Source organism: Leeuwenhoekiella sp. CH_XMU1409-2 (assembly GCF_037029365.1).
Taxonomy (GTDB): domain Bacteria; phylum Bacteroidota; class Bacteroidia; order Flavobacteriales; family Flavobacteriaceae; genus Leeuwenhoekiella; species Leeuwenhoekiella blandensis.
Genome location: NZ_JAYMEI010000005.1, coordinates 173014 through 271371, shown reverse-complemented (window position 1 = coordinate 271371; position 98358 = coordinate 173014). Strand labels below are relative to the sequence as shown.

Below are 98358 nucleotides of genomic sequence, written 5' to 3'. Positions count from 1 at the left end.
TGCGTTTCTTCTCAGCTCCTTCTGAGTCTTTCATAAATAAGTCGAATTTGTGTCAACTTATTTCAGGACGGGACATAAGTTGGAAAAAAGTCTGTTACTTCGGTGCAGACTTTTTTAGTTTTGGCTACTAAAGGTTCTATACCCTATCTGCTTTTTCGATTCATTGCTTGTATCCGCTCTAACCCCTAGCCTTTTAATTTAAAGCATCACTACTTGGTTAAAAAAAGACCCGGCATCAAAAAAAAATGGTCTATAGTTATACCGAAATAACTAAAGCATTCTTTTAAAAGTATTCACAAGCATACACAATTCAGTTTATATAGCAGATCTCTTGATTGTAAGGCTTAAAATTCCTTCTATTCTATTATTTTTAATACATTATTCTGAACACTTCTATATTCCTTTCTAAATCTTCCTGAAGTAAGAAAAGTAAATCATTTTTACTGTTGCGGAACCTGCATTTTTCTTGGTTTGACGACAAACGGTGTAAACCAATCCCAAGTCAATCCAACAGAAAACCGTGGATAGCTGTCAACAAAACGATAATTGTAATCATCAAAACCAAAGCTAAAACGCGCCATAATTCCCAAATCGCCATCCCAGGGATACAAAGTGGCACTGGTCTCTGATCTATAAATTTCAGCAGAAGGATGTACATCAGGATGTAAGAAAACACGCTGAGTTAAACTGTAACGCATTTTCTTTAAATGTGATGTAAACTCATACCAGGCCTCAATTTGATGCCTTCCGTAGATGTTGATGTCTTCTGGATTGTAGCCTCCAAACTGAAACACACCCAAAAAACGATTATGATAAATTTGGTAAGCAATTGTAAAGGAATGCGATTGCAAGGGATAGTTGTCTTCATCAAAGGTATTGATGCGGTAATTTAAAGAGAGTCGTGTGAGATTGGTAGAAAAATTACCTGAAGAACGATTGAGTATTTCAGCAAGATTCGTATCATCTGTGATATCCTCATAAAGTGCCCTACTCTCCGGGGTATTATCCTCAAAATCTTCACTAAAAGCCGATTTGCTTTGACCATTAGAATAATGCCCACTTTCTATTGCTGCAGTTAAAAAATTGTTGTTTTCGGTTTTAATGATCGATTGCCAGCCCATAAAAGCTTTGTACGACGGAGTTTTCACAGGTTTTGAATTGGCATCATAAATACGCAAATGCGGCTGAATACTCAAATACACCGCATCACCGGCAACTATCGTATCTCGATTAAGCGCTTCTCTTATGTCATTATAAATACTGTAATACACCACAGGTTTTGCCTCTAGAAGTATGCGTTCATAAGGATTATTACCAGATCCTGCTGCCAAAAAAGGTCTTTCAGCAATAGGGAAATAGTCCTTAAAGCCTTTTGCTGACTTACTGTTTTGACCAAAACAAACCAAAGCACCTAAAAAGAAAATAACAGAAAAAATACGGTGTAGTGTAAAACTCATAGAATAGCAGATATGTGATGTACGGAAATAGATTTTTAAAATCGTAAAATTGCAAAGAACCAAAACATTAAGCCGTAGGTTTAAGAATATTTTGAGTTTTGGCCTAAATATTGAAACGCATCTAAGAAACAAGCGTCTTTAAAACATACGCTGAATAACGAATTAAAATTGAAATATCCCCAAATATGAAATTTAAGCACCTTGCCTTCCTTTTATTACTTACCGTGAGCAGCATCGCATCAGCACAGGGAACTGTTGCCCACGTCAATATGGAAGAAGTAATCAATCTTATGCCACAAACCTCACAAGCTGAAGCCGAGCTTAACCGACTAAGACAAGCTTATCAACGTGATTTTGAAACTTCGTACCGTGAGTATCAAGCGAAGTTTGTAAAATATGAAGATGAAGAATCTACGCTTTCTCCTGCGGAAAATGAAAAGCGAAAAAGCGATCTCGAACTCATTGAACGTAATCTTGCGCAAACCCAGCAAAATATTGAAAAACAAATCGCAGAAAAAAGAAAGGTTCTTTTTGATCCTATCAAGCAACAAGCACGCGATCTCGTAACAAAGGTTGCCGATAACCTTGGCTTTCTTTACGTCTTAGATTCTTCTAAGGACGCCGGACTCGTTATGGCCAAAGGAAAAGATTTAATGTCTGAAGTTAAACGAGCTTTGGGAATGTAATTAAAGCTCCCGATTCTAAAAAAATTAAGACAAGCGCCCTAGGTATTATACCTGTTAGCGACACCCGTAAACTACCTTAGGGCAAGCCTCGGAGTATTGAACCCTTTGGCGGTGCCAATAAAAAAGCCCGATGCATTAGCATCGGGCTTTCTAGTATTAAACAACCAATCTAATTGGTTACTCTCAAATTATGAAGGTTTACTTAACCTCTTCAAAATCTACGTCTTCTACATCACTTCCTGAAGATCCTTCAGCATCACCACCGGCTGCTTGACCAGCATCTGGTCCCGGTTGTGCTCCGCCTTGCGCTTCAGCTTGAGCTTTGTAAATCTCTTCAGAAGCTGACTTCCAGATCTCATTCAAGTTATCTAGAGCAGGCTGTACTTTTTCTACCTCTCCGGTAGCGTGCGCCTTTTTCAATTCTTCTAAAGCACCTTCGATTTTGGTTTTGTTATCTGCAGATAATTTATCACCAGATTCTTTCAATAGTTTTTCAGTTTGAAAAACCATTTGATCTGCTTCATTCAATTTATCTACTTTCTCTTTAGCTTTTGCATCTGCTTCTGCATTTGCCTCCGCTTCAGATTTCATCTTTTGAATTTCTTCTTCTGTTAAACCTGAAGAAGCTTCAATTCTGATATCTTGTTTCTTACCAGTCGCTTTATCCTCTGCACTTACTTTGATGATACCGTTTGCATCAATATCAAAAGTAACTTCAATTTGAGGAGTACCACGCTGTGCTGGTGGAATACCGTCTAAGTGGAAACGACCAATTGTTTTGTTGTCATTTGCCATTGGACGCTCACCTTGCAGTACGTGGATTTCAACACTTGGTTGGTTATCAGCTGCAGTTGAGAATACCTGAGACTTCTTCGTTGGGATCGTAGTGTTTGCTTCGATCAACTTAGTCATCACACCACCCATAGTTTCAATACCTAAAGAAAGTGGCGTTACATCTAATAATAATACATCTTTTACATCACCAGTTAAAACACCACCTTGAATTGCTGCACCTACTGCTACAACCTCATCAGGATTTACTCCTTTACTTGGCTTCTTGTTAAAGAATTTCTCAACAGCTTCTTGAACTGCAGGTATACGTGTAGAACCACCTACAAGAATAATCTCGTCGATATCGCTCTTAGAAAGACCTGCTGCTTTAAGCGCAGACTCACAAGGCTCAATAGTTCTTTTTACTAGATCGTCAATCAACTGCTCAAACTTAGAACGAGTTAATGTACGTACCAAGTGTTTTGGTCCGCTTGCAGTAGCTGTTACGTAAGGCAAGTTAATTTCAGTTTGATTTGAAGAAGAAAGCTCAATTTTTGCTTTTTCAGCAGCTTCTTTTAAACGTTGAAGTGCCATAGGATCCTTACGAAGATCCATATCTTCTTCTGCCTTAAATTCTTCAGCTAACCAGTTGATGATTTTGCTATCTACATCATCACCACCTAAGTGTGTATCACCATCAGTAGCAAGTACTTCAAATACACCGTCACCTAATTCTAGGATAGAAACGTCATGTGTACCACCACCAAAGTCAAATACAACAATTTTTTGATCACTATCTTTCTTATCAAGACCGTAAGCAAGTGCTGCAGACGTAGGCTCGTTGATGATACGCTCTACTTTAAGACCTGCAATCTCACCAGCTTCTTTTGTTGCTTGACGTTGAGAATCGTTAAAGTAAGCAGGAACAGTAATTACGGCTCCGGTTACTTCCTGACCTAAATAATCTTCAGCTGTTTTCTTCATTTTTTGAAGAATCATTGCTGAAAGTTCTTGTGGAGTATATAAACGACCGTCGATGTCTACACGAGGAGTATCGTTATCTCCTTTTACCACTTGGTAAGCAGAAGCTTCAACCTCTTTAGAAGACTCGCTAAATTTATTCCCCATAAAACGCTTGATAGAAGAAATCGTTTTGGTTGGGTTTGTTACAGCTTGTCTCTTTGCAGGATCTCCTACTTTAATTTCTCCTCCTTCTACAAATGCTATTACAGAAGGGGTAGTTCTTTTACCCTCTGCATTAGGTATAACCACCGGCTCGTTACCTTCCATCACGGCAACACAAGAGTTAGTTGTACCTAAATCAATTCCTATGATTTTACTCATTATATATAATTTTAAGTGTTATTAATTTTTGTTCAGCCTGTTAAAGTCAATCTTTGTGCCACTAGAAATTTGCTGACAAGCTGTCAGAATTTCTTTAATGGCAAGTCAGCAAGTCTGCAAAAATGCGCTCAATGCGTATAGGTTTGCTACGGAAATATGAACTGAATCAATTAGACTCGAAACCAGAGATGTTAGAAATGCAAACGATTTTGTTTTAAACAGTAAACAGAAAACAAATAACCTTAAACCTGACGTAACGCATTTTCAATATCCATAATAAGATCTTCTTCGTGTTCTAGACCTATAGAAAGACGAACCAGTCGCTCGTTGATACCCATAAATTCTTTTATTTCAGGATCAAGCCCCACGTGGGTCATTGTGGCTGGATGCTGCCCTAAACTTTCGGTACTACCCAAGCTTACTGCTAATTTTACCAGTTTAAGACTGTTCAGAAATTTAAAAGCTTCGGCTTCTTTACCCTTAACCTCAAAAGCAATCATGGCTCCCGGAGAAGTATATTGTCTTTTATAAAGTGAATAAGCATCAGAATCTTTAGGTAAGCACCCCAAATAATATACTTTCAAAATTTTAGGATGTTTCATTAGGTATTGGGCAACTCGCTCTGCGGTGCGCGCTTGCTGCTCCATACGTACTTTCAAGGTTTCTAAACTACGTAGCAATAACCAGCAAGTATGCGGACTAGCCATATTCCCTAAAAATGTACGCAAAACTTTAATGCGTTGCATCACTTCGTCACCACCTAAAACAGCGCCTGCGATCAGGTCACTATGGCCTCCCAAATATTTGGTTGCTGAATACATCACAATATCTGCACCGTGCTCCAACGGACTACACCACAAAGGTCCCATATAAGTATTGTCTGTAGCCAAATAAACTTTTTTAGCATTGCTGCTAAAGCGATCTGCCAATCTGCGACACATCACAATGTCTATAAGTTCGTTCGTTGGATTCGCCGGAGTTTCAATGTAAATTAAACTGAGCTTATCGGCCTTTCCACTTTCTTCTATAAGTTGAGCAATATCCTCTTCACTATGATCAGGTCTGAAACCTATGGACTCTACTCCTATTTCCTTTAAAAAGTGATTGATAAAATGATCGGTCCCACCATAAGTTGGTCGGCTGTACAACAACATATCGCCAGGCTTCAAAAATTCAAGCAATACCGTACTTATGGCAGACATCCCACTTTCAAAAACCGCACATTGATCTGCCTTATCCCAAAGCGCCAAACGGTCTTCTAAAATCTCAAGATTGGGATTGTTGATGCGGCTGTAAATAAGACCCAATTCTTCCTGATCTGCTTTTTCACGCAAGCCGTAAGCCACTTCAAAAAAAGCTTTTCCGGCTTCGGCTGTTTTAAATACAAAAGTTGAAGTTTGAAAAACAGGTGGCTTTATCGCGCCTTCAGAGAGTTCGGGCTTATAGCCATGGGTCATCATTAGACTTTCAGGATGCATAGTTGTAGTTTTTAAATTGTTTGGTAAAATTACCATTTACAATACTCCATTTCTGCATTAATGATTAAATCAATAATAATTCCTTTTTTTATAATTTTAACAGGAATTTATTGTTTAATACAACCATTTAAAGCGCTTCCAACGGAAATTTTCCCACTATGAAACTAGATGATACAGATAAAAAATTGTTAGCCATTCTTCAAGAAGATAGTAAGACCAATATTAAAGAGGTTGCTTCACAACTGAATCTTACCAAAACGCCTATTTACGAACGCATAAAAAGGTATGATCAGGAAGGCATAATTAAGAAGTATGTGGGTGTTCTTGACACCACCAAATTAGATACTGCCATGGTGGTTTTCTGCTCTGTTTCCCTTGAAAGTCAAAAGCTAGATGCTTTAGAATCATTTGACAAGGCCATAGCCAATATTCCTGAAGTGGTCGAATGTTATCTGATGGGTGGTGCCAACGACTTTTTACTTAAAGTTGTGGTTAAAGATTTACAGGCGTATCATACTTTTTCATCAGGGAAGCTGGCAGCCTTGCCTAATGTTTCTCAAATAAAAAGCACCTTTGTTTTAAATGAAGTAAAGCGATCTACAGTGATACCTATTTTTTAAATTAATATGCATCAATCGTAAGCAGCTCACCCCATTGGGTGGTGTACCGCGGACTACGATCATTTTTAATCAATTCCCATTGATTCATACGATTACCAACCAATGCTGAAGAGACCGTTGATTTTCCAAATTTCTGGTTGATCTTATCTATCGTATTCATAAGATCGGTGCGAGAGGCAGGAATTTTTGCATCAAACAAACTGGTCTGTACATATTCTTGTGGAATAAGTCCGCTTAAATTAACACCTACCTTTTTGTAGCGATAATCCGGTTTGTAAATACTATAAAGAGCTTTTTTAGCCTCACGGGTGAGTATATAGGTGTTATTTGATGCTGTAGGCAAAGTCACTGTGATACTTTTAGAATATTGCTTGTCGCGCTCGCTGTGATAATTGGTTTGCAAAAACACCTGTATATATTGAGCACAAGATTTTTGTTTTCTCAAAACCTCGCTTACCTCAGCGATATAATAGGCACAGGCTTCTTCAATTAAATCAAGGCTGGTGAGTTTTGAACCAAAGGATTTTGCAGTGCCTATCGCCTTTTTTGCTCGGGGCAATGTCTCTAAAGATAAGCAAGACTCACCGCGTAATTCACGCCAGATACGCTCCCCTACTACCGTCATATTTTTCCGAACCCAGTCTAGCGAAACTTCATAAGCAAATTGATAGGCCATAAAAATGCCTTTTTTATTAAGGCGCTCTCGGTGCTTTTTACCAATACCCCAAATATCTTTTAATTCTGCGTGTTTTAAAGCCTGAATGCATTTTGCTTGGTTATCAAGCACACAAACGTGGTCATAGTTTTCAATCTTTTTAGCCATTCTGTTTGCCAGCTTTGCTAAAACTTTGGTTGGTGCAATACCTACGCCAACGGGTAAACCTGTATAGCGAAATACGGTTTCTTTGATAGAAGCCCCATACTGCCGCAGATCTACAAAGCGCATATTCGATAAATCAACAAAAGATTCATCTATACTGTAAATCTCTACTTCCGGAGAAAAGAGTTTCAACGTATTCATCACGCGCTGGGACATCTCGCCATACAATGTGTAATTAGAAGAAAAAAACTCAACCTGATTTTCAATCAATAGTTTTTTGATCTTAAAAACAGGTTCAAACATAGGTATATCAGTAAGAGCCTTAGCTTCCTTATTGGCTGCAATCACACAGCCATCATTATTACTCAATACAACCACCGGTTTTCCCCATAAATCTGGACGAAAAACCTGCTCACAAGAAGCATAAAAACTATTGCAATCTACTAGTGCAATCATTATATCTGATGTATAACATAGGTAATCACACCCCAAAGCAATTGCTCTTCCGTTTCTCCTGAAGTCTCATTCCTATTAAATTTAACAATCTTAAATTCACCATCTTTTACTACTACAGCGAGTTTACCGCGAGAAGCAACCATAGATCTATCAACTATAAGAACATCACCATTATTTATTTGAAATTCTCTGTATCCATCGCCTTTAACGCGTATAAAAAAAGTAGCATCTCGGTTACGGGTTAAAATACGATTAAGATCAATGCGACTCTCTAAATAGTGTGTTGCCGGACTAGGAAAGCCTGTTTGCTCTGAACTTCCTGCCTGGTGTACTTCGTCGGGTACCTGTACGCGTGCTACATCTTCAAATTCCATAAATCAAAATTATGGAAATATTCCTAATTAATGGATTTAATCCTGTTAATTAACAAATGTGCTATTTCAATTTCAGCTATGCTAATTATTCTATATTTGAAACCAAATTTCTCATATGCGCAAAATAGAAAGCATCAGTGTTTTTGATATGTTGAAGATAGGCGTTGGCCCTTCCAGTTCCCATACTTTAGGTCCGTGGCGCGCTGCCCGCAGGTGGATTACCAAATTGAAGAAAAAGAACAATTTTGATAAAGTTGAAAAAATCACGGTAGAACTATACGGCTCCTTGACTCTCACAGGAAAAGGTCACGCAACAGACATTGCTGTTCTTCTAGGTTTAGAAGGTCTTGACCCGCAAAAGTTTCCTATTGAAGATATCAGTGGTGTTATAGATCGTATTAAAAATGAGAAACAATTAAGCTTTAACAGCGAGCGTCCCATTGAATTTGATGCTGAAACTCAAATTATTTTCAACAAGAAATTCAAACCCTTTCATCCTAACGGAATCACGTTTAGAGCGTTGTTAAGCTCAGGTAAACGTACCACAGACACGTTCTACTCTATTGGTGGTGGTTTTGTAGTTCAAGAAGAACGCAAACGCGCTAAAGCCAAGCAAAAATTATTAAAGAGTTTTCCCTATCCCATACAGTCTGGAAAAGAATTACTGGCGTTTTGTAATGCTGAAAACTTAAAGATCTCAGAACTCGTTCTTGAAAACGAAAAATCGCTGGCTTCTGAAGAGGAAATCAATTTTAGACTGAAGGAAATCTGGAAGGTAATGCTCGACTCTATGTATACCGGCTGCCACACCGAGGGCACTTTACCGGGCGGACTCAACGTACGTCGTAGGGCATTTGACTCACATAAGAATCTGATAGGCGACTGCGCCTACAATAACGCCGAAGAATGGATTACCGCCATACGCGGCACCGAAGTAAAATTTAGACAAATTCTCAAGTGGGTTTCCTGCTTTGCGCTTGCTGTAAATGAAGTAAACGCTTCGCTAGGTCGGGTGGTAACTGCTCCCACAAATGGTAGTGCGGGTGTGATTCCCGCCGTGATGATGTATTATATGGTTATTGAGAATCACGATGCAAACTTTGAAGATATTAGACAATTTATGTTGGTTGCCGGTGAGATTGGTAGTTTGTTTAAAAAAGGTGCTACTATTTCTGCAGCAATGGGAGGCTGTCAAGCTGAAATCGGAGTTTCAAGCGCAATGGCAGCCGGTGCCTTAACCGAATTGATGGGCGGTACTCCCGAGCAGGTTTTAATGGCAAGTGAGATCGCTATGGAACATCACTTAGGACTCACATGTGATCCCATTGCAGGATTAGTACAAATACCCTGTATTGAGCGCAACGCAATGGGTGCGATAAAAGCCATAAATGCCTGTGAAATGGCATTAGACACCGATGCAAAAAATGCTAAAGTCCCACTTGACAAAGTCATTGAGACGATGTGGCAAACCGCAAAGGATATGAATTCAAAATATAAGGAAACCAGTGAAGGTGGTCTGGCAGTAAATGTAGCGTTAAGCGATTGCTAGCGGTAAACACTATCTTTTAAGAGTTGCTTGATGCTTCTATCTTGTGCGTAATCAAAAACCGTTTGTTTTTTGACCGTTTGAGCTTCGGCTAGAGCACCTTTTTCTAGTAATTTTAGAATGATTTTTTTATTAGGGCTGCCACCTTTTACAGCCCAATGCAGTGGCGTCTCTCCTATTTTATTTTTGGCGTTGATATTCAACCCAAAATTTAAAAGTTGGTCTACGAGTGCTACATCTTGATCCTGCGCTTTATAAACAACAAAATGCAATACAGTGTTGCCTTCATTGTCTTTGGTTTTAGCATTGAGACCTGTCGCTAACATTACCGGCACTGCCTCTTTAAAATCAGATTTTAATGCTTTAAAAATATCTTCCTCAGCAGGGATCCCACCTTTAGCAATAGCCAGTTTTAACAGATCGATTTGTTTCGCATCTAAGGCAACCTTATACGCATAATCGGCTGCGTTTAAACGATCTATTAAGTGAGATACCACAACTGGCATTTGATTCTGGACTGCATTAAGAAGGAGTGTATTGGTCAAGAGTGAATCTTCGGCACGCTCCATCAGTTTTAGAGCGATTGCTTCGTTCTTAGAATCAATTGCGGTGGTTAGGGCTGCTGAATTGACCTGCGCACCGTAGTTCAAATTGGTTTCTACAAGTTGGGGGTCCTTCAACTCGATCAAGTCTATCATTATCGAATCTGGGTTGATCTGGCGTGTTTCAAGTAACACTTTAGTAAGCTGAACGTCCTTGACGTTCGATGCAATTTTAAGCAGATCAGGATTTTTTACAACGGCTCCCTTTTCAATCAAATACGCTACTATAATGCTATTGCCCGAAAGTACAGCTACCTCGAGGCCCAATTGCGGATCTGCATCTTTTGAGATCAACAACTCAACCAATTCTTGATTTCCATTTTTGACGACACTAGCTAAATGTTTACCGGCATCTACTTCTGCCTCTTTCTGCTGAAAAACATACTTTACAAAATCAGTTTTATTATAGTCAACAGCAACAGCCAAGGCCGCTTTGGGATTTCCTTGAAAACGATCTAGACTTTCTTTAAAAAGAGAAAAATCGTTTTCTGTTGCCGCGTATGTAAAAACCGAATCTACATTAGCGCCTTTTTCCAAACTCAATCTAATTGAAGCTGTATTTTTTAAAGTAATAGCTTGTTCTAAAGCATAATCAGCCCAGTTTTTTTGTTCTAAAGCCAGCGCTAAAATCTCTAGGTTATTATTAGAGATTGCGGTAGTTATGACCTTATTTGATAACTGCGCTCCTTCTTTCTTCGTAAAATAAGTAAAAAGCTCTGTATTATCAGCTTCGGTAATAACTTCGAAAACCTGAGTAGATGCTGGCGTCACGTTTCGAATTTGGTTGAGGATCAGTGTATCTTCAACGTGTAAAGCTTCAGCTAAAATTGTCGCATTCGCTTCGGCTCCAAATTCAATAAACTGTTGCACAAGATCAGTATCCCCATGGGTAACTGCTAACGCTAACATTTCAGTATCTGCAGTAAAATGGGTGATCTCATCGCTCATTAAAGCTTTTACCGCTTTGTAATCTTTATTTCTAACCGCAAATGCAACATCATTATTTACCGGTTTTGCACCTTCTCTGAGCAAGGCATAAATCACCTCTGGAGCACTGAAAGCAACCGCTTTAAATATCATATTATTCTTTGGTTTTGCACCCCGTTCTAGCAAAGCTAAAGCCTTTGCTTTACTGAAATAATCCGGATCAAAAACCATATCCAGATCGCTTATTGTAGGTCGTACTCCTAAATCAAAAATCCTATTAAGCACTTGAGCATCTTCAAAATTCTGCACTGCAGCGGCAACAACACCATTTACACTGCGCGAAGCTCCGTTGAAATACTTTTCAGTCAGTGCTGTCGTATCTCCTCGTGCAGCTGCCGAAACCAATTCTGAATCTAAAGCATAATTATAAAAATTGCCTGATGCTACGATGGTCGTGTTCTCTTTGACTTGCTCTAAACTGTATTTAATGGTAAATACATCCTTATCGATGGTAGTGATTTGAACTTCTTTAACTACCGGCTGGAGCAATGCCTCTTTAAAAGATGTCCTAGCGGTTTCTGGCCCGCTAATGAGTAATGTCGTTCTTTGATCTCCCTTGACCAGTTTCTTTGTGTCGTCCCATATACTTACGTAAGCACCTTTGAGTTCCTCGGGAGAGACCGTAAAATCAAGTACTCTATTCAGTGCAATCTCCTCATCGGTGAGCAAGGTATTTAAATCGATTCCCTGATATTCTATCAGCGGTTTAGACGTCATAGGGTCGCCGTTGGCCTTAAAACTTCCAAAGAAAAGATCGCCTACATAATTGGTGCGCGAAGCTTCTTCAGCCGATCCCGTACTATTTTTAACCACTGAAATCACCTTTTGCCGAAACTGCAAGGAATATTTCTGAAAGAAGGACGAAGAGCTTTCTTGAGCCTGCCAACTTTTCACTTTAGCCTTTGCGTGATCAATTGCTTTTTGAAGCAAGGCTTTCTTTTTCTGTAGATCCTCAATTTCAGGAAAATTTTGAACCGTGAGCAACTCAGAAAGTTCGGCATATTGAGCGGCAATGATCACCGCATTTTTAGGATTGAGCGTTTGCTCCCAGCGTTTGTCCCAAAACTCATTTGGGTTTCCACCTCGAGTAAAGCGTTGCGGCTCACCTAATGGAATATAAGGATCAGTCAGTACCTCACCACGTTGTTGCTCACCTATAGCGATGCGTAATTTGGTTTTAAACACCTCTTCAGAATGTGGTGAATTGATAAAATCTGTAGAATTGATGCTATTACGGGTAAGAAAAAATCCGCCATACGTAACTTCTGTAGTATAGTGCGTTCCAAACCAACTCAAAAAACCTTCGGCAGTCACATCACGACCAAGCCGCATGACTGCATCCTTAAAACCTTCTGAAAGCGCTATTTTAGGTAGTTTTTTCGCAAATAAGGCTTTTTTTCGTAAGGTATAAACATAAAGCTGCTTGTTGTTTTTTTCAGCATCTGCAGTGCCCTTGTACGCTTGCGAAAAATGTGCAGAGACGGGAAGACCTTCTGCTTGAGTACTAAGAATAGTATGTTCAAAATCGTGAGCGGTTTGTATAAATTCAAAACGTAATTCTGAATCACCTGGCGTCTTTATTTTTGCAATTTCATCAAAAGCTACCTGCTCAAAAATTTCACCTTTTTTTGGACCAATAACCGATTTACGAGCAGGATCTAGCACATCTAAGAAGCGAATATCCACACTAAATCCAGGCACTTTCAAGGAATCTAAGCTTTGCTGTGCAAAGCAAAAATTGAGGCTTAAAAGAAAAAATGTATAATAAAAATGACGAGAAGCCCTCACGGTCTATAAGTTTACTATTAACGCTAAGAGGGGATTATTAAGGGACTTTGAAGATAGTTAAATACCTGAAATACACCAAGCTATTTACACTATAATCGAGACTTAAATGTTCTGAGGCTTGCTTCGAAAATAAACATTTTTCTCATCAATGCTTGCGGCTTAACTAGGGCAGTTTAGTCACAGCTTTGCCGGTTTCTGGTGTCAACGATATAGAATATTTTCCAAGAACCTTCATCCCAGATCATTTGAAAATTATTGACACCGCAATGGCTTAACTCACTATTGATATAGAATTCATAAGGCGTCCACACATTGGCCATAAGCGCATCAGAACGGGTTTGATAGTCGAGAATACGCTCTTCAAAATTTACATTTTCCGGTATGCCGGCGATTGACTTGAGAAAGGAATCAAAACTGCTTGTAGAAAGTTTTAACTCTCCGTCTTTACTCATCCCAATAGATTGCATCTTTACTGAATCATACATCAATTCTTTCATCGCCAGCGTGTCCTGCTGATGAAAGGCATTAAAAAAGGCTACCACTACTTCCTTAGCTTGTTCTGGCTCTTGTGCCTTCAGATTAAAAAAGGAAAGGATACAGATGAGTGTAAAAATTGTTTTCACAGTAGTATAGGTTTTAAATTTTTATTGGAATACAAGGTTTTGCATTGACCTGCTGATTGTCGCTGATATCAACGCTTACTTTGTGGGGCAATACGTGAGTAATTTACTACTTTTACGCGCATTTAAAAATTGTGCTATGTCAGCAGCAAAAAAAGAATACAAAAGAATTACGGTTAAGTCTTTAACCGAAATGAAAAGTCAAGGTGAGAAAATCGCAATGCTTACCGCGTATGACTATACTACAGCCAAAATTCTAGACCGTGCAGGAATCGATGTAATCCTCGTAGGAGACTCTGCATCCAACGTGATGGCGGGCCATGAGACCACGCTACCTATCACTTTAGACCAAATGATCTATCACGCTTCGTCAGTTATTCGCGCAATAAAACGCTCGCTGGTAGTGGTTGATCTTCCTTTTGGAACCTACCAAAGTGATCCTAAAGAAGCGCTTCGTTCTGCAATTCGTATTATGAAAGAAAGCGGTGGTCACGCGTTAAAACTAGAAGGCGGAAAAGAAATTAAAGAGTCTATCAAACGTATTTTACACGCAGGAATTCCAGTGATGGGACACTTAGGTTTGACACCACAATCTATTTATAAATTTGGTACCTACACCGTACGCGCTAAGGAAGAAGCTGAAGCACAAAAACTGAAAGAAGATGCGCTACTCCTTGAAAAATTAGGCTGCTTTGCGGTCGTTCTTGAGAAAGTACCGAGCAAATTGGCTAAAGAAGTAGCTGAAAGTCTTACCATTCCTGTAATAGGCATTGGTGCCGGTAACGGTGTTGATGGCCAAGTGCTCGTAATGCACGATATGCTTGGGATGAGCAAAGAATTTAGTCCGCGATTTTTACGTAGATATTTAGATCTTCATACGTTAATGACCGGAGCTTTTGAGCAATATATTACCGACGTAAAAGCGGTAGATTTTCCTTCGGAAGACGAACAATACTAAGTAGCGGCACCACTGAAAAACCAAGCCATACATAGCACAAAAGACAATCTTCAGGTTATTTATGAGGACAATCACATTATTGTCGTTAATAAACGACCCGGAGATATTGTGCAAGGTGACAAAACCGGGGATAAACCGCTTAGCGAGGTTGTAAAAAGCTATATTGCTGAAAAATACAATAAGCCGGGCGCTGTTTATTTGGGCGTTGTGCATCGGTTAGACCGCCCTACAAGTGGTATTGTGATCTTCGCACGGACTTCAAAAGCACTACCCCGACTCAACAAATTATTTGCTGCCAAAGAAGCCAAAAAAACCTATTGGGCATTAGTAAAGGAAACTCCGCCTAAAACTTCAGATCGGCTTGTTCATTATTTAAAACGAAATCCTAAGCAGAATAAGTCGTACAGTCACGTTAACGAAGTTCCTGATAGCAAAAAAGGGATTCTAGAGTATCGCGTGCTTAAGGAGTTGAACAACTATACGTTATTAGAAGTTGATTTGCATACCGGAAGACATCATCAGATTAGATCACAATTATCGGCCATTGGTTGCCCGATAAAAGGGGATTTGAAATACGGTTTTGACCGAAGCAATCCAGACGGAAGCATTCACCTGCATTCAAGAAAATTAACTTTAGTGCACCCCGTACAAAAAAAGGAAATGACATTTATAGCCGAGCCTCCATCTGAAAATGCGCTATGGAATGCGTGTTTATCATAAAAAAAGCCCTTTCTGTCGAAAGGGCTTTTTTTATGTTGAGTATGAGTATACTTATGCCAAATTATTGTGTGGGGCCCAGTGCGAACAAAGCATCTCTGGTGCTGCCTTTTGAGGATTTGCACAGGTAGGACCGTGAAAGCGCGCACAATTTGCACAATTACGATCATTTTTAAGTTCTGCTTTCATCGAAAAGCTATCACAAGTATACCCTGCAGTTACCTGAACATCGTGAAGTTTACATTGATTTGAGGCTGTCAAATTTTCACAGTTTGAACAGCTATTTCCTAATCTAATTGCCATAACCTATGTTTTAAATTTATTTTCAATAAGTTAGGATTTACCAGAGTAAGAATGAATTTAAATAACTGAAATCAAGCGATTTGAATTTAGATCACTTAAAAACAACAGCTTTTAAAGCATTGGATTATGAGTTTTTCAACTCTTCCTTTTAGCACTTCGCAAACTCTCAATGATCACCGCACTAATTATTAATAAACCACCAACTAATGTGGCCCACTGCGGCACTTCCCCAAGAAAAAGAATTCCAAGAGCTATACCATAGACTGGCTGTACACTACTAATGATGCTTGCTGTAGTTATTGAAAAATATCTAAAGGTCAGCAAAAATAGCGTGTGTCCCAAAGCTGTTGTCAATAAAGCCAAGGCAAGAATCCACATCAAATTGTCTTGCAAGGCTTCCATACTTGTTTGAAATGAAAGCGGAATCAATAAAACACCAATGATCAAGGCTTGGTACATCATTAGTAAACTTCCGTGGTATTTAGCGACTTGCTTTTTCATTAAAATATTCCGCAAGGCGTAAGCTAATGCTGAAGCCAAACCAAACGCCACGGCCTGTGTGTACTGGTTTTCAAAATCAAAATCAGGAATGAGAAATGCAATGCCAGCCAGTACAAGCAATCCTAAAAACAAGTGAATTTTCTGAAAAGGTAATTTCAGCAATAAAGGTTCTAAAATGCTGGTTAAAGCCGGGTATGTAAAGATGGTAAGCATCCCAATCGCCACATTGCTCAATTGCAATGCTTTGAAATAAGCCACCCAATGGATACCCATTAAAATTCCGCCGAGAAATACTTTTAATCTATCCTTCTTTTCTATAGTTAAACTGATCGATTTCCACTTTAGAAAAAGCAACAGGAATACGACCGCTAAAAGTGCACGCCAACCTATGGTTACCACAGGCGGTAAAGTAACCGCTCTCCCCAAAACACCGCTGGTGCTTACCAAAAGCATCGCCAGATTGAGCTGTAAAATATTTTTGAAATAGGAATTTTGCGTTTGCGTCAAAGCAGAAAAATGTAATGAAATTATCGGTTAAGTAAAGATGCTTTTTCTTTGATGATATCGGCAACGGGGCGATTTTCAATCCGGCTGTCAAGCCAGGAAAGAATGTCAAGATAAAGAAAAGCACGGCGCTCATACGGGTCATCTTCATAAACCTCTAGCCTGCTTCTCAAATTTTTAAATTCATTCTTCAACTCTCCCGGAAAAATATCTCCCAAATTTCTCAAGAACTTGATCATCTCTTTTTGCACCTCGTGAAGATCATCCATCTTGATCAAGAATTTATACGTGCTTTTCAACAGGGTTTCCAAATGATAGTCCATTCCGGCTTCATAATGCGCGACCAAATTAAGAATACGTGCAAAACACATCAAATCCTCACGCATTTTGAGCGATTTATTATTGATGATCTTACCAAGATATTCAATGCACTTTTTGTTTTGACCATTACCAAAATACAGACTGGCGATCTTGTAATAAAACACCATAATGTGATGCTCATCCATACGCTGCCCAGACTGCTTCAGGTATTTTTCGATCTTTTCTATAAGTCCGTCATCGGTAGAAAAATCACCTACCATAAATTTGTGATTCAGCTTATGAGAATACACATACAGAAACTCCAAAATCTCCAGGTTATCACTATGCGGAAAATCTGTAGATGCTAATCGCGACTCGAGCCGAGCAAGGACTTCTTCAAATTTGGTATGATGTTTCAGGAAGAATAACGACTCTAGCAAATAATGATTTCCTTTTAGGTAAAACACAGGATTACGCGCGATCATCGCTGGTGTTTCTTCAAATAATTCTACATAACGCGTTGCATACTTAAAACACGACAAAAAATCCTGAATCAGGAAACTATACCAGAGATAGGCTTTATTCAGCCAAAGCTTCTCCCGAAATCCCAAATCACTCATTTTATACTTGGGCATCGACTTGGTAAAAAAGTCTGTGATCTCACGCTTTTCCTCGTCACTACGCACGTAACCCGTTTTCAACATCAAACCATAAAGTTGCAGCGAAAGATTAGAGAGCTTGCTCGTCATCAAATTCTGCTGACTCAAAATTTTTGCCTCGCTTGCAAGTTCTTCTGAGCGCGTGCTCATACTGCGCGTGATGTACTGCGACTCGATGACTTTCTCAAGTTCTACGATCTCATAGGCCACATTTTTCTCTTCGTTCTCAATCGCCATATGCTTGGCTTTCTCCAACAATTTAAGGCTTTGTTGATATAAGCCTTTTTGATAAAGCACCGTGGCAAAATCTAATTGTTCACGTATTTGTACCCGAATATTTTGATGCGCCGGACTCAAGCGCAAAGAGATCAAAATCTGTTTATAGAGATGCGCTTTAAGATTAGAAAGCTGTTGTTTTTTGACAATATTTTGCTTCAAAATGATGCTTTCATCATAGTTGCTCATTTTATCAAGCAAGTTGAAAAGCTGTAAATACTTTGAATCTGCATTTCCGTCAAGGCGACCTACATAAAGTTTAAATTGTCGTTTTTCTGACTTGGACAACGACTTTATCAAAACGTAAAGCGAATCTTTTGAATCATTTGCTGTTGTAATGATTTTACGCATAAAACATTGATTATAAGTAATTTAAATGAAGACGTTTTTACTTAAACATCGTAGGTTATTTTGCTTTGGTCTCCTCAAAAGTACTACCAATATATATATTCACACTTAAATTGAGAAAAAAAGCACTATGACCGATAACAAAGTCCAAATTTTTGACACGACGCTTAGAGACGGGGAGCAAGTCCCGGGCTGTAAATTAGACACACAACAAAAGCTAATTATTGCAGAACGTCTCGACCTGCTGGGTGTTGATGTTATTGAGGCCGGTTTCCCTATTTCTAGCCCCGGTGATTTTAAATCTGTTGAAGAAATTGCGCGTTTGGTTAAAAACGCCACGGTGTGTGGTCTTACCCGTGCCGTAAAAAAAGATATTGAAGTTGCTGCCGAAGCCTTAAAATATGCGGTTAAGCCACGTATTCACACAGGAATTGGTACCAGCGACTCACACATTAAATACAAGTTTAAGTCCAATCGTGAGGACATTATTAAACGTGCTTACGATGCTGTTGCTTATGCTAAAACATTTGTTGAAGATGTAGAGTTTTATGCAGAAGACGCTGGCCGTACCGATAATGAGTATCTGGCGCGTGTTTGCGAGGCTGCTGTAAAAGCAGGTGCAACAGTACTTAACATTCCTGATACCACAGGATATTGCTTACCTGAAGAATACGGAGCAAAAATGAAATACCTTATGGAAAACGTAAAAGGTATTGATAAAGCCATTCTATCTTGCCACTGTCATAATGATCTGGGCCTTGCAACTGCCAACTCTATTGCCGGTGTGGTCAATGGTGCACGCCAGATAGAATGTACTATAAACGGAATTGGTGAACGTGCCGGTAACACAGCGCTTGAAGAAGTGGTGATGATCTTACGTCAACATCCAGACTTAGGCCTTGATACCAACATCAATTCACGTCTACTTTGGGATACCAGTAAAATGGTGAGTGACAAAATGGGAATGCCGGTACAACCTAACAAAGCGGTTGTAGGTTCTAATGCCTTTGCTCACAGCTCGGGAATTCACCAAGATGGTGTGATCAAAAATCGTGAGACTTACGAAATTATGGACCCTGAAGAAGTTGGTGTTACCGAAAGCGCCATCATTCTTACTGCGCGTAGCGGTCGTGCTGCGTTAGCCTACCGTTCTAAAAAAGTAGGGTATGAATTAACCAAGCTTCAGTTAGATGATGTTTATGAGGTCTTTCTTAAATTTGCCGACAAGCAGAAAGAAATTCATGATGAAGACATTCATGAAATCATGAAAGAGGCAAAAATTCAGACACAAGTCGAAGCGTAACACATTATAAATTAAATCATTAAATAAGGATTCTTGAATTAGAATCCTTATTTTTTCATATAATCTAAGTGTTCTTAGGAACCAATTAAATTAAAATGGCAGGAAAAACCCTATTTGATAAAGTCTGGGACGCACACGTGGTTGACACGGTGCCTAATGGACCACAAGTACTTTATATTGACAAACACCTTATTCACGAGGTTACCAGTCCGCAAGCTTTTTCAGAATTAGAAGAACGCGGCATACCTGTAGCGCGCCCAGATCAAATCGTGGCGACCGCAGACCACAACACGCCAACCGTAGATCAACACTTGCCGGTGCGTGATGTATTATCAAGAAATCAGCTGAAACAACTTTCAGAAAACTGTGAGAAACACGGGATCACGCTCTATGGTCTTGGTCATAAATACAACGGAATCGTGCACGTAATGGCTCCTGAATTAGGAATCACCCAACCGGGAATGACTATGGTTTGTGGCGATAGCCACACCTCTACACACGGTGCTTTTGGTACGATCGCCTTTGGTATTGGTACCAGCCAAGTTGCTCAGGTTTTTGCGAGTCAATGTTTATTACTGACTAAGCCAAAAAGTCTACGCGTGAACGTAAACGGGAAATTAAAACCCAACGTGCTTCCTAAAGATGTAATTCTTTATGTGATCTCAAAAATTGGTACTAACGCTGGTACAGGCTATTTCTGTGAGTATGCAGGAAATGTCTTTGAAGAAATGTCTATGGAAGGCCGTATGACGGTTTGTAATATGAGTATCGAAATGGGTGCGCGAGGCGGAATGATCGCTCCAGATCAGACTACTTTTGACTACGTTCAAGGGCGCGAGTTCGCTCCCGAAAGTGCAGCATGGGAAGAAAAATTGGCCTACTGGAAAACGCTTCCTACTGATGATGATGCAGTTTTTGATAAAGAATACTCGTTTGATGCAGAAGACATCGAGCCAATGGTTACTTACGGTACAAACCCGGGAATGGGAATTAAAGTTACCGGAACCATTCCTGATAAGGAGGATGTAAATCTAGATAAGGCACTCGCTTATATGAACTTCAAAAAAGGAGAAAGCCTTATTGATAAACCTATCAATTATGTATTTATTGGTAGTTGTACTAACTCCCGTATTGAAGATTTCCGCATTGCGGCAGACTTTGTAAAAGGAAAACAGAAAGCTGCAAATGTAAACGCCTGGTTAGTTCCGGGATCACAGCAAGTAGCTAAGCAACTTGTTGAAGAAGGTCTTGATAAAGTTTTTACTGAAGCCGGCTTTGCTTTGAGACAACCCGGTTGTTCTGCTTGTTTAGCGATGAACGATGATAAAATTCCGGAAGGTGAATATTGCGTTTCTACTTCAAACCGAAACTTTGAAGGACGACAAGGACAAGGCGCACGTACGATTTTAGCGAGTCCGCTTATGGCTGCTGCAACCGCCGTTGCCGGAAAAATTACAGACATTACAAAACAATTAAACTAAATGGAAAAGTTTACAAAACTTACCGATACCGCTGTTCCGTTACCTATTGAAAATATAGATACAGACCAGATCATACCGGCGCGTTTCTTAAAATCTACCGACAAAAAAGGCTTTGGCGATAATGTTTTTAGAGATTGGAGATTTGATCAAAAAGGAGAAAAGAACGAAGATTTTGTTTTAAATGATCCTACCTACAGCGGTCCTATTTTGGTTGCCGGAGATAACTTTGGTTGCGGTTCGAGTAGAGAGCACGCAGCGTGGGCGATTGCAGGATATGGTTTTAAAGTAGTGATCAGTAGTTTTTTTGCAGATATTTTTAAAGGAAATGCACTTAATAACGGTATTCTTCCTATTCAGGTAACCCCGGAATATCTAAAAGAACTTTTAGCACTTGTTACCGAAAAGCCTGACACAAAACTTACCATCGATCTAGAAAACCAATTATTGAGCACCCCTGCGGGCGAACTTGAGTTTGAGATCGATCCGTATAAAAAAGTTTGTATGATCAATGGATATGACGACATTGATTTCTTAATCAGTAAAAAAGAAAAGATAGAAGCTTTTGAGCAAGAGCGCAGCTTCTAATTTTGAACATATAAAGCAGCACTTATGAAATTTAACATAGCACTTTTAGCAGGAGACGGTATTGGACCAGAAGTTACAGAACAAGCTGTAAAGACTCTTGATGCCATTGCAGACGTTTACAACCATACTTTTAAATTCAATAAAGCGCTTGTAGGTGCTTGCGCTATTGATGAAACGGGAGACCCGCTTCCTGAAGATACGATCAAGTTGTGTCAGGAAAGTGACGCGGTACTTTTTGGTGCTATTGGTCACCCAAAATACGACAACGATCCTTCAGCAAAAGTGAGACCTGAACAAGGTTTATTAAAGCTGCGTAAGTCGCTTGGTTTATTCTGTAATATTAGACCGGTAAAAGCATACGAGCGTTTAATCGAAAATTCTCCTTTGAAAAAAGAGATCATCAGCGGGACCGATATTTCTATCTATCGTGAGCTGACCGGCGGGATTTATTTTGGTGATAAGCATATAAGCGAAGACGGACAAGTAGCTAGCGATGGCTGCTCGTATTCTGTAGAAGAAATCACGCGTATTGCACACCTAGCGTTTAAAGAAGCACAAAACCGAAGAAAAAAATTAACGCTTGTAGATAAGGCTAACGTATTAGAAACTTCGCGTTTATGGCGTAAAACCGTTACCGAGATCGCTAAGGAATATGAGGATGTAGAACTCGACTTTTTATTTGTAGACAATGCAGCGATGCAAATGATCTTAAATCCAAGTCAGTTTGATGTGATCTTAACCGAAAATCTTTTTGGAGATATCATTTCTGATGAAGCATCGGTAATTGGTGGTTCTATCGGGCTATTGGCTTCTGCATCTATCGGAAGCACTGTAGGAATGTTTGAGCCTATTCACGGTTCGTTCCCGCAAGCAACCGGTAAAAATATTGCTAACCCGCTTGCTTCTATCCTTTCTGCGGCAATGATGTTGCGCCATTTGGATCTTCACAAAGAAGCAGATGCTATTGAGAAAGCTGTCGAAAAGTCTTTAGAATTAGGCATCACTACTGGCGATATCAATCCTAAAAAACCATACAGTACCACAAAAGTAGGTGACTTTATCGCAGACTATATCACACACCCTGAAGATTCTAATCGTAATTTTAGAAACATTCACGCAGGACAAAGCACGATTATCTAGAGATAGATTTTAGGTAGTAGACATTAGATTCTAGACCTGACATTTTAGAATATTAAAAGCGACCTGTTTAGGTCGCTTTTTTATTGGTTAATTTTCAGTTTTCTAATTATCCTCTAGAATTTCCTTTAGATTTTTGAGTCCGGCTTCAAAGTCTTTACCTACCATTTTATCCATACTCATAAAATGACTCACGATCGTAAACGGAAAATTATATTTCCCGCTAAAACCCCAGGCGATATTGGTGATCCCGGGATTAGGCGTACTCACAGCCAACCATGCATCGCTGGTACTTTTCATAGGTTTAATAAACCGCAACTGACTTTCAATACGTTTACCGGGAATAATCCCTGTAATTTCTTGTTCGCCGCTTCCTACTTCTTTATTTCCCTCCCATTTTGAGATGAATCCTACGGTACCGTCGACACCCTCATAGGATTTATTCATATCGGGATCTTTTCGATTCCACGGGGACCATTGATCTTGATTTTTCAAATACTTCAAATATTCAAAAATTTTATCTGCAGGTTTTTGAACGTTAATATCCCGTTTTACAACATACTGCGATTTTGCGGTAAAATGAAGTAAGGCGATCAAAACCAAAACTCCGATTAAAACATAAAGAAATACCATATTGGTTTGTACTAAGTTTGCTACTGACTAATGTAGAAAAATTTTAAATGTAATGTCCAAGATTTTTCACACGGCAATATCGAGTCCGGCAATCTCCTTTTTATAGCTTTTAGGTAATAATATGGCTTTTACAAGCACGTCGACCTTTAACCATCTACTTAACTTATAAAGCGGAATAAATCCTGTCAACCATGAAAACGAACGCATGTTCAACAACTGGCGTACACGTTTGGGCACAAGTAGTTTTTGAGCTTCGATCAAAAAGAAATATCGCACACCTCCCAAATGTTTTTTATACTGTTTAAACAGATCTTGAGTGTATTTGCTATTCTTTAAATCCTGCTGAATGTGTTGCTCTCGCTGTTCAAGCCAATCGGTATACTTTGGTTTGAGCTCTTTTAATTTCATTTGAACACCAAAACGATAAAAAACATCATAAACCTCCTGCTTTTCTTCAGCAGAAAGTTTGCGCTCCAACAACTCAAAAGCCGCTATCGAGTAATGAATCAGCATAAATAATACATCTCGATACGCCCAATCGGGTATCGCACCTCCCCTATTCTGCTCTACCGATTTATGAATATGGTAAATAGAATCTATGGTTTTGAGTGCGTGTTGCTCTTCAGCAAAAATGATTCTTCTCGCATACGTAACGGTAGAGAATAACCGGCCTAAAGGATCTGCCGGAAGTTTCCCTGTAAAATACAGCCAATCTACAGCTTTGTTCAATGCAAATTCTGCAGCCGCCCCGGCAAAAATTAAAAGAACCGTATCGCTTTTGCCCCAAATGGTTCTTACTATAGAATCGTGTTTTACAAACTGCTTCATCGCTATCGCTGTTAGCTACTAAAGTAACGAAAGTAAAGCATAATTCAATTCTGAAGAATCAAATTTAGAAAGCGAACTCAGCGTAATAAAACCTTTTGGCGGTGCCTAGTAAACTACCTCAGCCCAAGTTCTTGAGATGTTAAACGGAAACGTATTTTCAATTTTGAGGAAAGTGTCAAAAAATTAAACCTTTTGGCGATGCCAAAAAAAACCGCCCGGGACATCACCACCGGGCGGTTTCTAGTTTGCACGCTTCCGATATCAAGAAGAAGCTATGCAAACAACCTCAACACTAACTAATTCTTAGTTCCAGCCGCCACCTAGCGCCTGGTACATATGCACATACGCATTCATTTGAGCCATTTTGGTCTCTACAAGTTCAAAGTTTGACTCCAATGCATCACGCTGGGTCATCAATACTTCCATATAATCTGCCCTTGCTGATGAAAACAACTGACTAGAAATATTAACCGAACGATTAAGCGCATCTACTTCTTGAGCTTTGAGCTCATAGCTTTTCTCCAGATTATCTACTTTAGAAAGTTGGTTTGCAACCTCTATATAAGCGTTAAGCACGGTACGCTCATAATCATAAACTGCCTGAATCTGTTTTGCATTGGCACTTGCATAAGCCGCTTTGATCTCATTTCTGTTGATCAAAGGTGCTGTAAGTTCGCCGGCAATAGAATACAACAGCGACTCTGGAGTATCTAATAAATATTTAGGATTAAAAGCTTCAAAACCTACTCCTGCTGAAATTCCTAAGGAAGGATAAAAACGTGCCTTAGCTACTTTTACATTAAGCTTTGCAGCTTCAAGAGCAAGTTCGGCTTGCTTTACGTCTGTACGATTTTCTAAAAGCTGAGCAGGAATTCCTGCACGTATGGCTTTTGGCTTCATCATTAAAAGATCATCAGTACTACGCTGCACGTGTTGCGGAAAACGCCCAACTAAAAAGTTGATTCGGTTTTCTGCTTCAATTATGCGCTGCTGAATGTCAAATTGCAAACTCTTAGTATGCAATACCTCTGCTTCAAATTTACTTACGGCAAGACCGGTTGCGCGCGCAGCCTCCTTTTGAAGTCTTACAATACGGTATGCATTACTTTGAATTTCAATATTTCGGTTTACGATCGCAAGTTGATTGTCTAAGGCTAAAAGTTCGTAATAGCTTTCAGCAATTTCACCTACAAGTTGCGTAACCATAAAATTTCGGCCTTCAACACTTGATAGATAATTGAATACGGCTGCTTTTTTTGCGTTGCGCAGCTTTTTCCAGATATCTAACTCCCAGGTTGCGTGCAAACCAAATTGATAATTGGGTAAGGGTTCAGGAAATTCAACACCTTCTTTAATATCGGTGTTGGCATCGTTTGCTCCTTGACTGGTATATCTACCTACCTTTTCAGTTTCGGCGGCAGCACCAAAGCCTACAAACGGTAAATACTCTCCTTTTTTAGCCTTAATCTCTGCTTTAGAAATCGCAATCTCTTGAAGCATAATGTTAAGCTCCTGATTGTTTACTAAGGCAGAATCTATAAGTGTAGTTAGGTATGAATCTGTAAAATACTCCTTCCATTGAATAAGAGCAGTATTGGTCGTATCTGTACTGCTGGTATTTGTGAAGTTTTGAGGGAGGTCTTTTAAATCGACCTCCCGCTCTACTAGACTGGGCGCTTTACAGGCAGAAAATGCCAGTAAAAAACACACTACTGCAGTATGAATAAATCGGGTTTTATTTATCTTCTTGATCATCTTCTTCTGAATTTGAAAAACTATCTATTTCGTGAACAAAGCCCTCTGTTAAAGAACCGTCTTCTTCATCTCTAATTAACTTCTTACCATCTGCCAAAGAACCAAATATGAAGTACAATCCGGGTACTATAATCACCCCGAAAATAGTACCGAATAACATTCCTCCTAAAGCTGAAGCACCAATGGTATGGTTACCAATTGCACCCGCTCCTGAAGCCAATAATAATGGAATCAAACCGGCGATAAAGGCAAATGAAGTCATTAAAATAGGTCTAAAACGCACTTTAGCACCTTCTATCGCAGCATCGAGTATCGTAGCGCCCTGAGAGCGTTTTAATACCGCAAACTCTACAATAAGCACGGCGTTTTTACCCAGAAGACCTACCAACATTATGAGGCCAATTTGTGCATAAATGTCATTTTGTAGTCCCATCATTTTAAGCACCATAAATGATCCAAATACCCCAACCGGAAGCGAGAACACCACCGCCAATGGAATAATGAAAGATTCGTACTGGGCAGCTAAAACAAAGTACACAAAGACCAAAACGATCAAGAAAATATAGATAGACTCATTACCTCGGTTAGCCTCGTCATAAGAAAGACCTTCCCAGCCAATGTCATATCCTTTGGGTAAGGTTGTAGCCGCTACCTCACGTATTGCTTCAATAGCGTCTGCGGTGGTATAACCGGGAGCCGGAAGACCACGTATAGCAGCAGAGTTATACATATTGAAACGCGTTACCTCATTAGGCCCTTGTGTTTTCTTAAGGGTCATAAATGCTGAATATGGAACCATTTCGCCCTCTTCATTCTTCACAAACATATTGAGCACGTCTGAAGGTAACCTTCTGAATTTAGGATCAGACTGTACATACACTTTGAAGAAACGACCAAACTTAATAAAGCCTTGCTCGTAGGTACTACCTATCATAATGTTCAGGTTTTCCATAGCTTTCCCAATAGAAACTCCTTTTTGCATTGCAAGATCATTATTGAATTCGAGTTCATATTGCGGATAGTTTGCCGCAAAGAAGGTGAATACTCCAGTGAGCTCTTTACGCTCTTTTAAATGATCTATGAATTCCTGATTTACTTTATCAAAATCCTGATAATCGGTATCGGTATTTTCATCTAATAAACGCATAGAAAAACCACCAGACGAACCAAAACCAGGAATGGCAGGTGGTTCAAAAAATTCGATTACGGCACCAAGCCCTTTTGATTTCTCTTCAAGCTCTTCCATAATTTCGGTCACATCGTGCTCACGCTCAGACCAAGGTTTTAAGTTGATCAAACATGTACCTGCGTTAGAACCACGACCTTCGGTCATAATCTCATAACCCGCAAGCGAAGAAACCGATTCGATACCATCAACTTCTTCAGCGATTTTCTGAAGTTCAAGCGAAACCTTATTTGTTCGCTCTAAAGTAGCTCCCGGAGGAGTTTGTATAATCGCATAGATCGTACCTTGATCCTCACTAGGAATAAACCCTGAAGGAAGCACCTGACTTTCTATAAAAACACCAATACAGAAAGCGATCAAAATTCCGAAGGTTAACCATCTTCGACTCACGATACGCTTCAGTACTGCAACGTACTTACCAGTGAGTTTATCAAAACCACTATTGAATTTATCCAGCGCACGTGTAAAGAGGTTGCGCTTCTTCTCTTTTCCGTGGTTGTTCTTTAAAAGCATTGCACACAATACAGGCGTCAACGTCAACGCGATCAATGCTGAAATCACAATGGAACTCGCCATAGTAATAGAGAACTGTCTATAGAACGTACCAACGGGACCAGACATAAAAGATATAGGCAAGAATACCGAAACCATTACACCGGTAATTGCGATAATCGCCCCACTGATCTCTCCTAAAACTTCTTTAACTGCTCGATATGGAGATATATGCGGATGCTCTTCAAACTTGGCGTGCACCGCCTCGACGACGACAATCGCATCATCGACCACAATACCAATAGCCAGTACCAATGCAAAGAGTGTCACCATGTTTATCGAAATGCCAAAGAACTGAATGACAAAGAACGCCCCAATTAAGGAAACTGGCACCGCTATGATAGGGATGAGTGTAGAGCGCCAGTCACCTAAGAAAACAAACACTACTAATGCTACTAAAATAAAGGCATCACGTAAGGTGTCTATTACCTGTTCTATAGAAGAATCTAAGAATTTAGAAACGTCATAACTGATTTTATAATCCATTCCCGGAGGGAAATCAGCACGCATTTCTTCAAGCTTTTCTTTTACTTCATCAATAACGTCACTTGCGTTACTTCCGTAGTTTTGCTTCAATACGATCGCCGCAGAAGGGTGACCATCTAAGTTGGAGTAGATATCAAAGAATTCACTTCCTAACTCTACTTTACCAATATCTTTAAGGCGAATGCTTTCACCTTCAGAGTTTGCTCTTATAATGATATTTTCATATTGCTCAGGCTCATTATAACGGCCTTTATAAGTCAACACATATTCTAAAGATTGTGCTTCTATACCAGAACTTCTTCCCAAGCGTCCGGGACGTCCCACGATACTTTGCTCCTGCATCGCTTCCATCACTTCATCAACTGAAACATCATAAGCACGCATACGATCTGGATTTAACCAAACACGCATTGCGTATCTACGGCTTCCTAAAATTTGAGAACGTGCAACCCCCTTTAGACGGTTGATTTCAGGAATCATTTTTACGTTGGCATAGTTGTACAGAAATTTTTCATCCATACTTTTTTCCTTAGAATACAGGTTCACATACATCAACATACTAGGCTGTATGGGTGTAATCACTACCCCTTCTCGCTGAACCAATTCGGGCAAGAGGGGCATAACCTGATCAACCCTGGTCTTGACCCTCACCACGGCTTGGTTAGGATCTGTACCGGGTTCAAAAATAATTCTAAGCGTGGCCTCACCTGCACTGGTAGCATCGGTAGCCATATAACGCATTCCTTGAACCCCGTTAATAGAATTCTCTAAGGTTACTAAGGTTGATTTTACTAATACATCTGCACTCGCACCGGGATACGCGATAAAAATATTTACCGTTGTAGGCGCGATTTGCGGGAACTGTGATATAGGCAGCTGCTTGATCGCGAGCGAACCTATAAACACGATAATAATCGAAATTACTATCGCAAATACGGGTCTGTGAATAAATCTACTAAACATTATTTCTCGTTTTTAGAAGATGTGCTTACTCAGCATAAAGTGCTAACTCAGCCATTGCTTTGTTAGGATCTTCTACTTCATATTCTACTTTATCATGCTCTCTTACCAATCTCAATCCTTCAAGAAGAATTTTATCATCGGTGCTCAGACCGTCGCTCACAGCATATAAATGCGGCATTTCTTCTGCGATGGTGATTTGTCTTGAGTGAACGACGCCTTCGTCATCTATCACGTAGCAGTACTTCTTGTCAAGGACTTCAAAAGTTGCTTTCTGCGGAATTAAAAGCGCATTTTCTAAAGGAATAGTAACGTGCACATTACCGGTTTCTCCGTGACGTAGTAGCGCGTCTGGGTTAGGGAAAGTAGCTCTAAAAGGAATATTACCCGTTTCGTTATTAAAGTCGGCTTCAATGGTTTCTACAATACCTTTGTGACCAAAGTACTTGTTATTTGCCATAAGCAATTCAACTTCAGGTTTTGTAGCATCTTTCAACGCAGCTTTATAATCAAGATATTCTGCTTCAGGAACATTGTAGTAAACCCACATAATGTTGTTATCTGAAAGATTGGTGAGTAATTCGCCCTCATCTACCAGACTTCCTAAACGTACGTGAAAACGGTCAACGATACCATCAAATGGCGCTCGTATTTGGGTAAACTCCAAATGCACTTGCGACAGCGCAAGCTCTGCATTGGCCTTTTCTAGCTTGGCTTTAGCCATCGCTAACTCATTAGGAGCAACAACATTGCTATCGGCAAGTTTCTTAGTGTTTTGGTATTCAATGGTAGCAAATTGTGCTTCAGCTTTTGCTTTTTGCATTTCTGCTTCATAAAGCTTCGGCATAATTTGAAAAAGAAGCTGTCCTTTTTTTACGGCTTGACCTTCATCAACAAATATTTTCTGAAGATAACCGCGTTCTTGAGCACGCAATTCGATGTGTCTACTCGAGTGAATTTGTGCGACGTAATCTTTTGTGATTACCGTATCCTTACGCATAGGATTGGTAACATAAAAGGTAGTTTCTTCTTCCTTTTCGTGGTGTTCTGACTTGCAGCTTACGTGGAACAACAAAGCCACGAAGCCCAACATCATGAGAATCTTTTTCATGTGATGTGAATTTTACTTTAAAAAAAATTAAATGGATTTAAGTGTTCTTCCAGAACGGAAAAACGTAGGGGGTTTCGGCTTAGTGGTTAAACTAAGTGTGAGGTACACCAATAAGCAAAAACAGATTAAGCCCAGACAATGTGGGCTCAAAAGTTAAATCAAAGTCTAAATACCTGAAATAAAAGGTACGGCTTTACTGAAGCGCTTAAAGAAGAACGCGCCTTAGTTTTTAAATGTTTGTATTTAAAGTAAAAACATCTGGGAACAGATGTTTGAGTAGCTGTAAGTGAAGCTAAAACCTGGTTTTGTTTGTCTTTAGAAGCAGCATCGCTCTCTTCTATTTCAAACTCTGCCATTCTAATCTCCGGGCTATGACTATGAGCTACATCATAGTGAAATCCTACGGGATTAGCTGAAAAAGTTTCTTCAATACCCGATTCACTGAAGCTTGCTTCAGCCGACAGATAGGAGCTACCTGAAAGCTGTACAAAACCAGCAAGGAATAAGATAAATGAAAAAAGAAACTTCATAAGTCTTTTAATTTAAGACGGAACAAAATTAACAGAAGACTTATCAAACCACCAAAAATTGTGAAGGAAAAGTTTTACGAATAATTAATTTCTCAACGTTTAATCTCTAAATAAAATGATGTCACAAAAAAAGCTGCAAAAATAATCATTATTGCAGCTTTTTAATTAAAACCTAAATTCCTTCTATTTGATATCTAAAGCTGTTGAAACTTTACGCATTTTAGCCTTGATTTCGGCAAATCCCGGATTGTGAATACTACCTATGTGGGTATGATTTTTTCCGGCTTCCGGCTTGTATGTTCCATCCTGAACCTGGCCTCCAATCTGTTGATAAGCCTCTCTAAAGGATTTACCTTCCACTACCAGATCGTTAATGCTATCAACAGTAAATAAGTATTTGTACTTCTCATCATTCAGGTCAATTTCTTTAACGATCACCTGACCAATCGCATAATCAAAGATCTCTAAAATGTCCTTGATGGTCTCAACCGCGCTTATAGTATTTTCCTTCAATAATTGATAATCTCTGTGATACCCGCTGGGCAAATTATTAGTAATTAGTACCATTTCGGTACTTAAGGACTGAATCTTATTACACTTCCCACGTATCAGCTCAAAAACATCAGGATTCTTTTTATGCGGCATAATACTGCTTCCCGTAGTCAGATGCTCAGGGAAACTCACAAAACCAAAATTCTGACTCATATACAAGCACACATCCATCGCAAAACGAGACAGTGTGTTAGCTAAACTCCCTAAGGTCGAAGCTAGTGTACGTTCGCTTTTACCGCGTGCCATTTGCGCTGCAACCACGTTGTATTTCATCGTAGCAAAACCCAATTCTTTGGTCGTCATCTGGCGATCTATGGGAAAAGAACTTCCGTAACCTGCCGCAGAACCCAATGGATTTTGGTCAACAATATCTTGAGTGGCATTGATCAACATCACATCGTCGATCAATAATTCGGCGTAAGCTGTAAACCAAAGACCAAAACTGCTAGGCATTGCAACCTGTAAATGCGTATAGCCCGGCAACAACTTATCTTCATGCGTTTCACCAAGAGTCATTAAGGTTTCAAATAATGAAACCGTACGTGCTTTTATTTGCTGTAACTGTTCTTTATAATACAACTGAAGCGCTACCAAAACCTGATCGTTACGCGAGCGCGCCGTGTGTACTTTTTTACCGGTATCACCAAGAATAAGGGTTAATTCTGCTTCTAGTTTAGAATGAATATCTTCATATTCGGGCTCAATAAAAAAATCCGGATTTTGCGTATGCGCTTCTAAAATATCAAGCTGCGGAAGCAAACTTTTCAATTCTTCATCGGTGAGAATGCCTATTTTATTCAGCATTTTTACGTGCGCGCGTGTTGCTTGCACATCATATTTTGCAATATGCACATCGATCTCACGGTCGTTACCCACCGTAAAATCAATGATCTTAGTATCTATATCGGCACCTTTGTCCCAAAGTTTCATATCTCTTGTTTTTTCATTCCCTAGTAATAGGGAATCTAATTATTCCGCGAAGGCGAAAATCTTAAAGTATACTTTTCAGCAAATCTATATAAATTTCGATTCCTTCTTCGATTTCATTTACGTAGATAAATTCATTAGCGCTGTGAGAGCGCGTACTGTCTCCTGGACCCAATTTAAGCGAAGGGCAACTCAATACCGCCTGATCGCTGAGTGTTGGTGAGCCATAAGTGGTACGCCCTAGCGCAATGCCGGCTTTCACCAAATCGTGATCTACAGGAATTGAAGAAGAATTCAATCGTAAACTACGCGGAATGATCTCATCGCAAGGTGCTTTTTCCTGAAGTAAATCGGCAACTTCCTGATTAGAATATTTATCATTTACGCGTACATCTACAACCAACTCCACATCTGCCGGAACCGCGTTATGCTGCTTCCCTCCTTTGATCTGAGTCACGGTCATTTTTACTTCGCCCAAAGCATCTGAAACCTTCTCAAAAGTAAAATCTTTAAACCACTGCAAAACATCAATGCAATTATAAATCGCGTTGTTATCGTTAGGATGTGCTGCGTGAGAAGGCGTTCCTTTCACTTTGGCATCAAACACCACAAGGCCTTTTTCGGCAACTGCAAGATTCATCAACGTAGGTTCGCCCACAATAGCAACATCTACCGGCGGAATCACCTTAAGCATACTATTCAAACCATTGGGACCGCTGCTTTCTTCTTCACCACTGGCCACAATAACCAAATTGTACTTTGGATTTTCCTGCGCGTAGAAATAAGTGAAGGTTGCGATTAACGAAACCAAACATCCACCTGCATCGTTACTCCCTAAACCATACAATTTACCATCTTCTACATCGGGACTGTACGGATCGCGTGTATACCCGTTATTAGGCTGCACCGTGTCGTGATGACTGTTAAGCAGCAACGTGGTTTTGCCTTCTTCAAAGTTTTTATTGGTCGCCCAGATATTATTAGCCTGTCTTTTAAAAGGAATATCGTGCGCATTAAACCAAGCTTCAATAATCGCAGCGGTACCTTCTTCTTCCGAAGAAAAAGATTGGGTTGCGATCAATTTTTTAAGTAGCTCAATGGCTTCCTGTGTAAGTTGCTCTCTATTCATTACAGTCTTAAGGTTGTAAAATTAGCATCTTTATTGTGTAGCATTTCGGGCTTACCTAAACGTACTTGCTGCACACCGCCTTTTAAAGCGTAAAAACAGTTTTCCATCTTCGGAAGCATTCCATCTGCTATTATTTTTTCTTCTAACAATTCAGCATATTTAGCTGAATCGATGTCTTTAACTACTGAAGTATCATCGTTGATGTCGAGTAAAACACCGTTCTTTTCGAAGCAATAATTCAACGTAACTTCATAGTTTGCTGAAAGTCCGCGTGCCAATTCACACGCGATCGTATCTGCATTGGTATTGAATAATTGCCCGTTTCCATCATGCGTGATCGCACAAAATGCGGGCGTAATCCCGATACTCAAAAGCTTATCGATCATCTCTGAATCTACCGCAACCACGTCACCCACAAAACCAAAATCGATTTCCTTGACAGGGCGCTTTACCGATAAGATCGTATTCCCATCAGCTCCCGAAAATCCAATCGCATTGCAATTTCTGGCTTGCAAACCGGCAACGATGCTTTTGTTCACTTTTCCGCCGTAAACCATCGTAATTACTTCAACCGTTTCTGCATCGGTAATTCTACGACCATTCACCATGTTCACCGGAATTGCTAACCGCTCAGCTAGCTGACTTGCCAGCTTTCCGCCACCGTGCACTAAAATCTTCGGCTCCGGGAGCGCTGCAAAAGCATCTAAAAAAGACTGAAGATCTTCTTCTTTCTCGATAATGTTTCCGCCTACTTTGACGATGTTTAGCTTTTTCATTTTCGGCTTTTAATTCAGGTTTTCTAATATCTTTTTCAAAACCACCTGAGCTGAAAACGTACGGTTGTTTGCCTGCTCGATCACCACAGATTGTTCACCATCTAAAACTTCGTCTGCAACGATCACATTACGACGTACCGGCAAACAATGCATAAATTTGGCGTCACCCAGTTTTTCATCGGTGATCGTCCAACTGCTGTGCGAATCTACAGTTGCCAAAACTTTACCGTAATCCTCATAATTACTCCAGTTTTTGACATAGACAAAATCTGCATCTTTTAAGGCTTCATCTTGATCATAAACCACAGGGGTATCTTTCATCGTAGCATCGCTCAGTTCGTAACCTTTAGGATGCGTAACCGTAAGGTCAACATCCATTTTCTGCATCATCCCGATAAAGGAATTAGCCACCGCGTGCGGTAATGCTTTAGGATGTGGTGCCCAGCTCAATACCACTTTTGGCTTTTTCTTTTGAGAAAGTTCTGTGATGGTAATAGCATCTGCCAAAGCCTGTAATGGATGTGCTGTTGCACTTTCCATATTGACCACCGGTACTGTGGCGTATTTTACGAAATTGGAGATCACGTATTCTGACTCGTCTTTAGCTTTATCAGTCAAGGTTGGGAAAGCACGTACCGCAATAACATCACCATATTGCGAGATCACTTTTGCCGCTTCTTTCACGTGCTCAGAAGTATCTGTATTCATCACAGTGCCGTCTTCAAATTCTAACTTCCAAGCGTCGCTGTTAAAGTTCATCACCGTAACATCCATTCCTAAGTTACTTGCTGCTTTTTCTGTACTTAGACGCGTGCGCAAACTCGAGTTGAAAAACAGCATCACCAGGCGCTTGCGCTTTCCTAAATGTTCATATGCATATGGATTTGCTTTTAACGCGCGTGCTTCGGCGATTAATTCCTGTAGATCTGTAATGTCGTCTAAACCGGTGTATTTTTTCATTAGTTGATTCCTGTCAAAATGTTAGATAGCAGCCGAAATCTCTGCTAGATTTATATTATTATAAGTTGTTTAATTCTATTTTAAGCGCTTCAAAAAACTGATCGATATGCTCGTTCTGAACCGTCAATGGTGGAAGAATACGTATCAAGTTTTTGTTTTTTGCACTTCCCGTAAAAATATGCTGATCGTAAATCAGTTTTTTACGTAAGGCCGCAGTATCAAAATCAAATTCGATTCCCAGCATCAAACCGCGCCCTTTTACCGCTTTGATCTGCGGAATTTCAGTAGTTTTTGCTTTAAAATGATCTGAAACGCGTAACGCGTGCGCCATCAAATCTTCTTCTTCTAAAACTTCGAGAACGGTCAAGGCTGCGGTACACGCCAAGTGATTTCCACCAAAGGTGGTTCCCAGCATTCCGTATTCTGCTTTGATCGAAGGGTGAATGAGAATTCCACCAACCGGAAATCCGTTCCCCATTCCTTTAGCCATCGAGATTAACTCAGGCTCCACATTATATTCCTGAAAAGCAAAAAAATTGCCGGTACGGCCAAAACCTGCCTGAACTTCGTCTGCAATAAGACAAGTGCCGGTTTCCTTGCATAGTTTATCAACGCCTTCATAAAATTCTGCAGTGCTGATGTCTAAACCACCAACGCCTTGAATAAACTCTACGATAACCGCACAAACATCACCTTTTGCTAGAACAGCGGCTAAAGCATCTAGATCTCCTAAGGGTAAAAATTCAACTTCTTGCTGTGCATTAATAGGTGCGACAATCTTAGGATTATCGGTCGCGGCAACAGCTGCTGAAGTTCTTCCGTGAAAACTGTTGTGAAAAGCGACTACTTTTTTTCTTCCGGTAACGAAAGATGCCATTTTCAGCGCATTCTCATTAGCCTCGGCTCCACTGCTACACATAAATAATTGATAGCCGGGACAATTTGCCTGAAGCGGTAATTTTTCACCTAAAGCTTCCTGTAATGGATTTTTAACCGCATTACTGTAAAAGCCTATATCGCCCAATTGCTTGGTAAGATTTTCTACATATTTAGGATGTGCGTGACCTATGGAGATCACTGCATGACCTCCATAAAGATCCAAATATTTGGTAGGCGCTGCATCATAAACCCAGACGTCCTGAGCTTTAATGGGTGTCACATCATAAAGTGGATAAACATCAAATAAACTCATTATTTCTGGTCTGTTTTTATAACATTAATTTTATTGAAAGATGCAACCATACCCTGAATCAACGACGAACTCAAGCCTTTATGCTCCATCTCGTTCAAACCTTCTATGGTGCAGCCTTTTGGTGTGGTTACACGATCGATCTCTTCTTCAGGATGGTTCCCGGAATCAATCAATAATTTGGACGCACCATTACAGGTGTGCATCGCCAATTCTTGTGCTTCTTTAGCATCAAATCCTAATTGAATTGCTGCCTGTGTTGTGGCACGAATTAAGCGCATCCAGAATGCGATTCCGCTAGCGCAGACTACTGTTGCTGCTTGCATTTGCTTTTCAGGAATGATCAAGCTGTTTCCTAATCTGTTGAAAATAGCTTCGGCGATCTTAATGCGCTTCATTCCTTTCTCATTACTCGCCAAACACGTCATCGACGCACCAACGGCAATTGCTGTATTTGGCATCGCACGTATGATAAACTGGTCTGTACCTACAATATCTTCTATTTGCGAAATTTGATAGCCTGTGATGGTGGAGATCAACACGTGCTTATCGGTCAATTCATTTTTAATATCGTGTAAAATAGAACCCAACTGCGCAGGTTGTACCGCAAAAATCAAAATATCAGATTTTTGTACTGCCTCCACATTGTCTGAAGTCACAAACACGTTTTTATATTCGGCGTATGACTCAATCCCAGCCGGGTTACGGCGCGTCATGTACAAAGAAGTGATCGCATTGTTGGTAATTAAACCTTTAGCTATAGAAAGTCCCAAATTACCCGTACCTATGATTGCTATTTTCATATGTAATATTTTTTTATCATTTCCGCCCTTCGACTATCGCTCAGGATAAACTTCAGGCGGAAATCGTTTAAACGCCTCTCTTAAGGCTTAGAAATAACTTCCTTTTAAATTCAAGCCTTCGGTTTGTGGTAGGCCAAAAATCAAGTTCATATTCTCTACCGCCTGTCCTGAAGCTCCTTTTAAAAGGTTATCAATACAACTGGTGATCAATAATTGATTTTCATGCTTATGCAAGTGAATTAAACATTTATTTGTGTTCACCACTTGCTTCATATGAATATCTGAATCGGAAACAAAGGTGAATGGCGCTTCGGCATAAAAATCGGTGTAGATTTTTTTAATAGCTTCCAGGTCTCCTTCAAATTTGGTGTACGCGGTGGCGAAAATTCCACGAGAGAAATTCCCACGATTTGGAAGAAAGAAAATCTCCTTGTCAAATCCGCTTTGCAAACTTTTAACCGACTGATTGATCTCACCCATATGCTGATGGGTAAACGGCTTGTAATACGAAAAGTTATTGTCTCTCCAGGTGTAATGCGTTGTTGCTGAAAGTGAGGTTCCCGCACCGGTAGCTCCGGTAACCGCATTGATATGAATGTCTGAAGTAATATTTTTTGAATCTGCTAACGGAAGTAATGCCAACTGGATCGCAGTAGCAAAACACCCAGGATTTGCAATAGACCCCGCTTGTTTGATCTCATCTTTATTCAGCTCCGGAAGGCCGTAAATGAATTCTCTTCCTTGAAACTCAGCGTCTGGTTTTAGCCTGAAATCGTTACTTAAATCAATAATGATTGTTTCTTCAGAAAACACATTTTTATCTAAAAAAGCTGTTGAATTTCCGTGTCCTAAACACAAGAAAACCACATCAACGTCAAAATCAACCGTGTCTGCAAACCGAATATCAGTACTCCCTAAAAGGTCCTGATGCACATCGCTCAATAGGTTTCCAGCATTCGAAGTACTGAAAACAAAACTTAAATCAACATAATTATGATTCAGTAGAATTCTGATTAACTCTCCTGCCGTATAACCGGCACCGCCAATTATTCCTGCTTTGATCATGAGTCTCCGTTTACGTGGTTGTAAATCTTGTTTTGATTCCCGGTGATTTTGATAAAGCCTTTAGCATCATTTGCCGTCCAACCTTTGTTCATCTCACCATACGCACCAAAGGAAGCATTCATCAAATCGTGATCAGATTTTATACCTTCTAAAGTGAATCGATACGGTTGAAGAGTGACATACACCTCACCTGAAACGTTCTTTTGACTATCGGTTAAAAAAGCTTCCAGATTGCGCATTGCGGGATCAAGATACTGTCCCTCGTGCAGGTGCATTCCGTAAAAGTTAGATAAGTAATCTTTGTGCTGCATTTGCCATTTTGTAAGCGTGTGCTTCTCTAGCAAATGATGCGCTTTAAGAATAATAACGGGCGCAGCAGCTTCAAAACCTACACGACCTTTGATCCCGATAATCGTGTCACCCACGTGAATATCGCGACCGATACCAAACGGAGCCGCAAGTTTTTGTAAAGCTTCGATATTTTCTACCGGAGATCCTGATTTGCCATTTACAGCGGTAAGTTCGCCCTTTTCAAAAGTCAAGGTCACTTTTTCTGCTTCAGACTTTTCTACCTGAGAAGGAAAAGCCGACTCCGGCAAACCTTGGTGTGAAGTCAAGGTTTCACTTCCGCCAACAGAAGTTCCCCATAGTCCACGGTTTATAGAGTATTGTGCTTTTTCCCAAGACATCTCAACACCGTGACTTTTTAAATAATCGATCTCTTCTTGACGTGAAAGTTTTAAATCTCTAATCGGTGTGATGATCTCGATCTCAGGTGCTAATGTTTGAAAGATCATATCAAAACGTACTTGATCGTTTCCTGCACCGGTGCTTCCGTGAGCTACATATTCTGCACCAATAGACTTTGCATAATTGATGATCTCAACCGCCTGGATGATACGTTCTGCACTTACCGAAAGTGGATACGTATTGTTTTTCAATACGTTCCCAAAGATCAAATACTTTACTACTTTATCATAAAAGCGGTCTACCGCTTGTACATTTTTGTAGGTTTTTGCACCGATTTTTAAGGCTTTAGATTCGATTTCATCAATCTCTTCTTGCGTAAAACCACCGGTATTGATGCTTACCGCGTGAACTTCAAATCCTTTTTCTTCTGAAAGGTATTTTGCACAATAACTGGTATCTAAGCCGCCGCTGTAGGCGAGAACTAATTTTTTCATTTTATTCTATTTATTCTGAAAACGCTCGGTAAGTGAGCTTAAGGTTTTTATTCTTCTTTTTTTTTATCTTTTTTCAAAAACAAGTGTTCTTTGATGCTTTTTAAGCGCGTAAATGCTTTGGGATTTACCTCTTCTTTCTCACGAACTCGTTGATTGATTTTCTCTTCAATTTCCTGCTTTTTCTTTTCTTCCTTTTCAGGATCATAAAGCATTCCTGTGCATAGACACATTTTTTGCTCGGTGCGTTGAAGAATGTCGTAGTTTCTGCAGGTTTGGCAACCTTTCCAGAAGGTAGGATCATCTGTAAGCTCTGAGAAGGTCACAGGACGGTAGCCCAAATCTGAGTTGATCTTCATCACCGCAAGACCGGTGGTAATCCCAAAGACTTTGGCATCAGGATACTTATCACGGGAGTGATTAAAGATCGCTTCTTTGATCTGACGTGCGAGTCCGCTACCTCTATAATCCGGATGAACAATTAAACCTGAATTAGCAACAAACTTACCGTGGCCCCAGGCCTCGATATAGCAAAAACCGGCAAATTTTTCACCATCAAGAGCGATGACAGCATTGCCGTTTTCCATTTTTGTAATGACATATTCAGGAGTACGTTTGGCGATTCCGGTGCCACGTACTTTTGCAGATTCTGCGATGGTATCGCAAATATATTGTGCATATCCCGCGTGGGATTTGTTAGCAATAATAATTTCCATATTCAATTGAATTGGAAGTTAGAAAAAAGTGAAATTGTAATTTGAATCGAAAGTTGGAACCGGACTCACCTAAGTTCCCTAAAAATATGCACCCACTAGGGGCGGCGGCGCTCACGGCGGCGTACAGGAATATAAACCAATGTAGTGTTGGTTCTGTTAACTGGGTATAAAGAATTAAGCAACGCATTTACCGCTTGCTTTAGTTCTGTTATATGTCTTTTTATTCCCTTCATTGTTGATGCTAAAATACAAAGTAGATTTAAATGAGCCTTCAGAATTTTTCAGAAATATCAAATAAATCTACTTTTTTATGATTTTATCAGATTTAAACTAAAAATCAGAATTTCACTGAAATTTTAATAATCAATACTGCTTTTTACAAAGTTTACAATAAGTAATCTGTACTTACAAAGTTTGACTTTTTGGTATCTAGAAGCTCGTTGAGTATCGCATTGTTGTAAGCATTGTCTTTAGAAGCCACAAAGGTGCGTATCGAGAACGATCTTAATGCATCATGAACACTCAACGTACTCACCGCTGAATCCTTTCTTCCCGTAAACGGATAGACATCCGGACCACGTTGACACGAACTATTTAAATTAACTCTGCAGACCAAATTAACCAAGGTGTCTATCAAAGGAGCAAGCGCTTTTACATCTTTACCAAAGAGACTTACTTGCTGGCCATAATTAGATTCGGCCATATCATCTAAAGGTTCGTCGATGTGTTTAAAAGTCAGTACCGGAACTACAGGTCCAAACTGTTCTTCTTTGTAAACTTCCATTTCTTTAGTTACCGGAAATAATACCGCAGGCCAAATAAAGTTTTCTGAACGTTCCCCTCCTTTAGCATTAATGATCTTTGCTCCTTTTTCTTTAGCATCATCAATCAACTGCTGAATATAATCTGGTTTTGAAGGCTCTGGAAGTGGCGTGAGTTTCACATCGTCTTCCCAAGGTAAACCAAATTTTAAAGCATCAACGGCTTCGGCATATTTTCTATTGAAGGTTTCTGCGATATTTTCATGTACATAGATCACTTTTAAAGCTGTACAGCGCTGGCCATTAAAAGATAGTGTTCCTGCGATGCATTCGGCAACAGCAAGATCAAGATCTGCATCGGGTAAAATGATAGCAGGATTTTTTGCTTCGAGACCCAGAACTAAGCGTAAACGATTTTGTTTTGGGTGTAATGCCTGAAGCGAATTGGCCGAAGAACTATGACCAATTAATGCTAAAACATCGACCTTTCCGGTTTTCATAATTGGTGTTGCCACTGCTCGACCTCTACCAAAAAGAATATTCACCACTCCTGCGGGAAAACTTTCTTGAAATGCTTCAAGCAATGGCGTGATTAAAAGAACGCCATGTTTAGCCGGTTTGAAAACCGCAGTATTCCCCATAATCAATGCAGGAATCAGCAAGCAAAAGGTTTCATTAAGCGGGTAGTTATAAGGCCCCAAACAAAGCACGACTCCTAATGGCCCGCGTCTAATATGTGCGTGAATACCTCCTTCTTTATAGAATTTGGCACTCTCCCGATCCATATTCTTGTAATCTTCTATGGTATCGAGAATATATTCTACCGTACGATCAAACTCTTTTTGCGAATCAGGATAATTTTTACAAATCTCCCACATGAGTAGCTTCACAATAAGTTCGCGCTTTTCTTTCATTTTTGTAACGAAAGTTTCCATACACTTAATGCGGTCAGCTACTTTCATCGTTGGCCATAAGCCCTGACCTCGATCATAGGCTTTATGCGCAGCATCAACTGCCGCAATAGCTTCTGGCTCTCCCAAGGTAGGAATAGAACCGAGTCGCGTAGGTGTGCGCTCCCCATCATTTTCTGTATGGATACTTGAGAAAACATCTGAAGTTTCTCCACTCCAATTATGCAGTTTCCCATCAATAAGATAGGTGCGCTGCTCAATGGGTGTTACTTTAAATTGATCTGGAATTTCTGCTGTAATTTTTTTCATTGGTTGGTTAGTTTTTGGTGAAAAGGTAATTATGCGTTGTTTATCAATTCATCAGAAATATACAGCTTAAATTATTAACTTATAGATTCTTCTATCTTTAAATTAAGAATTCAAATAAATCTGGTTTATCGTTTAAGTATTCTCCAAAAAAGTTTCTACTTTTCATTCGATCGATAAGCGGTTGTAGGTCTTTGCGGTCTTTAAGCTCAATCCCTACCACAGCCGGACCATCTTCACGAGATGTTTTCTTTTTATATTCAAAAAAAGTAATGTCATCTTCCGGACCTAAGATTTCATTTAAGAACTCACGCAATGCGCCTGCGCGCTGTGGGAATCTAATGATGAAATAATGCTTCAAACCACGATATAACAGAGCACGCTCTTTTATTTCGGCAGTACGTGTAATATCGTTGTTGCTTCCGCTCACAATACACACCACGTTTTTGCCTTTGATCTCATCTGCAAACTGATCTAACACAGATAGCGTAAGCGCTCCCGCGGGCTCGACCACAATCGCCTCTTTGTTATAAAGATCAAGAATAGTCTGGCAAACTTTCCCTTCAGGAACAGTCACCATTTTTTCTAAATATTCTTTGCATATCGCAAAGGTTCGTTCTCCTACACGTTGTACCGCAGCACCATCGACAAACTTTTCGATCAAGGAAAGCGTCGTATTTTCTTTATTAAATATCGAAGTACTCATAGACGGAGCTCCTTCAGGCTCTACTCCTATTATTTTAGTATTCGGCGAAAGCAAATGAAAAACCGTACTCAAACCTGAAGCTAGACCACCACCACCAACGGGAACAAAAACATAGTCTATCTCTTCTTTGCTCTGCTCAATAATCTCCAAACCTACAGTAGCCTGACCTTCAATAATTTTTTCATCATCAAAAGGATGTACAAAGATTTTACCCAGCGCATCACATTCAATTTTTGAAGCTTTATAGGCATCGTCAAATGTGTCTCCGGTAAGTACGATTTTGGCATATTCGCCACCAAACATCTCTACCTGCTCAATCTTTTGTTTTGGCGTAGGCGATGGCATAAAAATCGTACCATTAATCTTCAGCTTTGCGCAGGCAAAAGCCACGCCTTGTGCATGATTTCCTGCGCTTGCACAAACGATTCCTTTGGCGCGCTCTTCTTCGGTTAACGAATTGATTTTATTGAATGCTCCTCGGATTTTATAGGACCTCACCTGTTGCAAATCTTCACGCTTCAGCATAACATTGGCGTCAAACTTGCGCGAATAATTTAAACTCGGCATTAAAGGAGTCAACGCAGCAACACCTTCCAAGGTTTTTGCTGCTTCCTTTATCTGCTCTAGGTCAGGAAAAAATGTGGTTTTTAAATCGCCCAAAATAAAAGTATTAGGATTAAGTAAGCCTGTCTCAAAATGCATTGTGACAGGCTTATTTTTTATTGAGTTTAGAAAATCTTTAAGCTGTCACAGCCTCTCCAGAAGCTACGGTCTTAATGTCTTTCATCGCAGTCATTGACTCACGTAACCAAGCTCCTACAGCCTCTACTTCGTGAGCACGAATCGCATCGTTTACAGCAATAAGTGTTTTGTTATCTACACTGTTGTCTGTCGCATATGCTTTACCAATCACATTGGTATCAATGCCTTTCATAAACTCGGTAAGCATTGGCTTACACGCGTGATCAAATAAGTAACAACCATATTCTGCTGTATCAGAAATCACACGGTTCATTTCGAATAATTTCTTACGAGCAATCGTATTTGCGATAAGTGGCGTTTCGTGAAGCGACTCATAATAAGCAGATTCTTCAATGATTCCGGCTTCGGTCATGGTTTCAAAAGCGAGTTCTACACCGGCTTTTACCATTGCCACCATTAACACCCCGTGATCAAAGAATTCCTGCTCGCTGATTTCCTGACTTCCTGCAGGTGTTTTTTCAAAAGCTGTCTCTCCTGTTGCTGCTCTCCATTTAAGAAGATTTGCATCATCATTAGCCCAGTCTTCCATCATTGTTTTTGAGAAATGACCAGAGATGATATCATCCATATGTTTGTGGAATAATGGACGTGTGATATCTTTAATTTCTTCAGCCAGTTCAAAAGCTTTGATTTTTGAAGGATTGTTCAAACGATCCATCATATTTGTGATTCCACCGTGCTTTAACGCTTCGGTAATGGTTTCCCAACCATACTGAATCAATTTTGAAGCATAACCTGCATCGATTTCTTTTTCAACCATTTTGTCAAAGCAAAGAATAGAACCGGTTTGCAACATTCCACAAAGAATGGTTTGCTCACCCATCAAATCACTTTTTACTTCAGCAACAAAAGAAGATTCAAGAACACCCGCTCTGTGACCACCGGTTGCTACAGCATATGCTTTTGCCTGATCAAGACCTTTTCCTTCAGGATCATTTTCAGGGTGTACAGCAATAAGTGTAGGTACACCAAAACCACGTTTGTACTCCTCACGCACTTCAGAACCCGGACATTTAGGCGCACACATAATTACAGTCAAGTCTTTGCGCACTTGCATTCCTTCTTCTACGATATTGAAACCGTGGCTATACGCCAAAGTAGCTCCTTCTTTCATCAACGGCATAACCGTAGAAACCACAGCAGTATGCTGCTTATCTGGTGTTAGGTTACAAACCAAATCTGCAGTTGGGATAAGTTCGTCATACGTTCCTACCGTAAAACCATTATCTACAGCATTTTTATACGAAGCTCTTTTCTCTTTAATCGCACCTTCGCGCAACGCATAAGAAATATCTAAGCCGCTGTCACGCATGTTTAACCCTTGGTTTAACCCTTGCGCACCACAACCTACGATGACTACTTTTTTTCCGCGTAAAGCTTCCACCCCATTTGAAAATTCTTCAGATTCCATAAAGCGGCATTTGGCAAGTTGTGCCAACTGTTCTCTTAGGGATAGTGTATTAAAGTAATTTGACATTTTGATTTATTTTTAATGATATTGATTAGTTAATTTTAATTGCGCTGCTAAAGGGTTTCTTCCCTAGCCTATGCGCGATAGTTTACTCGGCAAATTCTGCCAGCATTTTAGAGATTTTCATTTCGTCTTTAGTTACCGAAATTCTTCCGGAACGTACAAATTGCATAATTCCGAAAGCGCTTAATTCGCGGTATAAAAGTTCGATCTCACTACGGCGACCGGCTTTCTCCAAAACAAAGAACTCTTTGTTCACGGTTACGATACGTGCACTACTTTCTTTTATGATATTCTGAATTTGGCGCTCTTCAAACAACAAGTCTGATTTGATTTTAAACAGACAAGTCTCTAAAAAGATGGTCTCTTCATCGGTGTGATAATACGCTTTGATCACCTCAACCTGCTTCTCCAGCTGACCGATGATCTTTTTCATACGTTCTTCGGTAAGGTTGATCACAATAGTAAATCGCGACACGCCTTCTATCTCTGAAATCGAAGTGTTTAAACTCTCGATATTTATTTTTCTACGCTGAAATATCGCCGAAATACGGTTAAGCAAACCGATGTTATTTTCGGTATATATAGAAACGGTATATGTTTTTGTTTCGCTCATAACTACTCAAGTCTAATATCTGAAACTGATGCTCCTGTTGGGATCATCGGGAATACGTTATCTTCTTTTTCTACAGTAACTTCCAAGAAGTAAGGCCCTTCTGAAGCTAGCATTTCTTCGATAGCCCCTGCAAGGTCTTCACGTTTTGAAACGCGCTTTGCATCTATATAGTACCCTTTTGCAATAGCCACAAAATCCGGGTTGATCAATTCGGTTGAAGCATAACGACGGTCAAAGAACAACTGTTGCCACTGGCGCACCATTCCGAGGAAATCATTATTCAACACCACGATCTTTACAGGAACTTTAGTCTGAAAAATGGTTCCCAATTCTTGAATGGTCATTTGATAACCACCATCGCCAATGATCGCAACTACAGGACGCTCTGGCGCTCCCATTTTTGCTCCAATCGCTGCCGGAAGTGCAAATCCCATCGTACCTAATCCTCCCGAAGTCACATTGCTTTTTGACTGGTTAAACTTGGCATAACGACAAGCGATCATTTGATGTTGACCAACGTCCGAAACGATCACGGCATCTCCTTTTGAAACTTTATTGATTCCTTCAAGGACTTCGCCCATCGTCAGACCTTCTTTTTCAGGAGTGATATCGTCTTTAATGATCTTGTCAAATTCTACCTGATACAGTTCTTTAAAACGATTATGCCATTCGGTATGCGTATTCTCTTTTAAAAGCGGAAGTAATGCTGCCAGCGTTTCTTTACTGTTTCCTAGAACAGCAATATCAGCTTCTACATTCTTATTCACCTCAGCAGGATCAATTTCAAAATGAATCACTTTTGCCTGCTTTGCGTAGGTATTTAAATTACCGGTAACACGATCGTCAAAACGCATCCCGATAGCAATCAATACATCACACTCGTTAGTCATTAAGTTAGGTGCATAATTTCCGTGCATCCCAACCATACCTACGTTTAAAGGGTGATCTGTAGGAATCGCTGAAACTCCAAGTATGGTCCAGGCTGCAGGTACTCCAGATTTTTCAACTACTGCCTTAAACTCTTCTTCTGCTTTACCCAAAATAACACCTTGCCCCCAAACGATCATTGGCTTTTTAGCATTATTGATTGCTTCAGCTGCAGCTTGCAACGCTTCAGGATTTAGTTTTGGGATCGGCTTATAGCTACGTACTGCTGTACATTTTTTATATGCAAAATCAAACTCTTCAAACTGTGCATCTTTTGTAATATCGATAAGCACAGGTCCCGGACGACCACTTTTTGCGATGTAAAAAGCCTTAGCCATCACCTCCGGAATTTCAGAAGCTTTAGTGATCTGATAATTCCATTTAGTAACCGGAGTAGAAATACCGATGATATCAGTCTCTTGAAACGCATCACTACCTAATAAATGCGAAGCCACCTGCCCGGTAATACAAACCATCGGCGTAGAGTCTATTTGTGCATCAGCGATCCCGGTAATAAGGTTAGTTGCACCAGGTCCCGATGTAGCGATAGCGACGCCTACTCTTCCGCTTACACGGGCGTAGCCTTGAGCGGCGTGCGTAGCACCTTGCTCGTGACGGGTCAAGACGTGATGAAGCTTGTCTTGATATTTATACAACTCGTCATAAACGGGCATAATCGCCCCTCCGGGATAGCCATAAAGTGTGTCTACACCTTCGGCAAGCAAGCATTTTATAATAGCTTCTTTTCCCGTTAAACGCTGCGTAGCTTCTACTGCAGTGTCTTGCAATTTGATTGTTTGTGTATTATCCATACCCTTCTACATTTCGTCTGTCACACAACCTTTAGAAGCTGACGAGACTGTTTTCGCATATTTATATAACGCTCCGCGTTGGAATCTAAGTTCCGGAGCTGTCCATTTTTCTCTTCGTTTTGCCAATTCTTCATCGGTAATATCGATGTTGATGGTATTCTTTACGGCATCAATAGAAATGACATCTCCATTTTCTACAAGTGCGATATTTCCACCCACTTGTGCTTCGGGAGAAACGTGCCCCACCACAAATCCGTGCGATCCACCAGAGAATCTTCCGTCAGTAATCAAAGCAACGTCTTTACCTAAACCGGCTCCCATAATTGAAGAGGTAGGCTTAAGCATTTCTGGCATTCCGGGACCACCTTTAGGTCCTTCATAGCGAATGATCACTACGTCACCTTTTTTAACTTTTCCTGATTTAATTCCTTCGTTTACCTCTAATTCGCTGTTGAATACATTGGCAGTTCCTGTAAACGAAAGCCCTTCCTTACCGGTAATCTTTGCTACAGCTCCTTCAGTAGCCAAGTTCCCGAATAGTATACGGATATGGCCACTATCTTTAATTGGCTTATCCAACGGTCTGATGATATCCTGACCATCTATAAGATTGGGAACATCTTTTAGGTTTTCAGCTAAAGACTTTCCGGTAACGGTTAAACAATCCCCGTGAAGCATATTGTTATCCAACATATATTTTAATACTCCCGGAATTCCGCCAACACCGTGTAAATCTTCCATAGAATATTTACCTGAAGGCTTAAGATCTGCTAACAACGGTGTGTTATCACTTAAGCGCTGAAAATCTTCAAGTGTAAAATCTACCTGCGCTGCTTTAGCAATTGCCAAGAAGTGCAATACCGCATTGGTAGAACCTCCTAAAACAGTCACCAAACGAATCGCATTCTCGAGCGACTCTTTAGTTACAATGTCTGAAGGTTTGATGTCGTGCTCTAATAAATATTTTAAAGCTTCACCTGCTTTAATACATTCCTGCTCTTTGATATTCGCATCAGTAACCGCAGGGTTCGATGAGTTAAAAGGCAATGACATTCCTAAAGCTTCAATAGCAGAAGCCATGGTGTTTGCAGTGTACATCCCACCGCAAGCCCCGGCACCCGGACACGCTTTATGTACCACTTCTTTAAACTCATTATCATCAATAGTTCCCGCTACTTTTTGACCATAAGCCTCAAATGCAGAGATGATATCTAGTTTTTTTCCGTTATGGCATCCGGAAGCGATCGTCCCTCCATAAACTAAGATCGACGGGCGATTTAATCGCAATTGCGCAATTAATGCTCCCGGCATATTTTTATCACAGCCCACAACTGTAACCAGACCATCATAACTCATTGCCTGAACTACGGTTTCCATAGAGTCGGCGATGATATCACGTGACGGCAGCGAGAAACGCATTCCCGGAGTTCCGTTAGAAATACCATCACTTACACCGATCGTATTGAAAATAAGTCCGACTAAATCTGCATTAGACGCACCTTTCTTGACGTAGGTAGCCAAATCATTAAGGTGCATATTACAAGGATTCCCCTCATAACCAGTACTTGCGATACCAATTAGTGGTTTTTTTAGATCCTCATCGGTTAAACCTATTGCGTGCAGCATTGCTTGAGCTGCAGGCAATGTTGGGTCTTGAGTTACAGTTTTACTGTATTTATTTAATTCCATTGTTATAATTCTAATTCGAAATTAATTATTCCCATTTTTTATCAATTCTTTTCCCAAAAAGCTTTGGATATACCAAAAATTCTCAAAAGGATTTTAAATTATTGATTTTCAGATTTTTAAACTAAAAATACTACTATGTTCAATAGTCGAAATTCGGTACGTTTAAATGCTAATCAAAAAAAAACCTTCCAGTTTAACGGAAGGTCTATTATTTAAATATGACGTTCCGCATCAACTACCGTTAATGACAATAATAGAACGTACACGAATTGCTGTTTTCATAATGGTAAAGCTATTTATTCTTAATGGGGCAGCATTAGAAACCCGGCTAAAATATTGGGATTACAGGCATTTTTAAAAATACCATATTTTGGCAAGGGTTTATGATCATTCTATTATAGGAAAACAGGTGGTTTTGTACTTTTAGTGAAAATTTTCAAACAATTTTTTATGAATTACAGAAGATTAGGCAAAACAAATCTCAATATCTCTGAAATTTCACTCGGAACCTGGCAAGTGGGCGGCAAATGGGGTTCAGGTTTTGACGATAATACAGCAGAACACATCATCAACACCGCAATAGATCAAGGCATCAATTTTATTGATACTGCAGATGTTTATGAGAATGGAATGAGCGAAGCAGCAGTAGGTCGTGTGGTTCGCAGCAGAGCTGAAGAAGTCTATGTTGCCACCAAATGTGGTAGACAAATCAGCCCTCACGTTGATGCAGGTTACACCGTAAAAGCATTGCGTACTTATGTTGAAGACAGTTTGAAAAACACCGGTTTAGAGCGTTTAGATTTAATTCAATTGCATTGCCCGCCCACCGATACATTTTACCGTCCGGAAATCTTTAGACTTTTTGAAGATCTTAAGCAAGAAGGTAAAATTGCCCATCTTGGTGTGAGTGTAGAAAAAGTAGAAGAAGGCTTAAAAGCGATGCAATATGATAATGTCACTACGGTACAGATCATTTTTAATGTATTTAGACAACGTCCTGCCGAATTATTCTTTCGCGAAGCGGAAAAAAATGATATCGGAATTATTGTAAGGGTTCCTTTGGCCAGCGGACTACTCACAGGTAAGTTTGATCAGAACTCCTCATTTGACAAAGAAGATCATCGCAACTTTAACCGAAACGGAGAAGCCTTTGATAAAGGAGAAACCTTCAGCGGAATTGATTTTGAATCCGGACTTCAAGCCGTAGATCAATTGAAAGACCTATTCCCTCAGGTAGAAAATCTTGCTCCCGTAGCGCTTCAATGGATTTTACAGCATCCGGAAGTAAGCACGATTATTCCCGGAGCTTCTAAGGTTGAGCATTTGATGTCAAACCTTTCTCTTTATGAGCGACCCGATTTAACTTCAAAAGAAATTGAAGAAATGAATGCGGTTTATACTGAAAAAATAAAGCCGCTTGTTCATCAAAAATGGTAAACCCTGAAAGCAATGGCAACAGTAAAAAAAGGAAATCACTACAAACTGAGTTTAGAACAGCTAAGCGTTTTAAAAGAAGAAAAGCGTGATGATAATACACTTGAATTAGAATTCTCAAACCACGACGAACTCTTTGAGATCATCGAAAAAGTAAAGTCAAAACAACTTTTTAATTCAGAAGAAGAATCAACAGAATTTGCACTCGGACTTAAATTATTTACCGAAGTCATGCTTCGCAATAAAAAGCATCCTTTATTTGAAGACTTAAGACCTCACATTGTAGATTTTATGAAAAAGCTGAAAAGCTCTTAATAACAAGCTTGTGCCAAGCAAATAAAACATAACAACAATTAAAAAGCGACCCAATCAGGTCGCTTTTTTAATTACAATATTTTGCCGTATTTGGTTAGATCTGGAGTAAAACCTAAAGATTGATAAAGCTTTCTGGCCTTTTTGTTATCATCAAAAACATTAAGTGTTAATAAGCTGTAACCACAGTCTTTAGTCCATTCTTCTGCTTTTTGCATCAACATTTTACCTATGCCTCTTCCCCTTGCTTCCGGCGCTACGATGATATCAGCGATATGGCCGTGAGGCTCCCGATGATAATAGTCGGTCCCTATTTCTAAAAAGATAAACCCAAGCTGTGTTTTGTCTTTATCATCTTCTGCAATAAAAATCGCATTATCCTTATTACCATCTTCTATTTCGGCCTTTAAAATACGTTGATCAATATCGAGCATCACCTCAGGATCGCGCCAGTGGGGCAATTCAGGATCTGTAAGGCTAGGCAAAAGATTCAGAATAAAATCAGTATCGCTTTTGGTTACGCGTCTAATAGTTACTTTGGGCATGTATAAGGCTGTTTTGAAGGTTTTTTGGGTAAGTTACAATTATCCTCTTTTTGAACCAATCGTATTTAATAGGTATTAAAATAAACCGTCTTTTTATTTACAAACTCTTTGATACCATCTTCTGATAATTCGCGGCCGTATCCAGAAATTTTAGTTCCACCAAAAGGCAATCTGGGATCGCTTTTAACGAGCTCGTTGATAAACACAGCTCCGTCATCAAACAACGGAACAAGTTTTCGCGCACGCTCTTTATCTTCGGTAAACACAGAAACTCCAAGTCCAAAATCAGTGTAATTTGCCAGATGAATAGCTTCGTCTTCATTTTTAAACGTGGTAATTCCAATCACAGGACCAAAGGTTTCCTCTTTAAACAAAGCCATTTTGGTCGTAACATTAGTGACCACCGTAGGTTCGAAGTAAGCTTTCTTGCGGGTTCCTCCGGTTAAAATTTTGGCGCCTTGCCTTACACTCGATTTTAATTGTTCTTCTAGCTCTTCAGCAAGATCTTCTCGCGCCATTACACCAATAAACGTATTCTCATCCATGGGATCACCGCTTTGCAATTCTTTGACCTTAGCCACAAATTTTTGTGTAAATTCTTCGGCAATATCTTTATGAAGCAGCAAACGCTTTCCGGCGATGCAGCTCTGTCCTGTATTTTGAAAACGTGCCTGAACCGCTGTTTTTATGGTTTCATCCATATTACAATCTTCAAAAACCACAAGTGCATTGCTTCCGCCTAATTCCAATACAGATTTTTTGATCTCGCTTCCGGCTGTAGCTGCAACAGCACTTCCGGCAGGCTTGCTTCCGGTAAGCGTAACAGCTTTAACGCGAGGATTTTTTATGATTCCCTCAATTTTATCACTGCGCAAAGGCAAATTGGTAAAACAGCTTTTAGGAAAACCAGCACGCTCAAAAACCCGCTGAATATTCATAGCACTTTCCATTACATTGCTTGCATGTTTTAAAAGGGCGACATTACCCGCCATTAAAGCCGGAGCTGCAAAGCGAAATACTTGCCAAAAAGGATAATTCCACGGCATTACTGCCAGAACGACTCCGAGTGGCTCGTAACTCACATAACTTTCGGTAGCATCTGTTGTGATCGTCTTAGGAGCTAATTGCGTTTGTGCATTTTGCGCGTAGTATTCACAAACCCACGCACATTTCTCCACTTCAGCTACAGCTTGTTTGATAGGCTTTCCCATCTCTAACGTGATGGTGGTTGCATAATCCTCTTTGTTTGTTTTGAGTTCGTCTGCTGCAGCCCGCATTAACGAAGCGCGCTCTGCAAAAGTGGTTTTTCTCCAAGACAAAAAACGCTCGTAGGCAACTTCTATAGCTTCAACCGCCTCTGCCTTGGTAAGTTGTTTATTTTGAAAAACATGTTCTTTTGTGTAGGGATTTATAGATTTAATCATGGGGACTTTTCATTAGTGACCTAAAGTTAAGAAGCAGAACACAAAGCATAGCGCGATTAAGAGCACTTTAACTGTGTAGCTGTTTATAAGTCGTTTACAACTCTTTACTTCTCAGGTTTGAAGTGCATTTTATAATTGTAATTTTAGAAAACTTCACGCTATGAATTCTAGAGATGCCCAATTACTCCAATTAAGACCAGAAATTTTATCAGCTCGAGTTGACGACACGATGAGTGCTGATGAGCAGTTTCAAAACGGAACCTTGCGTCCGGTTGTAAAACTTCAAAACGATCTTCTGGTAGAAGCCTTTCGCAATTACATCAAAAAGCATAAAAATGTATTCTACACTTTAAATATAGACCGAAGAATGGAATACATCGCAAATGCGATTCAGAAAGACATCAAATTTAGGAACAGCCTCAAGGGAATGGTTATTGGCCAATTTACGGTTGAAGAATATCAGACCTATATACAGAATTCTTCAGCATTAAATAAACGCATGATGAATCTGGTGAAGCAGCGTATTCAAAGTAATATTCAGTTATTAGAGGAAGTGGCCGCTTAGGTTTTTTTGTAAAGGTACTTTATAGATAAGATAGGAAACAGCAACTATAGCAAATGCTCAACTGTAGGCTTTCCTAGAAATAGACCGGCAAACACAGATACATTCGTTTTAAGAGTTCTGAATTTGGCCTAAACCCAAATGATCCAAAAAAGAAAAACCGCTTAGAGCGGTTTAAATAAGTGATTTTATCTAAGAATTCGAGGCTTGTGCAACGGTTACCAGTGTTGTGCACTGGTTTTTTTATCTGATTTTTGATTTTATAAATTCAGTTACTTTATCGAAATTTTCAGTTCCTAATTCGGTTTCTCCTATTACATACGATGAATTATTTCCAATGTTAAGGTCGATAAACAAATTCTTGTCAATTACTCGAGTACTTTTGAAAGCGTTCCATTTTATTTTCGCCTCATATTTATAGTCTTTATATCTAAAATGGTCATCATTAAATTCCCAAATTGAATTTTCGTTAGCATCTATTTGTCCGTTTTTTTCCGTTTCTACTAATTCAAAAAACGCATTCTTACTTTTCTTGTAATATGAATAATAATCATAGAAGTTAATCAAGTAGTGAATTCAGATTGCGATGAATAAGAAACCAAGATTGTTTTTTCCATAAATTATTAATCCACCCAACAAAATCATAGGAATTGCCCAAATCAGCCTTTTTTTGTTTTTTTTCAGATTATCATTCCAAGCAGTATTGAAATTCAGAGTCATTTGCTCGTCGTAGATTTGTTCTTTAAATGGAAGCTCAAATTTCATTTATAAGTTCGGTTTTTAACTTGTGCACAACGGCAGTCTGTCTCAAAACTACCTGTTTATGTTTTAAAAGTAGTTGAAGTAGCTGCGATATCCAACAAAAACTGCATTTGAGGTATTTTGAGTTTTGAGGTGATGTACTTGAGGTTTGCCCCTTTTTAAGCCCTCTAAAAGCTTTACAATGCGCAAGGAGCTGAGTTATTATCGCTGACTTGAGGAATACCTTAAGTTCACCCAAAAACGAGCGAAAAGCGCAGCAGGAATGCTCAGCTTGTATTTTAGACTCAAAACAGGCCTAAAAGAGGCATTTAAATCAATGCTAATGCTCTTTAATTTCCAGTTTTTACCCACGGTCTAATACTAGAAAACCGCCTAAAAGCGGTTTAAATAAGTGATATTATCTAAAAATTCGAGGCTTGTGCAACGGTTACCGTTGTTGTAGCCAGTTATTTTTCTAAATTTTCCCATTCATCATAGACTTTTAAAATCGCTTTATACTTTGATGTATGAGCAGGAAAATATTTTTCTTTGTATTCTCCCTTTTCAACCACATTCCTGATTTCTGATGAATATTCAATTCGAAACCGAACTTTATCCAATTTATCATCTAAATAAAGCATACAAGCTCTTTCATATTGATTTAATAAGTCCTCGACAGATGACCAAAACAGTTTAGTCATTATTTTCAAGTCAGCATCGGGATTCTGTAATTTGAAGTTTTCTAAATCTCTTATGGCAGAGTTTACATTAGTTCTGGCGTTACTAATCGAGTTCCGTAGCCCCATTTCCACATTTCCCTCGGATAGTTTTATTGCTCTGTCCGCTTTTTCGTTCGATTTTTTTGTTTGCTTATTATTCTCAATTCTGTTCAAATAGGTAATTATTAGAGCAGAAACCGAAACTACCAAAGCTATTATTTCAAGAGCGTATTCCATTCGGCTTATTTTTTGTTCAAGTCATTTATTATATCGTTAATAACATCGATAATATCCGAATTATCACTTTTTCGTGATTCCTCACGAAGTTTATTTACAATTTCAAATTGTTCGGTAAGAGGTTTTCTTCTTAATTCCTCCTTAATTCGCCTTGCTTCAGAATATTTGTATTCAGCTTGTTTAAGTCTGGCGATGATGTTTCTAATTTCCATATTGTTTGTTTTAATTGGCTACAACGGCAGTGGGTCTACAAAACTGCCTGTTTATGTTTTAAAAGTAGTTGAAGTAGCTGCGATATCCAACAAAAACTGCATTTGAGGTGTTTTGAGTTTTAGGTGATCTACTTGAAGCTTGAGCCTTTTAAGCCCTCTAATAGTTTTAAAATGCACAAGAATCGTGTTTTATCGCTGACTTGTGGAATACCTTAAGTTCACCCAAAAACGAGCGAAAAGCGCAGCAGGAATGCTCAGCTTGTATTTTAGACTCAAAACAGGCCTAAAAGAGGCATTTAAATCAATGCTAATGCTCTTTAATTTCCAGTTTTTACCCACGGTCTAATACTAGAAAACCGCTTAAAAGCGGCTTAGATAAATAGGTTTCTATAGAAATAACGGACTTGTGCAACGGTTACCGGTGTTGTAGAGTGTTTTTATTTATTCATTGTATAGTTTCCATTTCTGAATTCCAACAATGCTTTTCCTTCTTCCCATCCTTGATTTAAAGCATAAGAAATTGATTCACTGACAAATTTTGGAGTCACAATTTTTGGCTCAAAATCTGGTGGTCGATTTTCCTTGTCATTTACATAAAGCCAAATGTCATACCAACCAAAGTCGACAGTAAGGTGGCCGTTTTTAATCTCTTCTGAAGTCACGATAATCTTCCCACTGAATTTCCAGTAGAATTTATGATTTTCAACAATAATTTTTCTTAGACCTTTTTTCGAAATTGCCATTTAATCTTCTCCTTGAATTGTTACAGGTAAATATTCAAGTCTTACGTTCAAAGCCATATATAGGTCAATTGCTTCATCATCACAGTCGACTATTAAAAGCGTATAGGATTCTTTTTCAGAAGCCATTTCAACTTCTTCAATACTATTTATTCTCACAGACATTGATAAACTTGAGTTGAAAGGAATATTTACAAACCAATTTTCTTCAATTTCACCTTCTTTAAGTTTTCCGATTAAATAGAATTGATTTCGGTTTCGTATTGCAAAACTGTCAATCGCTTTAAACAGTCCTTGTCTATCTGTTGGCTTCATTTCATATTACAGCTAACGGCAGTGGGTCTACAAAACTACCTGTTTATGTTTTAAAAGTAGTTGAAGTAGCTGCGATATCCAACAAAAACTGCATTTGAGGCATTTAAATCAATGCTAATGCTCTTTAATTTCTAGTTTTTACCCACGGTCTAATACTAAAAAACCGCCTAAAAGCGGTTTAAATAAGTGATATTATCTAAGAATTCGAGGCTTGTGCAACGGTTATCGGTGTTGTAGCACGTTATTTTATTCGATTTTTTATGTCGTTTAATAATTTATTCTGCTCGAGATTTTTTTCAAATTCCGCCTCTTGGTCAAATACATTGTCATTTCCAAAAAAGAGCTGACTCTCGTGATAATAAAATAATGCCCAATTCAGACTTCCGTCAAATATTGTCAAGTCAGTATCCCAAAACATTCCTTCCCAATATTTGATTACCATTTTCCAAGTCAGCATTATTGCTTGTCCAGAATTGTCGGATTCCACAAAAACATATTTATCAAATGGAATTCCGAGATTGTAGAGCCATTTTTTTATTTCCGAATCACAATCCATTGTAATTTGAAATTTCTTTTCGGTTTTGAAATATCCTTTCGTAAATGGACTCCAATCAGTTCCAGTTGAGTAAGCTAACATTTTAGAAGAATTCAGATATTCTTTTACAATTTCAGTTCCTTTTTTATTTAGAAAATGAATTTGGTCTTTATGTTCTTCAGAAATTTTTTCGGCTTCCTCTGGTGACCAAAGAAAAGACCAACTTTTTGGAAAGTCGGTTTTATATTCCGCTAAATTTTCTTCTAAAACGTTCATTTTTTTAATGTGCTACAACGAGTTTGTATATGAAAAGTAGCGTAAAATTTAGCGATTAACTTTCCGCAATAAAATAAACCAAAACTTTTGCATTTTGATATTATCTTTACTTTTCAAAAGCTAAATCAAAAGATTTGGTGACTTACCAAATATACCAAAATTTACGATTTAGAAAAGACGCAGCTATTTTTTATATACGTTGTTGGCATAAGTACTTTATTTATATTTTAAATGATGTTTTTGATTATAATTTTCAATTTCTCTTACTATTTCTAAGTATTCGTACATTGAATCCCATTTTCCAATTTTTTTATCTGGAATATTTCCTTGAGTTATTATAATTAGCATATTAGCGTGTCTTTTATAGAAATCGGAATGTCGAAGTCTATTTAGTAACGCAATGAAATCGCTATCGAGAAAAGGCATAAATTCAAAAATCTTTTCGATTTTTTTATCAACTTGTGTTACTGTTCCATTATATATAAATTGTGCTACGTTTGCATAAATCGGCTTAAAAGGTGTACCAAAATATCTGTTTTTTGGTGTATGCCTTATATCACACTTCTCACATAATGCAAAGTAATCTTCTTTTGAAATTGTTCTTTTATTGAATTTATTTCGGTCCGTTCCTGTACTTTCTATAATTTCATTATAGATTGTATATCCGTGATCCAATAACGCATCTGTCAAATGATAAACAGAATTATAAACATTTTTTTTTATCTTTATTTTCTTTAGCCACTACGACTAATAAGTAAAAAATATAACTAGAAATATATGCTAAGCTTAGATTGGAAAATATTTCTCCTAATTCACTGCCATAACTAAAAAATTCTATAGTATCATTAAATATAAATTCGCTTAATACTATAGTTAATATAGAAATGATTAATAATAATAGTAATATTAATTTTTGTTTCATTTTCGTATTTATGCCAACGGTCTCGTATAACCGTCAGTTACGGGATTAAAGTTAATGATTTTCGGTTAAGCACTGACGTTAGCAATTCCGAGTGGATTCGGACGTAGTCGAATCCGCCGTAATTGCGGTTATACATTGTTAGCAACTGGCTTTTTTTGGAATTTTTTAAATCGTTCGTTTTCTAAATTGCTCCAATCTTCTTTAGTTATACTGTAATAAATATCATTTTTACTTTTTCCTTCAGAATCGATATAATTGTTCCTAAATAGCCCTTCTTTTATTGCTCCAAGTTTTTCAATTGCTTTTTGTGAACGAATATTTTCTTGGTCAGCACTAAATTGTATTCTTCTAAATCCGATGGTTTCAAATCCGAACTTCAACATCTCATATTTACACGCTGTATTTAGTCCAGTTCCTTGAAAATCTTTTCCGTACCAAGTCCAACCAATTTCACACTTTTCACTTGCCATATTCAAATATCCATATCTGCTACTTCCAGCTATTCGTCCAGTTGCTTTATCAATAATTAGAAAAGGATAACAAATTCCGTTTTTTTGTGCTTCTAATGTGTTTGCTATATAGTTGTCAAAGTCCTTTTCCGTTCTAATAAACATTCCCATATATTTCCAAACGTCATCATCAAAAATTATTTCTTTAAGTTCTTGATTTCTTGGGTTGTCAAACGGAATCAGTTTTACTATTTGATTCTCTAATTCTATTTCAGTATTTAAAATTTCTACGTTCATTTTTTTGCTTGTTGCTAACTCGTTATATCAACACAAATATAGTTGATTATCAGAGTCCCCGTCGGGATATCAACACTTTTTGTTGCTCTTTTACGTTTTTTGTTATCGGCAAAATATTCCATTAAATAATGCGCTAAAACAGGTTCAAGCATTGGGTTTTGTATAGAGCTTCTTCGTGCTTTAACCCTTGTTTATCCATAGTTTATCCGTTGTTTTACCATTAAACCCCAGTGTTTATGGGCAAACTATGGTTAATTAACGGATGATCTATGCTTAAACTCCCTATAAAACTGCCACAGCTTGCTATTTGAATGCCATAGCAATACGGGATTTTTGAAGCGAAAAATTCACAAAATCCTCTATGTTGAAGTTTGGTAACGCCTATGAATATGCATGAGGTAGGCATAGAAACCTTTGATACGCTCAGACCAACGAAATTTTAATCAGCTTAGGATACGCTTATGCGCGATCCTCCCGCGTAAACTACCGCAAGGCGAGTCCGTGACGCGTGGGTTGCAAACGAATTTTCAATTTTGAGGCAAGCCTAAGCGTCGTAAAGCCTTTGGCAATGCCACTAAAAGCCTAATGAATCTTGTCAAGCAGCACATTCAGCGTACTATTCAGCTGCTGGAAGAAGAGATGGTCTAATTATAAAGAATGTATTAGGACACCGCCAGCAATGGCAAAAATAAAAGCACCAAAGGTTATATTTTTCCATTTAGCAGGTATAACATCACTCTTATAGACCCCATAAAGTCCAAGGGGAGGAATCAATATCAATAAGTAGCCAACAATATACCGGTTATACCATTCTTTCTTTGATCCCATATCTCACTGTTTTTGCTTTCTTAACTATCTACAATTTAGAGATTTTATTACTAGTTCGATTCGAATGAGCGGCTAGAATTCAAGTAATAACTGCAATTTCTTCTTTAAATGAGCCAATAAAAAAATCCCTTTTGTAACATTACTACCAAAGGGAGTTTTTGATTTATAGGTTTTGCAGCCTGCTTACTGTAACTGCAGCATGAAAACTGATTTATACATTAAATAGGAAGTGCATAATGTCACCATCTTTTACAATATAATTTTTACCTTCAACACCCATTTTACCGGCTTCCTTTACTTTGGTTTCGCTTCCGTAAGCTACATAATCTTCATAAGCGATCACTTCTGCTCTAATAAATCCTTTTTCGAAATCGGTATGAATCACTCCGGCCGCTTGTGGCGCCGTAGAACCAATCTTAGTCGTCCACGCACGAACTTCCTTTTTACCTGCGGTAAAATAGGTTTGTTGATTCAACAGCTTGTATGCTGTGCGGATCAATTTTGAAGACCCCGGCTCCTCAAGACCTATATCTTGTAAAAACATCTGGCGCTCTTCGTAGTCGTCCAACTCGTTGATGTCTGCTTCGGTACCTACTGCAAGCACAAGCACTTCTGCATTTTCCTCCTTTACTGCCTCACGTACTTTTTCTACGTAAGCATTTCCGTCTACAGCTGCACCCTCATCTACATTACACACATACATCACCGGTTTATCGGTAATGAACTGAAGCGGCTTAACAAATTCTGCATAGTCTTCTTCAGAAAATTCAACAGCACGCACCGATTTTCCTTGCTCTAAAGCTTCTTTAATCTGAATTAAAACCGACTCTTCTTTCTGAGCGTCTTTGTTCCCGGTGCGAGAAGCCTTCTTTACTTTTTCAAGTTTCTTTTCAACGGTTTCAAGATCTTTAAGCTGAAGCTCTATATCTATAGTTTCTTTATCGCGAATAGGATCTACGCTACCATCAACGTGAACAATATTATCATTGTCAAAACAACGTAAAACGTGAAGAATAGCATCGGTTTCTCTAATGTTTCCTAAGAATTGATTTCCTAATCCTTCTCCTTTACTTGCTCCTTTTACAAGGCCTGCAATATCAACAATATCAACAGTAGCAGGAATCACACGCTCTGGTTTTACCAGCTCTTCTAACTTTGACAAACGAGGGTCTGGAACATTAACTACCCCAACATTAGGCTCGATAGTACAAAACGGAAAGTTTGCACTCTGCGCTTTTGCGTTAGACAAACAATTAAAAAGAGTTGATTTTCCTACGTTAGGCAATCCTACAATACCTGCTTTCATGGTTTCAAAATTTTGAGGCGCAAATATAGGAAGCTTATCTAAAACTTTACAGCTTTACTTGATAATCAAGAGTAATTGTTTCGCCCCAATTAAACTACTAGAATTTTTCACAACACAAAACCAACTTAAAAAATTGAAGTTCAAAACACTAAGCAATCCAATCTATAACTTCAAAGCATAAAAAAGTCCGGTTTAACGACCGGACTTTTCATTAATTATATAGAAGCTTTTGCTTAATTATGATGCATAAAAGCTTGTTTACCTAAAAGTTCTTCTTCCGTTTCTACGTTATCTTCATCAGGCACGCAGCAATCTACGGGACAAACCGCAGCACATTGTGGCTCTTCGTGAAAGCCCATACATTCTGTACATTTATCAGGAGCGATGTAATACACCTCATCACTTATAGGCTCTTGAGTTTCTTCTGCATCAACCTCTTTCCCGTTAGGAAGCACTACTTTTCCTTCAAGGTCTGTCCCATCTGCATAACGCCAGTCATCTGCACCTTCATAAATCGCGGTGTTAGGACATTCTGGCTCACAAGCCCCACAGTTAATGCATTCATCAGTTATTATAATTGCCATAGTATAATCGTTTTCTAATCCTTAATTTTGCCCTTGTGGACAACACATTTTTAAACCCTACTAAATTAGTAGAAATTAATGAGAAAACAGGGCGAAAAATACACTGATTTTCTCTAAAATATTGAAACGCAAAATTAAGGTCTCGGCCTAACTCTACCAAACCATTTATGGATTTAAACCAAAGAATTACTGCATTCTCAAACCTCGGTCAATTTTTAAAGGATTATTTGTCTGACGCTCCAAAAAGCGATTTGGCGTTACAAGATTTTGAAACATTAACCGAAGAATTCGCGGCAGTTATTGAAACTTCACACCGTCAAAACGCCTGGTTCACTCCAGAATATACCAAAATGGCATTACAGAGTTGGTCTCAAATACTCACAAAAGAAACTCTTACCCATTGGTTTGCAGCTTATGCTGCTTCAAATACAACTTCAAAAAGAGTAGCAGTGATAATGGCAGGCAATCTGCCTTTGGTAGGCTTTCATGACTTTTTAAGCGTTTTACTTTCCGGGCATCACCTTATCGCAAAATTATCTAGTGATGATAAATTACTAATGCCTTTTCTAGCCAAAGTATTGATCAAACTAGAACCTTCTTTTGAATCAAAAATTGAATTCACTCAGGAAAAATTGCCCCAATTTGATGCCGTTATCGCAACCGGAAGCAACAACACCGCACGCTATTTTGAATACTACTTTAAAGACAAACCAAGTATCATTCGCAAAAACCGTAATGCCGCAGCCATACTTACAGGAAATGAAACTGCGGAACAACTTGAAGCCTTAGGGAGCGATATCTTCAACTATTTTGGAATGGGATGCCGTAGTGTTTCTAAGATCTATGTACCACAAGGCTACGACTTTGATGCCTTTTTCAATGCGATGTATGCGCATCAAGACGTGATCAATCACCACAAATACGCCAACAATTACGATTATAACAAAGCGGTTTATCTTATGAGTCTTTTCCCTGTTCTTGACAACAACTTTATGGTTTTAAAAGAAGATAAGAACTTCTCCTCTCCTATTTCTGTAGTCTTTTATGAGTACTATAAAAGCATAGATTCACTTAAGGAAACGCTAAGCTCACAAGCAGATCAAATTCAGTGTGTTGTGGCTCAAAATTTTGATCCCAATGAGGTTGCATTTGGGCAAGCTCAAAAACCAAAACTTTATGATTATGCAGATGGTGTTGATACCGTTGCATTTTTATTAAAATTATAAGAGAAATTCGTCAATTATTTATTGATTTATCAAACTACTTTGAAAGTGTTTTAAGCATCTTTGCATGTCTTTTTAAGCACGCAATCGCTTGCACATATATAAGACGGAATCTTATGTATTCTGTTTGAAAAGCCGTAATTTTCCAACGGAATACTTCAGGGCAAGTTCACGAAGTATTCTTAAGGAATAAATTTTCAATATTAAAGCAAGCCTAGGGTATTAAAGCCTTTTGGCGGCGCCAATAAAACCAAACAAAAAGAGACCAAATATTCAATCCAATGAAAAAACATAATTTCAGTGCAGGGCCATGTATTCTTCCTCAGGAAGTATTCAAACAAGCCTCTGAAGCCGTTTTAAATTTCAACAATCTTGATCTTTCTATTTTAGAAATTTCGCATAGAAGCAAAGACTTTGTAGATGTTATGGAAGAGGCTCGCGAGCTTGTTCTTGAATTAATGGGTCTTGAAGGCAAAGGTTATAAAGCATTATTCTTACAAGGTGGTGCAAGTATGCAGTTTGTAATGACCGCATACAATCTACTAGAAAATAAAGCAGGATATATCAATACAGGTACTTGGAGTGACAAAGCGATCAAAGAGGCAAAGATCTTTGGTGAAGTGGTTGACGTTGCAAGTTCAAAAGACAAAAACTACAACTATATCCCAAAAGGTTTTGAAGTACCTTCAGACCTTGATTATTTACATCTTACAACAAACAATACCATCTTTGGTACTCAAATCAAAGAGTTCCCTACTACAGATGTGCCATTAGTTGCAGATATGAGTAGTGATATTTTTTCTCGAGAAATCGACTTCTCAAAATTTGATCTAATTTATGCAGGAGCTCAAAAAAATATGGGGCCTGCAGGTACGACACTTGTTGTGATCAAAGAAGATATTTTAGGCAAAGTAACACGCCAGATCCCAAGTATGTTGAGTTATGCTACGCACATTTCAAAAGGAAGTATGTTCAACACGCCTCCTGTATTTGCAGTATACACCTCAATGCTTACCCTTAGATGGTTGAAAGAAAATGGCGGTATTGCAAAAGCTGCAGAAGAAAATGAGAAAAAAGCAACCTTGCTTTACTCTGAGATCGACCTCAACCCACTGTTTAAAGGATATGCAGCAAAAGAAGATCGTTCTATTATGAATGCTACCTTTAATCTTGCAGAAGACAATCTTAAAGAAACCTTTGATACGATGCTTAAAGAAGCTGGTATCAATGGCCTTAACGGGCACCGAAGCGTTGGTGGGTATCGTGCATCTATGTATAATGCTTTGCCACTTAACAGTGTAGGCGTTCTTGTTGACGTGATGAGCGAACTTGAGCGTAAAGCCTAACAAACCAATCAATAAATCAAAAATTAAAACATGAAAGTTTTAGCAAATGATGGTATTTCTCAAACTGGAGTAGACGCTCTTGAAGCTGCCGGTTTTGAAGTTATTACTACCAAAGTTGCTCAAGAGCAGCTCGTAAATTATATTAATGAAAACAACGTAGACGCGCTTCTAGTACGTAGCGCTACAAAAGTTCGCCAAGATCTTATCGATGCGTGTCCAGACCTTAAACTTATAGGACGTGGCGGTGTAGGTATGGATAATATTGACGTACAATATGCCAAGGATAAAGGCCTGAGCGTGATCAATACACCGGCTGCATCTTCTGCATCTGTTGCAGAGCTTGTGTTTGCACATCTTTACGGTGGCGTTCGTTTCTTGTACGATGCTAACCGCAATATGCCTTTAGAAGGTGAAGAAAAATTCGGCGCACTTAAAAAAGCATACGCAAAAGGTGTTGAGCTTCGCGGAAAAACTTTAGGAGTTATTGGTTTTGGCCGTATCGGTCAGGCTACTGCAAAAGTGGCCTTGGGTGCCGGAATGAAAGTGATCTATTCTGATCCTTACATGGAAAAAGCCGAAGTAAAAGTTGACTTTTTTGACGGTCAGGAAGTTTCTTTCAAATTCGAAAGCAAACCGAAAGAAGAAGTTCTTGCAGAAGCCGACTTTATCACATTACACGTTCCTGCTCAAAAAGAATATGTTATTGGTAAAGCCGAAATTGAAAAAATGAAAGACGGTGCTGCTCTTGTTAATGCAGCGCGTGGCGGAGTAGTTGATGAGCTTGCACTTATTGAAGCACTAGATGCCGGTAAACTTGCTTTTGCTGCTCTTGATGTTTTTGAAAGCGAACCAAAGCCGGAAATCAAAATTTTAATGCATCCTAAAATTTCATTATCTCCGCACATTGGTGCAGCGACTAATGAAGCTCAGGATCGTATAGGTGTTGAACTTGCAGATCAAATCGCTTCGATCTTAAAAGGTTAATTTTCAACTCCCCAAAAACAAAAAGCCGAATTTTATTCGGCTTTTTTTATGTGCAATAAGCAGAGAATAATACAACTGTGCTTAACTTTATATCATAACAAAAACCAAAAAATCATGGCAGGCTTATTAGATTTATTAAATAGTGACCTAGGAAAACAATTAATTAGTGGCGCTAGCGCACAAACAGGAGCTTCAGAAAGCAAAACCGCAGATGTATTGAGTATGGCAATGCCACTACTTTTAGGTGCAATGAAAAAAAATGCTTCCTCTCAAGATGGTGCTTCCGGACTTATGAATGCCTTAAGTGGAAAGCACGACGGAAGTATTCTTGACAATATAGGTAGTATTTTAGGCGGCGGTAGCGTAGATCAAAATGTAATACAAGATGGCGCAGGTATTTTAAGTCATGTACTTGGCGGAAAACAACCCGTTGTTGAAAATACACTGAGCGCTAAGACAGGTTTAGATGCAGGAACCATTGCACAAATTCTAAAGATCGCTGCGCCTATTTTACTTGGAATTATTGGGAAACAAACCAAAGAAAACAACATTCAAGATCAAGATGGTCTTACCGGAATTCTGGGAAGCATGCTTGGAGGCCAACCAAAAGAAAACCAAAGTTTGATAGAATCTCTGATCGATTCAGACGGTGACGGAAGCGTTCTTGACGATGTTGCTGATATGGTTTTAGGATCAAACAAAAAACAAGGTGGAGGACTCGGCGGAATGCTGGGTGGTCTTTTCGGAAAATAAGCACATTATCCCGTAGCAAACTAACAAGCCGCTTGCATCAAGCGGCTTGTTGATTTTAAACCCTAAAAATTTGATCAATTTATATGGCTTGAGTTTTGTAGCTTTAAAAGAAAAGATCTTATGAAAAATTTATTCTACGTCGTTTTGGCACTTGTTCTAGTTTACGGTTGCGCTTCAACACAAAATAATAAACCCTTTACAGATGCTAATCCTGAGGCAACTGCTAATGATACCGTGCGCATTGCTAATGACAGTCTTGAATATGAGATCATCATCATAGAACCCGGCTACAATGCTTTTTTAAATTCTATCGCTCGGCCAGAAGGATATTACTCTCAAAATTATCTTGAGAACAAGAATCGATTCATTGTACCAGAATATAATCAACGTGTATTGCAGCCTTTCCGATTTGATCCTAACCTGTATCCACAACAAATCGACTACAACAGTTCTGTAGATTATGGTTATGAAGTAAACTACAAACTTTACTATTACTTTGTGTATTTCACCCGAAAGTACAAGCAACGTTTTAGTGTTCCTACACGCATCTAGAATTAGTTTATTTATCTTAATTCTAAATAGTATATTTGGCGCGTGAAAAAATTCAAAGCAAACTGGGAAATCACCCAAAACTGGCAACTTATATTTCCTGCTCTGGGAATTTTACTTTCTTTAGGCTGTGGCTTCCTCATCGCCCGTAGGCTTGATTTCTTTTTAGATCCCGGGATCACTCAAAAAATCTACTTGACGGTTCTCAGCTTAGTACTAACCTATGCAATAATCCAATTGAGTTTATTCTGCTTCAAAAAGCTTAAAAACAGATGGCTTTTAGAAAACCGCTGGGAATTCATCGCGGTGTTTATCGTCTTTGCGATTACCGGTTCTACTGCCGGCAGGATTTCAAGCCCCGTAATGCAAGCAATAGGCTTAGGAAGCGAGACTATTTCTGGATGGATCTATTGGCCATTACGCATTCTGATCATATTCCCGATCTATCAAGTCTTGCTGCTTATCATCGCCTGGATCTTTGGCCAGTATGCATTCTTTTATCAGTTTGAGAAGAAAATGCTGTCAAGGTTCGGTTTAGGTTTTCTGTTTAAAAAATAGCTTATTGCTCCTTTTCCGGCTTGGCAAATAGATCAAGATAAGCCTGACCTAGAAATTCGGTGATCATACTCGCCGTTAAACCTTCATAAGCAGTATGGTTAATCGAAATATCTGCAGCCTTCCCGTGTAAATAAACTCCAAAAATAGCAGCCGTGAGCGGATCATAATTTTGCGCTATCAATCCGGTGATTATCCCCATTAAAACATCTCCACTCCCACCCGTTGCAAGTCCGGGATTACCGGTATTATTCACATAATATTTGCCGTCAAAAACCGTAATGGTATGCGCATCTTTGAGCACTAAAACACACGTGTACTTTTTACTGAATGCTTCGGTTTTTTTTAATTTATCAAAATCATCTTCCCAGGCACCAATCAGTCGTTCTAACTCTTTAGGATGCGGCGTTAACACTGAATATTTCGGTAAGAAATCTAAAAACTGTTCATTCTGAGAAAGTATATTGAGTGCATCGGCATCAATTACTAGCGGGGTTTTATTAGCCTTTAGAAATTGTTCAAAAGCTTTCTGGGTTACTTTTTGAGTTCCTAATCCAGGACCAATCCCAATAACTGTAGGTTCGAGATCAAACTGAATTTCCTCAATAAATTTTCCGTTATATCGATCAGTCAATACCATGGTCTCAGGAATACTCGATTGTAAAATAGGCACACCTTGCTGAGTGGTATAGGCTGTAACCAATCCGGCACCGGAGCTCAAAGCGCCTTTACAACTTAAAATTGCGGCTCCCATTTTACCATAACTTCCCGCAATCATCAAGGCGTGACCATAAGTCCCTTTGTGACTGAATTTAGTTCTTGGCTTATACATTTGTTGTGCTTCAGCCTTATCGATAAGCTGTGCCTGTGTCTCAACCGAATTCAAAAAATCACGATCTAGTCCGATATCTAGGACTGTCCAATTATTGATATACTTTCCACTTTCCGGAAGAAAGAACGCCAGTTTCGGGGTTTGAAAAGTAAGTACGATCGTAGGCGTCACCACCGCCGAATCTTTAATAGTCAGATCTATACCCATCCCAGAGGGCACATCAATAGAAACAGTATATGCACCACTTTTATTAATGGCTACAAAAAGAGTTTGTACCCAGTCTGGCGCAGGCCTGTTGATCCCGATCCCAAAAATGCAATCGACAATCAAATCCTCCCGGCTTAATTCTGGGAGATCTTCTTCAGATTTTAAAACCTGAGGCCATTTGCGCGTCACTTTTTTAAGTTCGTCTAAGGCCAGAAGAAAATCTTTGCTTCGGTTATCGCTATAATTCACCACATACACATCAACAGGATATTGATGCTCAACAAAATATCTTGCGATCACCAGACCATCTCCACCGTTATTCCCTATTCCACAGAAGATTTTAACCGGTACAGGCTGCCCTTGTAACCGCTGGTGCATATATTGAAATGCATAACCTCCTGCACGTTCCATTAAATTGTAAGAAGGAATATTTTCTGCGTTCTCGGTCGCTTTATCGGCTTGATAAACTTGGTCTTTACTTAATATTTTCATTGGGAATTAATTCAGGTTTAGAATATCCGTAAGGAAAAGCCTTTGATTTCTATTTAATTAGTGATTTCTCTGTTAAAAAAGTATTCCTTGAAAAATCCTCAAAAATCAAAGTTTCAGCTTGTGCTTATGCGTAAAAATAATACTTTTGACTGCAACAGTTAATAACACATGAAAGCAATTAACAACATTCTTATCCCTACAATCGCTACCACAGGTATTGCGATCGCTTTCATTATTATTACCCCTTTGGGGTATTCTATTAACATATAACTTCCGGTACTTCTCGTGTTTACACGAAAATCAACTTATTTTTATAAAAACTCATTTCAAACACTAAAGCCATGCGTGTTTTAAAATTTGGCGGTACTTCAGTAGGAAGCGTCGCAAACATAAACCAAGTCATCAACATCGTTAAGAACGGTGCTCAAGATCAAAAGATAGCCGTTGTCGTTTCGGCATTAGGAGGCATCACAGATTTATTGATGCAAGCAGGAACAGATGCCAGCAATAAAGAAGATTACAATACTGCTTTTAAAGATATTGAAGCAAAACACATCGAGTTCACCCGAACATTAATTCCCGACAGCAAAGAAGCTTTAGACGAGATAAAAAATCTTTTAGGCAATCTTGAATCGCTTTTACAAGGCATTTACCTCATAAATGAACTTTCTCCTAAAACAGTAGATAAATTATTAGCCTACGGCGAAATTTTATCTTCTTCGATCATTGCTCGGGCAATGTATGCTCAAGGTCTGGATGCCGTGCGTAAGGACAGTCGAGATCTGATTACTACAAATGATAAACACACCAAAGCCGGAGTAAATTATAAAGTAACCAACAGTCAGGTGGAATATTATTTCACCAAAGCAAAACAAAAGATTACCGTATTGCCTGGTTTTATCGCAAGTACAGCGCAAGGCGAAACCACTACTTTAGGTCGCGGCGGTTCTGACTTTACAGCAGCTATTGTTGCTGCTGCACTTGATGTAGATCAAGTTGAGATCTATACCGATGTGAGCGGTATGTACACGGCTAACCCAAAAATGGTGAAGCAGGCAAAACCTATTGACAGCATTTCGTATCACGAAGCAATGGAGCTTTCACATTTTGGAGCTAAAGTTCTATATCCGCCTACGATCGTTCCGGTAATGAGTAAAAACATTCCGATACGCATTAAAAACACCTTGCAACCTGAAGACCCGGGAACACTTATTCATAATCAAGAAGGTCTTAGCGATAATCCTATCAAAGGCTTGAGCAACATCAATAATGTGGCGCTACTTACTCTTGAAGGCGGCGGTATGGTTGGAATTCCGGGCATCAGTAAGCGTTTGTTTGAAACCTTAAGCAACCAGGGAATCAACATCATTTTGATCACGCAGGCTTCTAGCGAACACAGCATTTGCTTAGGTGTGATGGAAGAAGATGCAGGAAAAGCTAAAAATGCCATTGACGAAGAGTTTGAATATGAAATTTCACTGAACAAAATCGATCCGTTAACGATCGAGATCGGTTTGAGCATCATTGCGCTTGTAGGCGATCAAATGAAAAGCCATCAGGGAATAAGCGGTAAAATGTTCAGTACGCTTGGTAAAAACAACGTAAACATTCGCGCTATTGCTCAAGGAGCGAGTGAGAAGAATATTTCTGCAGTGATCGCTCAAAAAGACGTTAAAAAGGCCTTAAACAGTCTTCACGAGCGTTTCTTTGAAGCACAACGCAAGCAATTGAACTTATTCATTACAGGAGTTGGAAATGTAGGTGAAAAACTACTGAACCAAATTCAGCAACAGCAAGAGTATCTTAAGAAACAGCTCAACATCAATATGCGTGTGCTGGGATTGAGTAATTCTCGCAAAATGCTTGTTGATGAAAACGGGATCGATTTACAAAACTGGAGTACACTCTTAGATGCAGGAGAACCTGCGACATTGGATGGTTTTCTAGATCACGTAGTAGAGCTCAATCAACGTAACAGCATCTTTGTAGATATTACCGCTAATGCTGATGTTGCCGATATGTACGGTAAATATTTAAAACAAAGTGTTGCCGTTGTGGCTTGTAACAAGATCGCTGCAGCTTCTGATTTCAAAAATTATAGCGAACTGAAGCGCTTAAGTAAAGCTTATAATGCACCCTTATTGTTTGAAACCAATGTAGGAGCAGGACTGCCTATAATTGACACCTTAAACAACCTTATTGCTTCAGGCGATCGTGTAAATCGCATTCAGGCGGTTTTATCCGGAAGTTTGAATTTTGTATTCAATAATTTCAAATCCGGAGATAGTTTCCACGATGTGGTACAAGCAGCAAAAGCTGAAGGTTTTACTGAGCCTGATCCAAGAATTGATTTGAGCGGTGTAGATGTTGCCCGTAAGATTTTAATCCTGGCACGTGAAAGCGGACTCAAAATCAACTTAGAAGATATTGAGAACGAACCTTTCTTAACGGAAAACAACTTGAATAGTTCTGACGTTCCGCACTTCTTTGAAACACTTAAAGAAGATGCCGAACATTTTGAAAAGCTCGTCGCTCAAGCCGAAGCTAAAAACTGTCGTTTGAAGTATGTAGCTCAACTCGATAACGGCAAGGCAAGCGTAGGACTTCAAGAAATTCCTGAAGGTCATCCGTTCTACAATCTTGAAGGTTCAGATAACATCGTGCTGTTCTTCACAGACCGCTACCCTACGCAACCTATGCAGATCAAAGGTGCAGGCGCAGGTGGTGATGTTACCGCTTCAGGATTGTTTGCAGACATCATAAGAACAGCCACTTTTTAAGCCGAAAAAATGAAAGAAATACGTGTCTTTTCACCGGCAACCGTTGCTAACGTAAACTGCGGTTTTGATGTTTTAGGTTTTGCTCTTGATGGTTTGGGTGATGAAATGGTAATTCGTAAAGTTCCTGAAAAAGGAATCAAAATCACCGAGATCACCGGCGCCGATTTACCGTACGAAGCGAAAGAAAATGTGGTGGGCGTTGCCGGCTTGGCTATGGTTGAAGCTTTAGATCTTGATTATGGTTTTGAAGTAGAAATTCATAAAAAAATAAGACTGGGCAGCGGTGTGGGCAGTAGCGCGGCAAGTGCTTCAGGAATTGTTTTTGGAATCAATCAATTTCTAGAGGAGCCGTTATCAAATCTTGAACTTACCGAATTTGGTATGAAAGGGGAAGCGGTTGCCAGCGGCAATGAACATGCTGATAATGTTGCGCCTTGCCTTTATGGTGGGTTTACATTAATTACCGGTTACGAACCTTTAAAGATTGTTTCCGTACCGGTTCCTGAAGAATTGTATGTGACCATTATTCATCCGCATATAACTATTAAAACCAAAGAAGCTCGGGAGATTTTACCTAAAGAAGTTTCGCTTAAAAATGCGATCAAACAGACGGGAAATCTGGCAGGATTAATCGCCGGACTATACACCAAAGATTACGATTTGATCGCTACGAGTACGCAAGATGTTTTGGTAGAACCTTATCGTAAAAACTTGATCCCTGATTTTGATTATTACAGAGACACGGCTCTTAAAAATGGAGGTTTATCTTTTGGAATTAGCGGCTCTGGACCTTCGATGTTTACGCTAAGTAAAGGTCTGCAAAATGCTGGTGCAGTTGAATTTGCATTGAAAAAAGCGTTAAAAGAAAAGAATATGCTTAGCGACAGCTATGTTTCTCCGGTCTCAAAACACGGAAACAGAATTTTAGAAAAAAATTAAACAGTTTAATTCGTGCGATTCGGAAAGTTTCCTAGTTGATTTAAAAGAATGTCGTACGAATACACATTCAATATTTATAAGAAAATGAACTTTTATAGTTTAAATGGTAAAGCGCCAGAGGTAGGTTTAGAAGAAGCTGTTGTACGCGGAATTGCACCCGACAAAGGATTGTATTTTCCCGAGTCGATCACACCGCTTCCACAGTCGTTTTTTGACAACATAGAAAACCTGTCAAATAACGAAATCGCATTCACTGCAATCCGTCAATTTGTTGATGGGGTCATTCCTGATACCGCCTTAAAAGATATTATCGCAGATGTGCTTTCTTTCGATTTCCCTGTTGTAGAAGTTGAAGAAAATATAGGAACGCTAGAACTTTTTCACGGCCCTACAATGGCGTTTAAAGATGTAGGTGCTCGATTTATGGCACGCTGCCTGGGTTATTTTTCGGCACAAAAAGAAACACAAGAGCCGGTAACGGTTTTGGTAGCTACCAGTGGCGATACCGGCGGTGCTGTTGCTCGTGGCTTTTTAAATGTGGAAGGTGTTGATGTTGTGATTCTGTATCCAACCGGCAAAGTGAGTGATATTCAAGAAAAACAATTAACTACTTTGGGCGCCAATATTACCGCACTGGAAGTTGATGGTGTTTTTGATGATTGCCAAGCCATGGTGAAAACAGCATTTCTTGATGAAGAAATTACTTCGCAACGTAAATTAACTTCAGCCAACTCTATTAATATTGCGCGCTGGTTGCCGCAACTATTCTATTTCCTTTTTGCATACAAACAAGCAAAATCAAAAGGTAAAGAATTGGTTTTTTCTGTTCCTAGCGGAAACTTCGGAAATATTTGTGCGGGAATGGTCGCGCATAAATTAGGAATGCCTGTAAAGCACTTTGTAGCTTCGGTAAACAGTAATGACATCGTTCCTGAATATTTAAAAACAGGAGAATACAAACCAAAACCTTCAGTTGCGACGATTAGTAATGCGATGGATGTGGGTGATCCTTCAAACTTTATTAGAATTCAGAAATTATTCAACAACGATCTGGAAGCCCTTTCGCAGAAATTGTCCTCTTTTTCATACTCTGACGAGGAAACCAAAGCAGCAATGCAAAAAATTTATGCAGAGACCGGTTATATCGCAGATCCGCACGGCGCAGTTGGCTATTTAGGCTTGAAACATTACCTGAAAGACCATCCTGATGCTTACGGTATTTTCTTAGAAACGGCACATCCGGTTAAGTTTTTACCTGTTGTAAATCCGGTGATTGATGCAGAAATTGAAATTCCTGAGCAGATCAAAGCAGTAATGGACAAAGAAAAACACGCGATCGCTATTAAAAATTACGACGAATTTAAGTCGTTTTTGTTAAGCTAGGTGCTGCGCTTTTCAGTGTAGTTTTGATACATTTGTGCTCTTAAAATTTACAGATGAAATCTACTGCACTTACCAAAATACATGAAAGCTTAGGAGCTAAAATGGTTCCATTTGCGGGATATAATATGCCGGTTTCTTACGAAGGCGTAAATGCCGAGCACGAAACCGTACGCAACGGCGTTGGCGTTTTTGATGTTTCACATATGGGTGAATTTCTTGCCATTGGCGAGCAGGCGCTTGATCTGCTTCAAAAAGTATGTAGTAACGATATATCAAAACTTAAAGTTGGCGGTGCGCAGTACAATTGCTTACCGAATAACGAAGGCGGGATCGTAGATGATCTAATTGTTTATCGCATTCGGGAAAACGAATATTTGCTTGTGGTAAACGCTTCAAATATTGAAAAAGATTGGGAATGGATTAGTAGTCATAACGAATTTGGCGTTGAGCTGAAGAACATTTCTGATGATTTTTCGCTCTTAGCAATTCAAGGCCCAAAAGCAATTGAAGCCATGCAGTCGCTTACCAAGACCGATCTTTCTGCGATTAAATTCTATAATTTTGAAGTAGCTCCGTTTGCAGGTATCGATCACGTGATTATCAGCGCAACAGGATATACCGGCAGTGGTGGATTTGAGATTTATTGCCACAACGATCACGCAGAGCAACTATGGGCTAAGGTTTTTGAAGCCGGAAAAGATTTTGGAATTAAGCCAATTGGTCTTGCTGCTCGTGATACTTTGCGTCTGGAAATGGGCTATTGCCTTTATGGAAACGACATTGACGATACCACTTCGCCCATTGAAGCTGGTTTGGGATGGATCACAAAATTCACTAAAGATTTTGTCAATGCTGAAGCATTAAAAGCTCAAAAAGAAAACGGTCCCGAGCGTAAGTTAGTAGGATTTGAACTTACAACGCGCGGTATTCCTCGTAAGGACTATGAGATCGTAGATGCAGATGATAATGTAATTGGCGTGGTGACTTCGGGAACGATGTCTCCTTCCCTATCTAAAGGAATTGGTCTGGGCTATGTCAAAACTGATCTAGCTAAACCAGATACCGAAATTTTTATCAAAGTGCGCAATAAAAGCATCCCGGCTAAAGTTGTAAAACTACCTTTTTATAAAGCATAAAACACTAATTAGGTCGCTGTGGCACACGCAGCGACCATAATTAAAACGTGAACGCTCATTCAAAATACACACAAAATATTGATTTTGGGAGCCAGCGGCTTCCTGGGTGGTGCCTTGTATAAAGAATTACACAGGTACTATGACACCTATGGCACATACCATACAGGCCGAATCTACTCAGACAATCAACATTTTATTCATTTTGATGTTTCTCGAGACAGCATTTACGAAGTATTGAATCAAGTGCGGCCAACAGTCGTGATTTCGGCTTTACGTGGTGATTTTGAAGGACAAGTAGAAGCGCACGAAGATCTTTGCGATTATGCGCAACGCACCGGTATTTATGTGATCTATCTTTCTTCGGCTAATGTTTTTGATGCTTTTGTAAACTACCCCAGCTACGAGTATGATAAAACATTATCAGAAAGTAAATACGGAAAGCTTAAAATACGCTGTGAGAATTTCTTTCTCAATTACCTGCCGGAAGAGCAATATGCGATCATTAGGTTACCGATGGTTTTTGGGATGAACTCCCCTCGAGTACGCGCCATAAAGAATGCTATTTTACTGCAAGAGCAAGTTGAAGTATTTCCGCATTTGATTATGAATACGACTACTGATCGTAAACTGGCGCAGCAAATTCATTTTATCATCAACCGAAACCGTTTTGGGATTTTTCACTTGGGAAGTAATGACTTGATTCATCATCAAGAATTCATCAACGAAATCATTACTAAACTGGACATCAAGATCAAACCGAATTTCAAATTGGTGTATACCTCAAATTTTGATCGATATCTAGCCGTTTTACCTAAAGACAATAAACTACCACAGCATTTAAGCATAACTAACGAAGAAGTAGTAGCAGAATCTCAAGCCTATTAAATACTGATGAAAATTAAAAAGCTTCTTATTTATTCTGGTGTTTTAGTGCTTCAGATCATTGGCCTCAAATTACTTGCTACACATCCGGAGTTTATCGAGCGGTATTACAGCAATGGAATCTACGAGTACACTTCTAGATTATTTAGGTATGTATTTGGATGGATTCCTTTTTCTTTCGGAGATTTGATGTATACGGCGGTGATTATTTATTTACTGGTCGCTCTTTTTAAACTCTTCAGAAATAAATTCAAAACCTTTATTCCGTTTTTAACTCAAGGTATTTTATTTGCCAACATCATCTATTTAGCCTTTCACGTTTTATGGGGTTTAAATTACTATAGGTTACCACTGCATCAAGCGCTTGGTATTGAAAATCAATACACCACAGAAGAGGTAATAAGTCTTACCCAACGACTTATTAAAAAAGCCAATATGCTGCACGAAAGGCTTCAGCCAAACGATACGTTGCCTGTAGTCTTTCAGCAAGATTTACAAGACATTTTTGACAAAACCCCTGAAGGTTATGCAATTGTAGAAGATAATTTCCCAAAACTAGACTACCATCCCAAAAGCATTAAAAATTCGCTTTACCGTTATCCATTAAGTTATATGGGATTTGGAGGTTATCTTAACCCGATAACTCAAGAAGGTCAAATAAATGGCTTGCTACCGGCACATCGCTGGCCTTTAGTAAGCTGCCACGAAGAAGCACATCAATTGGGTTTTGCAAAAGAAAACGAAGCCAATTTTATTGCGGTTATGGCAACCACAAATAATCCTGATCCTTACTTCAAATATTCTGGCTATATATTTGCTTTGCGCTATTGTCTCAGTGATGTCTATCAACGAAATCCTGCTGCAGGCGAACTGCTTTCTTCTAAAATAAAACCGGGAATTATCGCAAATTACAGGCAGTCGCGAGACTTCTGGATGACGTATCAAAATCCATTAGAGCCTTTGTTAGCCAAATTTTACGGTGGCTATCTAAAAGCAAATAATCAACCTGCTGGAATGCAGAGTTATAATTATGTAGTGGCTCTTTTGGTGAATTATTTTAAGAAGCGTCCTCTTCACGTTTAAGCGTTAAAAATATCTTAATTACTCTTAAAATATCTTAAAGCCGCGTATTTACCTTTAATTTAGAGAGCATTCTTAAATTAAGTTAAATTATGAACAAAAAACTATTCTTCACCGGATGGTTATTATTCATGTTCTGTATGGTTTCAGCGCAGGAATATTATCCGGTAAACGATGGAGTAAAATCTATCAACACAAACTACACCCTATTCAAAAATGCAACCTTGCATCCTTCTCCAGGTAAAACGATTTCAAACGGAAGTTTGCTTATCAAAGACGGTAAGATTGTATCTGTAGGAAAATCTGTAGACAGCCCAAAAAATGCTGTGGTAATTGATCTGGAAGGGAAACACGTTTATCCTTCTTTTGTAGAAGCCTATTCTACTTTTGGTGTTAAAACACCAGAACGCTCCTTTGGTGGTCGCAGTCCGCAATATGAAGCAACACGTGAAGGCTATTATTGGAACGATCATATACGAGCAGAAACCAATGCTCTTGATGCGTTCAAGTATGATAATAAAGCTGCAAAAGATTTGGTTGAAGCCGGTTTTGGTGCGGTAAGTACGCATATGGCAGATGGTCTTGCACGAGGAAACGGAATTCTCGTCGCTCTAAATTCTGAAGGAAATACAGCAGAGCGTCTTCTTGATACTCGATCTGCACAATTCTTTTCTTTTAATAAGAGTAACCTTTCGCAGCAATCGTATCCATCTTCTGTAATGGGTTCCACTGCTCTTATCCGTCAGGTTTTTGAAGATGCAGAATGGTATGCTGGTGGCAATGTTGACACTAGAGATCTTTCACTAGAGGCGCTAAATGCAAATATGGATCTTCCACAAATCTTTTTTGGTGAAGGTCTTTATGATGATTTGCGCATCGCGAGTTTATCTAAAGAAACCGGAGTACCTTTTATCATTGTAGGTGGAGGTGATGAGTATAAGCGTATTGGCGAGGTTAAAGCTACAGGCGCTTCGTACATTATTCCTATTAATTTTCAAGACGCTTATGATGTTGAAGATCCGTATCAAGCAGATTTTGTAAGCTTAAGCCAAATGCTTGAATGGAATCAAGCGCCTACCAACCCGGCAAAATTAGACGAGGCAGGACTAACCTTTGCCATTACTTCTAATGGTTTGAAGTCTCCGGGAATGCTTTCTTCTATGTTGAAAAAAGCGTTTAAGTATGGTCTTGATAAAGAAACCGCTCTAGCTGCGTTGACTACTATTCCTGCTCAATTATTAGGAAAGTCAGAAGAGTTGGGAACACTTTCAACTGATGCCTGGGCAAACTTTTTAATCACTTCGGGAGAACTTTTTGAAGATGAAACAATTCTTTACGAAAATTGGGTTCAGGGTTCTCAGAATGTAATTAAAGATGCTTCGATAATCGACATTGATGGAAGCTATACCTTAAATACCGGTGGTAAATCTTATGATATGACCATCTCAAAATCTACAGAAAGACCTTCGGTTACTGTGAAGGATGGTGAGACAAAACTCGGTTCTAAAGTAGCTTACAATGATGGTTGGTTGAATGTTACTTTTACAGGTGACGCCGATAAAAAAGAGTATACACGTGTCATTGCACAAGTAAGTCCAAATACGCCTTGGAACGGTAAAGCAATCTTACCTGATGGTTCTGAGACATCTTTTAATATTTCGAAAAAACCTTCAACCGAAACGGAAGAGGAAGAAAAAGAAGACGATGATAAAGAAGAAGTAGCTCCAGAAGTGATGCCGCTTACCTATCCTAACGTGGCTTATGGCTATGAAGAAAAACCAGAGGCTGAAACAATTCTGTTTAAAAACGCTACGGTTTGGACTAATGAAGAAGCAGGTATTTTAGAAGAAACTGATGTACTTGTAAAAAATGGTAAAATTGCCAAAGTAGGTAAGGGACTAAGCGCCGGTGGTGCGAAAGTTGTTGATGCGACTGGTAAGCATTTAACTAGTGGTATTATTGATGAGCATTCTCATATTGCTGCATTTTCTATTAATGAGTCTGGTCAAAACTCATCTGCAGAGGTTCGTATGAGAGATGCGGTTAACCCAGACGATATAGACATTTATAGAGATCTTGCAGGCGGAGTTACAACCATTCAACTCTTACACGGTTCAGCAAATCCAATTGGAGGTCAATCAGCTGTGATGAAACTTAAATGGGGTTCTAGCATCGATGAGATGGTTCTTGATGATGCCAAGTTTATCAAATTTGCCTTGGGTGAAAACGTGAAGCAATCAAACTGGGGCAGCTACAGCAGATTCCCACAGACGCGTATGGGGGTTCAGCAAATGTTCACAGATTATTTTCAGCGTGCTAAAGAATATGAGGCTAAGAAAAATAGCGGCGAGCCGTATCGTACAGATTACGAGATGGAAACGCTTGTCGAAATCTTAAACGCAGATCGCTTTATCACTTCGCATTCTTATGTTCAAAGTGAAATCAATATGCTTATGAAAGTAGCTGAAAGTTTCGACTTTAGAATTAACACATTCACACATATTCTTGAAGGTTATAAAGTAGCTGATAAGATGCAAGAACACGGTGTTGCAGGTTCAACATTTAGCGACTGGTGGGCGTACAAGTATGAAGTTAACGATGCTATACCGTACAATGCGGCTATTATGTGGAGCCAAGGTGTACTTACCGGTATCAACAGTGATGATGCCGAAATGAGCCGTAGATTGAATCAGGAAGCTGCTAAGACTATGAAATATGGTGGCGTACCAGAAGAAGAAGCCTGGAAGTTTGTCACACTTAACCCTGCAAAAATGCTTCATATTGATGACCGTACCGGTAGTATCAAAGAAGGAAAAGATGCAGATTTAGTGCTTTGGTCAACCTACCCGATGTCTGTAAGCGCAGTTGCCGAAAAAACAATGGTTGAAGGTGTTGTTTATTTCGATATTGAAACCGATAAAGAACTGAAAGAAAAGGTTGAAGCTAAAAAGAATAAGCTTTCTACAATGATGCTTGGCGCCAAAAATAAAGGTCTTAAAACGCAGCCTGCTAAGAAGAACGAAAAACAGCGTTTAGATTGTGACACTTTAGAAACACTATACTAGAATGAAGACATTTAAAAAATTATATATACTACTATTTTTTGCAGTCCTTTCGCTGCAAGCACAGCAAACTCCTGCTCCGGTTCAAAAAGGTGACATAACGCTTACCGGCGGTGTTGCGCATATTGGAAATGGAGAGGTTATTGAAAACAGTCTGATTTTTATTACTGACGGAAAGATCGTTGGTGTTTATGATGCGACTACAACAAAGCGACCTCTTAAAGGAGAGATCATCAAAATTGATGGACAACACGTCTACCCAAGCTTCATCGCGCTAGACACCAAGCTAGGTTTGATTGAAATTGAAGCGGTACGCGCAACAGAAGATCAGGATGAAATTGGGGAGTACAACCCGCATATTGAAGCTATTGTCGCTTATAATGCAGAATCAAAAGTAGTTGAAAGTATGCGCCCTAACGGTGTGCTGCTCGCACAAACGGTTCCTCAAGGGGGTACGATCTCAGGAGAGTCATCTGTGGTACAACTAGATGCTTGGAATTGGGAAGATGCTGCCATTAAGCGCGGCGATGGAATTCACTTAAACTGGCCCAATAGTTTTAGACGTGGTCGCTGGTGGTTAGGTGAAGACGCAGGTTACAGCCCAAATAAAGAGTACGCGTCTAACATCACAGAAATTAAAGATTTCATGAGTCAATCTGCGGCATACGAAGCGGGTGATTCTTCTATTAAGAACTTACCTTTTGCAGCTATGCAAGGTGTTTTAGACGGAAGTCAAAACCTCTATGTGCACGTTGATTCTGAAAAGGAAATTCTTGATGTTCTTAAGTTTAAAGAAGAAATGAATATCGACAAGCTTGTACTTGTAGGAGCTTATCGCGCATATAAAGTTGCAGATGAGATAGCCAAAGCTGATGTGCCGGTAATTCTCGCTCGCGTACATAGTTTACCTGAAGCTGAAGATGACGACTACAACATCTCTTTTAAAATGGCTGTAACCCTTGTTGAAGCCGGTGTTAAGGTTGCTCTAGGGAACAGCGGAGAGTATTGGGAAGCACGTAACACGCCTTTTTACGCAGGTCAAACAACTGCTCACGGTTTAAGTTTTGAAGATGCATTACAGTTGATCACTAAAAATGCAGCTGAAATCTTAGGAATGAGTGATCAGGTAGGAACACTTGAAAATGGAAAGGATGCAACCTTCTTTGTAAGCACCGGAAATGCTTTAGAAATGAAAGGAAACAACCTTACGCACGCATTCATCAACGGAAGAAGCATCAGTTTAGAATCACATCAAACTGAGCTTTGGAAACGTTATATGGAAAAATACGACCGAACAGAATAATTAGATTCTGTCTCTTAATTAGAATTAAACAAAAAAAGTCCGATTCAAAATGAATCGGACTTTTCTTTTATAGAAGTTTAAAACTTGCTAAAAATTAACCTTGCATTGCATCAAGCTTCGCTTTGTAAGCTTCAGCTTCTTCAGTATTCCCTAACTGAATATGGATGTTATATAAAGTTCTTATCGCTTCAATATTTGGATTCTCACCAGCAGTAGCTTTTTCTAAATAAGGAACAGCATCTTTGTATAATTGTAAGCGCTCTTCTTTAAGCTCTTCATACTTATCATTATCTGCCTTAGTATTTCCTAAAGAGTTCATTTGCTCAATAATCTCTTTGTCTTTACCTAGCATCAATGCAGCGATGTTAAGATTTGCTCCGGCATAATCAGGATCGATCTCCAAAGCTTTTTTGTAATAACCAAGCGCTTTCTCAGTATTACCAGCATCAGCAGCACCTACACCAAGGTTAAAATACAAACCAGGATTATTAGGATCTTTCTCGATTACCTTTTGTAATGCAGCTTCATACTCGTCTGTCATTCCCATTTTAAGATATACATCTGCTGCAGAGCGCAATAATGCATCATCATCAGGATTTGCAGCCAAAGCGTCTTTGATCGCTTCTAAAGCTTCCTCATTCTTCCCTTCTTGAATATAGATAAGCGCAATGTTTTTTGCAATCTCACCTGCGCGAGACTCGGTAACCTCAACTTTAGGATCTTCGTGAGAACCAGATTTTACAAAAAGATCACGTTGTTGCTTTGAAGGAAAACTTTCTACTTCACCACTCTCTTTATTCTTAGCAGTGTATTTAGTCTCAATACCGGTGTAGCCCAAATCTTTAAGCTGCCCGTAGTAATCAAGAGCAGTATCGTAGTCTTGACCATTCACTGCATTTGAAGCTGCAAAATAAAGATAAGAAGTATCCTTTGGTGTTAAGGTATATAATCTATAAAGCTTGTCTGCTGCAGGAGCATATTTCTGTGCATTTTGATCATCTACAGCAGAAGAGATAATAGCGTTCATAGCAGTCTGCTTGTATTGCGTAGCTTCTTCGCCATATTTATCTCCTTCGTTGTATTCAAAAACTTGATTAAAAGCTTCCATCGCTTTTAAAAGTTCGTCTGCATTCTTGTTGTTTTCTCCACCAAGAAATGCACGTCCTTTTACAAAGTAATAATATTCTTTTTCTTTTTCATCCATCTCGCCCATCATACTTTCAACAGCGGCGATTTCAGTTTGTGCTTCAGCATAATTTTCATCATCTACAGTTTTTTCCGCAGATCTGATTTCCCTTTTCTGCGCAAAGGTTACTGCAGTAAATGATAGGGCTGCAAGCAATAAAGATTTAGTTTTCATTATTGATTTTTATTAATATTCGACTTTATTTATTCTTCTTCGTCAGAAGAAGGTTTTTCAACATTTGGTGTTTCTGGTGCGTTTTCATCAGTCACGATATCTTCAGTATCATCCCCTTCAATATCATCCTCATCCTTTTTAACCTTAGTTACAGCAGCAATTGTGTCTCCCTTCTTAAGATTAATAAGTCGCACACCTTGTGTAGCACGGCCCATAACTCGCAATTCTGAAACTTCCATTCTAATTGCGATTCCAGACTTATTGATGATCATAAGATCATCTTCATCTGTAACATTGTTGATTGCTACAAGATTTCCGGTTTTTTCGGTAACAGAAATTGTTTTAACTCCCTTACCTCCTCGGTTAGTCACTCGATAGTCTTCAACTAAAGAACGCTTACCATAGCCGTTTTCTGAAACTACAAGAACATTAGACTCAGGATCGTTTACAGCGACCATGCCGATCACTTCGTCATTATCATCTGCAAGAGTTATGCCACGCACACCAGAAGCGTTTCTACCCATAGGTCTAGTCTTCTCTTCTTCAAAGCGAATCGCTTTACCAGATTTGACTGCAAGCATCACTTGGCTATCTCCGGTGGTTAACTTTGCAGCGAGCAATTCATCACCTTCCTTAATAGTAATCGCGTTGATTCCGTTAGTTCGTGGTCGTGAGTATTGCTCAAGAGAAGTTTTCTTAACCTGACCTTTTTTGGTCGCCATAATGACATAATGACTGTTGATGTATTCCTCGTCTTTTAGGTCATTGGTACAGATAAAGGCTTTTACTTTATCATCTGGCTCGATATTGATCAAGTTTTGGATTGCGCGTCCTTTTGAAGTTTTGCTTCCTTCCGGAATTTCAAAAACACGTACCCAGAAACATTTTCCTTTTTCAGTAAAGAAAATCAAATACTGATGGTTTGTTCCTACAAACAGATGTTCTAAGAAATCTTCATTACGCGTAGTAGAACCTTTTTGTCCAACCCCTCCTCTATTCTGGGTTTTATATTCCATTAGTGAAGTTCGCTTCACGTAACCCGCGTGAGAAATAGTAAGAACAACTTTCTCATCAGGAATCAGGTCTGTGATACTAACATCACCGCCGGCAATATCAATATCTGTACGACGTTCATCACCATATTTAGCTCTAATTTCTTCGAGCTCTTCTTTGATGATATCCATACGACGCTCTTTACGCGCTAGAATATCCTTCAAGTCTTCAATCGTTTTTAAGAGCTCTTCATACTCTTCACGTAATTTGTCTTGCTCGAGACCGGTAAGCTGTCTTAAGCGCATTTCAACAATCGCTCGTGCTTGAATTTCAGTCAATTCAAAACGATCGATCAATTTTTGACGGGCTTCCTCAGCATTACTACTTGCACGTATCAAAGCAATCACCTCGTCAATATTATCTGACGCGATGATAAGACCTTCTAAAATATGCGCACGATCTTCAGCTTTTTTAAGCTCATATTCGGTACGGCGTACAACCACCTCATGACGGTGATCTACGAAATGATGAATCATATCTTTTAGATTCAACATTTCTGGTCTTCCTTTCACCAATGCAATATTATTCACACTGAAAGAAGACTGCAGCGCAGTATATTTAAATAAGGTATTAAGAACAATGTTAGGGATGGCGTCACGTTTAAGAACATAAACGATACGCATACCTTTACGGTCAGACTCATCACGTATTGAAGCAATACCGTCGATCTTCTTTTCATTAACAAGATCTGCGGTTTTCTTTATCATATCGGCTTTGTTCACCTGATATGGAATTTCGCTAACGATGATGCATTCTCTTCCCTTTACTTCTTCAATGATCGCTTTGGCGCGTAGTACAACACGACCTCTTCCGGTTTTAAAAGCCTCGCGTACACCGTCATAGCCATAGATCGTTCCTCCTGTCGGGAAATCTGGAGCTGTGATGTGCTGCATCAACTCATCTATTTCGATGTCGTTGTTTTCGATATATGCGATAGTCCCGTTTACAACTTCAGTAAGGTTGTGTGGTGGCATATTGGTTGCCATACCCACAGCAATACCCGAAGCTCCGTTTACTAAAAGTCCCGGAATACGCGTAGGTAAAACAGTAGGTTCTTTTAAAGTATCGTCAAAATTTAGGGTGTGATCTACCGTATCTTTATCTATATCGGCAAGCATTTCTTCTGAAATCTTGCGCATACGCGCCTCTGTATATCGCATCGCCGCCGGGCTATCACCATCTACAGAACCAAAGTTACCTTGACCATCTACCAGCATATAGCGCAAACTCCACTCTTGTGCCATACGCACCATGGTATCGTAAACTGATGTATCCCCGTGAGGGTGATATTTACCAAGTACCTCTCCTACAATTCTCGCAGACTTTTTATGTGCAGAGTTTGACCGAACACCTAGTTCATGCATTCCAAACAAAACACGTCTATGTACAGGCTTCAAACCGTCCCGCACATCTGGCAACGCACGTGACACGATGACCGACATTGAATAATCAATGTAGGCTGATTTCATTTCATCTTCAATGTTGATAGGAATTAACTTCTCTCCTTCAGCCATATATTTTAATCTTTAATTGTGGTTTAAACAGTAAGGGGCAATATACGGTTTTCTTGTCTGTTTTAGGAGGCTGCGCAAATAAGCTAAGCTGGTTTTTATTAACAAAAATTAATTTTGGTTTTTAATAAGTATGCTTAACTTCCATTGTGTCTTTGAAAGTAATTTTGTCAATTTACTTACAAAGTAATCAACGGAACGGTTTTTGACCTACTAATACCAAAAACCTAAGATAAAGAGAGGAGCGTTTATGGATGATAATTTTTCACCCCGAGTTAAAGATGTAATTGCCTATAGTAAAGAAGAAGCTTTACGTTTGGGCCACGATTTTATAGGAACCGAACATTTAATGTTAGGCCTTCTACGTGACGGAAGCGGTAAAGCGATCGAAATTCTTCAGGCGCTAGATGTAGACCTTAGCCATTTAAGGCGCAAGGTAGAAATTTTGAGTCCGGCAAATCCGGGATCAGGAATTTCCAGCAATGAGAAGAAAAACCTACATCTTACCAGACAAGCCGAGCGTGCTTTAAAAACAACTTTTTTAGAAGCAAAACTTTTTCAAAGTTCTTCTATTAACACAGCGCATCTTTTACTTTGTGTTTTACGCAATGAGAACGATCCTACGACCAAATTGCTCAATAAACTCAAAGTAGATTATGACAATGTAAAAGATCAATTCAAACTTATGATGACTAGTGATGACGATTATATAGAGCCAATAAAAAGTGAATCGTTTAGCGAAGATGATAATACTGCAGATTCGTCTAAAGAAAATCCTTTTAATGCTCCGGGAAATAAATCAAATAAAAAATCGAAAACTCCAGTTCTAGACAACTTCGGGCGCGATCTTACCGCACTTGCCGAAGATGATAAACTAGATCCTGTAGTGGGACGAGAAAAAGAAATCGAGCGTGTTTCTCAAATTTTGAGTAGACGTAAGAAAAACAATCCGCTACTTATCGGTGAGCCGGGTGTTGGTAAATCTGCCATTGCCGAAGGTCTTGCTTTGCTAATTGTTAAGCGAAAAGTATCACGTATTCTTTTTGACAAGCGTGTTGTGACGCTGGATCTTGCAAGCTTAGTTGCAGGAACCAAATATCGCGGTCAGTTTGAAGAGCGTATGAAAGCAGTGATGAATGAATTAGAGAAAAATTCAGACATCATTTTATTCATTGATGAAATTCATACTATTGTTGGTGCAGGTGGTGCCACAGGATCGCTTGATGCGAGCAATATGTTTAAACCTGCTTTGGCACGTGGCGAAATTCAATGCATTGGAGCAACAACGCTAGACGAGTATAGACAATACATTGAGAAAGATGGTGCGCTTGAGCGTCGTTTTCAAAAGGTGATTGTTGAGCCTACGAATATTGAGGAGACCATAGAAATCCTAAACAACATTAAGGATAAATATGAAGATCATCATAATGTATCCTATACCGACGAAGCGATAAAAGCTTGCGTTACGCTTACTAATAGATATATGACAGATCGTTTTCTTCCGGACAAAGCTATTGATGCTCTGGATGAGGCAGGGTCTCGAGTGCATATTGTGAATATTGACGTCCCAAAGAAAATTCTTGATTTAGAACGCCAATTAGAAGAAGTACGTGAGCGTAAAAATTCTGTAGTTAAAAAACAGAAATACGAAGAAGCTGCAAAACTGCGCGATGATGAGAAGAACCTTGAAAAAGAACTGGCTGTAGCACAGCAAAATTGGGAAGAAGATTCTAAACAGCATAAAGAAACCGTGACCGAAGATAACGTTGCTGATGTGGTTTCTATGATGTCTGGAATTCCGGTGAACCGAATTGCAAAAACAGAAAGCAACAAACTTGCTGAGTTGCCTAAGTCTATTAAATCAAAAGTAATTGGTCAAGACGAAGCAGTTGCTAAAGTAGCAAAAGCTATTCAACGGAATCGTGCAGGATTGAAAGACCCGCATAAACCGATTGGCTCTTTCATTTTCTTAGGTCAGACAGGTGTAGGTAAAACGCAACTTGCAAAAATTTTAGCTACTGAACTGTTTGACAATGAAGATTCTCTCGTGCGAATTGATATGAGTGAGTATATGGAAAAATTTGCTATATCTCGCTTAATCGGTGCACCTCCGGGATATGTAGGTTATGAAGAAGGTGGTCAGCTTACTGAAAAAGTACGTAGAAAACCATATTCTGTAATTCTACTTGACGAAATTGAGAAGGCACACCCTGACGTATTCAATATGTTGTTACAAGTACTTGATGATGGTTATATCACAGATTCTTTAGGTCGTAAAATCGATTTTAGAAACACTGTAATTATTATGACTTCAAACATAGGTGCTCGTAAACTTAAAGACTTTGGTCAAGGTGTAGGTTTTGGTACTGCAGCGCGTAAAGAACAAGCTGAAGAGAATGCTAAAGGTGTAATCCAACAAGCGCTCAAAAAGGCTTTTGCTCCAGAATTCTTAAATCGTGTTGATGATGTAATCGTATTTAATGCGCTAGATCGTAAAGAAATACATAAAATCATCGATATCGAGCTTAAAAAGCTTTATCAGCGCATAGAAACTTTAGGATATCACTTGACTTTAAGTGATAAAGCAAAAGACTTTATTAGCGATAAAGGTTTTGATAAAGAATATGGTGCTCGACCTTTAAAGCGTGCCATTCAAAAGTATATTGAAGATGCACTTGCTGAGGAGATTATCTCCTCCAAAATAACCGAAGGTGATCGCATTTTTATGGATCTTGAAGACGATAAAGAAGAGTTGACTATAAAAATTGAGAAGACTGAGAATTCAGCTCAATCCTAAATTAATTCTCCATATAAAATATTAAAAACCACCTATTTAGGTGGTTTTTTTTGTTAATTTAGATACAATGAAAGTCTTAAGAAAAATAGATTTGGGAATCGGGGTACTCGAATTTTTCGAAAACCATGTCTTGGGTTATGTAAACCCAGGTGTCAACTTTGACCAGAAAGAGCGCCAACTATTTCTCGAAGCGTGCTTAGTTCATTTTGACGATAAACCCTTTGGTTATGTTTCTGTTAGAAAACATTCATACAGTATAAATCCATTGATATACAGTGAACTTAATACTGTTCCTAGTCTTAAAGCTTTCGCTATTGTTTCTTTTTCAAATATTTGCACCGGAAATGCAGAGATTGAAGAGCGGTTCTACAAAAAACCATTTGCCATTTTTAAATCAACAGATGAAGCTCAAGAGTGGATTAGCACTACAGTTGCATCATTTAAATAAAAGAGGCGCTCAAATTTAAGCGCCTCTTCTACTATTTTTATTTGTTTGATCTAATAGGGATTGATTTCATTTTCAAATCACGTTGCGGACTAATAAGAAAAGTATAAGCCCACATCAACGTAAATGAAGGAATGATATCTGTAAACGGTAAAATCTCTTCTACAAAAACTAAAATTGAGGCAAATTTGCCTTTTCTTCCAGGATACATTTTGGTCATCTGCTTAGCTGCCACCGGAGCCCATGCTAAATCTAAAAAAGGCCCAATTACCGGGGTCGCCATGGTGAGCATTCCAACTGCATCAAAAAACAGCCCTTTTAGTAGTAAATTATAATTTAAGGTTTTCATCTTTTTGAATTTTACTTTTAATAGAGCAAATAACCTGCCAAACTACGCCAAATCAGAACCTATGAGTTTTAAAAACTCATTGCGCGTTTCATTATGTTCAAATTGTCCTCTAAACCCTGAGGTTGTAGTCGTTGAATTTTGCTTTTGAACTCCGCGCATCATCATACACATATGAGAAGCTTCAATCACTACCGCAACTCCTTGTGGTTTGAGTGTGTTATTGATACACTCTAAAATATCGTGGGTCAAACGTTCCTGAACCTGCAATCTTCTAGAAAATACATCTACAACGCGAGGAAGTTTACTTAAACCTACAATATGACCGTCTGGTATATAAGCGATATGTGCTTTTCCAAAAAATGGTAGTAAATGGTGCTCACACAAAGAATATAATTCAATGTTTTTAACGATTACCATTTCCCTGTAATCTTCTTTAAACATAGCTCCTTTGAGAATCTCACTTGCATCCATGTCATAACCGCTGGTTAAATACATCATTGCTTTAGCGGCACGCTCCGGTGTTTTTACAATACCTTCACGGGTTACATCTTCGCCCAGATCTGTTATGATCGCCTTATAGCGATCCTTCACATCTTCTTTTACATCGATATTATACTCTTCAAATTGTCTGTATGGAGCCATAAATATATGTTTTGATTAAAGATACACCTCTTGCAATTTATCTTGGTATAGCTTCTTTATTTTGTTGACTTTAGGATTTATTATAAACTGACAATACCCTTGCTCAGTATGATTATTATAGAACGAATGATGCTCTTCTTCAGCGTTATAAAATGGTTTTGCCGGTGTCACTTCGGTAACAATTTTAGACTCAAAAACCTGTTGTTCTTCTAAGTAAGCGATATACTGCTCTGCAAGTTTTTGCTGTTCTTCGGTATGGTAAAAAATCGCACTTCGATATTGTGTTCCCACATCATTGCCTTGACGATTTAATGTAGTAGGATCGTGTGTAGTAAAAAACACCTGCAGCAAATCCTTATAAGAAATGATTTCAGGGTTAAAATCAAACTGAATTCCTTCTGCGTGTCCCGTTCTTCCTTGACATACCTCGCGATACGGTGGATTTTTAATCGTCCCACCGGTATAACCACTCATCACATTGTAAACTCCTTTAAACCGCTGAAACACGGCTTCTGTACACCAGAAGCATCCATTGGCAAAAGTGGCTTTTTCTAATTTTTCATTCATAGCTTAGCAAATTTATAATCTGAATCTTAACTCAGATACTGTTTAACCTTTTGTTAATACATTTAGACAAATCATTAAACAAAAAACAAATAGCACACGTGAAGACGCAAATCTTTTACACTGTAGTATCTTTGAAACCTGTTGCTGAAATATCTGAGATTATTAAACAGTAAAAGGCAGCATACTAGTCGAAAACACACCGGCTAGCTTACATTTAATTGCATTGCATATATTATGATTAAAGCTGAAAATATTTATAAATCCTATGGAGATGTCCAAGTCTTGAAAGGTGTTGATCTTGAAATTAAAGATGGCGAAGTAGTTTCGGTCGTGGGTGCAAGTGGCGCCGGAAAAACCACACTCCTTCAAATTTTAGGAACACTAGATCGCGCCGATAAAAACAAAACGACTAATCTTTTCATCAACGATACTCAAATCGCAGACCTTAACGAAAAAGAGCTGAGTAAATTTCGCAACTTAAATATTGGATTTATTTTTCAGTTTCATCAACTTCTGCCAGAATTTACAGCATTAGAGAATGTATGTATCCCGGCGTATATTGCTAAAAAAAGTAAAGAAGAAGCCGAAGCAAAGGCTAAAGAACTTTTAGATTTTTTAGGCCTTGGTCATCGTATAAATCATAAGCCCGGCGCACTTTCAGGAGGTGAACAACAACGTGTTGCTGTCGCGCGTTCGCTAATCAATGAACCTGCATTAATTCTCGCCGATGAGCCTTCAGGAAATCTCGATAGTGAGTCTGCAGAGAATCTGCACCAATTATTTTTTAAGCTTCGCGACACCTATAATCAAACCTTTGTAATCGTAACGCATAATGAAGATCTAGCAACAATGGCAGATCGTAAACTCACCATGGTAGATGGCAAAATCATCTCTTAGATTAAAAAAAAGCGAACTCAAAGAATTTTTAGATGAAAAGGCTGCGCTCTATGAAAGTCCAAAGTTTATAGGCACAGATCCTATTCAGATTCCGCATCAATTTAGTAAAAAAGAAGATATTGAGATCATAGGCTTTTTGGTTGCTACTATCGCTTGGGGTAACCGCAAGAGCATCATAAAAAACGGTAATCAACTCGTTGCATTACTTGAAAATGCTCCATTTGATTTTGTGATGAATCATACCGAAAATGATCTCGAACGTTTATTGCCTTTCGTACATCGCACATTTAATGGTACAGACCTGATGACGTTTATAAAAGCCTTACGTCATATTTACACGCATTATGAAGGCATAGAAGCGGTTTTTAATAGCTCTGTTTTGAATAATGAACTGCAAACCGCAATTCATCATTTTAAAAAGCACTTTTTTGAAGTCGAACATTTACCTCGCACACAGAAACACGTGAGCGACCCGCTGAAAAAATCAGCTGCTAAGCGTATCAATATGTACCTAAGATGGATGGTAAGACCTAATGCAGCAGGTGTTGACTTTGGAATATGGCCATCACTAAAACCTGCCCTACTCTCCTGCCCTTTAGATGTACATTCTGGTCGTGTAGCAAGACAATTAGGTTTGTTAAAACGCAAGCAGAATGATGCTATCGCTTTGGCCGAACTGGATAAACAATTAAGAAAATTAGACCCACAAGATCCTGTAAAATATGATTTTGCATTATTTGGACTCAGTGCTTTTGAAAAGGATCTATTTTAAAGCAAAGTACCAAATCAAGGTTTTTGCTGAGCTTCTATTTTTAATCTGTACCAAAAAAAGTAGGACTATTTATAAGGTCAAATTACTATATTTACTTTCTGAAAAAGATGATACAAATAGACGAAAAAAAACGGCAAGAGGCTGTAGATTCTTACAAGTTAGTAGGAACCCTACCCGAAAAAAGTTACGATAATATTACTCAGATTGCATCTTTTATCTGTGGTACTCCCATTGCATTGATCACGATGCTTGACTACAACCGTAATTTTCTGAAGTCGCATTACGGAGTTCCTTTTAATGAATCGCCTCGTGATATCTCTTTTTGTACACATGCTATTCAAACACACGATCCCATCTTTATCATCCCTGATGCGCGGGAAGATGAGCGTTTTAAAAACAACCCACTCGTTACCGGTGACACCAAAGCGATTTTTTATGCGGGCGTTCCTCTGGTGGATAAAGGCGGACATGCTTTAGGTACCTTGTGTGTTTTTGACCACGAGCCACGTGAACTGGATGAAAATCAAATAAGCACACTTATCGCGCTCGCACATCAGGTAGTCAATCTATTTGAATTGCGTCGTCAGAATATTGAAAATAAAGCTTTACAGGAAAACCTTTTAAAAAAGAACAGCTTACTTAAAGAATTTGCCGGAGTCGTTTCGCACGATATGAAAATGCCGCTGGCAAATATCATCACAACGACAGATATCTTAAAAGCAAAATATAAAGAGCTTCTAGACGAAAAAGGCCTAGACTACCTTAATTACTTAAAAAGCTCTTCCTTTTCTTTAAGCGAATACATCAGCGGCATTTTGCAGCATTACGAGAGTGACAATCTCACGATTGATCAGCGAGAATCGTTTGACATACACGATCTTCTTGAAGAGATAGAAGATGTACTAAATCACGATTATAAAACAGTCATCAATCTGCCCGAAGCTAACCACGTCATCTCGTGCAATCGCTTGGCTTTACATCAAATTTTCATCAATTTACTAGGCAACAGCATCAAATATAATGACAAAGAAGAACCTGTAATTACGGTCACTTTTGATGAAAATGAAGAGTTCTACCTTTTTGAAATCATCGATAACGGAATCGGGATTCCAAAAGATAAGATCAATAAAATTTTTGACCTTTTTTCTATTGCTGCTTCAAAAGACAAAAATGGAAATCGCGGCAACGGTATAGGTCTTTCTACAGTTAAAAAATTGGTTGCTAATCTAGGTGGAAGCATAAGCGTCACTTCTGAAGAAGGCAAAGGAAGCACTTTTAAATTCACCGCCAGAAAAAGCGATATCCCAACACTCATTAACGGTCCGGAAGTTGACACCTCAGATTTGCAAAAATAAATTGAAATAAGCTTAAAATTGCAATTCAATAATTCTGAAAACTTGTACTTTCGTTAAGACCGAAACGTAGTTGTTTATGCTGTTTAAAAATCCAGAAATTCTTTACGCCCTTTTCCTTCTGGTAATTCCTATTTTAATTCATTTATTTCAGCTAAGACGCTTTAAAAAAACGCCTTTTACAAACGTTGCTTTTCTTGAAACTGTAATTCAAAATACGCGTAAAAGCAGCTCGTTAAAAAAATGGTTGATTCTCGCTACGCGCCTACTCGCGATCGCGTGCCTCGTCATTGCCTTTGCAGGCCCTTATATTCCTGCAACTAATCTTGCGCTGCAGTCTCGAGAAACCCTGATCTTTATCGATAATTCGTTCAGTATGCAGGCTACCGGTAAGAAAGGTGATTTACTTACCGAAGCAAAACAAGATGTGTTGGCCAGCCTTTCTAAAGATGAAAATTATACCATAGCAACTTGGGATGATGTGCTGCGCGATTTTAATCCCGTCGCAGACCGCAATGAACTTCTAGAGCTAGACTTTGCCGCAACTTCAAGTTCGCCACAAAATTTGCTTTTAAAGCTCAACAGCCTTTTTTCAAATACCCAAACAGCAAAGCAACTTTTATTGATCTCCGATTTTCAAGACGCCGAATGGAATGCCATTACTGACAGTACCAACGGTGCACAACACCTCGTAAAATTGGTTCCAACTTCGTTAGAAAATTACGCGTTGGATAGTATCAGTTTACAGCGTGCAGGCAACAATTATGACCTCGAGGTTTTTGTAAAAAGCAACCAAAAGACAACGACCGATTTACCGGTTTCTCTTTTTAATAAGAACAAACTTATTGCTAAAGGTTCTGCTAAGTTTGAAGATAGTTATCAAGCCGTAATCAATTTTCAAATAGACTCCGATGAAGCTGTTGAAGGAAGGTTAAGTATAACAGATGCTCATCTAAAATTTGACAACAACTTTTATTTCAGTATTAATAAAACAGAACCGCTGAAGGTTTTAGCTATTTCCAATGCAAGTGATGCATTTTTACAGCGTTTGTATCAAAGTGAAGAATTTCAGTATACTGGAGTAGCAGAAAACCAACTGGATTATAGCTTGCTTTCTGATCAGAATTTGATCATTTTAAATGAGCTTAAAACAATTCCGCAGGCGTTAATAAATTTATTACAACAACACACACAAGACGGCGGAACATTGATTTTAATTCCAAACACTTCGATAAATCCTAGCGCCTATAACAAGCTACTCAACACCTTTGGCTTAAGTAGCTTTAAAAATTTAGAGGCAACTCCGCAACGCATCACCACAATAAATTTTGATCATCCACTTTATAAAAACGTGTTCACAGGCAGGTCTACCAATTTGCAAACACATCAAGTAGAAGGCTATTTTCCGTTAGAAACTTCAGATGCGATTTTGAGTTTAGAAAATAAGCGTCCGTTTTTAGCTGAAAGCAACAAGCTCTTTGTATTTACGAGTAGCTTATCCTTAACAAACAGCAATTTTATTAATGGTCAACTTATCGTGCCTACATTCGACAAGATTGCTTTAGAAGCGCTTCAACTACCTCAAACACACTATACGATCAACAGCAAGAATACATTTGAGGTTAGCACTTCACTACCACAGGATGCCGTTTTAACACTGGAAAAAAACGGAAACTCCTTAATCCCGTTGCAACAAAGACAAGGTCAAAAAATAAGCATTTCTACCCAAGACGGAATCGTAGAAGATGGACTTTATGCTTTAAAATCGAAACAAGATACACTAGCCGTTGTGGCGTTTAATTATGCGCGTGCTGAAAGCGTATTAACCGAAAACGCTGCTCTTGTATTTACAGAAAATACAACAATCCCTAATCTTTTTAATAAGCTAGAACAAGACACAAATCTTAATTTACTTTACAAATGGTTTGTTATTTTTGCTCTGCTTGCATTTCTTGCCGAAATGCTCATACTAAAACTGTTTAAATGAACGCACGCATCACTCAGGCAACCCTCCTAGACGAGAGTAACAAACACCACGGAAATCAAGTCGACATCAGGATTGAAAACGGAATTATTACCGAAATCGCGTCAAGTCTTGAACCTAAAAACGGAGAAGAAGAACTTCAGTTTGAAAACCTTATCGTTTCTGCCGGTTGGTTCGATAGCAGTGTAAGCATTGGCGAACCGGGATATGAAGAGCGCGAGACCATACTTAACGGACTCAAAGTAGCTGCCAAAAGTGGTTTTACTTCAATTGCTGTAAACCCGAATACGTTACCAGTAACTGATACCAATGCTGCAGTTTCATTTTTAAAAAACAAAGCCGCAGGAAATGCGGTTGCTCTTTATCCTATTGGCGCACTCACCCGCAATGCAGAAGGTACAGACTTGGCAGAATTGTATGACATGCAACAAGCTGGCGCTGTCGCTTTTGGCGATTACCAACATTCGATAAACAACCCGAATCTTGTTAAAATTGCTTTGCAATATGCACAAGGATTTGACGGACTCGTACTTTCTTTTCCACAAGAAAATGATTTGATCATAAAAGGGGTTGCAAACGAAGGAGAAACAGCCATTAAACTCGGTCTTAAAGGAATTCCCGCCCTTTCTGAACACATCCAAGTAGCGCGCGACCTTTATATTTTAGAATATACCGGCGGAAAATTACATATCCCAACCATTTCAACTGCTCAAAGTGTCGCTCTTATTAAAGAGGCAAAAGCCAAAGGTCTTGATGTAACCTGTAGCGTGGCTATTGCTAATCTATTTTATACCGAAGAAGTTCTTGAAGATTTTGACACCCGTTACAAAGTCTTACCCCCGTTACGCACCGAAACCGATCGACAGGCCTTAATAGCAGGAATAAAGGAAGGCACAATAGATATGGTTACAAGTGATCACAATCCGCTTGATATTGAATTGAAAAAGCTTGAGTTTGATCACGCAAAATTTGGTACGATCGCCCAAGAAGCAACTCTAGGTGCTTTATTGACCTTAGTTTCAGAAAAAAGAGCAGTCAAATTACTTACTGCCGGTAGCGAACGTTTTACAGGTACAACATCAAAAATAGAAATAGGACAACCTGCAAACCTTAGTTTATTTACAGCAAAAGGAACTTCGGTTTTTGGGAAAGAAAACATACGCTCAAAATCTAAGAACTCTGCTTTCTTAGGAGCTCAATTAAAAGGAAAAGTTTATGGCATTTTTGCCAACAACCAATTTATAGCATCATAATGACTCTTGAAGACGTAAAACAAGGTAAAACCACAGCCATAGTTTCTTATCTAACTATGTTAGGAACTATCATCGCTATTTTTATGAATATGGAACCCAAAAATTCATTTGCGCGTTTTCATATTCGCCAAGCATTTGGTGTTTTTCTCACCTTTTTTGCATTGGGCTTTTTAGTCTCCTATTTAAACAGCTGGCCGGCCTCCATTGGTTTCTACGTTTTTATTTTCATTCTTTGGGGATATGGCTTTGTAAACGCTGTGCAAGGAAACATCGTACCGGTACCGATTCTTGGAAAATGGTATCAAAAATGGTTCACTTTTATCGAATAATATGGCACAACTATCATTAGAACATCTTATACAAAAACCCAAAAAGGCTTCAGAAAATAAGCCTCCGCTGCTGTTACTATTGCACGGTTATGGCAGTAATGAGCAAGACCTTTTTTCTTTTGCTCCGGAGTTACCTGAGGAATATTTTGTGATTTCAGCAAAAGCTCCAATGCCTATGCAACCTTATGGCAATGCGTGGTACACGATACACTGGGATGCTTCTAATGGTAAATGGTCTGATGACGAGGAAGCGATTGAAGCGCGTGAACTCATTAAAAAGTTTATAGATGAAGTTGTGACAGCGTATGACCTCGACGGCTCTAATGTCACGCTATTGGGTTTCAGTCAAGGCTGTATTTTAAGTTATGCTGTGGCACTCACCTATCCTGAAAAAATTAAAAACGTAATCGCTTTGAGCGGATACATCAATGAAGCTATCATTGAACCGAAGACAGATTTAAGCCTGTATGAGCACCTATCTATTTTTAGTTCGCATGGTACCGTTGATCAAGTTATTCCGGTTGAAGCTGCTCGTAAGATTCAGTCCTATTTGACACCTTTAGGTATTGAAGCAAAACTTCACGAATACCCTGTGGGCCACGGTGTAGCACCACAAAATTTTTACGATTTAAAAGATTGGCTGCTTAAGCACTAAGGATAAATAACACTTTGAAGTGTTTCAAACGTGATTTCTCCATCCTTAGAAACATCGTAGAGCAGAACAAGTTCGCCCCAGCGTTTGCCATCACTAAAATCGGTGATGACCCATTTATGATTGAGCACTTCTACTTTGTTGATCTGAAAAACACCAATGGCATTTTCATAAGGGATAAGTTCGTTCCCAGATGCCGTATTCTTACTTATTATAGCGCTTTCAATTTTAGATTCAAGATCGTCAACTTCGATCCCAAAGCGATCAAAATAAGTATACGCATGCTCGTTTCCATTCAATTGAAAATAGCGTGCGCCTTCATTTTCTTTAAGTGCATTTAAAGAATCGGCAACGGTGAGTTGTGATTCAAGCTTAGCAATTTTTGACTCCTGAGCTTCAAAAACTTTTGTTGAATTTACATACTGAAAAACCACCCATAAAGCGGTAAATAAAAACAAGTACATAAATATATTTCTGCGCATAATCTTAAAGTTCTAATTGTAAACCATCGTAGGCCAGATGTACATTTTCTGGCAGTTGCTTTTCAACTTCTGCATGAAAGCCCAGTAGATGACTTATATGAGTGAAATAGGTTTTTTTCGGTTTGATCTCTTCAACAAAAGCTAAAGCTTCCTCTAAATTAAAGTGAGAATAATGAGGTTCTTCACGCAACGCGTTCACCACCAAAACATCGAGATCTCTTAGCTTTTCTTTCTCTTCCGCAGCAATGGTTTTTACATCGGTTAAATAGGCAAAGTTACCAAAGCGATAGCCAAAGACTTGTAATTTTCCGTGCATCACATTTACAGGTTCCACGTGAAGATCGTTTATTTCAAAAGGAATATTATTGGTCACCTCATAAACCTCTACAGCCGGCGCTCCGGGATAGCGGTTTTCAGTCTCAAAAATATATTCAAAACGCTTTTTGAGTTCGTCTAAAACCCGTTGATGCGCATAAATAGGAATATCACCTTGTCTAAAAAAGAACGGCCTAATATCATCTAAACCGGCTGTATGATCAGCATGTTCATGAGTAAACAATAAGGCTTCAAGATGAGTTACCTTATTGGTAAGCATTTGTTGTCTAAAATCTGGACCACAATCTATGACATAATTAGCACCTTCAAATTCGATCAAAATCGACACCCGCAAACGTTTGTCTCGGGGGTCTGTGCTCATGCAAACCGGGTGTGTGCTACCTATGATGGGGATTCCTTGTGATGTACCTGTGCCTAAAAAGGTGATTCTCAAAGCTGTGAAATTTAGCACAAAACTACACTTAATTTTTTGTAAGCCCTACCATTTTGTTACCTTTAACCCGCAAAGGAAACAACCAATACTCACCCATAAAAAACGTGCTATGCCAATCACAATTCAAGGTGATAGAGAGTTTGAAAATATCCCGTCGATAAACAATAAAGCCCTACGAATAAATCTTAACCAAAATATCTACGGTACGTTTGCCGAGATTGGTGCCGGTCAAGAAACCGTAAGACACTTCTTTAGAGCCGGTGGTGCTAGTGGAACGAT

Annotated in this window: 89 protein-coding genes (1 of these 89 only partly in view); 36 read left to right on the top strand and 53 right to left on the bottom strand. The window is 39.0% G+C overall.

Features of this window, described 5'->3' with window-relative positions:
• Positions 1 to 440 precede the first annotated feature (440 nt).
• Entirely contained in the window at positions 441 to 1457 is a 1017-nt protein-coding gene (locus WA338_RS07890; protein ID WP_009780543.1) for a hypothetical protein, read from the bottom strand.
• A gap of 185 nt (positions 1458 to 1642) precedes the next feature.
• On the opposite strand from WA338_RS07890, the gene WA338_RS07885 reads away from it, so the two are divergent.
• Positions 1643 to 2143 (top strand): OmpH family outer membrane protein, encoded by a 501-nt coding sequence (locus WA338_RS07885; RefSeq protein ID WP_272986035.1) that lies wholly within the window; start codon positions 1643 to 1645, stop codon positions 2141 to 2143.
• 198 nt (positions 2144 to 2341) lie between these two features.
• On the opposite strand, the gene dnaK is transcribed toward WA338_RS07885, so the two are convergent.
• Together dnaK and WA338_RS07875 are read right to left on the bottom strand one after the other, a co-directional pair.
• Positions 2342 to 4258 carry a molecular chaperone DnaK gene (gene dnaK, locus WA338_RS07880; protein ID WP_009780545.1) on the bottom strand — a complete coding sequence of 639 codons (1917 nt, stop codon included), beginning with the start codon at positions 4256 to 4258 and terminating at the stop codon, positions 2342 to 2344.
• Between the two features lie 242 nt (positions 4259 to 4500).
• Positions 4501 to 5772, bottom strand: a complete 1272-nt coding sequence (locus WA338_RS07875) for a cystathionine gamma-synthase family protein (RefSeq protein ID WP_154648933.1) — start codon at positions 5770 to 5772, stop codon at positions 4501 to 4503.
• Positions 5773 to 5894: 122 nt separating this feature from the next.
• On the opposite strand from WA338_RS07875, the gene WA338_RS07870 reads away from it, so the two are divergent.
• Positions 5895 to 6356, top strand: a complete 462-nt coding sequence (locus tag WA338_RS07870; protein ID WP_009780547.1) for an Lrp/AsnC family transcriptional regulator — start codon at positions 5895 to 5897, stop codon at positions 6354 to 6356.
• 1 nt (position 6357) lies between these two features.
• Here WA338_RS07870 and WA338_RS07865 read toward each other — a convergent pair whose 3' ends face one another.
• Positions 6358 to 7632, bottom strand: coding sequence for a Y-family DNA polymerase (locus WA338_RS07865; RefSeq protein ID WP_336092851.1), 1275 nt, complete (start codon positions 7630 to 7632; stop codon positions 6358 to 6360).
• Positions 7632 to 8006 (bottom strand): S24 family peptidase, encoded by a 375-nt coding sequence (locus tag WA338_RS07860; RefSeq protein ID WP_009780549.1) that lies wholly within the window; start codon positions 8004 to 8006, stop codon positions 7632 to 7634. The genes WA338_RS07865 and WA338_RS07860 overlap by 1 nt, the downstream gene beginning before the upstream one ends.
• A gap of 115 nt (positions 8007 to 8121) precedes the next feature.
• Here WA338_RS07860 and WA338_RS07855 point away from each other — a divergent pair, with 115 nt between their 5' ends.
• Positions 8122 to 9555: an L-serine ammonia-lyase gene (locus WA338_RS07855; protein ID WP_009780550.1), complete on the top strand. Its 1434-nt coding sequence runs from the start codon at positions 8122 to 8124 to the stop codon at positions 9553 to 9555.
• Here WA338_RS07855 and WA338_RS07850 read toward each other — a convergent pair.
• Both WA338_RS07850 and WA338_RS07845 read right to left on the bottom strand, forming a co-directional pair.
• Entirely contained in the window at positions 9552 to 12842 is a 3291-nt protein-coding gene (locus tag WA338_RS07850; protein ID WP_230199294.1) for an ankyrin repeat domain-containing protein, read from the bottom strand. The two genes, WA338_RS07855 and WA338_RS07850, sit on opposite strands and share 4 nt — an antisense overlap.
• Before the next feature lie 260 nt (positions 12843 to 13102).
• Entirely contained in the window at positions 13103 to 13552 is a 450-nt protein-coding gene (locus WA338_RS07845) for a hypothetical protein (protein WP_009780552.1), read from the bottom strand.
• 136 nt (positions 13553 to 13688) lie between these two features.
• Here WA338_RS07845 and panB point away from each other — a divergent pair, with 136 nt between their 5' ends.
• Together panB and WA338_RS07835 are read left to right on the top strand one after the other, a co-directional pair.
• On the top strand, positions 13689 to 14507 hold the full coding sequence (gene panB, locus WA338_RS07840) for a 3-methyl-2-oxobutanoate hydroxymethyltransferase (protein WP_009780553.1): 819 nt from the start codon (positions 13689 to 13691) through the stop codon (positions 14505 to 14507).
• A 12-nt stretch (positions 14508 to 14519) separates the two neighbouring features.
• Positions 14520 to 15227, top strand: a complete 708-nt coding sequence (locus WA338_RS07835) for an RluA family pseudouridine synthase (protein ID WP_273016385.1) — start codon at positions 14520 to 14522, stop codon at positions 15225 to 15227.
• 51 nt (positions 15228 to 15278) lie between these two features.
• Here WA338_RS07835 and WA338_RS07830 read toward each other — a convergent pair whose 3' ends face one another.
• From WA338_RS07830 to WA338_RS07820, 3 genes are all read right to left on the bottom strand, one after another.
• On the bottom strand, positions 15279 to 15527 hold the full coding sequence (locus tag WA338_RS07830; protein ID WP_273016372.1) for a hypothetical protein: 249 nt from the start codon (positions 15525 to 15527) through the stop codon (positions 15279 to 15281).
• 135 nt (positions 15528 to 15662) lie between these two features.
• Positions 15663 to 16535 carry a DMT family transporter gene (locus WA338_RS07825; protein ID WP_442913212.1) on the bottom strand — a complete coding sequence of 291 codons (873 nt, stop codon included), beginning with the start codon at positions 16533 to 16535 and terminating at the stop codon, positions 15663 to 15665.
• A 20-nt stretch (positions 16536 to 16555) separates the two neighbouring features.
• The gene (locus tag WA338_RS07820; protein ID WP_273016373.1) at positions 16556 to 18118 is read right to left on the bottom strand and encodes a hypothetical protein; all 1563 of its coding nucleotides are present in this window, start codon (positions 18116 to 18118) and stop codon (positions 16556 to 16558) included.
• Positions 18119 to 18245: 127 nt separating this feature from the next.
• Here WA338_RS07820 and WA338_RS07815 point away from each other — a divergent pair, with 127 nt between their 5' ends.
• The 4 genes from WA338_RS07815 to leuB all read left to right on the top strand — a co-directional run bounded on the left by WA338_RS07815 (position 18246) and on the right by leuB (position 22624).
• Positions 18246 to 19418 (top strand): 2-isopropylmalate synthase, encoded by a 1173-nt coding sequence (locus tag WA338_RS07815; RefSeq protein WP_272985733.1) that lies wholly within the window; start codon positions 18246 to 18248, stop codon positions 19416 to 19418.
• A gap of 95 nt (positions 19419 to 19513) precedes the next feature.
• Complete coding sequence (leuC, locus tag WA338_RS07810) at positions 19514 to 20899, top strand: 3-isopropylmalate dehydratase large subunit (RefSeq protein WP_272985734.1); 1386 nt, start codon at positions 19514 to 19516, stop codon at positions 20897 to 20899.
• Entirely contained in the window at positions 20900 to 21484 is a 585-nt protein-coding gene (leuD, locus tag WA338_RS07805) for a 3-isopropylmalate dehydratase small subunit (protein WP_272985736.1), read from the top strand. It begins immediately after the preceding gene.
• A 24-nt stretch (positions 21485 to 21508) separates the two neighbouring features.
• Positions 21509 to 22624, top strand: coding sequence for a 3-isopropylmalate dehydrogenase (gene leuB, locus WA338_RS07800; protein ID WP_009780560.1), 1116 nt, complete (start codon positions 21509 to 21511; stop codon positions 22622 to 22624).
• Positions 22625 to 22726: 102 nt separating this feature from the next.
• Here the strand turns inward: leuB and WA338_RS07795 are convergent, their stop codons facing one another.
• From WA338_RS07795 to ilvD, 21 genes are all read right to left on the bottom strand, one after another.
• A complete protein-coding gene (locus tag WA338_RS07795; protein ID WP_272985737.1) occupies positions 22727 to 23254 on the bottom strand; it encodes an SRPBCC family protein in 528 nt (175 codons plus the stop codon).
• Positions 23255 to 23320: 66 nt separating this feature from the next.
• Positions 23321 to 24082, bottom strand: a complete 762-nt coding sequence (locus WA338_RS07790) for an oxygenase MpaB family protein (RefSeq protein WP_272985739.1) — start codon at positions 24080 to 24082, stop codon at positions 23321 to 23323.
• Positions 24083 to 24385: 303 nt separating this feature from the next.
• On the bottom strand, positions 24386 to 25837 hold the full coding sequence (locus WA338_RS07785) for a TolC family protein (RefSeq protein WP_272985741.1): 1452 nt from the start codon (positions 25835 to 25837) through the stop codon (positions 24386 to 24388).
• Positions 25818 to 29024, bottom strand: coding sequence for an efflux RND transporter permease subunit (locus WA338_RS07780; RefSeq protein ID WP_272985742.1), 3207 nt, complete (start codon positions 29022 to 29024; stop codon positions 25818 to 25820). The genes WA338_RS07785 and WA338_RS07780 overlap by 20 nt, the downstream gene beginning before the upstream one ends.
• Before the next feature lie 25 nt (positions 29025 to 29049).
• The gene (locus WA338_RS07775) at positions 29050 to 30132 is read right to left on the bottom strand and encodes an efflux RND transporter periplasmic adaptor subunit (protein WP_272985744.1); all 1083 of its coding nucleotides are present in this window, start codon (positions 30130 to 30132) and stop codon (positions 29050 to 29052) included.
• Positions 30133 to 30290: 158 nt separating this feature from the next.
• Positions 30291 to 30662 carry a hypothetical protein gene (locus tag WA338_RS07770; RefSeq protein WP_009780566.1) on the bottom strand — a complete coding sequence of 124 codons (372 nt, stop codon included), beginning with the start codon at positions 30660 to 30662 and terminating at the stop codon, positions 30291 to 30293.
• 183 nt (positions 30663 to 30845) lie between these two features.
• Positions 30846 to 32144: an argininosuccinate lyase gene (gene argH, locus WA338_RS07765; protein ID WP_272985746.1), complete on the bottom strand. Its 1299-nt coding sequence runs from the start codon at positions 32142 to 32144 to the stop codon at positions 30846 to 30848.
• Positions 32145 to 32205: 61 nt separating this feature from the next.
• Positions 32206 to 33270, bottom strand: coding sequence for a M20 family metallo-hydrolase (locus WA338_RS07760; RefSeq protein ID WP_273016374.1), 1065 nt, complete (start codon positions 33268 to 33270; stop codon positions 32206 to 32208).
• Entirely contained in the window at positions 33270 to 34046 is a 777-nt protein-coding gene (gene argB / locus WA338_RS07755) for an acetylglutamate kinase (RefSeq protein ID WP_273016376.1), read from the bottom strand. The genes WA338_RS07760 and argB overlap by 1 nt, the downstream gene beginning before the upstream one ends.
• Before the next feature lie 9 nt (positions 34047 to 34055).
• Positions 34056 to 35006 carry an N-acetylornithine carbamoyltransferase gene (locus WA338_RS07750; protein WP_273016378.1) on the bottom strand — a complete coding sequence of 317 codons (951 nt, stop codon included), beginning with the start codon at positions 35004 to 35006 and terminating at the stop codon, positions 34056 to 34058.
• Positions 35007 to 35064: 58 nt separating this feature from the next.
• Complete coding sequence (locus WA338_RS07745) at positions 35065 to 36198, bottom strand: aspartate aminotransferase family protein (RefSeq protein WP_272985752.1); 1134 nt, start codon at positions 36196 to 36198, stop codon at positions 35065 to 35067.
• A complete protein-coding gene (gene proC, locus WA338_RS07740; RefSeq protein ID WP_072979412.1) occupies positions 36198 to 36998 on the bottom strand; it encodes a pyrroline-5-carboxylate reductase in 801 nt (266 codons plus the stop codon). The genes WA338_RS07745 and proC overlap by 1 nt, the downstream gene beginning before the upstream one ends.
• An 87-nt stretch (positions 36999 to 37085) precedes the next feature.
• Complete coding sequence (gene argC, locus WA338_RS07735) at positions 37086 to 38063, bottom strand: N-acetyl-gamma-glutamyl-phosphate reductase (protein ID WP_272985754.1); 978 nt, start codon at positions 38061 to 38063, stop codon at positions 37086 to 37088.
• Entirely contained in the window at positions 38060 to 39247 is a 1188-nt protein-coding gene (gene argG / locus WA338_RS07730) for an argininosuccinate synthase (protein WP_009780574.1), read from the bottom strand. The genes argC and argG overlap by 4 nt, the downstream gene beginning before the upstream one ends.
• Before the next feature lie 47 nt (positions 39248 to 39294).
• Complete coding sequence (locus WA338_RS07725) at positions 39295 to 39960, bottom strand: GNAT family N-acetyltransferase (protein ID WP_009780575.1); 666 nt, start codon at positions 39958 to 39960, stop codon at positions 39295 to 39297.
• A 385-nt stretch (positions 39961 to 40345) separates the two neighbouring features.
• Positions 40346 to 41941: an NADP-dependent glyceraldehyde-3-phosphate dehydrogenase gene (locus WA338_RS07720; RefSeq protein ID WP_272985756.1), complete on the bottom strand. Its 1596-nt coding sequence runs from the start codon at positions 41939 to 41941 to the stop codon at positions 40346 to 40348.
• A gap of 97 nt (positions 41942 to 42038) precedes the next feature.
• Positions 42039 to 43346 carry a threonine ammonia-lyase IlvA gene (ilvA, locus tag WA338_RS07715; protein WP_009780577.1) on the bottom strand — a complete coding sequence of 436 codons (1308 nt, stop codon included), beginning with the start codon at positions 43344 to 43346 and terminating at the stop codon, positions 42039 to 42041.
• 37 nt (positions 43347 to 43383) lie between these two features.
• Complete coding sequence (ilvC, locus tag WA338_RS07710) at positions 43384 to 44883, bottom strand: ketol-acid reductoisomerase (RefSeq protein ID WP_009780578.1); 1500 nt, start codon at positions 44881 to 44883, stop codon at positions 43384 to 43386.
• An 82-nt stretch (positions 44884 to 44965) separates the two neighbouring features.
• Complete coding sequence (gene ilvN / locus WA338_RS07705; RefSeq protein ID WP_009780579.1) at positions 44966 to 45493, bottom strand: acetolactate synthase small subunit; 528 nt, start codon at positions 45491 to 45493, stop codon at positions 44966 to 44968.
• A 2-nt stretch (positions 45494 to 45495) separates the two neighbouring features.
• Complete coding sequence (gene ilvB, locus WA338_RS07700) at positions 45496 to 47232, bottom strand: biosynthetic-type acetolactate synthase large subunit (protein WP_009780580.1); 1737 nt, start codon at positions 47230 to 47232, stop codon at positions 45496 to 45498.
• Positions 47233 to 47238: 6 nt separating this feature from the next.
• Positions 47239 to 48921 (bottom strand): dihydroxy-acid dehydratase, encoded by a 1683-nt coding sequence (ilvD, locus tag WA338_RS07695; protein WP_272985759.1) that lies wholly within the window; start codon positions 48919 to 48921, stop codon positions 47239 to 47241.
• Positions 48922 to 49371: 450 nt separating this feature from the next.
• On the opposite strand from ilvD, the gene WA338_RS07690 reads away from it, so the two are divergent.
• Together WA338_RS07690 and WA338_RS07685 are read left to right on the top strand one after the other, a co-directional pair.
• A complete protein-coding gene (locus WA338_RS07690) occupies positions 49372 to 50358 on the top strand; it encodes an aldo/keto reductase (RefSeq protein ID WP_273016380.1) in 987 nt (328 codons plus the stop codon).
• A gap of 12 nt (positions 50359 to 50370) precedes the next feature.
• A complete protein-coding gene (locus WA338_RS07685; protein WP_273016382.1) occupies positions 50371 to 50670 on the top strand; it encodes a DUF3861 domain-containing protein in 300 nt (99 codons plus the stop codon).
• Between the two features lie 71 nt (positions 50671 to 50741).
• On the opposite strand, the gene WA338_RS07680 is transcribed toward WA338_RS07685, so the two are convergent.
• Complete coding sequence (locus WA338_RS07680) at positions 50742 to 51212, bottom strand: GNAT family N-acetyltransferase (protein WP_273016383.1); 471 nt, start codon at positions 51210 to 51212, stop codon at positions 50742 to 50744.
• A gap of 65 nt (positions 51213 to 51277) precedes the next feature.
• Positions 51278 to 52636: an NAD-dependent succinate-semialdehyde dehydrogenase gene (locus WA338_RS07675; protein WP_009780586.1), complete on the bottom strand. Its 1359-nt coding sequence runs from the start codon at positions 52634 to 52636 to the stop codon at positions 51278 to 51280.
• A 160-nt stretch (positions 52637 to 52796) separates the two neighbouring features.
• On the opposite strand from WA338_RS07675, the gene WA338_RS07670 reads away from it, so the two are divergent.
• Positions 52797 to 53201: a glyoxalase gene (locus tag WA338_RS07670; RefSeq protein ID WP_272985761.1), complete on the top strand. Its 405-nt coding sequence runs from the start codon at positions 52797 to 52799 to the stop codon at positions 53199 to 53201.
• A 573-nt stretch (positions 53202 to 53774) separates the two neighbouring features.
• Here the strand turns inward: WA338_RS07670 and WA338_RS07665 are convergent.
• The 12 genes from WA338_RS07665 to WA338_RS07610 all read right to left on the bottom strand — a co-directional run bounded on the left by WA338_RS07665 (position 53775) and on the right by WA338_RS07610 (position 61359).
• Positions 53775 to 53963, bottom strand: coding sequence for a hypothetical protein (locus tag WA338_RS07665; protein ID WP_273005287.1), 189 nt, complete (start codon positions 53961 to 53963; stop codon positions 53775 to 53777).
• A 443-nt stretch (positions 53964 to 54406) separates the two neighbouring features.
• Positions 54407 to 54895, bottom strand: a complete 489-nt coding sequence (locus WA338_RS07660) for a hypothetical protein (protein WP_272985765.1) — start codon at positions 54893 to 54895, stop codon at positions 54407 to 54409.
• Positions 54896 to 54900: 5 nt separating this feature from the next.
• Positions 54901 to 55107, bottom strand: a complete 207-nt coding sequence (locus WA338_RS07655) for a hypothetical protein (RefSeq protein WP_272985767.1) — start codon at positions 55105 to 55107, stop codon at positions 54901 to 54903.
• Positions 55108 to 55544: 437 nt separating this feature from the next.
• The gene (locus WA338_RS07650; protein ID WP_272985768.1) at positions 55545 to 55850 is read right to left on the bottom strand and encodes a hypothetical protein; all 306 of its coding nucleotides are present in this window, start codon (positions 55848 to 55850) and stop codon (positions 55545 to 55547) included.
• The gene (locus WA338_RS07645) at positions 55851 to 56162 is read right to left on the bottom strand and encodes a hypothetical protein (protein ID WP_272985769.1); all 312 of its coding nucleotides are present in this window, start codon (positions 56160 to 56162) and stop codon (positions 55851 to 55853) included.
• A 241-nt stretch (positions 56163 to 56403) separates the two neighbouring features.
• A complete protein-coding gene (locus WA338_RS07640) occupies positions 56404 to 56973 on the bottom strand; it encodes a hypothetical protein (RefSeq protein ID WP_272985771.1) in 570 nt (189 codons plus the stop codon).
• A gap of 216 nt (positions 56974 to 57189) precedes the next feature.
• A complete protein-coding gene (locus WA338_RS07635; protein ID WP_272985773.1) occupies positions 57190 to 57663 on the bottom strand; it encodes a hypothetical protein in 474 nt (157 codons plus the stop codon).
• A 13-nt stretch (positions 57664 to 57676) separates the two neighbouring features.
• Positions 57677 to 57895 carry a hypothetical protein gene (locus WA338_RS07630; RefSeq protein ID WP_272985775.1) on the bottom strand — a complete coding sequence of 73 codons (219 nt, stop codon included), beginning with the start codon at positions 57893 to 57895 and terminating at the stop codon, positions 57677 to 57679.
• Positions 57896 to 58023: 128 nt separating this feature from the next.
• Entirely contained in the window at positions 58024 to 58641 is a 618-nt protein-coding gene (locus WA338_RS07625; protein ID WP_272985776.1) for a GNAT family N-acetyltransferase, read from the bottom strand.
• A gap of 648 nt (positions 58642 to 59289) precedes the next feature.
• Positions 59290 to 59469 (bottom strand): hypothetical protein, encoded by a 180-nt coding sequence (locus WA338_RS07620; protein WP_272985778.1) that lies wholly within the window; start codon positions 59467 to 59469, stop codon positions 59290 to 59292.
• Between the two features lie 211 nt (positions 59470 to 59680).
• A complete protein-coding gene (gene ychF / locus WA338_RS07615; RefSeq protein ID WP_009780588.1) occupies positions 59681 to 60775 on the bottom strand; it encodes a redox-regulated ATPase YchF in 1095 nt (364 codons plus the stop codon).
• A gap of 233 nt (positions 60776 to 61008) precedes the next feature.
• On the bottom strand, positions 61009 to 61359 hold the full coding sequence (locus WA338_RS07610; RefSeq protein WP_009780589.1) for a 4Fe-4S dicluster domain-containing protein: 351 nt from the start codon (positions 61357 to 61359) through the stop codon (positions 61009 to 61011).
• A 167-nt stretch (positions 61360 to 61526) separates the two neighbouring features.
• Here WA338_RS07610 and WA338_RS07605 point away from each other — a divergent pair, with 167 nt between their 5' ends.
• The 6 genes from WA338_RS07605 to WA338_RS07580 all read left to right on the top strand — a co-directional run bounded on the left by WA338_RS07605 (position 61527) and on the right by WA338_RS07580 (position 66772).
• Complete coding sequence (locus tag WA338_RS07605; RefSeq protein WP_272985782.1) at positions 61527 to 62585, top strand: acyl-CoA reductase; 1059 nt, start codon at positions 61527 to 61529, stop codon at positions 62583 to 62585.
• Positions 62586 to 62863: 278 nt separating this feature from the next.
• Positions 62864 to 63928 carry a 3-phosphoserine/phosphohydroxythreonine transaminase gene (gene serC / locus WA338_RS07600; protein WP_009780591.1) on the top strand — a complete coding sequence of 355 codons (1065 nt, stop codon included), beginning with the start codon at positions 62864 to 62866 and terminating at the stop codon, positions 63926 to 63928.
• Positions 63929 to 63958: 30 nt separating this feature from the next.
• Positions 63959 to 64912, top strand: a complete 954-nt coding sequence (locus WA338_RS07595) for a D-2-hydroxyacid dehydrogenase (protein WP_009780592.1) — start codon at positions 63959 to 63961, stop codon at positions 64910 to 64912.
• Positions 64913 to 65026: 114 nt separating this feature from the next.
• Entirely contained in the window at positions 65027 to 65665 is a 639-nt protein-coding gene (locus tag WA338_RS07590; protein WP_272985785.1) for a DUF937 domain-containing protein, read from the top strand.
• 120 nt (positions 65666 to 65785) lie between these two features.
• On the top strand, positions 65786 to 66217 hold the full coding sequence (locus tag WA338_RS07585) for a DUF6146 family protein (protein WP_272985787.1): 432 nt from the start codon (positions 65786 to 65788) through the stop codon (positions 66215 to 66217).
• 42 nt (positions 66218 to 66259) lie between these two features.
• Complete coding sequence (locus WA338_RS07580; protein WP_272985789.1) at positions 66260 to 66772, top strand: DUF6787 family protein; 513 nt, start codon at positions 66260 to 66262, stop codon at positions 66770 to 66772.
• A 1-nt stretch (position 66773) separates the two neighbouring features.
• Here the strand turns inward: WA338_RS07580 and WA338_RS07575 are convergent, their stop codons facing one another.
• Positions 66774 to 68300 carry an NAD(P)H-hydrate dehydratase gene (locus WA338_RS07575; protein WP_272985791.1) on the bottom strand — a complete coding sequence of 509 codons (1527 nt, stop codon included), beginning with the start codon at positions 68298 to 68300 and terminating at the stop codon, positions 66774 to 66776.
• A gap of 341 nt (positions 68301 to 68641) precedes the next feature.
• Between WA338_RS07575 and thrA the strand changes: the two genes are divergently transcribed.
• The 8 genes from thrA (at position 68642) to WA338_RS07535 (ending at position 80865) form a co-directional block, all read left to right on the top strand.
• Positions 68642 to 71080 (top strand): bifunctional aspartate kinase/homoserine dehydrogenase I, encoded by a 2439-nt coding sequence (gene thrA, locus WA338_RS07570; RefSeq protein ID WP_009780597.1) that lies wholly within the window; start codon positions 68642 to 68644, stop codon positions 71078 to 71080.
• A 9-nt stretch (positions 71081 to 71089) separates the two neighbouring features.
• Entirely contained in the window at positions 71090 to 72019 is a 930-nt protein-coding gene (locus tag WA338_RS07565; protein WP_009780598.1) for a homoserine kinase, read from the top strand.
• A gap of 84 nt (positions 72020 to 72103) precedes the next feature.
• Positions 72104 to 73402: a threonine synthase gene (gene thrC / locus WA338_RS07560; RefSeq protein WP_336092854.1), complete on the top strand. Its 1299-nt coding sequence runs from the start codon at positions 72104 to 72106 to the stop codon at positions 73400 to 73402.
• Between the two features lie 53 nt (positions 73403 to 73455).
• Positions 73456 to 74538, top strand: coding sequence for a glycine cleavage system aminomethyltransferase GcvT (gene gcvT / locus WA338_RS07555; RefSeq protein ID WP_336092824.1), 1083 nt, complete (start codon positions 73456 to 73458; stop codon positions 74536 to 74538).
• Between the two features lie 78 nt (positions 74539 to 74616).
• The gene (locus WA338_RS07550; protein WP_336092822.1) at positions 74617 to 75423 is read left to right on the top strand and encodes a sugar nucleotide-binding protein; all 807 of its coding nucleotides are present in this window, start codon (positions 74617 to 74619) and stop codon (positions 75421 to 75423) included.
• A 6-nt stretch (positions 75424 to 75429) separates the two neighbouring features.
• A complete protein-coding gene (locus tag WA338_RS07545) occupies positions 75430 to 76503 on the top strand; it encodes a DUF3810 domain-containing protein (RefSeq protein ID WP_336092820.1) in 1074 nt (357 codons plus the stop codon).
• An 89-nt stretch (positions 76504 to 76592) separates the two neighbouring features.
• Positions 76593 to 79565 (top strand): amidohydrolase family protein, encoded by a 2973-nt coding sequence (locus WA338_RS07540; protein ID WP_336092818.1) that lies wholly within the window; start codon positions 76593 to 76595, stop codon positions 79563 to 79565.
• 1 nt (position 79566) lies between these two features.
• A complete protein-coding gene (locus WA338_RS07535; protein WP_336092816.1) occupies positions 79567 to 80865 on the top strand; it encodes an amidohydrolase family protein in 1299 nt (432 codons plus the stop codon).
• A 94-nt stretch (positions 80866 to 80959) separates the two neighbouring features.
• Here the strand turns inward: WA338_RS07535 and WA338_RS07530 are convergent, their stop codons facing one another.
• The gene (locus WA338_RS07530) at positions 80960 to 82225 is read right to left on the bottom strand and encodes a tetratricopeptide repeat protein (protein WP_336092814.1); all 1266 of its coding nucleotides are present in this window, start codon (positions 82223 to 82225) and stop codon (positions 80960 to 80962) included.
• Positions 82226 to 82254: 29 nt separating this feature from the next.
• A complete protein-coding gene (gene gyrA, locus WA338_RS07525) occupies positions 82255 to 84792 on the bottom strand; it encodes a DNA gyrase subunit A (protein WP_009780606.1) in 2538 nt (845 codons plus the stop codon).
• 247 nt (positions 84793 to 85039) lie between these two features.
• Here gyrA and WA338_RS07520 point away from each other — a divergent pair, with 247 nt between their 5' ends.
• Together WA338_RS07520 and WA338_RS07515 are read left to right on the top strand one after the other, a co-directional pair.
• Positions 85040 to 87586, top strand: coding sequence for an ATP-dependent Clp protease ATP-binding subunit (locus WA338_RS07520; protein ID WP_336092813.1), 2547 nt, complete (start codon positions 85040 to 85042; stop codon positions 87584 to 87586).
• 67 nt (positions 87587 to 87653) lie between these two features.
• The gene (locus tag WA338_RS07515; protein WP_336092811.1) at positions 87654 to 88034 is read left to right on the top strand and encodes a hypothetical protein; all 381 of its coding nucleotides are present in this window, start codon (positions 87654 to 87656) and stop codon (positions 88032 to 88034) included.
• A 37-nt stretch (positions 88035 to 88071) separates the two neighbouring features.
• Here WA338_RS07515 and WA338_RS07510 read toward each other — a convergent pair whose 3' ends face one another.
• From WA338_RS07510 to msrA, 3 genes are read right to left on the bottom strand one after another with little or no spacing between them, the layout of a single operon-like run.
• Complete coding sequence (locus WA338_RS07510; protein ID WP_273016549.1) at positions 88072 to 88380, bottom strand: hypothetical protein; 309 nt, start codon at positions 88378 to 88380, stop codon at positions 88072 to 88074.
• A 42-nt stretch (positions 88381 to 88422) separates the two neighbouring features.
• Positions 88423 to 89022 (bottom strand): GTP cyclohydrolase I FolE, encoded by a 600-nt coding sequence (folE, locus tag WA338_RS07505; protein ID WP_273016547.1) that lies wholly within the window; start codon positions 89020 to 89022, stop codon positions 88423 to 88425.
• A 15-nt stretch (positions 89023 to 89037) separates the two neighbouring features.
• Positions 89038 to 89589: a peptide-methionine (S)-S-oxide reductase MsrA gene (gene msrA, locus WA338_RS07500; RefSeq protein WP_272985812.1), complete on the bottom strand. Its 552-nt coding sequence runs from the start codon at positions 89587 to 89589 to the stop codon at positions 89038 to 89040.
• Between the two features lie 234 nt (positions 89590 to 89823).
• On the opposite strand from msrA, the gene WA338_RS07495 reads away from it, so the two are divergent.
• The 7 genes from WA338_RS07495 to WA338_RS07465 all read left to right on the top strand — a co-directional run bounded on the left by WA338_RS07495 (position 89824) and on the right by WA338_RS07465 (position 96831).
• Positions 89824 to 90486 (top strand): ABC transporter ATP-binding protein, encoded by a 663-nt coding sequence (locus WA338_RS07495; protein WP_272985814.1) that lies wholly within the window; start codon positions 89824 to 89826, stop codon positions 90484 to 90486.
• Complete coding sequence (locus tag WA338_RS07490; RefSeq protein ID WP_272985815.1) at positions 90467 to 91258, top strand: TIGR02757 family protein; 792 nt, start codon at positions 90467 to 90469, stop codon at positions 91256 to 91258. Before WA338_RS07495 ends, WA338_RS07490 begins: the two co-directional genes overlap by 20 nt.
• A 107-nt stretch (positions 91259 to 91365) precedes the next feature.
• A complete protein-coding gene (locus WA338_RS07485; RefSeq protein ID WP_272985817.1) occupies positions 91366 to 92613 on the top strand; it encodes a sensor histidine kinase in 1248 nt (415 codons plus the stop codon).
• 76 nt (positions 92614 to 92689) lie between these two features.
• Entirely contained in the window at positions 92690 to 94597 is a 1908-nt protein-coding gene (locus WA338_RS07480; RefSeq protein WP_272985819.1) for a BatA domain-containing protein, read from the top strand.
• On the top strand, positions 94594 to 95847 hold the full coding sequence (locus tag WA338_RS07475; protein ID WP_272985821.1) for a dihydroorotase: 1254 nt from the start codon (positions 94594 to 94596) through the stop codon (positions 95845 to 95847). Before WA338_RS07480 ends, WA338_RS07475 begins: the two co-directional genes overlap by 4 nt.
• Entirely contained in the window at positions 95847 to 96176 is a 330-nt protein-coding gene (locus tag WA338_RS07470; protein WP_009780617.1) for a DUF4870 domain-containing protein, read from the top strand. Before WA338_RS07475 ends, WA338_RS07470 begins: the two co-directional genes overlap by 1 nt.
• Position 96177: 1 nt before the next feature.
• A complete protein-coding gene (locus tag WA338_RS07465) occupies positions 96178 to 96831 on the top strand; it encodes an alpha/beta hydrolase (protein WP_009780618.1) in 654 nt (217 codons plus the stop codon).
• Here WA338_RS07465 and WA338_RS07460 read toward each other — a convergent pair.
• Both WA338_RS07460 and WA338_RS07455 read right to left on the bottom strand, forming a co-directional pair.
• Positions 96828 to 97310, bottom strand: coding sequence for a hypothetical protein (locus WA338_RS07460; RefSeq protein WP_272985824.1), 483 nt, complete (start codon positions 97308 to 97310; stop codon positions 96828 to 96830). The two genes, WA338_RS07465 and WA338_RS07460, sit on opposite strands and share 4 nt — an antisense overlap.
• 4 nt (positions 97311 to 97314) lie before the next feature.
• Positions 97315 to 98079, bottom strand: a complete 765-nt coding sequence (locus WA338_RS07455; protein ID WP_272985826.1) for an MBL fold metallo-hydrolase — start codon at positions 98077 to 98079, stop codon at positions 97315 to 97317.
• Between the two features lie 109 nt (positions 98080 to 98188).
• Here WA338_RS07455 and WA338_RS07450 point away from each other — a divergent pair, with 109 nt between their 5' ends.
• On the top strand, positions 98189 to 98358 hold the beginning of the coding sequence (locus WA338_RS07450) for a TonB-dependent receptor (protein ID WP_272985827.1). Its footprint extends 1282 nt past the window's final position; only the first 170 of its 1452 coding nucleotides appear in the window; its start codon is at positions 98189 to 98191; its stop codon lies off the right edge, out of view.

Coding starts and splice junctions, on each gene's coding strand:
- WA338_RS07630 (WP_272985775.1), bottom strand. CDS start 57,895: ATGAAACAAAAATTAATATTACTATTATTATTAATCATTTCTATATTA.
- WA338_RS07485 (WP_272985817.1), top strand. CDS start 91,366: ATGATACAAATAGACGAAAAAAAACGGCAAGAGGCTGTAGATTCTTAC.
- ilvC (WP_009780578.1), bottom strand. CDS start 44,883: ATGTCAAATTACTTTAATACACTATCCCTAAGAGAACAGTTGGCACAA.
- WA338_RS07540 (WP_336092818.1), top strand. CDS start 76,593: ATGAACAAAAAACTATTCTTCACCGGATGGTTATTATTCATGTTCTGT.
- WA338_RS07760 (WP_273016374.1), bottom strand. CDS start 33,270: ATGAATAGAGAGCAACTTACACAGGAAGCCATTGAGCTACTTAAAAAA.
- WA338_RS07865 (WP_336092851.1), bottom strand. CDS start 7,632: ATGATTGCACTAGTAGATTGCAATAGTTTTTATGCTTCTTGTGAGCAG.
- WA338_RS07575 (WP_272985791.1), bottom strand. CDS start 68,300: ATGAAAATATTAAGTAAAGACCAAGTTTATCAAGCCGATAAAGCGACC.
- WA338_RS07515 (WP_336092811.1), top strand. CDS start 87,654: ATGAAAGTCTTAAGAAAAATAGATTTGGGAATCGGGGTACTCGAATTT.
- WA338_RS07860 (WP_009780549.1), bottom strand. CDS start 8,006: ATGGAATTTGAAGATGTAGCACGCGTACAGGTACCCGACGAAGTACAC.
- WA338_RS07460 (WP_272985824.1), bottom strand. CDS start 97,310: ATGCGCAGAAATATATTTATGTACTTGTTTTTATTTACCGCTTTATGG.
- WA338_RS07815 (WP_272985733.1), top strand. CDS start 18,246: ATGACCGATAACAAAGTCCAAATTTTTGACACGACGCTTAGAGACGGG.
- WA338_RS07475 (WP_272985821.1), top strand. CDS start 94,594: ATGAACGCACGCATCACTCAGGCAACCCTCCTAGACGAGAGTAACAAA.
- WA338_RS07670 (WP_272985761.1), top strand. CDS start 52,797: ATGAATTCTAGAGATGCCCAATTACTCCAATTAAGACCAGAAATTTTA.
- WA338_RS07675 (WP_009780586.1), bottom strand. CDS start 52,636: ATGATTAAATCTATAAATCCCTACACAAAAGAACATGTTTTTCAAAAT.
- WA338_RS07660 (WP_272985765.1), bottom strand. CDS start 54,895: ATGGAATACGCTCTTGAAATAATAGCTTTGGTAGTTTCGGTTTCTGCT.
- WA338_RS07480 (WP_272985819.1), top strand. CDS start 92,690: ATGCTGTTTAAAAATCCAGAAATTCTTTACGCCCTTTTCCTTCTGGTA.
- serC (WP_009780591.1), top strand. CDS start 62,864: ATGAAAAAACATAATTTCAGTGCAGGGCCATGTATTCTTCCTCAGGAA.
- WA338_RS07685 (WP_273016382.1), top strand. CDS start 50,371: ATGGCAACAGTAAAAAAAGGAAATCACTACAAACTGAGTTTAGAACAG.
- folE (WP_273016547.1), bottom strand. CDS start 89,022: ATGGCTCCATACAGACAATTTGAAGAGTATAATATCGATGTAAAAGAA.
- WA338_RS07645 (WP_272985769.1), bottom strand. CDS start 56,162: ATGAAGCCAACAGATAGACAAGGACTGTTTAAAGCGATTGACAGTTTT.
- WA338_RS07470 (WP_009780617.1), top strand. CDS start 95,847: ATGACTCTTGAAGACGTAAAACAAGGTAAAACCACAGCCATAGTTTCT.
- ilvA (WP_009780577.1), bottom strand. CDS start 43,346: ATGCATTTTGAGACAGGCTTACTTAATCCTAATACTTTTATTTTGGGC.
- WA338_RS07490 (WP_272985815.1), top strand. CDS start 90,467: ATGGCAAAATCATCTCTTAGATTAAAAAAAAGCGAACTCAAAGAATTT.
- WA338_RS07720 (WP_272985756.1), bottom strand. CDS start 41,941: ATGAAAAAAATTACAGCAGAAATTCCAGATCAATTTAAAGTAACACCC.
- ilvN (WP_009780579.1), bottom strand. CDS start 45,493: ATGAGCGAAACAAAAACATATACCGTTTCTATATATACCGAAAATAAC.
- WA338_RS07625 (WP_272985776.1), bottom strand. CDS start 58,641: ATGAACGTAGAAATTTTAAATACTGAAATAGAATTAGAGAATCAAATA.
- WA338_RS07795 (WP_272985737.1), bottom strand. CDS start 23,254: ATGGTATTTCTTTATGTTTTAATCGGAGTTTTGGTTTTGATCGCCTTA.
- WA338_RS07565 (WP_009780598.1), top strand. CDS start 71,090: ATGAAAGAAATACGTGTCTTTTCACCGGCAACCGTTGCTAACGTAAAC.
- WA338_RS07495 (WP_272985814.1), top strand. CDS start 89,824: ATGATTAAAGCTGAAAATATTTATAAATCCTATGGAGATGTCCAAGTC.
- WA338_RS07770 (WP_009780566.1), bottom strand. CDS start 30,662: ATGAAGTTTCTTTTTTCATTTATCTTATTCCTTGCTGGTTTTGTACAG.
- WA338_RS07875 (WP_154648933.1), bottom strand. CDS start 5,772: ATGGTAATTTTACCAAACAATTTAAAAACTACAACTATGCATCCTGAA.
- WA338_RS07595 (WP_009780592.1), top strand. CDS start 63,959: ATGAAAGTTTTAGCAAATGATGGTATTTCTCAAACTGGAGTAGACGCT.
- WA338_RS07620 (WP_272985778.1), bottom strand. CDS start 59,469: ATGGGATCAAAGAAAGAATGGTATAACCGGTATATTGTTGGCTACTTA.
- argH (WP_272985746.1), bottom strand. CDS start 32,144: ATGAAACTTTGGGACAAAGGTGCCGATATAGATACTAAGATCATTGAT.
- WA338_RS07890 (WP_009780543.1), bottom strand. CDS start 1,457: ATGAGTTTTACACTACACCGTATTTTTTCTGTTATTTTCTTTTTAGGT.
- WA338_RS07745 (WP_272985752.1), bottom strand. CDS start 36,198: ATGAGTTTATTTGATGTTTATCCACTTTATGATGTGACACCCATTAAA.
- proC (WP_072979412.1), bottom strand. CDS start 36,998: ATGAAAATAGCAATCATAGGTACGGGTAATTTGGGACTTTCTATAGCT.
- WA338_RS07820 (WP_273016373.1), bottom strand. CDS start 18,118: ATGCGTAAAATCATTACAACAGCAAATGATTCAAAAGATTCGCTTTAC.
- thrA (WP_009780597.1), top strand. CDS start 68,642: ATGCGTGTTTTAAAATTTGGCGGTACTTCAGTAGGAAGCGTCGCAAAC.
- leuD (WP_272985736.1), top strand. CDS start 20,900: ATGGAAAAGTTTACAAAACTTACCGATACCGCTGTTCCGTTACCTATT.
- WA338_RS07655 (WP_272985767.1), bottom strand. CDS start 55,107: ATGGAAATTAGAAACATCATCGCCAGACTTAAACAAGCTGAATACAAA.
- thrC (WP_336092854.1), top strand. CDS start 72,104: ATGAACTTTTATAGTTTAAATGGTAAAGCGCCAGAGGTAGGTTTAGAA.
- WA338_RS07650 (WP_272985768.1), bottom strand. CDS start 55,850: ATGGCAATTTCGAAAAAAGGTCTAAGAAAAATTATTGTTGAAAATCAT.
- WA338_RS07680 (WP_273016383.1), bottom strand. CDS start 51,212: ATGCCCAAAGTAACTATTAGACGCGTAACCAAAAGCGATACTGATTTT.
- WA338_RS07665 (WP_273005287.1), bottom strand. CDS start 53,963: ATGAAATTTGAGCTTCCATTTAAAGAACAAATCTACGACGAGCAAATG.
- leuC (WP_272985734.1), top strand. CDS start 19,514: ATGGCAGGAAAAACCCTATTTGATAAAGTCTGGGACGCACACGTGGTT.
- WA338_RS07855 (WP_009780550.1), top strand. CDS start 8,122: ATGCGCAAAATAGAAAGCATCAGTGTTTTTGATATGTTGAAGATAGGC.
- ilvD (WP_272985759.1), bottom strand. CDS start 48,921: ATGGAATTAAATAAATACAGTAAAACTGTAACTCAAGACCCAACATTG.
- msrA (WP_272985812.1), bottom strand. CDS start 89,589: ATGAATGAAAAATTAGAAAAAGCCACTTTTGCCAATGGATGCTTCTGG.
- WA338_RS07585 (WP_272985787.1), top strand. CDS start 65,786: ATGAAAAATTTATTCTACGTCGTTTTGGCACTTGTTCTAGTTTACGGT.
- WA338_RS07775 (WP_272985744.1), bottom strand. CDS start 30,132: ATGAAAAAGATTCTCATGATGTTGGGCTTCGTGGCTTTGTTGTTCCAC.
- WA338_RS07530 (WP_336092814.1), bottom strand. CDS start 82,225: ATGAAAACTAAATCTTTATTGCTTGCAGCCCTATCATTTACTGCAGTA.
- WA338_RS07725 (WP_009780575.1), bottom strand. CDS start 39,960: ATGGAAATTATTATTGCTAACAAATCCCACGCGGGATATGCACAATAT.
- WA338_RS07545 (WP_336092820.1), top strand. CDS start 75,430: ATGAAAATTAAAAAGCTTCTTATTTATTCTGGTGTTTTAGTGCTTCAG.
- WA338_RS07610 (WP_009780589.1), bottom strand. CDS start 61,359: ATGGCAATTATAATAACTGATGAATGCATTAACTGTGGGGCTTGTGAG.
- argC (WP_272985754.1), bottom strand. CDS start 38,063: ATGATCAAAGCAGGAATAATTGGCGGTGCCGGTTATACGGCAGGAGAG.
- WA338_RS07750 (WP_273016378.1), bottom strand. CDS start 35,006: ATGAAAAAATACACCGGTTTAGACGACATTACAGATCTACAGGAATTA.
- argG (WP_009780574.1), bottom strand. CDS start 39,247: ATGAAAAAATTAGTTCTCGCCTACAGCGGCGGCTTAGATACCAGTTAT.
- argB (WP_273016376.1), bottom strand. CDS start 34,046: ATGAAAAAGCTAAACATCGTCAAAGTAGGCGGAAACATTATCGAGAAA.
- WA338_RS07830 (WP_273016372.1), bottom strand. CDS start 15,527: ATGGCAATTAGATTAGGAAATAGCTGTTCAAACTGTGAAAATTTGACA.
- WA338_RS07885 (WP_272986035.1), top strand. CDS start 1,643: ATGAAATTTAAGCACCTTGCCTTCCTTTTATTACTTACCGTGAGCAGC.
- ilvB (WP_009780580.1), bottom strand. CDS start 47,232: ATGGATAATACACAAACAATCAAATTGCAAGACACTGCAGTAGAAGCT.
- WA338_RS07790 (WP_272985739.1), bottom strand. CDS start 24,082: ATGAAGCAGTTTGTAAAACACGATTCTATAGTAAGAACCATTTGGGGC.
- ychF (WP_009780588.1), bottom strand. CDS start 60,775: ATGAAAGCAGGTATTGTAGGATTGCCTAACGTAGGAAAATCAACTCTT.
- gcvT (WP_336092824.1), top strand. CDS start 73,456: ATGAAATCTACTGCACTTACCAAAATACATGAAAGCTTAGGAGCTAAA.
- WA338_RS07520 (WP_336092813.1), top strand. CDS start 85,040: ATGGATGATAATTTTTCACCCCGAGTTAAAGATGTAATTGCCTATAGT.
- WA338_RS07465 (WP_009780618.1), top strand. CDS start 96,178: ATGGCACAACTATCATTAGAACATCTTATACAAAAACCCAAAAAGGCT.
- WA338_RS07590 (WP_272985785.1), top strand. CDS start 65,027: ATGGCAGGCTTATTAGATTTATTAAATAGTGACCTAGGAAAACAATTA.
- WA338_RS07780 (WP_272985742.1), bottom strand. CDS start 29,024: ATGTTTAGTAGATTTATTCACAGACCCGTATTTGCGATAGTAATTTCG.
- WA338_RS07785 (WP_272985741.1), bottom strand. CDS start 25,837: ATGATCAAGAAGATAAATAAAACCCGATTTATTCATACTGCAGTAGTG.
- WA338_RS07640 (WP_272985771.1), bottom strand. CDS start 56,973: ATGAACGTTTTAGAAGAAAATTTAGCGGAATATAAAACCGACTTTCCA.
- WA338_RS07535 (WP_336092816.1), top strand. CDS start 79,567: ATGAAGACATTTAAAAAATTATATATACTACTATTTTTTGCAGTCCTT.
- leuB (WP_009780560.1), top strand. CDS start 21,509: ATGAAATTTAACATAGCACTTTTAGCAGGAGACGGTATTGGACCAGAA.
- WA338_RS07510 (WP_273016549.1), bottom strand. CDS start 88,380: ATGAAAACCTTAAATTATAATTTACTACTAAAAGGGCTGTTTTTTGAT.
- WA338_RS07605 (WP_272985782.1), top strand. CDS start 61,527: ATGGATTTAAACCAAAGAATTACTGCATTCTCAAACCTCGGTCAATTT.
- panB (WP_009780553.1), top strand. CDS start 13,689: ATGTCAGCAGCAAAAAAAGAATACAAAAGAATTACGGTTAAGTCTTTA.
- WA338_RS07870 (WP_009780547.1), top strand. CDS start 5,895: ATGAAACTAGATGATACAGATAAAAAATTGTTAGCCATTCTTCAAGAA.
- WA338_RS07690 (WP_273016380.1), top strand. CDS start 49,372: ATGAATTACAGAAGATTAGGCAAAACAAATCTCAATATCTCTGAAATT.
- gyrA (WP_009780606.1), bottom strand. CDS start 84,792: ATGGCTGAAGGAGAGAAGTTAATTCCTATCAACATTGAAGATGAAATG.
- dnaK (WP_009780545.1), bottom strand. CDS start 4,258: ATGAGTAAAATCATAGGAATTGATTTAGGTACAACTAACTCTTGTGTT.